At 68.7% G+C, this 114,857-nt stretch carries 97 protein-coding genes and 1 tRNA gene (2 of these 98 running past the window's edge); 28 read left to right on the plus strand and 70 right to left on the minus strand.

Annotated features, from left to right (window positions below; all coding sequences use genetic code 11):
• A protein-coding gene (locus H6844_00295; protein MCB9927844.1) for a hypothetical protein crosses the window boundary here: on the minus strand, positions 1-19 show its 5' end (the start). It extends 482 nt beyond the left edge of the window; only the first 19 of its 501 coding nucleotides appear in the window; its start codon is at positions 17-19; its stop codon lies beyond the left edge, outside the window.
• 220 nt (positions 20-239) lie between these two features.
• On the minus strand, positions 240-2,321 hold the full coding sequence (locus tag H6844_00300; protein ID MCB9927845.1) for a hypothetical protein: 2,082 nt from the start codon (positions 2,319-2,321) through the stop codon (positions 240-242).
• Between the two features lie 623 nt (positions 2,322-2,944).
• On the opposite strand from H6844_00300, the gene H6844_00305 reads away from it, so the two are divergent.
• Positions 2,945-4,573, plus strand: coding sequence for an FMN-binding glutamate synthase family protein (locus tag H6844_00305; protein MCB9927846.1), 1,629 nt, complete (start codon positions 2,945-2,947; stop codon positions 4,571-4,573).
• Between the two features lie 144 nt (positions 4,574-4,717).
• Here H6844_00305 and H6844_00310 read toward each other — a convergent pair whose 3' ends face one another.
• The 3 genes from H6844_00310 to H6844_00320 all read right to left on the minus strand — a co-directional run bounded on the left by H6844_00310 (position 4,718) and on the right by H6844_00320 (position 7,119).
• Complete coding sequence (locus H6844_00310) at positions 4,718-4,957, minus strand: hypothetical protein (protein ID MCB9927847.1); 240 nt, start codon at positions 4,955-4,957, stop codon at positions 4,718-4,720.
• Positions 4,958-5,200: 243 nt separating this feature from the next.
• A complete protein-coding gene (locus tag H6844_00315; protein MCB9927848.1) occupies positions 5,201-5,953 on the minus strand; it encodes a hypothetical protein in 753 nt (250 codons plus the stop codon).
• Positions 5,954-6,117: 164 nt separating this feature from the next.
• Positions 6,118-7,119, minus strand: a complete 1,002-nt coding sequence (locus H6844_00320) for a hydroxyacid dehydrogenase (GenBank protein ID MCB9927849.1) — start codon at positions 7,117-7,119, stop codon at positions 6,118-6,120.
• A gap of 116 nt (positions 7,120-7,235) precedes the next feature.
• On the opposite strand from H6844_00320, the gene H6844_00325 reads away from it, so the two are divergent.
• Positions 7,236-8,216: a fatty acid desaturase gene (locus tag H6844_00325; protein ID MCB9927850.1), complete on the plus strand. Its 981-nt coding sequence runs from the start codon at positions 7,236-7,238 to the stop codon at positions 8,214-8,216.
• Here the strand turns inward: H6844_00325 and H6844_00330 are convergent.
• The 7 genes from H6844_00330 to H6844_00360 all read right to left on the minus strand — a co-directional run bounded on the left by H6844_00330 (position 8,194) and on the right by H6844_00360 (position 15,649).
• Positions 8,194-9,798, minus strand: coding sequence for a choline dehydrogenase (locus H6844_00330; protein ID MCB9927851.1), 1,605 nt, complete (start codon positions 9,796-9,798; stop codon positions 8,194-8,196). The genes H6844_00325 and H6844_00330 overlap by 23 nt on opposite strands.
• A 71-nt stretch (positions 9,799-9,869) precedes the next feature.
• Positions 9,870-10,769 (minus strand): alpha/beta hydrolase, encoded by a 900-nt coding sequence (locus tag H6844_00335; protein ID MCB9927852.1) that lies wholly within the window; start codon positions 10,767-10,769, stop codon positions 9,870-9,872.
• A gap of 56 nt (positions 10,770-10,825) precedes the next feature.
• Positions 10,826-11,620, minus strand: coding sequence for an alpha/beta fold hydrolase (locus H6844_00340; protein MCB9927853.1), 795 nt, complete (start codon positions 11,618-11,620; stop codon positions 10,826-10,828).
• Complete coding sequence (locus H6844_00345) at positions 11,617-13,212, minus strand: cation:proton antiporter (protein ID MCB9927854.1); 1,596 nt, start codon at positions 13,210-13,212, stop codon at positions 11,617-11,619. Before H6844_00345 ends, H6844_00340 begins: the two co-directional genes overlap by 4 nt.
• A 31-nt stretch (positions 13,213-13,243) precedes the next feature.
• Positions 13,244-14,689, minus strand: a complete 1,446-nt coding sequence (locus H6844_00350; GenBank protein ID MCB9927855.1) for an NAD(P)H-hydrate dehydratase — start codon at positions 14,687-14,689, stop codon at positions 13,244-13,246.
• Positions 14,690-14,711: 22 nt separating this feature from the next.
• Positions 14,712-15,425 (minus strand): NUDIX domain-containing protein, encoded by a 714-nt coding sequence (locus H6844_00355; protein ID MCB9927856.1) that lies wholly within the window; start codon positions 15,423-15,425, stop codon positions 14,712-14,714.
• Positions 15,426-15,572: 147 nt separating this feature from the next.
• Positions 15,573-15,649, minus strand: a tRNA-His gene (locus tag H6844_00360).
• A 195-nt stretch (positions 15,650-15,844) separates the two neighbouring features.
• On the opposite strand from H6844_00360, the gene nhaA reads away from it, so the two are divergent.
• The 3 genes from nhaA to H6844_00375 all read left to right on the plus strand — a co-directional run bounded on the left by nhaA (position 15,845) and on the right by H6844_00375 (position 18,860).
• Positions 15,845-17,128, plus strand: coding sequence for a Na+/H+ antiporter NhaA (gene nhaA, locus H6844_00365; GenBank protein ID MCB9927857.1), 1,284 nt, complete (start codon positions 15,845-15,847; stop codon positions 17,126-17,128).
• Between the two features lie 173 nt (positions 17,129-17,301).
• Positions 17,302-18,474 carry a thiolase domain-containing protein gene (locus H6844_00370; GenBank protein MCB9927858.1) on the plus strand — a complete coding sequence of 391 codons (1,173 nt, stop codon included), beginning with the start codon at positions 17,302-17,304 and terminating at the stop codon, positions 18,472-18,474.
• Complete coding sequence (locus tag H6844_00375; GenBank protein MCB9927859.1) at positions 18,474-18,860, plus strand: OB-fold domain-containing protein; 387 nt, start codon at positions 18,474-18,476, stop codon at positions 18,858-18,860. Before H6844_00370 ends, H6844_00375 begins: the two co-directional genes overlap by 1 nt.
• A 99-nt stretch (positions 18,861-18,959) precedes the next feature.
• On the opposite strand, the gene H6844_00380 is transcribed toward H6844_00375, so the two are convergent.
• Positions 18,960-21,086 (minus strand): hydantoinase/oxoprolinase family protein, encoded by a 2,127-nt coding sequence (locus H6844_00380; protein MCB9927860.1) that lies wholly within the window; start codon positions 21,084-21,086, stop codon positions 18,960-18,962.
• Entirely contained in the window at positions 21,053-22,837 is a 1,785-nt protein-coding gene (locus H6844_00385) for a hydantoinase B/oxoprolinase family protein (protein ID MCB9927861.1), read from the minus strand. The genes H6844_00380 and H6844_00385 overlap by 34 nt, the downstream gene beginning before the upstream one ends.
• A 242-nt stretch (positions 22,838-23,079) precedes the next feature.
• Between H6844_00385 and trmFO the strand changes: the two genes are divergently transcribed.
• Both trmFO and H6844_00395 read left to right on the plus strand, forming a co-directional pair.
• Positions 23,080-24,471 (plus strand): methylenetetrahydrofolate--tRNA-(uracil(54)-C(5))-methyltransferase (FADH(2)-oxidizing) TrmFO, encoded by a 1,392-nt coding sequence (gene trmFO, locus H6844_00390; protein MCB9927862.1) that lies wholly within the window; start codon positions 23,080-23,082, stop codon positions 24,469-24,471.
• A 61-nt stretch (positions 24,472-24,532) separates the two neighbouring features.
• Positions 24,533-25,039: a hypothetical protein gene (locus H6844_00395; GenBank protein ID MCB9927863.1), complete on the plus strand. Its 507-nt coding sequence runs from the start codon at positions 24,533-24,535 to the stop codon at positions 25,037-25,039.
• 206 nt (positions 25,040-25,245) lie between these two features.
• On the opposite strand, the gene H6844_00400 is transcribed toward H6844_00395, so the two are convergent.
• The 3 genes from H6844_00400 to H6844_00410 all read right to left on the minus strand — a co-directional run bounded on the left by H6844_00400 (position 25,246) and on the right by H6844_00410 (position 28,189).
• Positions 25,246-26,052: a hypothetical protein gene (locus tag H6844_00400; GenBank protein MCB9927864.1), complete on the minus strand. Its 807-nt coding sequence runs from the start codon at positions 26,050-26,052 to the stop codon at positions 25,246-25,248.
• A gap of 144 nt (positions 26,053-26,196) precedes the next feature.
• Complete coding sequence (locus tag H6844_00405) at positions 26,197-27,357, minus strand: glutathionylspermidine synthase family protein (GenBank protein MCB9927865.1); 1,161 nt, start codon at positions 27,355-27,357, stop codon at positions 26,197-26,199.
• A 226-nt stretch (positions 27,358-27,583) separates the two neighbouring features.
• A complete protein-coding gene (locus tag H6844_00410) occupies positions 27,584-28,189 on the minus strand; it encodes a TlpA family protein disulfide reductase (protein MCB9927866.1) in 606 nt (201 codons plus the stop codon).
• Here H6844_00410 and argH point away from each other — a divergent pair.
• From argH to H6844_00425, 3 genes are all read left to right on the plus strand, one after another.
• Complete coding sequence (argH, locus tag H6844_00415; protein ID MCB9927867.1) at positions 28,188-29,636, plus strand: argininosuccinate lyase; 1,449 nt, start codon at positions 28,188-28,190, stop codon at positions 29,634-29,636. The genes H6844_00410 and argH overlap by 2 nt on opposite strands.
• 138 nt (positions 29,637-29,774) lie before the next feature.
• The gene (lysA, locus tag H6844_00420; protein MCB9927868.1) at positions 29,775-31,043 is read left to right on the plus strand and encodes a diaminopimelate decarboxylase; all 1,269 of its coding nucleotides are present in this window, start codon (positions 29,775-29,777) and stop codon (positions 31,041-31,043) included.
• Entirely contained in the window at positions 31,003-33,597 is a 2,595-nt protein-coding gene (locus tag H6844_00425; protein ID MCB9927869.1) for a TIGR02302 family protein, read from the plus strand. The genes lysA and H6844_00425 overlap by 41 nt, the downstream gene beginning before the upstream one ends.
• Positions 33,598-33,601: 4 nt before the next feature.
• On the opposite strand, the gene radC is transcribed toward H6844_00425, so the two are convergent.
• From radC to H6844_00450, 5 genes are all read right to left on the minus strand, one after another.
• A complete protein-coding gene (gene radC, locus H6844_00430) occupies positions 33,602-35,167 on the minus strand; it encodes a DNA repair protein RadC (protein ID MCB9927870.1) in 1,566 nt (521 codons plus the stop codon).
• 138 nt (positions 35,168-35,305) lie between these two features.
• On the minus strand, positions 35,306-35,554 hold the full coding sequence (locus H6844_00435) for a MoaD/ThiS family protein (GenBank protein ID MCB9927871.1): 249 nt from the start codon (positions 35,552-35,554) through the stop codon (positions 35,306-35,308).
• Positions 35,555-35,580: 26 nt separating this feature from the next.
• Positions 35,581-37,857, minus strand: a complete 2,277-nt coding sequence (locus H6844_00440) for a xanthine dehydrogenase family protein molybdopterin-binding subunit (protein MCB9927872.1) — start codon at positions 37,855-37,857, stop codon at positions 35,581-35,583.
• Positions 37,858-38,340 carry a (2Fe-2S)-binding protein gene (locus H6844_00445; GenBank protein ID MCB9927873.1) on the minus strand — a complete coding sequence of 161 codons (483 nt, stop codon included), beginning with the start codon at positions 38,338-38,340 and terminating at the stop codon, positions 37,858-37,860.
• A gap of 27 nt (positions 38,341-38,367) precedes the next feature.
• On the minus strand, positions 38,368-39,237 hold the full coding sequence (locus H6844_00450; GenBank protein MCB9927874.1) for a xanthine dehydrogenase family protein subunit M: 870 nt from the start codon (positions 39,235-39,237) through the stop codon (positions 38,368-38,370).
• Positions 39,238-39,459: 222 nt separating this feature from the next.
• On the opposite strand from H6844_00450, the gene H6844_00455 reads away from it, so the two are divergent.
• Positions 39,460-40,659 (plus strand): CoA transferase, encoded by a 1,200-nt coding sequence (locus H6844_00455; protein MCB9927875.1) that lies wholly within the window; start codon positions 39,460-39,462, stop codon positions 40,657-40,659.
• A gap of 190 nt (positions 40,660-40,849) precedes the next feature.
• Here the strand turns inward: H6844_00455 and H6844_00460 are convergent, their stop codons facing one another.
• The 3 genes from H6844_00460 to H6844_00470 are packed head-to-tail and all read right to left on the minus strand — an operon-like array spanning position 40,850 to position 44,527.
• A complete protein-coding gene (locus H6844_00460) occupies positions 40,850-41,647 on the minus strand; it encodes a xanthine dehydrogenase family protein subunit M (protein ID MCB9927876.1) in 798 nt (265 codons plus the stop codon).
• 20 nt (positions 41,648-41,667) lie between these two features.
• Positions 41,668-44,034 carry a xanthine dehydrogenase family protein molybdopterin-binding subunit gene (locus H6844_00465; GenBank protein MCB9927877.1) on the minus strand — a complete coding sequence of 789 codons (2,367 nt, stop codon included), beginning with the start codon at positions 44,032-44,034 and terminating at the stop codon, positions 41,668-41,670.
• A 25-nt stretch (positions 44,035-44,059) separates the two neighbouring features.
• Positions 44,060-44,527: a (2Fe-2S)-binding protein gene (locus H6844_00470; protein ID MCB9927878.1), complete on the minus strand. Its 468-nt coding sequence runs from the start codon at positions 44,525-44,527 to the stop codon at positions 44,060-44,062.
• Positions 44,528-44,738: 211 nt separating this feature from the next.
• Here H6844_00470 and H6844_00475 point away from each other — a divergent pair, with 211 nt between their 5' ends.
• The 4 genes from H6844_00475 (at position 44,739) to arsJ (ending at position 51,218) form a co-directional block, all read left to right on the plus strand.
• Positions 44,739-47,762, plus strand: coding sequence for a cytochrome P460 family protein (locus H6844_00475; GenBank protein MCB9927879.1), 3,024 nt, complete (start codon positions 44,739-44,741; stop codon positions 47,760-47,762).
• Positions 47,763-47,816: 54 nt separating this feature from the next.
• Positions 47,817-48,701, plus strand: a complete 885-nt coding sequence (locus H6844_00480) for a metalloregulator ArsR/SmtB family transcription factor (GenBank protein ID MCB9927880.1) — start codon at positions 47,817-47,819, stop codon at positions 48,699-48,701.
• Positions 48,702-48,724: 23 nt separating this feature from the next.
• Positions 48,725-49,747 (plus strand): ArsJ-associated glyceraldehyde-3-phosphate dehydrogenase, encoded by a 1,023-nt coding sequence (locus tag H6844_00485; GenBank protein ID MCB9927881.1) that lies wholly within the window; start codon positions 48,725-48,727, stop codon positions 49,745-49,747.
• Positions 49,748-49,919: 172 nt separating this feature from the next.
• A complete protein-coding gene (gene arsJ / locus H6844_00490; protein ID MCB9927882.1) occupies positions 49,920-51,218 on the plus strand; it encodes an organoarsenical effux MFS transporter ArsJ in 1,299 nt (432 codons plus the stop codon).
• 87 nt (positions 51,219-51,305) lie between these two features.
• On the opposite strand, the gene H6844_00495 is transcribed toward arsJ, so the two are convergent.
• From H6844_00495 to H6844_00625, 27 genes are all read right to left on the minus strand, one after another.
• Positions 51,306-52,199 carry an ABC transporter substrate-binding protein gene (locus tag H6844_00495; GenBank protein ID MCB9927883.1) on the minus strand — a complete coding sequence of 298 codons (894 nt, stop codon included), beginning with the start codon at positions 52,197-52,199 and terminating at the stop codon, positions 51,306-51,308.
• 171 nt (positions 52,200-52,370) lie between these two features.
• Positions 52,371-53,444 (minus strand): LLM class flavin-dependent oxidoreductase, encoded by a 1,074-nt coding sequence (locus H6844_00500; protein ID MCB9927884.1) that lies wholly within the window; start codon positions 53,442-53,444, stop codon positions 52,371-52,373.
• 38 nt (positions 53,445-53,482) lie between these two features.
• A complete protein-coding gene (locus H6844_00505) occupies positions 53,483-54,235 on the minus strand; it encodes a hypothetical protein (GenBank protein MCB9927885.1) in 753 nt (250 codons plus the stop codon).
• A gap of 108 nt (positions 54,236-54,343) precedes the next feature.
• Complete coding sequence (locus H6844_00510; protein MCB9927886.1) at positions 54,344-55,312, minus strand: esterase; 969 nt, start codon at positions 55,310-55,312, stop codon at positions 54,344-54,346.
• Between the two features lie 142 nt (positions 55,313-55,454).
• Positions 55,455-57,767: a xanthine dehydrogenase family protein molybdopterin-binding subunit gene (locus H6844_00515; GenBank protein MCB9927887.1), complete on the minus strand. Its 2,313-nt coding sequence runs from the start codon at positions 57,765-57,767 to the stop codon at positions 55,455-55,457.
• Positions 57,768-57,866: 99 nt separating this feature from the next.
• A complete protein-coding gene (locus tag H6844_00520; GenBank protein ID MCB9927888.1) occupies positions 57,867-61,847 on the minus strand; it encodes a translocation/assembly module TamB domain-containing protein in 3,981 nt (1,326 codons plus the stop codon).
• Complete coding sequence (locus H6844_00525) at positions 61,844-63,682, minus strand: outer membrane protein assembly factor (protein ID MCB9927889.1); 1,839 nt, start codon at positions 63,680-63,682, stop codon at positions 61,844-61,846. The genes H6844_00520 and H6844_00525 overlap by 4 nt, the downstream gene beginning before the upstream one ends.
• Before the next feature lie 164 nt (positions 63,683-63,846).
• Positions 63,847-64,569 carry a 4Fe-4S dicluster domain-containing protein gene (locus H6844_00530; protein ID MCB9927890.1) on the minus strand — a complete coding sequence of 241 codons (723 nt, stop codon included), beginning with the start codon at positions 64,567-64,569 and terminating at the stop codon, positions 63,847-63,849.
• 154 nt (positions 64,570-64,723) lie between these two features.
• The gene (locus H6844_00535) at positions 64,724-67,576 is read right to left on the minus strand and encodes a molybdopterin-dependent oxidoreductase (GenBank protein MCB9927891.1); all 2,853 of its coding nucleotides are present in this window, start codon (positions 67,574-67,576) and stop codon (positions 64,724-64,726) included.
• A 302-nt stretch (positions 67,577-67,878) separates the two neighbouring features.
• Entirely contained in the window at positions 67,879-68,385 is a 507-nt protein-coding gene (locus tag H6844_00540; protein MCB9927892.1) for a universal stress protein, read from the minus strand.
• Positions 68,386-69,138 (minus strand): TIGR02186 family protein, encoded by a 753-nt coding sequence (locus H6844_00545; GenBank protein MCB9927893.1) that lies wholly within the window; start codon positions 69,136-69,138, stop codon positions 68,386-68,388. It lies immediately after the preceding gene.
• Entirely contained in the window at positions 69,138-70,058 is a 921-nt protein-coding gene (locus H6844_00550; protein ID MCB9927894.1) for a sulfite exporter TauE/SafE family protein, read from the minus strand. The genes H6844_00545 and H6844_00550 overlap by 1 nt, the downstream gene beginning before the upstream one ends.
• 135 nt (positions 70,059-70,193) lie before the next feature.
• Complete coding sequence (trpS, locus tag H6844_00555; protein MCB9927895.1) at positions 70,194-71,204, minus strand: tryptophan--tRNA ligase; 1,011 nt, start codon at positions 71,202-71,204, stop codon at positions 70,194-70,196.
• Between the two features lie 10 nt (positions 71,205-71,214).
• Positions 71,215-72,807, minus strand: coding sequence for a murein biosynthesis integral membrane protein MurJ (gene murJ, locus H6844_00560; protein ID MCB9927896.1), 1,593 nt, complete (start codon positions 72,805-72,807; stop codon positions 71,215-71,217).
• Between the two features lie 112 nt (positions 72,808-72,919).
• Positions 72,920-73,285: an HIT domain-containing protein gene (locus H6844_00565; protein MCB9927897.1), complete on the minus strand. Its 366-nt coding sequence runs from the start codon at positions 73,283-73,285 to the stop codon at positions 72,920-72,922.
• Positions 73,286-73,517: 232 nt separating this feature from the next.
• Positions 73,518-73,808, minus strand: coding sequence for a phosphoribosyl-ATP diphosphatase (locus tag H6844_00570; GenBank protein ID MCB9927898.1), 291 nt, complete (start codon positions 73,806-73,808; stop codon positions 73,518-73,520).
• Positions 73,805-74,581, minus strand: a complete 777-nt coding sequence (hisF, locus tag H6844_00575) for an imidazole glycerol phosphate synthase subunit HisF (protein MCB9927899.1) — start codon at positions 74,579-74,581, stop codon at positions 73,805-73,807. The genes H6844_00570 and hisF overlap by 4 nt, the downstream gene beginning before the upstream one ends.
• A 10-nt stretch (positions 74,582-74,591) precedes the next feature.
• The gene (gene hisA / locus H6844_00580) at positions 74,592-75,326 is read right to left on the minus strand and encodes a 1-(5-phosphoribosyl)-5-[(5-phosphoribosylamino)methylideneamino]imidazole-4-carboxamide isomerase (protein MCB9927900.1); all 735 of its coding nucleotides are present in this window, start codon (positions 75,324-75,326) and stop codon (positions 74,592-74,594) included.
• Complete coding sequence (locus H6844_00585) at positions 75,326-75,889, minus strand: GNAT family N-acetyltransferase (GenBank protein ID MCB9927901.1); 564 nt, start codon at positions 75,887-75,889, stop codon at positions 75,326-75,328. Before H6844_00585 ends, hisA begins: the two co-directional genes overlap by 1 nt.
• A gap of 7 nt (positions 75,890-75,896) precedes the next feature.
• The gene (gene hisH / locus H6844_00590; GenBank protein MCB9927902.1) at positions 75,897-76,541 is read right to left on the minus strand and encodes an imidazole glycerol phosphate synthase subunit HisH; all 645 of its coding nucleotides are present in this window, start codon (positions 76,539-76,541) and stop codon (positions 75,897-75,899) included.
• A complete protein-coding gene (locus H6844_00595; protein ID MCB9927903.1) occupies positions 76,538-76,945 on the minus strand; it encodes a DUF2628 domain-containing protein in 408 nt (135 codons plus the stop codon). Before H6844_00595 ends, hisH begins: the two co-directional genes overlap by 4 nt.
• Positions 76,945-77,562: an imidazoleglycerol-phosphate dehydratase HisB gene (hisB, locus tag H6844_00600; GenBank protein MCB9927904.1), complete on the minus strand. Its 618-nt coding sequence runs from the start codon at positions 77,560-77,562 to the stop codon at positions 76,945-76,947. The genes H6844_00595 and hisB overlap by 1 nt, the downstream gene beginning before the upstream one ends.
• Positions 77,563-77,708: 146 nt before the next feature.
• On the minus strand, positions 77,709-78,428 hold the full coding sequence (locus tag H6844_00605) for an ABC transporter ATP-binding protein (GenBank protein MCB9927905.1): 720 nt from the start codon (positions 78,426-78,428) through the stop codon (positions 77,709-77,711).
• Positions 78,429-78,597: 169 nt separating this feature from the next.
• Complete coding sequence (locus tag H6844_00610) at positions 78,598-79,440, minus strand: enoyl-CoA hydratase/isomerase family protein (protein MCB9927906.1); 843 nt, start codon at positions 79,438-79,440, stop codon at positions 78,598-78,600.
• Positions 79,441-79,472: 32 nt separating this feature from the next.
• Positions 79,473-81,524, minus strand: a complete 2,052-nt coding sequence (locus H6844_00615) for a hydantoinase/oxoprolinase family protein (protein MCB9927907.1) — start codon at positions 81,522-81,524, stop codon at positions 79,473-79,475.
• Positions 81,525-81,867: 343 nt separating this feature from the next.
• Positions 81,868-82,605 (minus strand): NUDIX hydrolase, encoded by a 738-nt coding sequence (locus H6844_00620; protein ID MCB9927908.1) that lies wholly within the window; start codon positions 82,603-82,605, stop codon positions 81,868-81,870.
• A 4-nt stretch (positions 82,606-82,609) separates the two neighbouring features.
• Positions 82,610-82,933, minus strand: a complete 324-nt coding sequence (locus tag H6844_00625; GenBank protein ID MCB9927909.1) for a cupin domain-containing protein — start codon at positions 82,931-82,933, stop codon at positions 82,610-82,612.
• Positions 82,934-83,051: 118 nt separating this feature from the next.
• Between H6844_00625 and H6844_00630 the strand changes: the two genes are divergently transcribed.
• Entirely contained in the window at positions 83,052-83,573 is a 522-nt protein-coding gene (locus tag H6844_00630) for a DinB family protein (GenBank protein MCB9927910.1), read from the plus strand.
• A 37-nt stretch (positions 83,574-83,610) separates the two neighbouring features.
• Here H6844_00630 and H6844_00635 read toward each other — a convergent pair whose 3' ends face one another.
• Positions 83,611-85,920 (minus strand): molybdopterin-dependent oxidoreductase, encoded by a 2,310-nt coding sequence (locus tag H6844_00635; GenBank protein MCB9927911.1) that lies wholly within the window; start codon positions 85,918-85,920, stop codon positions 83,611-83,613.
• Between the two features lie 221 nt (positions 85,921-86,141).
• Here H6844_00635 and H6844_00640 point away from each other — a divergent pair, with 221 nt between their 5' ends.
• Entirely contained in the window at positions 86,142-87,665 is a 1,524-nt protein-coding gene (locus tag H6844_00640) for an FMN-binding glutamate synthase family protein (protein ID MCB9927912.1), read from the plus strand.
• 57 nt (positions 87,666-87,722) lie between these two features.
• Positions 87,723-88,451, plus strand: a complete 729-nt coding sequence (locus tag H6844_00645) for a transporter substrate-binding domain-containing protein (protein MCB9927913.1) — start codon at positions 87,723-87,725, stop codon at positions 88,449-88,451.
• Positions 88,452-88,513: 62 nt separating this feature from the next.
• Here the strand turns inward: H6844_00645 and H6844_00650 are convergent, their stop codons facing one another.
• Together H6844_00650 and H6844_00655 are read right to left on the minus strand one after the other, a co-directional pair.
• Positions 88,514-89,296: a class II aldolase/adducin family protein gene (locus H6844_00650; GenBank protein ID MCB9927914.1), complete on the minus strand. Its 783-nt coding sequence runs from the start codon at positions 89,294-89,296 to the stop codon at positions 88,514-88,516.
• 126 nt (positions 89,297-89,422) lie between these two features.
• Entirely contained in the window at positions 89,423-89,746 is a 324-nt protein-coding gene (locus H6844_00655; protein ID MCB9927915.1) for an NIPSNAP family protein, read from the minus strand.
• A 156-nt stretch (positions 89,747-89,902) separates the two neighbouring features.
• On the opposite strand from H6844_00655, the gene H6844_00660 reads away from it, so the two are divergent.
• Together H6844_00660 and H6844_00665 are read left to right on the plus strand one after the other, a co-directional pair.
• Positions 89,903-91,312: an FAD-binding oxidoreductase gene (locus H6844_00660; GenBank protein MCB9927916.1), complete on the plus strand. Its 1,410-nt coding sequence runs from the start codon at positions 89,903-89,905 to the stop codon at positions 91,310-91,312.
• A 175-nt stretch (positions 91,313-91,487) separates the two neighbouring features.
• Positions 91,488-91,805, plus strand: coding sequence for a GIY-YIG nuclease family protein (locus H6844_00665; protein ID MCB9927917.1), 318 nt, complete (start codon positions 91,488-91,490; stop codon positions 91,803-91,805).
• Positions 91,806-91,959: 154 nt separating this feature from the next.
• On the opposite strand, the gene H6844_00670 is transcribed toward H6844_00665, so the two are convergent.
• The gene (locus tag H6844_00670; GenBank protein ID MCB9927918.1) at positions 91,960-92,724 is read right to left on the minus strand and encodes a 2-dehydro-3-deoxyglucarate aldolase; all 765 of its coding nucleotides are present in this window, start codon (positions 92,722-92,724) and stop codon (positions 91,960-91,962) included.
• Between the two features lie 150 nt (positions 92,725-92,874).
• Here H6844_00670 and H6844_00675 point away from each other — a divergent pair, with 150 nt between their 5' ends.
• The 3 genes from H6844_00675 to H6844_00685 all read left to right on the plus strand — a co-directional run bounded on the left by H6844_00675 (position 92,875) and on the right by H6844_00685 (position 95,468).
• Entirely contained in the window at positions 92,875-93,684 is an 810-nt protein-coding gene (locus H6844_00675; protein ID MCB9927919.1) for an enoyl-CoA hydratase/isomerase family protein, read from the plus strand.
• A gap of 162 nt (positions 93,685-93,846) precedes the next feature.
• Positions 93,847-95,025, plus strand: a complete 1,179-nt coding sequence (locus H6844_00680) for an acetyl-CoA acetyltransferase (GenBank protein ID MCB9927920.1) — start codon at positions 93,847-93,849, stop codon at positions 95,023-95,025.
• The gene (locus H6844_00685; protein ID MCB9927921.1) at positions 95,022-95,468 is read left to right on the plus strand and encodes an OB-fold domain-containing protein; all 447 of its coding nucleotides are present in this window, start codon (positions 95,022-95,024) and stop codon (positions 95,466-95,468) included. The genes H6844_00680 and H6844_00685 overlap by 4 nt, the downstream gene beginning before the upstream one ends.
• A gap of 178 nt (positions 95,469-95,646) precedes the next feature.
• On the opposite strand, the gene H6844_00690 is transcribed toward H6844_00685, so the two are convergent.
• Positions 95,647-96,657, minus strand: coding sequence for an aspartate-semialdehyde dehydrogenase (locus tag H6844_00690; protein MCB9927922.1), 1,011 nt, complete (start codon positions 96,655-96,657; stop codon positions 95,647-95,649).
• 101 nt (positions 96,658-96,758) lie between these two features.
• On the opposite strand from H6844_00690, the gene H6844_00695 reads away from it, so the two are divergent.
• The gene (locus tag H6844_00695) at positions 96,759-97,115 is read left to right on the plus strand and encodes a DUF962 domain-containing protein (GenBank protein MCB9927923.1); all 357 of its coding nucleotides are present in this window, start codon (positions 96,759-96,761) and stop codon (positions 97,113-97,115) included.
• A gap of 99 nt (positions 97,116-97,214) precedes the next feature.
• Complete coding sequence (locus H6844_00700) at positions 97,215-97,598, plus strand: DUF2852 domain-containing protein (GenBank protein MCB9927924.1); 384 nt, start codon at positions 97,215-97,217, stop codon at positions 97,596-97,598.
• Positions 97,599-97,879: 281 nt separating this feature from the next.
• On the opposite strand, the gene H6844_00705 is transcribed toward H6844_00700, so the two are convergent.
• The 5 genes from H6844_00705 to H6844_00725 all read right to left on the minus strand — a co-directional run bounded on the left by H6844_00705 (position 97,880) and on the right by H6844_00725 (position 102,660).
• Positions 97,880-98,695, minus strand: coding sequence for an LLM class flavin-dependent oxidoreductase (locus H6844_00705; GenBank protein ID MCB9927925.1), 816 nt, complete (start codon positions 98,693-98,695; stop codon positions 97,880-97,882).
• 13 nt (positions 98,696-98,708) lie between these two features.
• Entirely contained in the window at positions 98,709-99,374 is a 666-nt protein-coding gene (locus tag H6844_00710; protein MCB9927926.1) for a nitroreductase family protein, read from the minus strand.
• A 281-nt stretch (positions 99,375-99,655) separates the two neighbouring features.
• A complete protein-coding gene (locus H6844_00715) occupies positions 99,656-101,311 on the minus strand; it encodes an NAD(P)/FAD-dependent oxidoreductase (protein ID MCB9927927.1) in 1,656 nt (551 codons plus the stop codon).
• Positions 101,312-101,460: 149 nt separating this feature from the next.
• Entirely contained in the window at positions 101,461-101,889 is a 429-nt protein-coding gene (locus H6844_00720) for a GFA family protein (GenBank protein ID MCB9927928.1), read from the minus strand.
• Between the two features lie 174 nt (positions 101,890-102,063).
• Positions 102,064-102,660, minus strand: coding sequence for a superoxide dismutase (locus tag H6844_00725; protein ID MCB9927929.1), 597 nt, complete (start codon positions 102,658-102,660; stop codon positions 102,064-102,066).
• A 96-nt stretch (positions 102,661-102,756) separates the two neighbouring features.
• On the opposite strand from H6844_00725, the gene H6844_00730 reads away from it, so the two are divergent.
• A complete protein-coding gene (locus tag H6844_00730) occupies positions 102,757-103,575 on the plus strand; it encodes a squalene/phytoene synthase family protein (GenBank protein MCB9927930.1) in 819 nt (272 codons plus the stop codon).
• Positions 103,576-103,785: 210 nt separating this feature from the next.
• Here the strand turns inward: H6844_00730 and H6844_00735 are convergent, their stop codons facing one another.
• Positions 103,786-104,628: a DUF169 domain-containing protein gene (locus tag H6844_00735; protein ID MCB9927931.1), complete on the minus strand. Its 843-nt coding sequence runs from the start codon at positions 104,626-104,628 to the stop codon at positions 103,786-103,788.
• Between the two features lie 66 nt (positions 104,629-104,694).
• Between H6844_00735 and H6844_00740 the strand changes: the two genes are divergently transcribed.
• Positions 104,695-105,474 carry an alpha/beta fold hydrolase gene (locus H6844_00740; GenBank protein MCB9927932.1) on the plus strand — a complete coding sequence of 260 codons (780 nt, stop codon included), beginning with the start codon at positions 104,695-104,697 and terminating at the stop codon, positions 105,472-105,474.
• A gap of 109 nt (positions 105,475-105,583) precedes the next feature.
• On the opposite strand, the gene H6844_00745 is transcribed toward H6844_00740, so the two are convergent.
• From H6844_00745 to H6844_00760, 4 genes are all read right to left on the minus strand, one after another.
• The gene (locus H6844_00745; protein MCB9927933.1) at positions 105,584-106,372 is read right to left on the minus strand and encodes a 2,4-dihydroxyhept-2-ene-1,7-dioic acid aldolase; all 789 of its coding nucleotides are present in this window, start codon (positions 106,370-106,372) and stop codon (positions 105,584-105,586) included.
• A gap of 3 nt (positions 106,373-106,375) precedes the next feature.
• Positions 106,376-107,344, minus strand: coding sequence for a hydroxyacid dehydrogenase (locus tag H6844_00750; protein MCB9927934.1), 969 nt, complete (start codon positions 107,342-107,344; stop codon positions 106,376-106,378).
• A gap of 277 nt (positions 107,345-107,621) precedes the next feature.
• Positions 107,622-108,602: a Gfo/Idh/MocA family oxidoreductase gene (locus H6844_00755; protein MCB9927935.1), complete on the minus strand. Its 981-nt coding sequence runs from the start codon at positions 108,600-108,602 to the stop codon at positions 107,622-107,624.
• A 49-nt stretch (positions 108,603-108,651) separates the two neighbouring features.
• Entirely contained in the window at positions 108,652-109,461 is an 810-nt protein-coding gene (locus H6844_00760) for a hypothetical protein (protein MCB9927936.1), read from the minus strand.
• 561 nt (positions 109,462-110,022) lie between these two features.
• On the opposite strand from H6844_00760, the gene H6844_00765 reads away from it, so the two are divergent.
• Positions 110,023-112,398 carry a xanthine dehydrogenase family protein molybdopterin-binding subunit gene (locus H6844_00765; protein ID MCB9927937.1) on the plus strand — a complete coding sequence of 792 codons (2,376 nt, stop codon included), beginning with the start codon at positions 110,023-110,025 and terminating at the stop codon, positions 112,396-112,398.
• A 178-nt stretch (positions 112,399-112,576) separates the two neighbouring features.
• Here H6844_00765 and H6844_00770 read toward each other — a convergent pair whose 3' ends face one another.
• The 3 genes in view from H6844_00770 to H6844_00780 are tightly spaced (at most 13 nt apart) and all read right to left on the minus strand, a layout consistent with a single transcriptional unit that may run on beyond the window.
• Complete coding sequence (locus H6844_00770) at positions 112,577-113,866, minus strand: RsmB/NOP family class I SAM-dependent RNA methyltransferase (protein MCB9927938.1); 1,290 nt, start codon at positions 113,864-113,866, stop codon at positions 112,577-112,579.
• Between the two features lie 13 nt (positions 113,867-113,879).
• Complete coding sequence (locus H6844_00775) at positions 113,880-114,467, minus strand: Smr/MutS family protein (GenBank protein MCB9927939.1); 588 nt, start codon at positions 114,465-114,467, stop codon at positions 113,880-113,882.
• Between the two features lie 3 nt (positions 114,468-114,470).
• Positions 114,471-114,857 carry the 3' portion of a hypothetical protein gene (locus H6844_00780; GenBank protein ID MCB9927940.1) on the minus strand. 60 nt of this gene lie beyond the right edge of the window, so only the last 387 of its 447 coding nucleotides appear in the window; the start codon falls outside the window, past its right edge; it ends in the stop codon at positions 114,471-114,473.

Consider the following 114,857-nt stretch of genomic DNA (forward strand, 5'->3'; position numbering starts at 1 on the left):
GCCGGCCAGCCGGTCCCAATAGCCGCCGCCGGTAGCCAGCACGTCGTCGCCGGCCGTGCCTTCGACGATTTCCTGGCCGACCTCCGTGCCGGTGACGGTCGGCTCCGGCGCGGTCGGCGTCGGGCCAGGGTCCGGAGGCGGCGTGACGCCCGGCCCGATGGTGGCGGTGGCGATGGTCTGGTCGGCAAAGGCCAGCCATTCGACATGGGTCAGCGTATCGACGCCGTCATTGCCGACCGTCATATCACCTCGACCCGGATGCTGCCGTCGCCGTCGAGGCTCAGCCGATAGTCCGCCGCATCGCCGGAAAACTCCGCCGTATCCACGCCGTCGCCGCCGTCGATGCTGTCATTGCCGCGGCCACCGATCAGGGTGTCGTCGCCGCCCATTCCCAGAATGGTATCGTCACCCCCATTGCCGTTCAGCCGGTTGTCGCCGTCATTGCCGGCAATGTGATTGTCGTAGCGGTTGGCCGTCAGGCCGCCGGCACCGTCCAGCAGGACGAAATTCTCGACCTCGCTGGCGACCGCCAGATAGGCGGCACGACTGTAGACGGTGTCGGTGCCGCCGCCGACCGCCTCGGCCACGGTGGTCTGGTTGACCTCGACGATATAGGCGTCGTCGCCAGACCCGCCCGCCAGCCGGTCCCAATAGCCGCCGCCGGTGGCCAGCACGTCGTCGCCGGCCGTGCCTTCGATGGTTTCGTGGCCGGCATCCGTGCCGATGCCGGTGGGAATGGGCGGCGGCTCCACGGACGCGGGCGGAGTGACGGTTGTGCCCTCGAACTGGTCCAGGTTGGACGATTGTCCGCCGGTCGGATCGGCCAGCGCCGACAGCGCCGCATAGTCGGCCAACACGACACCGGCGACAAAAGCCCCGGTGGCCGTATCGACATAGCCGTCGCTGAAGGCGATCCGCTCGACATTCTGCAGCAGATCCGTGCCGGTGGCATCGTCCAAAGCTGCGGTGGCCGCAACCGTCCAAACCGAGGTGGTGGAGGTGCTGACGTCCAGGAGAGCGTATTGATCGTGGCGGCCGGCAAAGACGGCCGTGTCGATGCCGCCTCCCCCGTTAATCGTGTCGGCGCCGTTGCCGCCCACCAGCAGATCGGCGCCGTCGCCGCCATACAGGATGTCCGCGCTGCCATGGCCGATCAGCGTGTCGGCACCGTCGTTACCGGCGAGAAAATCGGCGCCGCCGCCGCCGACCAGAAGATCGTCTCCCGTCCCGCCCAGAAGCGTGCTGGCGTCGGCGCCGGCATAGAGGGCGTCATGACCCGCATCGCCCAGCAGCAGGTCGCGGCCGCCGCGTCCCGAAAGGACATCGTCGCCGGCGCCGCCGTTGACGATGTCGTCCGCCGCCGTGCCGATCATGGTGTCGGCACTGGCGGTTCCGACGACGGCACCGTCGTCGAACGCGCTCGCGTCCTGCGCGACACCGTCGATCGTGTTGTTCGACTGCGCGAACAGTCCGCTCGCGATTTCGGTGCGGGCCCCCGCCGCATTCGTCACGCTGTTGCCGGTGACAGTCGCGACCGTGTCGGTCCCGTTCGCGAGAATACGGCCGATATTGTCGGCGTTGGCGAATGTGTTGTCGGCGACCGTGACCGATCCGGGGACGCCGCCGCGGTCGGTGGAATAGTAGATGAAATTGGCGTTGCCGGTGGCGCCCTGGGAAAACGTGTTGCCCCGGACCAACAGGTCGCCGCCCAGCGAGGCCTCGATCGAAAACGACGTCTGGCCGTCGGCGTCGTCCAGAACCGAATCCACCACGGTTGTCGCGGCGGCGACGGACTTGATGTGGTGGCCCACATGGGTGCCGACAAAAGTGCTGCCGGCCACAGTCACCTCGGCCACGTTCGCGGCATAGATGGCATGGCTCTTGCCGTCGCCGGCGCCGTTGTCGCGGAACGAACTGCCGGAGACCGAGATCACGGCGTCGGGGTTGGCGGTGGCCAGGATCCCGTCCTGGTTGTCGATGAAACCGCTGTTCAAAACGGTGAGATTGGCGCCCTGAAAACGAATGCCGGCGCCGTTCCGGTCGGCCACCCGGGCGCCGACGAATTCCAGATTGTCGACCACCAGGTTTTCGACACTGGTCTGGGCGACGAGAATGCCCTTGCCGTTGCCGATATCCCCCCCGGTCCAGACCAGGCGCGCCCCGTCGCCGAGGCCGACAAGGGTGAGCGAATGCTCCACGACGACCGGGTCGTCGTAATAGGTGCCCGCGGCCAGGTAGATCGTGTCGTCCGCCTCCGAAGCGGCCACGGCAGCACTGAGCGTCTGATACGCCTGACCGGCACCGACATACAAGTTCGCCATCGATTCGAAACCCTTTATGTTCCAATGAAACTTTTCGCTTCGGGACATTAAGGATTACCTTGGTGCCGTCACGGAAATTACGACACAATTATGCCTTAAATATCATCCGATTGTATGATGTCTTTGAATTGTATAATATTGTAAATTTATTTCGAAATGAGTCAAAATTGTGTTCAAGATTGTAACTCGCAATTAGGCCACATGAACAAAATCATATGGTGCAAATTTTCCGTTCATACCGAGTTAGCACAAGCAACCGCGCAAATTCCCGGGAACCGGATTGGAATACAGATTGCCGGATTGACTGCAATTCGGTCGCGACTCTGGCCAAACGACGGTTGGCCGATCACTCCGGATTGTCCGGCGCCGGCCGCGACACCGCCGCCTGGCGGGCGCGTGCCCCAAAAGGCTTCGCGCGCAGCAGCGAAGAATTGAACAGACCAATGGGCCAATTGATCCGCTATGACCGATTGTCGCGCGAATGGGAGGCAGGACTGTCGGGGATTGACCGCGCGCCGACGGAAACCGGCACGCCGCGGTCACTTTCCCCGTTTCGCCTTACGGTAAGGGTCGTATGATGATACGTCTGGCCCGGACGGGCCGAAAAGCGCGAAAGGGGTCCGATGCTGGATCTGATGAAACGGGCGGCCATCCCGCTGGCCGCGCTGGTCCTTGCGGGAATTTTCCTGCTGAATTCCCTCTATTGGCTGGCCGGCGCGTGCGGCCTGGTCGTCGCCCTGGGGGTGTTCGACTATGCTCAGAAACAGGCGTCGATCACCCGCAACTTCCCGGTCGCCGGCCGCATCCGCTGGTTGTTCTACCGGCTGCGCCCCTATCTCCGGGCCTATATCGTCGAGGACGACCTGACCGGAACGCCCTACTCGTTCGAGGCGCGCAACCTGGTGCACGCCCGGGCGCGCGGCGTGACCGACACGCATCCGTTCGGCACCGAGCGGGACGTGGCGGCAGCGGAATACAAATGGCTCGGCCATTCCATCGCGCCCGAGGCCGCGCCCGACCCGTCGCCGCGGGTTCTGGTCGGCAATGGCCAATGCGCGAAACCCTATTCCGCATCCGTGCTCAACATCAGCGCCATGAGCTTCGGGGCGCTTTCGGCCAATGCGGTGCGGGCCCTGAATCTGGGCGCGAAGCTGGGCGGCTTCTACCACGACACGGGCGAGGGCGGGCTGTCCGACTATCATCGCGAGCACGGCGGCGACATCGTTTGGGAGCTGGGCTCCGGCTATTTCGGCGCGCGGGACGCGAATGGCGCGTTCGATCCCGAACGGTTTCGCGACGCGGCCGCCAACGACGCCGTGAAGATGACCGAGATCAAGCTGAGCCAGGGGGCGAAGCCGGGCCATGGCGGCCTGTTGCCGGCGGCGAAGGTGACCGACGAGATCGCACGCATCCGCGGGGTGCCGGCGCACCAGGATTGTCTGTCGCCGCGCGGCCATTCGGCGTTTTCCACGCCGGTGGAGATGATGGAGTTCGCTGCCCGGATGCGCGAGCTTTCCGGCGGCAAGCCGGTGGGGCTGAAACTGTGCATCGGCCAGCCGCACGAGCCGTTCGCGATGGTCAAGGCGATGCTCGAAACCGGCATCCGTCCGGATTTCATCGTCGTCGACGGCGGCGAGGGTGGCACGGGTGCCGCGCCGCTCGAACTGTCGGACTGGGTCGGGATGCCACTGTCGGAAGGGCTGGTGCTGATGCGCAACGCCCTGGTCGGGGCCGGCCTGAAGGACGAGGTGCGCCTCGCCGCCAGCGGCAAGGTCTATTCCGGCATGGGGCTGGCCTGGCACATGGCGCAGGGCGCCGACTGGTGCAACGCGGCCCGCGCCTTCATGCTGTCCATCGGCTGCATCCAGGCGCAGCGCTGCCATCTCGGCACCTGCCCGACGGGGGTGACGACGCAGAATCCCGGGCGCCAGCGCGGGCTGGTGCCGGAGGTGCAGGGGCGCCAGGCGGCCCGCTTCCATGCCAAGACACTGGCGGCCCTCGCCGACATCGTCGCGGCCGCCGGCTTCAAAACCCCCGCCGAACTGGAGCCGCACCATCTGATGCACCGTCTGGGGCCGGACAAGGCCGCACCCATGGACCGCATCCAGACCTTCCTGGCCAAAAACATCCTGCTGGAGGCGCCGGACGAGACCATCTATGCCGACTGGTGGCGCGCCGCGCGCGCGGACAGTTTCCGGCCGGCGATCGACCTGGCCGAAAGCCGTGCCAAACAGGGCGCCGCCATCGCCTGACCGAGGGGCCGCGCCGGAGCCCATCCCCGCCGGCGGGGATCCGGGTCGCCCACCCCATCGCCGGCGCCACGCCCGCCATGCCGACCGAGCGGTGCCGCACGGGCTGCCCGCGGCGGCCTGGCGGGGTGTGGGCCGGCGACTGGTCTATTTCTTGTCCTCAAGCTTGTCGTAGATATACCCGCCGGCCGCACCGACGCCGGCGCCGATTGCGGTGCCACAGGTGACGCAGCCGCCCGTCGCCACGGTACCCAATGCGCCGATGCCGGCGCCGATCGCACCGCCGGACAGGGTGCGCTGCTGGGTCGAATTCATCCCCGAACAACCGGCCAGCCCAAGAGCGAGAACGGCAATACAGACGCCGTTTCGAATGGGATTGCGGATCATTGTGAGGCACTCCTTTCCAATAGGACAATACCATTATACCTGTATCGGAAAATATTGTCGGTTTTCCGCAAAAATCGGGGCACACAAATCGCCCAATGCCTTATTTCAATAAGATTTTATCATAATGAGATGGAATTATTATTTCTGACTAATGATGTTTGTTCGAACCGACCTCGGTCTTTCTGGCACGCGGCAAGGCGTACGAATGGCCGCGTCGCGATTTCTGAAACGACGGCATTTTCCTTACAGGTTGATAACATCTTCATGGGCCAGTTGAGCGGCAACGATTGCCGCGTGTTCGACAAGCCGACGCTGCAATTTTTCGGACAGGTCCAACTCCCGCCTCGTCCCGCCCCATTCGGCGCTGGCCTGCTCGATGATCGAGACGTCAACCTCGCCCCCGCCCTTCAGACACGCTTCCATCGCCGTGTTGATCCGCTGGTTTGTCCGCTGCGTCAGGCCCGGTGTGCGATAGTGCTGAAAGCGGCGCGAAACCTCATCGGTTTCTCCGATATAGGTTTTTTCTGTCTGGCCTTGTCGTATCACGAATTTGTAGATCGCCGCCGCGAATGGCATCCTCGGAAAGGTCAAGCGGCCTTTGTCGTCGATGAAAACATTCCCCAACGCTCGCCAGCCGTAATGCACGCTCAGGGAGGCGTGATCCCCATCGCCGGGTCCAAGAACATCGTCCCACTCAAGGCTTGATTTGGTGGATTTGTGAACCGGCTCTTCCCCGATGTCACTGGCACTACCGGACCGCAAGAACGTGACGCGCTCTGCCGAGATGTTGAGGTTTGCCGTCCGCCAGCCCGCATCAAGCCAGCCGGAGCATTGCACATGCGATCGCGGATTCTGGTTCGCCCACCATGCCGGATAGCGTCTGGCACTTTGGGGCAGAGGCCCCCCGAGAATCCGCTCGATCTCTTCGAATGATGCCTGCCAATGGTCGGATTTCAGGCTCATCAGGTGATCTCGTAAGGCTGCATATTTGCTCATGATCGACTCCATACACTTTTCTCAGTGAGAAAATATACATTACATATATTCTGTCAATCGGAAAAATATATATTTTGCGCCACGCTATGGTCTGGCGTTCGCACGGTGAACCCAGCGGAGCAACGAGAATGCCGCGCCCAGCGCCTCTGGCGCCCGCCCCATCGCTACAGCATGCGCTCTTCCGGCCGGACCAGGTGCCGGGGCGTTTCGCCCTTCAGGGCCCGCACGCAGTTCTCCACCGCCCGTCGCACCGCCACGCCGCGCCAGGCGCCGACCGAGGCGGAGTTGTGCGGCGAGCCGATGACATTGGGCAGGTCCAGGAACGGATATCCCATGGCGAACCGCCCGTGGCGCACCGGCTCGACCCACCAGGCATCCAGGCAGGCGGTGAAGGCCGGGTTGGCCCGCAGGTGCGCGTACAGCGCCGCCTCGTCGACGATCTCGCCGCGGGCGAGGTTCACCAGGATGGCGTCCGGCCGCATCAGCGCCAGCCTTTCCGCGGTCAGCAGCCGCTCTGTGGTCTGCGTCAGCGGCAGCGCCAACACCAGCACGTCGCTGGCGGCCAGCAATTCGTCGAGCCGGTCGGGCGTACCGATCCAGTCGACGGGTTCGTCGCTCTCGCCCGAGCGCTTGATGGCGTGCACCTTCATGCCCAGCCCGCGAAACAACCGGCCGCAGGCAACGCCGATGCCGCCGAAGCCCAGGATGCCGGCGACCCCGCCCGCCAGCATCTTGTTGCGCACGAACTGGTTGAACGCGCCGGATTTCAGGTTTTCGTGCTCGACGAACAGCCGCTTCGCCGCCGCCAGCGCCAAAGCCAGCCCGTGCTCGGCCATGGGCTCCGCAAAGGCGCCGCCATTGCCGGCAATCGGCAAATGCTCCGGCAGGTGTTGCAGCGGCAGATAGTCGACGCCGGCCGAATGGAATTGCAGCAACCGGCACCGCTCCGCCAGCAGGTCGCCGACGTCGTCCGGCAGGTCGGCCATGCGCTGGGCGAACACGGCGGTCGCGGCGGCGAGCGCATGGCGCCCGGCGGCCTCGTCCAGGTCCTCCAGATAAATCGCATGCCCGGCCGTGCCGAGCGCCTCCTCGATCAGGCCGCGACGCCAGGAGTCGGCCGGGAAGGCAATGACCAGGGTCGGCGCGCTGGCGGTGGGCTGTTTCATGGGCAAAATCCGTGACATAAAGAAATTGTGGAATCGTGGCGGCCTTGTGACCGCCCCGCCAACTGCGCCATACTATGGCAGCGCAACTCGACCCATTTCGCAAGGATCGCCCCGCCATGCGCCAGGACGGAACCGCCATCGACGCCGCCATGGGCACCGAGAGCCTGCCCGGCCGCGACGTGCTCGACAAGGCCACACTCCAGTCCCTGTCCGGGCGCAGCGACCGCGCCGGCCTGCTGCATCTGGCCGGGCATGTGGCCGTGATCCTTTGCACCGGCTGGCTGCTCGGCCGGGCCTATGCGGCCGGCGGCCTCTGGATTCTGCCGGCCCTTGTGGCGCACGGCTTCGCCCTGGTGACCCTGTTCGCGCCGATGCACGAGGCCGGCCACGCGACGGCGTTCAAGACGCTGTGGCTCGGCAAGGCCGTGGCCTGGCTGACCGGAGCGGTGACGCTGGTCAATGCCGACTTCTATCGCCGCTACCATCACTGGCACCATCGCTACACGCAGGTGCCGGGGCAGGACCCGGAGCTGGCGCGGCCGAAGCCGCACGACTGGCGCAGCTATGGCTGGCGCCTGCTGGGCCTGTACTACTATCTGGACCGGGCGCGGGAAATGGCCCTGGTCGCCGGCGGCCGGCTCGACGGCATCGTCTTTGTGCCGGAGCGCGCACGGCCCCGTCTGATCTGGTCGATGCGGGCCATGCTGGGGCTCTACGCCCTGATCGCCGTGGCCGCGCTGGCGGCGCAAAGCTGGGCGCCCGTCACCTATTGGCTGCTGCCCCTGCTGTGCGGCCAGCCGCTGTTGCGTGCCATCCTGCTGTCCGAGCACACCGGTTGCAGCGAGGATCGCAACGGCCTGACCAACACCCGCACCACGCTGACCCGCTGGCCGGTGCGCTTCCTGATGTGGAACATGCCGTTCCACGCGGAACACCACCTGTACCCGGCGGTGCCGTTCCACCGGCTGCCGGACCTGCACCGGCTGGTCGCGGACCGGGTGCGCCACGTCACGCCGGGCTATCCGGCGGCCCAGCGCGAAATCGTGGCGAGCTTCGGTGCGGCCGAAGCGGGGGTCAGCCCGCCGCGGCCTGTTTGATCATATCCGCGCCCTTTTCGGCGATCATGATCGTCGGCGCGTTGGTGTTGCCGGACGGCACGGTCGGCATGATCGAGGCGTCGATCACCCGCAGGCCGGCGATACCGTGGACGCGCAGATTGTCGTCCACCACCGCCATGCGGTCGGTTTCCGGCCCCATCTTGCAGGTGCCGACGACGTGATACGTGGTCTGGCCGTTGCCACGGGCCCAGTCCAGGATCTCGTCATAGGAATTGGCATCCTTGCCGGGCGCCAGTTCCAACTTGCGGTAGGGGTCCATCACCGGGTTTTCGACGATGCGCCGGGCGATCTCGATGCCGGCCACGGTGCAATCCCGGTCGCCCTGCTCGGCCAGGAAGTTCGGGCGGATCGCCGGCGCGTCGCCGACGCGGGCGGATTTCAGATGGATCGAGCCGCGGCTGTCCGGCCGGCACTGGCCGATGACCACGGTCATGCCCGGCTCCTTCTCCAGCACGCGCGTGGCCGCGGTGTCGTAGCTGGCCGGCGCGAAGTGGAACTGCATGTCCGGCTCTTCCACATTCGCGGTCGTCTTGACGAAGCCATAGACCACGCCGGCGGTCAGCGTCAGGATGCCCCGGCCGCCGGTATAGTATTTGAACACCTCTTTCATCAGGCTGAAGCCGCGACTCTGCTCGTTCAGGGTGATCGGCTTGGTCACCCGCCAGCGCATGCGGGGCGCGAAATGATCGCCGTAATTCTCGCCGACGCCCGGCAATTCGTGCTGCACGGCGATGCCGAGCGATTTCAGCAACTCCGGCTGGCCGATGCCGGAATGCTCCAGCACGCCGGGGGAGGAAACCGAGCCGCAGGAGACGATGACCTCGCGGCCGGCGCGGGCGAGTTCCTTGCGGCCGCCGACCGTGTATTCGACGCCCACCGCCTTCTTGCCTTCCAGCACGACCCGCTGGGTCATGGCGTTGGTGACGATGTGCAGATTCTTGCGCGCCCGCGCCGGGTCGAGGAAGGCGCGGGCCAGGCTGTGGCGCTTGCCGTCCTTCTGCGTCACCTGGTAGTAGCCGAAGCCTTCCTGGTGGCCGTTGTTGTAGTCCTTGTTGATGGGAAAGCCCTCGGCACCCGCGGCCTGGATGAAGGCGTCGCAGATTTCGTGGTGCTCGCGCATATGGGCGACGTTCAGCGGGCCGCCCTTGCCGCGGGCCTCGTCGCCATCGCCCTCGAAATTCTCGGACTTCTTGAAATAGGGCAGCACGCTGTCATAGGACCAGCCGCGATTGCCGAACTGGCTCCACGAATTGTAGTCGAGCGGGTTGCCGCGCACATAGAGCATGCCGTTGATCGAGGACGACCCGCCCAGGGTGCGGCCGCGCGGGATCGGGATGCGCCGGCCCTTGACATTGTCTTCCGGCTCGGACTCGAAATTCCAGTTCAGGGTCTTGTGGTTCAACAGCTTGGTGAAACCGGCCGGGATGTCGATCCACATCGACTTGTCCTCCGGCCCGGCTTCCAGCAACAGCACGGTTTTCGACGGGTCTTCGCTCAGGCGCGCGGCCAGAACGCAACCGGCCGAACCGGCGCCGACCACAATATAATCGTAGGTGGACATGCCTTCCCTATCTCGATGACTGACGGGCGTTCCTCACACCGCCGCAGTCTAGGCAAGGCATGGGACCGGCGCTAGGGGGTGCGATAGCCGTCCGACAGGAAGCGGCGCACATGGCCCATGAAAATGCCAAGCTGGTCGTGATGCACCCAGTGGCTGGCGTCGGGCACGCGCACGATCTCCGCCGTCCGGAAATGCTTCGCGCGGCCGTCCTTGACCGGATCGCTGGCCCAGCTGTCCTCGCCATAGACCAGCATGGCCGGGCAGGTGATCCGCGCCCAGAGTTCCGCGTTCTGCTCCGGGCTCATGCCGAACGGCCGGTCGGCATGGACGTAGTTGTCGAACTTCCAGGTATAGGTGCCGTCCTCGTTCTGGTTGACGCCGTGCTCGGTCAGGTGGCGGGCCTTGTCGGCGGTCAGGTGCTGGTTCGCCTCGTGCATGCGCTGGAAGGCCTCGTCCAGGCTCGCATAGCGGCGCGGCGTGCGCCCGGCGATGCCGCGCAGCTCGCCGACCCATTTGCGCATGCGCTCGTGCGGCGGCGTCGCGGCCTGCTGGGCGATGCGCTTCGGCGACATGCCCAGCCCCTCGATCGCCAGGATTTTCTGCACGTTTTCCGGATAGATACCGGTATAGGCGAGGCTGATCTGGCCGCCCAGCGAATGGCTCAGAATCGTCACCGGCGCCAGGTTCAGCTGGTGGATCAGCTGGGCGATGTCGTAAATATAATCCTGAATGCGATAGACCGAGCCGCGCAACCACTCGCTGTCGCCATGGCCGCGTAGGTCGGGCGCGATGATGTGGTAGTCGTTGCGCAATTCCTGGGCGACCCAGTCCCAGTTGCGGCAATGGTCGCGGCCGCCGTGCACCAGCAGCAGCGGCGGCGCCTCGCGATTGCCCCAGTCGACATAATGCAGGCGCAGGCGCTGCGAGAAATACACGTGGCTGGTGGGGCCGGGGATTTCGGAAACGGCCATGGCAGCGATCCTTCCGCGCTTCGGTCGGCGATGGTGCGGCGCACAATACCGCCAATTCAGCGATTGAGAAAGGCCGATACGGTATCGAAAAACGCCTGGGGCTGATCGGCATGCACCCAGTGGCCGGCGCCGGGGATGGTCGCATACTCGGCCTGCGGAAACAGGCGCGCGATCGCCGCCTTGTGGCTGTCCTGGATATAGGGCGAGTCGCCGCCGGCGACGAACAGGATCGGCTCCGGATAGCGATAGCGGAACAGGAACTCCGGCCAGTCGAGAATGTCGGGCAGGCGGTCGCGCAATTCCCGCAGATTCGGCCGCCAGCGCAGCCCCTGGCCGCCGTCCGCCGCCAGGTTCAGCAGCAGGAAGGCGCGTTCCGCGTCGCTCGGGATGGCATCGGCCAGCAGCCGGTCCGCCTGGCCGCGGCGGGCGATGGCGGAGAGGTCCAGCCCCAGCATCGCGTCCAGATAGTCGTAGAACGGCGTCTGCTCGTGCCGGACCGGCGAGATGTCGACGACCACGGGCCGCTCCACCAGATGCGGGTATTTCAGGGCGGTGACCATGGTGACCTTGCCGCCCATGGAATGGCCGACAATGCGCACCGGCGGGCCGATCCGCTCCGCAAGCGCGGCGATGTCGTCGGCCATGGCCTCATAGGTCATGCCCTCGGCCCAGGGCGAGCGCCCGTGATTGCGCAGGTCCACGACCAGCACGCGATAGTCGGCGGCAAACCGCTTCATCTGGCTCGCCCAGTTGCGCGCCTGGCCCAACAGGCCGTGCAGGATCAGCAGCGGCGGGCCGTTGCCGGCCTCGTCGAAAGCCAGGGCCACCGGGTTCGGGGTATAATCGCTCATGAGGTCAGACTCACGCTGGGAATGACGGTTTCGAGATTGCCGCGCACATGGCTGGAAAAGCCGGTGCCGGCCTCGGCATACATGTTGAACGCAACGTCGACGCCGGCCGCCTCCAGCGCCTCCACCTCGTCGGGAAAGCGGGCGATGGCCGCCACCTTGCCCTCGTACTGGCTCGCCCGCAGCAGGCGATAGGCGAACATGTTGCTGTCGTGCGCCGGCATGGTCAGCAAGACCAGTTCGACCCGCCCCCGCTCCAGCCGGTGCCAGAAGGCGGGGTCGGTCACGTCCGCCTGGATGATCCGGAACCCGTTGGCGCGGGCCGCCGCGACCTTGGCGCCGTCGACCTCGACCCCGATCACCACGTCACCGCAATGGCGCAGCAGGTCCGCATAGGCGCCCTGGCCGACCCGCCCCATGCCCAGCACGGCAATGCGGGCATCGCCAAGCTGGATCACTTGTTCCTCGGCATGCCGCCGCCGGCGCTCGAACCGGGCCAGCCAGCGATGGCGATGCGGGTTCAACTCGTGCGCGGCCCTCTGGAACGGCGCGCAGACGATAAAACTGCCCGCCACCGCGATCGCGACGATCCCCGGCCAATAGGGCGCGAGCCAGCCGGACTGGGCGGCGATGGCCGTGACGATCAGGCCGAACTCGCTGTAGCTGCCCAGCGCCAGCGCGCCCAGCATCGAGGAGCGGGCGCGAAAGCGCAACTGCGCGAAGGCCAGGAAGAACAGCACCACCTTGACCGACACCAGCGCCACCAACACCCAGGCCACGCTCAGATGGCCCCAGTCCGGCAGGCCGGCCAGGCCGATTTGCAGGAAAAAGCCGACCAGCAACAGGTCTTTCAACGGGAACAGGGTGTGCGCCAGTTCGCGCGCACGCGGATGCCCGGCCATCACGGCGCCCAGCACCAACGCGCCCAGATCCGGCTTCAACCCCGCCAGGCCGAAGCCGCCGGCGCCAACGCCCAGGGCCAGGAACAGACCGAACAGCATCAGCAATTCGCCATGACCCAACCGCGCCATCACCGCCAGCAAGGGCGCGCGCAGGGCCAGCACGCCGACCAGCGCTATCGCCCACACCTCCGGCAGCTTGCCGCCGGCAAAGGTGAGAAAGACCACCGCGAACAGGTCCTGCAGGATCAAAATGCCAATGGCCGTGCGGCCGTGCAGGGCGCTTTGCTCGCCGCGGTCGTCCAGATTCTTCATGGCGAACACGGTGGACGAGAACGACAGCGCGAAGCCCAGCGCCAGCGCCCCCGGCCAGGTCATGCCGGCAAACGCGCCGATACCCGCCGCCGCGGCCGCCATGGCGCCGGAGGCGAACAGGGCAATGCTGATGGCCGCATGGCCGCTGGCCGTCGCCCAGACCTCTGTCTTGAACAACCGCCGCGGGTCCAGTTCGAGGCCAATCAGGAACAGCAGCAGGGTGACGCCCAGGTCGGCGATCGCATGCAAGGGCGCCCCGCCCTCGATCCCCACCGCGTGCGCGGCGAATCCGGCCAGCAGGAAGCCGACCAATGGCGGCTGCCCGAGCTGCCGCGCGCCAAACCCGAACAGGAAGGCCAAACCGATAAGGAGCGGGTCCATCGAAAATCCAGAATGCCGTGTTCGCCGGAGTCTACCGGCAAGCCGGGTCCGACCCAACCCCACCATGGTCGCGCGCCGCCGCCAGGGCGGCGGTCACCGCGTCCGGCAGGTCGTCGGCGATCAGCCCCGCGCCGATCCGAGTGGCCGCCTCGCCATGCAGCCAGGCCGCGGCCGATGCCGCCTCGAACGGCGGCAGGCCCTGGGCCAGCAGGCCGCCGATCAGGCCGGCCAGCACGTCGCCGCTGCCGGCGGTCGCGAGCCAGGGCGGCGCGTTGGCGTTGATCGCCGCCCGGCCATCCGGCGCGGCAATCACCGTGTCGGCGCCTTTCAGCAGGACCACGGCCCCGGCCCGCTCGGCGGCGATGCGGGCGCGGGTGAGCTTGTCGCCCGCGACATCGGCAAACAGGCGGCCGAACTCGCCCTCGTGCGGGGTCAGGACGGCCGGCGCGCCCGCCAGGGCCGGAAACAGGCGCTCAGGCGCTGAGGCAAAGGCGGTCAGGCCGTCGGCGTCGACCACCGTCGGCTTGCCCGCCTGCAACGCGGCGAGAACCCGCCGGCGCGTGCGCCCGTCCGCGCCGGCGCCGGGGCCGATGACGACGCTCGCCACCCGCGCCTCGCCGGCGAGCCGGGCAAAGGCGGGCAGGTGCGGGCACGGGCGCAGGATGATCGCCGCCGGCAGGGTCGCGAGCGCGCCGAACGCCGCCGCCGGCGCGGCGACGCTCACCAGGCCGGCGCCGACCCGCAAGGCGGCATGGGCGGCCAGACGGGCCGCACCGGGCATGACGCCGGTGCCGACCAGGCAATGGCCGCGCCGGTATTTGTGATCGCCGGCCCCGCCATCGGGCAGGCGCCAGAGCGCCGGCGTGTTGCGCCAGGTCCGGGGCCGGATCGCCTCCAGCACCGCCGGCGGAATGCCGATGTCGGCCACCAGCAATTGGCCGCAAAGCCCCCGGCCCGGATAGAGCCAGTGCCCGGGCTTGCCGCGGAAAAACGTGACCGTCAGGTCCGCCTGCGGCGCGAAGCCCTCGACCGCGCCGGTGCTGCCGTTGACGCCGCTGGGCGTGTCCACGGCGACGAGCGGCGCGCGCACCGCCCGTAGCGTCTCGGCCGCCACCCCGCCGAGCGGTCGCGACAGGCCGGCGCCGAACAGGGCGTCGACGACCAGGCCGGCGCCCTCGACGCATCCGGGCGCCAACGCCTCCACCGGCCCGTCCCAGAGGGCGGCGTGGTGGGCGGCGTCGCCCTTCAGCGCGCCGCGCGCGCCCAGCAGGGCGAGCCGCACCGGCCAGTGCCGCTCCGCCAGCAGGCGGGCCACGACGAAGCCGTCGCCGCCATTATTGCCGGGGCCGCAGAGCACCGCGACCGGCCGCGGGCTCCAGCGCTGACAGATGGCGTCGGCCACCGCCTGGCCGGCATGCTGCATCAGCACCGGACCGGGCACGCCGGCGGCCATGGCCAGCCGGTCCGCCTCGCCCATTTCGGCGACGGTGAGCAGGTGGTCAGTGATGGCCGGTCACCCTTTCGCGACCGATGGTCTTGACCCAGGGCACGGGCCGCTTCGGGTCGTGCAGATTGCCGCTGGCGATCCGCGCCTGGATTTCCTTGATCGCCATCGCCGTGATCGGCCGGATTTTCAACTCCAGCGCGTCGGCGAAGGTGAACCATTTCAGCTTCAGCAACTCGCCGTCGCCCTGGTCGTCCCGGTCCATGTCGCCCTGCACGTGCTCGGCGTCGATCACGAAAAAGCGGGCGTTGAAGCGGCGCGGCCGGCCGGGCGGCGTCACCGCGCGGTAGATGAAGGACAGGTTTTCCAGGCAGGGCGCGTTGCCGGTGGCGAAAAAGTCCTCCCAGCCCTTGGGCGGGCGCTGCGGCTTGGCCACCGGCTTGCCGATGACGAGGCCCGCTTCCTCGAACGTCTCGCGCACGGCGGCCATGGCGAGCGCGCGGGCGCGGCGTTCGGTGCAGGCCTGGGTCAGCCGGTCCAGCACGTCCGGGCGCAGGTCGGTCGCCGGCTGGACATAGCCGTCGGCCCGGTCGACCCGGCCGCCCGGAAAGACGTAATGGTGCGGAAAGAACACATGGCCCGACGAACGCTCGCCCATCAGCACCCGGGGCTCGCCCTGGTGCTGGCGCACGATGATCAGCGTGGCGGCGTCGCGGATGCGCGGCGGCTTCTCGACCGGCTTGGCCGCGGCCGCATCGGCTTCAGACATGAGACGGGGTTTCCTTTTGCGAACGGTCTTGGGGCCACATCATGGCCACGCCGCCGCACTTGTCGACCGTCTTGATGCCCGCAGCGGGCTCGCCTGATGCCCGAAGCGGGCTTGAGGCCCGAAGGGGGCCGTTGTCATGGGGGAGAGTGGGGTGCCCGATCGGGTTCGAACCGACGACCTCCTGGACCACAACCAGGCGCTCTAACCGACTGAGCTACGGGCACCGTCCATCGGAAGCGGGCTCTTTACGGCAAGGCCGCAGGCAGGTCAAGCGCGTTTCGCCATGCGCCGGGCCCGCGCCGGAAAATTCCGAAATTCCCGGATTTTGGCGCCTCGCAATCTTGTGACCGGCCGCCCGCACCCCCAAGTACTCGCGAAATTATTCAGACAGGACCGCTTGACCGACGGAAGGGACACCGATGCCGCCGATCACCAAACCCTTGACCAACCCGCTGACCCAAACCGGGGCGCGCCTCTCCGCCGCCTTTCGCGACTTCATCCACCTGGAATCGTCCGGCGGCATGGTGCTGGCGCTGGCCGCCGTGCTGGCGATCATCGCCGCGAACAGCCCCTGGCAGGAGGCCTACAACGCCTTTCTGACCATTCCCGGCTCCGTCGAGATTGGGTCGCTGGTCGAGATCCGCAAGCCCCTGCTGCTCTGGGTCAACGATCTTTGGATGGCGATCTTCTTTTTCCTGGTCGGGCTGGAGATCAAACGCGAGTTTCTGGAAGGCGAGCTTTCCAGCATGCGCCAGGTGGCCTTGCCCGGCATCGCCGCCATCGGCGGCATGATCGTGCCGGCGCTGATCTATACGGCGGTGAATTTCGGCTCACCCGCCAACCTGAACGGCTGGGCCATCCCGGCGGCCACCGATATCGCCTTCGCGCTCGCCGTGCTGTCGCTGCTGGGCAAGGGCGTGCCGTCGTCCCTGAAAATCCTGCTGCTGGCCATCGCCATTTTCGACGATCTGGGCGCGATCATCATCATCGCCCTGTTCTACACCGCCGATCTCTCGCCCATGGTCATGAGCCTGGCCGTCGCGCCCCTGGTCGTGCTGCTGCTGCTGAACCTGGCCGGCGTCCGCAACATCGTGCCCTATGTGCTGGTCGGCGCCGTGCTCTGGGTCATCGTGCTGAAATCGGGCGTGCACGCGACGCTCGCCGGCGTGATCACCGCCTTCGCCATTCCGCTGACCGTCAAGCGCGACTCCGGCGAATCGCCGCTGAAACTGCTGGAGCACGAACTGCACGTCTGGGTCGCCTTCCTGGTCCTGCCGATGTTCGCCTTCGCCAATGCCGGCGTTTCGCTGGCGGGCATGGGGCTGGACAGCCTGACGGAGCCGGTGACGCTGGGCATCGTTCTGGGCCTGTTCGTCGGCAAGCAGCTCGGCATTTTCGGCACGCTGTACCTGACGATCCGCTCCGGCCTGGCGCCAATGCCGACGGGCGCGCGCTGGATCCAGTTGTACGGCGTGGCGGCCCTGGCGGGCATCGGCTTCACCATGAGCCTGTTCATCGGCGGCCTGGCATTCGAGCACGCGAACTTCGCGGCGCCGATCCGCATGGGCGTGCTGGTCGGCTCGATCGCCAGCGCGGTGGTCGGCTTCATCATCCTGCGCCTGACCATCGGCCGGGCGGCCGGCGACGAACCCGACGCCGGCGACAGTGATGGGGCGCCGGCACCGTCCGCCGCCGCGACCTGACCGCCGGGGGGCCGGAAACCGCGGGCGTCGGGATCGAACCGCCGTCCGCGGGCGATTGCGCAGACCCCCTTTCCCAGCGCCGCGCTTCCTCCTACGATGGTTGTAAGCGCTGCGTTCCGCGGCCGCTTGTTTCCCAAGCTTCTGCTTTCCGTTCCAGGAGGAAATCTCAGCCCATGAGTTTGAAAGGCAAGGCCTATATCGCGGGGATCTATGAGCATCCCACGCGCAAAGCGCCCGACAAATCCACCCCGCAAATCCACATGGAAAGCGCCATCGGCGCGCTGGCCGACGCCGGGCTGACGCTCGCCGATGTGGACGCCTATTTCTGCGCCGGCGACGCCCCGGGCCTCGGTCCGCTGTCGATGATCGAGTATATCGGCCTGCCGAACGTGCGCTATATGGACTCGACCGACACCGGCGGTTCGTCCTATGTGCTGCACGTGGAGCACGCCGCCGCGGCCATCGCCATGGGCAAGGCCAAGGTCTGCCTGATCACGCTCGCCGGCCGTCCGCGCTCCGAAGGCCAGAACACCGGCACCGGCGCCCGCGCCTTCACCGGCGCCCCGGACGAGGGCTTCGAGCAGATCTTCGGCACCACCGTCGTCAACATGTACGCCATGTGCGCCCAGCGCCACATGTACGAGTACGGCACCACCAGCGAGCAGCTGGCCTGGATCAAGGTCGCGGCCTCCACCCACGCCCAGTACAACGAGCACGCGCTGCTGCGTGACGTGGTGACGGTCGAGGACGTGGTGAATTCGCCGATGATCGCCGATCCGCTGCACCGGCTCGACTGCTGCGTCATCACCGATGGCGGCGGCGCCATCGTCGTGGTCGCGCCGGAGATCATGAAGTCGCTGAAGCGGCCGAAGATCAAGCTGCTGGGTGCCGGCGAATCGCCGAAGAACATCCTGGGCGGCAAGGTCGACCTGACCTATAGCGGCGCCCGCTGGTCCGGCCCGCAGGCCTTTGCCGAGGCGGGCGTGAAGCCCTCCGACATCAAATACGCCTCGATCTATGACAGCTTCACCATCACGGTGCTGGAGCAGATCGAAGACCTGGGCTTCTGCGAAAAGGGCAAGGGCGGCGCCTTTGTCAGCGACGGCAACCTGATTTCCGGCGTCGGCAAACTGCCGTTCAACACCGATGGCGGCGGCCTCTGCAACAACCACCCGGCCAACCGCGGCGGCCTGACCAAGGTGCTGGAAGCGGTGCGCCAGGCGCGCGGCGAAGCCCATCCGAAGGTGCAGGTTCCGAACTGCGATCTGGTGCTGGCCCACGGCACCGGCGGCTCGCTCGGCACCCGCCACGGTTCCGCAACGATCATTCTGGAGCGCGAAGACTAATGGCCGAACGTCAAATCCCCGCCCCGCCGATCAACCCGGAAACCGCGGATTGGTGGGCCGCCTGCAAGGACGGCAAATTCCTGATCCCGAAGGACAACTCCAACGGCGAGTTGTTCTGGTACCCGCGCAAGAACTCGCCGCTGACCGGCTCCAGCGATATCGGCTGGGTCGAGGCGTCGGGCAAGGGCACCATTTACAGCCACTCGACGCTGTGGCGGGCCGACCCGTCCTATTGCATCGCCTATATCACGCTCGACGAGGGCGTGACGGTGATGAGCAATATCGTCGACACCGACTTCAAGACCGTGAAGATCGGCCAGAAGGTCGAGCTGGTTTGGAAGAACGCCGCCGACGGCCAGCCGGTGGCCTGCTTTAAGGTCGTCTGATCCGTCGGACGACCCCGGATGCGCCCGCGGCGGCCTCGCGCCTCCGCGGGCGTTTTTTTTGGGGCCCGCTGCCCAACCCCGGATGCGGGCCGGCCGGGATCAGGCCGAGGCATCCGCCAGGTCGAGAATGATGCACCCCGCGGCATCCAGCCGCGCGGTGGCGCCCGGCGGGACGATGCAGGTGGCGTCGTATTCCTCGATGATGCACGGGCCCGCGCGCGGGCTCGTCAGGTCGCCGCGGGCCAGGATGGCGGTCGGCAGCCAGCCATGGGCGGCGCCGAAATAGGCCCGGCGCGTGGCGTCGGGCGCGCCCGTTGCCGGGTGATCGGCCATGGCCGGACGCGCGCGTTCCGTATCCAGCCCCTGGCCGACCAGACGCACCGTCACCAGTTCCACCGGCTCGTCGTCGCTGGCCCGGTGGCCGTAGACGGTCTCGTGTTCGCGATGGAATGCATCTTCGAGCGCGTGCAGCGCCGCCCGGTCGATCGGCCCGTCCGGCACGGCAACGGTCAGTTCGAACGTCTGGCCCTTGTAGTGCAGGCTGGCCGAGCGGCGGATGGACTGGCGGCTGGCGGGGAAACCGTCGCGGACGAGTTGGGTCCGTGCCTCGTCCTCCAATCCCTGCCAAATCGCACCGACCGCCGCCGGGTCGGAGTCGCGCAGCAACAGGCGGACCGTTTTGGAATAGTGATGCTCCACATCGGCATAGAGCAGGCCGAAGGCCGAGAACACGCCCGGTGCCGGCGGCACGATCACCCGCGCAATGCCCAGTTCCGCCGCCATTTCGGCGGCGAACATTGGACCGTTGCCGCCGAAGGCGAACAGCGCATAGCGGCGCGGGTCGCGCCCGCGCTCGGTCGAGACCGCCTTGATGGCCCGGATCATGTTCGAGGCCGCCACGCGGCGCGCGCCCAGCGCCGCATCCTCCAATGCCAGGCCCAGCGGCTCCGCCACCTTGGCGGCGAACACCCGCCTCGCCTTTTCCGCATTCAGCCGGACCGCGCCGCCGGCAATGGCCAGCGGGTTGAGATAGCCGAGCACGACATTCGCGTCGGTCACGGTCGGGGCCTCGCCGCCGGCGTCGTAGCAGACCGGGCCCGGCGACGCCCCGGCGCTTTCCGGCCCCACTTTCAGCGCGCCGCCGGCGTCGATCGACACCAGCGAGCCGCCGCCGGCCCCCACCTCCGCGAGGTCGATGGCCTGGGTCTTGAGCAGATAGCCGGCACCGGTCAGCAGGCGCGAGCCCGCCAGAATGCCGCCGCCCACCTCGAAATCGTCGGCGCGGGCATAGCGGCCGTCCTCCACCATGCTGGCCTTGGCGGTGGTGCCGCCCATGTCGAAGGTGATGAGATCGCCGAGGCCGCCCGCCTCCGCCTGGAAGCGCGCGCCGACCACGCCGCCGGCCGGGCCGGACTCGATGATGTTCATCGGCAGCCGCTTCGCCGTCTCCGCCGGCGTCAGCCCGCCATTCGACTGCATCAGCAGCAGTTCCGCCGCAATGCCCGCGCTCGCCAGCCCCTGTTGCAGATTGGCCAGATAGGCCGCGACGATGGGTTTGACATAGGCGTTGATCGTGGTGGTCGAGGTGCGCTCGTACTCGCGAATTTCCGGCAACACCTCGGCGCTGATCGCATAGGGCAGGCCCGGCGCCAGCCTTTCGATGGCGGCCTGCACCACCCGCTCGTTCGCCGGGTTGGCATAGGAGTTGATGAGGCAGACCGCGATGGCCTCGACCCCCTCGTCCAGCAGGCGTTGCACCGCCGCTTCGGCCGCGGCCGGTTCGCAGGCTTTGACGATATGACCGGCGGCGTTCACCCGCTCGTCCACGGTAAGGCGCAGATAGCGCTCCACCAGCGGCGGCGGCTTGGTCCAGGTCAGGTCATAGAGCCGGGGCATGCGCAGCGTGCGGATTTCCAGCACGTCGCGAAAGCCCTTGGAGCCGATCAGGCCGGTCCTGGCGCCCTTGCGCTCCAGAATGGCGTTGGAGGCGACGGTGGTGCCGTGGCGCACCTGCTCGATCTGCGCCGCGTCCAGCCCGGCCTCGGCAAACACCTGGCCCAGCCCGTCGATGATTGCCTGCGCATAGTCGCCGACGCTGGACGAGACCTTTTTGACCAGCACCTCGCCCGTGCCGCTCCAGAGCACGATGTCGGTGAAGGTGCCGCCGATATCGACGCCGACGCGATAGGTGCTCACGAGTCCATCTCCACAACCGGCTTTTCCCACAGGACAGTGGGCGCTTTCTTCCACCCCCGCGCCTCCCGCAGCCGGCTTCGCCGGGCTTCGGTCGCCGTGACATCGACCGTGAATCCGTCAAGGACAACGCCATAATCGGCCAGCGCCGCCTGGGCGCTGATGATGTCGTTGCGCACGTCGCGGGCGACGGCATCCGGGTCGCGCTCCAGCGGATCGCCCCAGCCGCCGGCGCCGGCGACCTCATGCCGGAACACCTCGTCCCGTTTCACGGTCTCGGTGAATTTCGGCGGCATGGTCCGCGCCTCGCCCGCCGGGTCCCAGATATTCGCCGATGGCTCCCCCGGATAGCCGCCATAAAGGCCATAGGGCCGGAAGCGCTGGCGGTCGGCGCGGATCTGCAACACGCCCTCTGCCTCCGTGAACCGGTATTCGCGGCAATAGGGGGCGCCGCCGCGGTATTGGCCGGCGCCGCACCGGTCGGTAACGAACTCGTAGGCCAGGATTTCCAGCGGGTTTTCGGCCTCGATCACCTCGACCGGCTGGCTCGCCATGTTGGCGAACATGTTGGAATTGCCGTCCAATCCGTCCGCCCAGGGCCGTCCGCCCCAGGTGCCGCAGGTGAAGTCGACGAAGATGAACGGCTTGCGCTCCGCATCGTAGCCGCCGACGGAGATCCCCGTATTGCCGCCGTCGGAAGCGGCAAACACCCGGTCGGGCACCAGTTGCGCCAGGGCGCCGAACAGGCAGTCGATCATGCGGAAGCCGGTCAGGCCGCGCGCCGCGCAGGCCGCGGGCAGTTCGCCCCAGGCAACCGTGCCCCGCTCCGCCGTCACGTCGATGCAGCGGAAAAACCCCTCATTCGTGGGAATATCGGCCTGCAACACGCTGCGGATCGCGGCATAGCAGGCCGCCTTGGTGAAGGAGAGGGTGTTGTTGATCGCCGCGCGCGCCTGGGGCGCCGTGCCGGTCCAATCGCAGCGGAAGCGATCCCCCCGCTTCTCGATCGTGACGAACAGCCGGATCGGCTTGCCATGGTCGACGCCATCGTCGTCGATCCAGTCCTCGAAGCTGACCGTGCCGTCCGGGATCTCGCGGATCGCCGCGCGGGCCATGCGCTCGGCATAGTCGATCAGCTGCCCCATCAGGTCGGTGACGCTCGCGCGGCCATAGCGGTCGATCAGCGCGATGAACTGCGTCTCCGCCGTATGGCAGGCCGCAAGCTGGGCGCGCAGGTCGCCGAAATAGAGCGTCGGCGCGCGCACGTTCTTTTCGATGATCCGGAACAGCGTGTCGTTGGGCTCGCCGCGGTCATAGAGCCGGCAGGGCGGAATGCGCAGCCCCTCCTGATAGATCTCGGTCGAATCCGCCGCGTTCGAGCCCGGCACCCGCCCGCCGGTATCCACATGGTGGGACGAGACACAGGCAAACGCCACATGCACGCCCTCGTGAAACAGCGGCTTGATCACGAACAGGTCGGGCAGATGCATGCCGCCCTCATAGGGGTCGTTCAGGCAGAACACGTCGCCCTCGCGGATCGCATCGCCATAGCGGGCCAGGACAGCGGCCAGCGCAGTCGGCACCGAGCCCAGATGGCCGGGCAGGGTCAGGCCCTGGGCGACCAGATGGCCGTCCCGGTCGCAAAAGGCGGTGGCGAAGTCCATATTGTCCCGCAACACGCCCGAATAGGTCGTGCGCACCACCGTCAGCGCCATTTCGTCGGCAATGGCGTGCATCGCATTTTTGAACAGTTCGAACAGAACGGGGTCTTGCTTGGCAGACAATGGCGGACACCTCTTGACCTTTGCGGACGACAACACAGCGATCCCCGGGCCGATGGTCTCGTGCCAGTCCATGGCGCCGCCCGGACCGCAGCGCTCCGCCCGGTTGTTGATCCCGCAATCTTTCATGATATTGAGGCGGATGGCCATGCCCCTTTGCGCCCGGCCCGCCAGCGCCTGCGACGGCTCGCATTGGCGCGGGAAATCGGGTAGCGGAAGCATCGGACCCTGAAAAAGGCAAACACATGACCCACCCCACCCACATTGTCGGCGGCGGCCTTGCCGGGTCGGAAGCGGCCTGGCAGCTGGCCGAGGCCGGCCGGCCCGTCGTCATCCACGAAATGCGGCCGGTCCGCTCCACCGACGCCCATGTGAGCGACCGGCTGGCGGAGCTGGTCTGCTCCAACTCCTTCCGCTCCGACGATGCGAACAGCAACGCGGTCGGCCTGCTGCACGAGGAGTTGCGCCGCTCCGGCTCGCTGATCCTGGCCGCCGCCGACCGGCACCAGGTGCCGGCCGGCGCCGCCCTTGCCGTCGACCGCGACGGCTTCGCCGCCCACGTCTCGGAAACGCTGGAACGGCACCCGCTGGTGACCGTCGCCCGCGAGGAAATCACCGGTCTGCCGCCCGCCGACTGGGGGCCGACCATCGTCGCCACCGGCCCGCTCACCGCCGAGCCGCTGGCCGAAGCCATCCGCAGCGCCTGCGGCGAGGATTCGCTGGCGTTTTTCGACGCCATCGCCCCCATCGTCCACCGCGAATCCGTGGATATGAGCAAGGCCTGGTTCCAGTCCCGCTACGACAAGCCCGGCCCCGGCGGCGAGACCGCGGCCTATCTCAACTGCCCGATGGACGAGGCGCAATACACCGCCTTCATCGCGGCGCTGACCGCCGCCGACGTCACCGAATTTCGCGAATGGGAGAAATCCACCCCGTATTTCGAGGGCTGCCTGCCGATCGAGGTCATGGCCGCCCGCGGGCCGGAGACCCTGCGCTTCGGCCCGTTCAAGCCGGTGGGCCTGACCAACCCGCACAATCCCACGGTCAAGGCCCACGCCATTCTGCAACTGCGCCAGGACAACGCCCTCGGCACGCTGTTCAACCTGGTCGGCTGCCAGACCAAGATGCGCTATGGCGAGCAGGCGCGGGTGTTCCGCATGGTGCCCGGCCTGGAGGGCGCGGAGTTCGCCCGCTTCGGCGGCATTCACCGCAATTCCTTCCTGAATTCCCCGGTGGTCCTGGATGGCGAGCTTCGCCTGAAGGCCGCGCCGCACCTGCGCTTTGCCGGCCAGGTCACCGGCGTCGAGGGCTATGTGGAAAGCACCGCCATCGGCCTGCTCGCCGCCCGCTTCGTGCTGGCGGAGGCGCAGGGCCGGACCCTGCCGCCGCCGCCGCCGACCACCGCGCTCGGCGCGCTGCTGGCCCATGTCACCGGCGGCGCGCTGGAGGCGGAGACGCCGGGTGCGTTCCAGCCCATGAACGTGAATTTCGGCCTGTTCCCGCCCATCGCCCTGCCGCGCGAGAAGGGCAAGCGCAAGCCCGGCAAGACCGAGCGCCGCGCCGCGCTCGCCGCCCGCGCCCGCGCCGACCTCACGGACTGGCTGGCGCAGAAGGACGCGCTCGAAACGGTTGCCTAGTGCGCCCCGCCCGGCGCAGAATGCCGTCCCAGATGGGACAGACGTTCAAGGAGAAGTTTCCATGGCCTATACGCTTGAGCAATTGGCTGCCGACTGCCACGACGCCCTGAAAGCCGATCCCGGTGCCGGCGGCCGCGAGAAAGTGCGGCAGTATGTGTCCAAGGCGCTGAAGGACAAGGACCTCTGCGCCCAGTATCTGAGCGACAATGTCAAAGGCGAGCGCACGGTGCTCTATGAGGATCCGGAACTGGGCTTCTGCATCTGCGGCCATGTCTACAAGGGCGCCAAGCAGGGCGCACCGCACGACCACGGCCCGACCTGGGCGATCTACGGCCAGGCCGAGGGCGAGACCGAAATGACCGACTGGGACGTGGTCAGCCCGGCCAAGGGCGATGCGCCGGCCAAGGTGAAGCTCTCGCGCAAGTACAAGCTGGTGCCGGGCGACGCCCATGTCTATCCGGAGGGCGCGGTGCACGCCCCCTACCGCGACGGGCCGACCCGCCTGATCCGCATCGAGGGCGTCGACACCATGAAGGTGAAGCGCACCCCGATCGAAATCGCGGAGTAACCGCCGCCTGGGAGCGCTCCTGTACCCCGGACGGTGCAGAGCCCTCCTGTACCCCGGAGGTGGCGGAGCGCTCGTGTGCCCCGGAGGTGGCGGAGCCGCCATCCGGGGCCGCTGGCTGCATGCGAACACCGCTGCCAGCGGTGTTCGAAGGATGACACCGGTCCCGGCTCACCGCTCCGCGGCGGCCGGGAAACAATGGCCGCCGCTCACCCTTCGACGGGTTCGCAGATCCAGCGATAGGTGCCCATGGCGGTCTGGCTCGCGAGCGAGGCGTCGGGAAATGTGAGCGTTGCGCCGATGCCGCCCGGCGCGATCTGGACGCTCGGCCCGCCGGAGGCGTTCAGGGCCGCCCCCATCACCGTCGTCACCCGCACCCGGTTGCCCGAGGGCGCGATGGCGTTGACCACCCGCACCCGCACCGGCGGGTCCGGCACGTCGTTCGACCCGGTCTCGCTGCCGTCGGCCAGACACGAGCCGCCCTGGTTGCCGTCCTCGCAGACGATTGTCACCGTCGGCACCGCCTCGGCCTCGCCAGTCGTGAAGTACAGCACGTAATAGGCGCCGCCCCACGCCTTCGCCTTGGTCTTCAACTCGCCGTTCGAAGGCGCCGTCGAGAACACGGTGAACAGGTAGGTGCGCCAGCTTTCCTTGTCCGGCCCGTCGACCACGGCCGACCCCGTGGTCAGCCGCGAGCGGCAATTGGTGCCCGATTGCACCGGCGGCGTGCTGCGCATGGCCGAGGCGGCGGCGGCGCGCGCGCTGCGATACTGGGTATAGGCGATGGCGGCCCACACCAGCAGCAGCGCCGCCACGGCGGCCACCAGCCAGCCGAGCGCCCCGCCGCCGATCAGCCCCGCCAAAATCGCCAGCACCAACAGCGCCAGCGCCACCAGCAGAGCGCCGGTTGCGGCCGCGGCACCGCCACGACGCTCCGCCACAGGGGCAAAAGCGGACAAAAGCAATGCCAAGAACAGCGCAAGGATACCAAAACTCTCGATGATAGGGTTTGTCATGCGTTACCTCCTCATGCAAGGCAACCGATCACACTTTCCCCATCGATATTTTCCGTGGATTTTGCGGCTTTTCCACCAGTCCTGTCAACAAGCCTCGGCGTATTTGCCGTTGCGCCGCCGCCCTGTCCCGTGGCCGCCCTGCGCTCACCCCACAATGGCGTGTGGCAGGAAGCGGGAGGTGTCGCGCGTCACCGGCGTCGCGTCCTCGCGAATGCCGAGGCCCACCGGCTCGCCCCGCACCACCCACGAGCCCACCACCGTGTGCTGGCCGGCGAAGGCGGGCAGCTTGTGCAACGCCTGCAGGATATGGCCCTCGGCGCCATAGGGGCCGTCGACCGCATAGCGCCGGCCGTCCGGCTCGACCCATTCCACATTGGCGCCCTCGCGACTGAACAGCGGCTTGCGCACATAGCCGCCGGTCAGCGCGCTGGCGGCCGGGTCGCCGTCGAAATAGGCCGGCAGCAGGTTCGGATGGCCGGGGAACATCTGCCAGAGCAGCGGCAGCAGCCCCTTGTTCGACAGGACCGCCTTCCATGGCGGCTCCAGCCAGCGCACGCCGGCCTTGGGCACGTATTCGCCGAACCGGTCCTCGAACACCTGCTCCCAGGGGTAGAGCTTGAACAGTGCCTCGATCACATAGTCGTTGGCATCGGAAAACCGGCCCCGGGCGTCGATGCCGATCCGCTCCAGCGGCACATAGTCGGTGGCGAGCCCCGCCTGCCGGGCGCAATCCTCCAGATAGGCGACCGTGCCCCGGTCCTCGTCATGGCCCTCGGTCGAGGAAAAATGCAGGTAGCAGCCGGGGTCGAACGCCTCGAACGCGGCGATCAGCGCCTCCTGGATGGCGTTGTACTGGTCGGCGTCCTTCGGCACCCGGCCGAACACGCGGGCCTGCTCCAGCCACAGCCACTGGAAGAACGCGCTCTCGTAGAGCGAGGTCGGCGTGTCGGCATTGTATTCGTAGAGCTTGGCCGGGCCGCGGCCGTCATAGGCGAAATCCATGCGGCCATAGAGCGGCGGCTCGCGCCGGTACCAGCTTTGGGCGATGAAGTCCCAGAACGGCTCGGGAATGGCCAGTTGCCGCAACAGCGCCTCGTCGCGCACCGCCCGGTCGACCACCTCCAGGCACATGGCTTCGATCTCGGCCGTCGGCGCCTCGATATCGTCCTCGATCTGGCGCAGCGTGAAGCGGTAATGGGCACGCTCGTCCCAATAGGGCTCGCCGGCGATGGTGTGGAAGTGAAAGCCCAGCGCCGCCGCCTGCGCCCGCCAGTCCTGTCGCTCCGGCGATGACACCCGCAGCATCAGCCTTTGCCTCCCAGGGCACGCGTGTTCCCCGGACGGTGCGGAGCGCCGATCCGGGGCCGCTCGCGGCGTACGAACACCGGCGGCGCCGGTGTTCGCGAGAGCGACCGGTCCCGGCTCAAGGCCGGGAAACACGGGAAGCGTTCCCCGGAGATGGCGGCGCCGCGATCCGGGGCCGCCCGCGGCGCGCGAACACCGCCGCCACGCCTGTTCGCCGAAAGCGCCCTCACCGCGCCAGTTCCCGCACGCGGACGATCAGCTCCGGCGCGTCCCATTCCGCCGGCCCCACATAGCTCGCCACCACCTGGCCCGCGCCGTTCAGGATGAAGGTGCGCGGCAGGCCCTGGCCTGCCATGGAGCGCTGGAACGCGCCGTTCGGGTCCAGATACGGTTGCAGATGGTCGAGGTCGTACTTCTTCAGAAACGGCCCCACCTTGGCCATGCCCTCCCGGTCCGACGAGACCGCGACCACACGGATGCCGTCCGCGGCCACCGCCGCCTGCAACCGGTTCAGCGACGGCATCTCGGTCACGCAGGGGCCGCACCAGGTCGCCCACAGGTTGAGCACCACGCCCTGGCCCTTGAAGTCGGCCAGGGAGAGCGCCTTGCCGTCGCCGTCGGTGAAGGCTTCCGTGCTCGCGGCTTGCGGCGGGTCGAGCCGTTGCAGCGCCGCGGTCCAGTCCGGCACCGCGTGCACGACCCGGTCGCCGGTCGCGGGTGCTGCGGCGACGCTACGAGGCGCCTCCGCTTCCCCTTCGCCCGCGACCATGCCATACAAGGCAGCCGCAGCCGCGATCACCGCCACCAGCAGCACCAGAGCGATCCACCGCATGTCTCAATCTTCCTCCGATCCGAATGCCAACCCGCTTTGGGGCGGACGGTTTGCCGCCGGCCCGGCCGCGATCATGGCCGAGATCAACGTCTCCATCGGGTTTGACCAGCGTCTGGCGCCGCAGGATATCGCGGGCTCCCGCGCCCACGCCGCCATGCTAGCCGATCAAGGCATTATTGGCGCCGAAGACAATGCGGCCATTCAACAGGGGCTGACCCAGGTCGAGGCGGAAATCGCCGATGGCAGCTTCCCCTTCCGGCCGGAACTGGAAGACATTCATATGAATGTGGAGGCCCGGCTGCGCGAACTGATCGGCGCGCCGGCCGGCCGGCTGCACACCGCGCGCAGCCGCAACGACCAGGTCGCGACCGACTTTCGCCTCTGGGTGCGCCAGGCCTGCGAGGAAGCCGACCGGGCGCTGGCCGACCTCCAGGCCGCACTGGTCGACCAGGCGGAGGCCGCGGCGGAGACGGTCATGCCCGGCTTCACCCACCTGCAAAACGCCCAGCCCATCACCTTCGGCCACCACCTGATGGCCTATGTGGAGATGTTCGGGCGCGACCGCGGCCGCTTCGCCGACGCGGCCCACCGCATGAACGAGTCGCCGCTGGGCGCCGCCGCGCTCGCCGGCACGCCCTTCCCCATCGACCGCGGCGCCACCGCACGGGCGCTGGGCTTCGCCCGGCCGACCGCCAATTCCGTCGACAGCGTCTCGGCGCGGGACTTCGCGCTGGAATTCCTCTCGGCCGCCGCCATCTGCGCCACCCATCTTTCGCGGCTGGCCGAGGAAATCGTGCTCTGGTGCTCGGAGGGCTTCCGCTTCGTGCAGCTGTCCGACGCCTTCACCTCCGGCTCCAGCATCATGCCGCAAAAGCGCAACCCCGATGCCGCCGAACTGACCCGCGCCAAGGCCGGCCGCATGATCGGCTCGCTCGCCAGCCTGCTGGTCACCATGAAGGGCCTGCCGCTCGCCTATTCCAAGGACATGCAGGAGGACAAGGAGCCCACGTTCGAGGCCGCCGACGCCCTGATGCTCTGCCTCGCCGCCAGCGCCGGCATGGTGCGCGACCTGACCCCGCAGCCCGACGCCATGCGCGCCGCGGCCGAGCGCGGCCACATCACCGCCACCGACCTCGCCGACTGGCTCGTGCGCGAGCTGGGCCTGCCCTTCCGCGACGCCCATCACGTCACCGGCAGCCTGGTGGCGGAGGCGGACCGCCAGGGCACCTCGCTTGCCGGCCTGTCGCTGGAGACCATGCAGGGGGTGCATGCGGGCATCCACGCCGGGGTCTATGACGTCCTGACCGTCGACGCCTCGGTCGCGAGCCGCACCAGCGAGGGCGGCACCGCGCCGGTCCGGGTGCGCGAAGCCATCGCCGAGGCGCGGCTGCGCTTCGGCCTGACCCCAGTCGACCTGAACCCTGTCGACCCAAACCAGGGGAGCTGATCCGCCCATGGGCCGCCTCGTCATCATGCTGTTCGTCATGACCGTGCTCGCCTTCGCCATCACCGCCTGCGGCAAGCGCGGCAAGCTGGAACAACCCGACGGCGTCACCGCCACCTATCCCCGGACCTATCCCACCCGATGACGCCGTTTCACTACCAGGACCACCACCTGCACGCCGAAGACGTGCCGCTCGCCGCCATTGCCGCGGCGGTGGGCACGCCGGTCTATGTCTACAGCAGCGCCGCGCTGGTCGATGCCTTCCGCAGCTATGCCGACGCCTTTGCCGGCCTGCCCGTCACCGTCTGCTATGCGGTCAAGGCGAACGACTCCCTGGCCGTGCTGCGCCTGCTGGCGGGCGAGGGGGCCGGCGCAGACGTCGTCTCCGGCGGCGAACTCCGCTATGCGCTGGCCGCCGGCATCCCGGCCGAGCGCATCGTCTTTTCCGGCGTCGGCAAGACGCGGGAGGAGCTGGCGTTCGCGCTGGCCGAAGGCGTCATGCAGATCAATGTCGAGGTGGCGAGCGAGCTGGACGTGCTCAGCGAGTTGGCCACCGCCATGGGCCGCACCGCCCGCGTCGCCATCCGCATCAACCCGGACGTGGACGCCGGCACCATCGCCCAGATCTCCACCGGCAAGGCGGAGAACAAGTTCGGCATCGCCTACGACGCCGCCCCGGCCCTGTTCCGCCACGCCCAGGCGCTGCCGGGGGTGGAGCCGGTGGGCCTCGCCGTGCATATCGGCTCGCAGATCACGCGGCTGGAGCCCTATCGCGACGCCTTCCACCGGGTGCGCGACCTCTATTGCGGTCTCCGGGACGAGGGGCTGCCGCTGGAGCGGATCGACCTCGGCGGCGGCCTTGGCATCACCTATCGCGACGAGGCGCCGCCCGCCGTCGCGGCCTATGCCCAGGCGGTGCGCGAGGTGTTCCACGGCCTCGACGCCCGCTTCGTGCTGGAGCCCGGCCGCCGCATTGCCGGGCCGGCGGGCGTGCTGGTCACCCGGGTCATCACGGAAAAGCGGACGGCGGCCAAGCGCTTCGTCATCGTCGATGCGGCCATGAACGACCTGATCCGCCCGGCCCTCTACGACGCCTATCATCCGATCCAGCCGGAAACCGCGCCGCCGCCGGAGGCCGACTGGAGCGAGGCCGATCTGGTCGGCCCGATCTGCGAGAGCACCGACCGCTTCGCCGCCGGCCGCACCCTGCCGCCGCTGGCGCCCGACGCCATGCTGGTGATCGGCGCCGCCGGCGCCTATGGCGCGGTCATGGCCTGCGAGTACAATGGCCGTCCGCGCGTGCCGGAAGTGCTGGTGCGCGGCGGGGACTGGTCGGTGGTGCGCCGCCGCCCCACCTATGAGGAAATGATTGCGGCCCAGACGCTGCCGCCCTGGCTGGAGGAGGCCTGACACCCTGCCGCTGCGCCCCGACCCGCCCCGCACCCTGCCGCTCGAGAGCCGGATCGCGCTCGCCTGGGCCAGCCTCTGGGTGGAGCGGGTGTGGAACGGGGTGTGGCCGTTGCAGGCGGTGGTGCTGGCGCTGCTCGCGCTTGCGCTCTCCGGCCTGCTGCCGGCGCTGGGGCCCTGGGTGCACAGCCTCCTCCTGGCCGCCGCAGCCGCCTGGCTCGGCTGGACGCTCTGGCGACGACGCGCCGCCTGGCGCTTTCCCGGCCGGGCGGAGGCCATGCGCCGGCTGGAGCGCGACAGCGGCGTCGCACACCGGCCGTTGCAGGCGCTGGACGACCGGCCCCTGGACGACAGCCCCGCGGCGCGGACGCTCTGGCAGGCACACCAGCACCAGGTCGCCCGCTATCTGGCCGCCCTGCGGCCCCGGCCGCCGCAAAGTGCCCTGCCACGCCTCGACCGCTTCGCCTGGCGCGCCGGCGCGCTGCTGGCCCTTGCCATCGCCGTGTTCGCCGCCGGCCGCGACTGGCGCGAGCGCTTCGCCGACAGCCTCGCGCCCCGGTTCGCCGCCGCCGCGCCCGCCGTCCGGCCGGTCGTCGATCTCTGGCTGGAGCCGCCGGCCTATACCGGCCACGCCCCGATCTTCGCGCCCGCGTCCGGCCAGGAATTGCGCTTTCCCGCCGGCAGCCGGCTCGTCGCCCGCGTCAGCCATGCCGACCGGCCGGTCCTGACACTCGACGGCACCGACCGGCCGATGACCGAGGAAGCGCCGGGCCAGCACAGCCTCACCCTGGAGACCGTCGACGCCTCCGAGCTGGCCATTGCCGACCATGGCCGCACCCTCGCCGCCTGGCCACTGGCCGCGGTCCCGGACCGAGCGCCGAGCGCCGACTTCGGCAAGCCTCCGGCGGCGACGCCGCGCCAGGCGCTGCGGCTCGACTACGCGCTTTACGACGATTACGGCGTCGCCTCTGCCTGGGCGGAGCTGCGCCTCGACGCCGCGGAGCCCGGTGCCGAGCCGGGCGCGGTGCTGCGCCTGCCGTTTCCGCTCGGCAAGGCCGGTTCGACGGAGGTGCGCTCCACCGCCTTCAACGACCTGACCCCGCACCCCTGGGCCGGCCGCAAGGTGCGGGTCACGCTCCACGCCCGCGACGGCGCCGGCCAGGAAGGCGCAAGCGAAACCCTGGCGGTGGTCCTGCCGGAACGGGTGTTCTCGCACCCGGTCGCCCGCCGGATCGTCGCCGCCCGCAAGCGGATGGACCAGGGCGCCGCCGCCATCGCCGTCGCCCGCGACCTGGCGGACATCGCCAGCCGGCCAGGTCGGTTCGCGGACGACATCGTGGTTTATCTGGCGCTCGACACCGCCTTCCACCGCCTTCGCCGCAACGACGGCGGCGCGACCCGCGACGCCGTGCGCGACCTGTTGTGGGATACGGCGCTGCGCCTGGAGGACGGCCGCCTGCCCGCCGCCGAACGCGACCTGCGCGCGGCCCAGGAGGCGCTGCGGGAGGCGCTGGCCCGCAACGCCCCCGCCGATGAGATCCGTCGCCTCGTGGACGAGCTGCGCGAGGCCATGCGCCGCTTCGCCGCCGAAATCGCCCGGCGGGCCGGCCAGCAGCCACCGCCCAATGCCGCCGCCGACCCGAACCGTTCCATCGCCCGCGAGCAACTCGAGCGCATGCTCGACCGCATCCAGGCGCTGGCCGAGACCGGTGCGCGCGACGCCGCCCGGCAAATGCTGTCGCAGTTGCAACAGATGCTGGAAAGCGTGCGCCAGGCGCAACGCATGACGCCGCAGCAACGCGAACAGGCCGAGGCCATGACGCGTATGCTGAACCGGTTGCAGGAAATGCAGCGCCGCCAGCAGGCCCTGATCGACCGCACCTTCCGGCAGAACCAGGAAGGCCAGCCCGCCCCGACCGGGCCACCCGACCCCAATGCCGGCCGGCAAAGCCCGCCCTTCTCCCCACCCGGGCTCAATCAGCCCGGCTTCAATCTGCCGGGCCTGAACCTGCCCAATTTCGGTATGCCCCGCTGGAGCACTCCCCCGTCCGCGCTGTCGCCGCTTGGCCAGCCCATGCCGGGCCTCGCCCGCGACCAGGACCGGCTGCGCCACGATCTGGGCGACATGATGCACGATCTGGGCGAGCGCTTCGGCACGATCCCCAATGCCTTGCAGCAGGCCGAGCAGGCGATGCGCGCCGCCCGCGACAATCTCCACCAGGGCGCCGGCCAGCCGGCCCTCGACGCCGAAGGCGAGGCGCTGGCGCATTTGCAGCAATTGGGCCAGGCCTTGGCCCGGCAACTGTCCCGCCAGCTCGGCGTCATGCCCGGTCCTGCCGGCCAGCGGACCGGAGGGCGACAGCCGGGCGGCCTGACCGATCCGCTCGGCCGCGAAGGCAGCACCGGCCAGACGTCCGAGACCGGCCCGCAAATCCCGGCCGAAAGCGACCTGCAACGGGCCAGGCGCATCCGCGACACCCTGTTCGAACGCAGCGCCGAGCCCGACCGGCCGGTGCCGGAACAGGACTATCTGAGACGCCTGCTGCAACAGTTCTGAGGGCTCACCCCCGCGGCGCCCGCCGGTGCCGCCGGTGCCGCCGGCGCGGACCGGGTTCCGCCGCGGCGGGAACCGCCCCCAGGTCTGCGACCAGACTCGGCATCCGGCCGGTGGCCGCCAGGCTGACATGGCCGCTTTCCGCCACCACCAGGTGATCCGGCACCTCAACGCCGACCGCGCGGCAGGCCTGGGCGATCTGCAAAGTCATGGACACATCCGCCTGCGAGGGCTGCGGATCGCCGGTCGGGTGGTTGTGCACCAGCACGACCGCGCTCGCGCCCAGCCGCAGCGCCCGCCCCGCGATCTCGCGCGGGTGCACCGGGGCGGTGTTGACCGTGCCGCGGCTCAGCAACTCGTCCCACAACAGCCGCCGCTCGCCGTCCAGGAACAGGGCGTGCAGATGCTCCACCTCCGTATAGGCGAGCGCCGCCCGGCAATAGCGCACCAGCGCCCCCGCGTCGTCGAGCAGCGGCACGGACAGGATCTGGCCGCGCAGATAGCGCTGGCACGCCTCGCCCACAATCCCCAGATGGACGGCAGCCATTTCCACATTCGCCGGCCGCTCGGCCGCCGGACGCCTCTCCAGCACGTGCATAGCCTCGTCCACTGGCGCGGCCAGAACCCGGCCCAGATTGCCGAACCGCGCCAGCAGCGCCTCGGCCAGCGGGTCGCGGCACGCGTCGGAGACCACCCGGCGCAACAACAAAGACAGCAGTTCGCCGTCCGACAGGGTTGCCGCGTTCCCGTCCATCGCCGCGGCCTGCAACGCCGCCAGGTGCGTTTCGGGCGACGCATACCAGCCGTCATCGGTCAGGTCGGCCGGTCCTGCGTCGTAAAGTGCCCCCACCTCCAGCACGCCCATGCTGCGCAGGCTGAGAAACTCGTCGCCCGCCACCACCAGGAAGTCGTGCATCAGCACCGACACCGGCGCACCGGCGTCGCACAATCGCCGGGCCAGAGCGTGGTCGGCCGGCCGCTCGCCCAGACCCTCCGCCGGGGCGAGGCGCACCACGATCAGGCCGGAGGCGGCATGGCGCAGCGCCGCGCGGACCGTGGCGTGGGCAATCGCCGCCGGCGCCTCCGCCGGGTCGAAGTCCAGCGGCTCGGCCAACAGCCGGTGGCGGTAGTCCAGCAACAGCATGTAGAGCCCCGGCACCGGGACGTCGTGGAACCGCCGCCGGCAATAGGAGCCGACCGCGTTCCAGCTCCCGAGCAGCGGGCGGTCGGACTCGCCGATTTCCGCGAGCCGCCGCGCCGCCTCCCGCACCGCCGCCAGATGCGCGGCCATGCCGGGGCCGAAGCCCGGCACGGCGCCGGATTCCAGCAGCAACAGCGGATCGGCCAGCACCGCCGCAACGCCAAGCCCCAGCCCCGGCCGCCGCGCGCCCGCCGCCGGCGCAGCGCCGCCGGTGGCCGCGATCAGCTTATGGGCCAGCCCCTTGGTGTCGCCCCGCGGCACCACCTGGGCCAGCAGCATTTCCAGGATTTCATGGTCGAGGAAGGCGCGCGCGCCCGCGGCCAGGAACCGTTGCCGGAGCCGCGCGCGGTGACCGTCTCCGCCTTTTGCCATCACCCTGCCGATCCGCCTTGCATGCGTGGTCGCATACCGCCGATCCCAGCAGGAGTCGGGTTAAGGACCGGTAAACCGGCAGCGAAAGATGTGAGAAAACGGCAACCATCCGCGATTACGGGTGTTGCCCGTCCGGCGTCAGCCGCCGGCGATTTTCGGGATCAGGTGGACGTCCGCATCCGGCGGAATCGGGTCGATGAGGGAGTCCTGAAAGATCTCGCCATTGATCGCCACCGCCATGCTTTCGTCGACCTGCTTGCCGAGGCCGGGAAAGCGCGCGTCCAGTTCCCGGATCAACTGCCCGATGGTGGAGGCTCGCACCTCCACCGACCGGACGTCGCCGCAATAGGCGCGGCAGAGCGTGGCGCTCAGATGCACTGTGGCCATGGCTCTGCCGCGATCCCGGTTCGGCGTTACTTGCCGGCCGCTTCCTTCGCCGCCAGGATTTTCGGCGGCGACATCGGCAGGCTGGTCATGCGCACGCCGATCGCGTTGTGGATGGCGTTCGCCACCGCGGCCATCGGCGGCACGATCGGCACCTCGCCGACGCCCTTGGCGCCGAACGGATGCCGCGGGTTCGGCACTTCCACCAGAACGGTGTCGATCTGCGGCAGGTCGCTGGCGACCGGCACGCGGTAATCGAGGAAGCCGGGGTTATCGAGGCGGCCGTCCTTGGTATAGACGTATTCCTCGTTCAGCGCCCAGCCGATGCCCTGCACGGCACCGCCCTGGATCTGCCCTTCCACATAGGCCGGGTGGATCGCCCGGCCCACGTCCTGGGACGCGGTGTAGCGCAGCACGGTGACATGGCCGGTTTCCGGATCGACCTCCACATCGACGACATGGGTGCCGAAGCCGGGGCCGGCGCCCTGGGCGTTGACCGCGCCCTTGGCCGTGATCGGACCACCGGTGCGCGCCGCCTTGCCTGCGATGTCGGCCAGGGTCAGCGGCTCGAACTTGCCGGCGTTGTCACCGGCCGGATAGGCCGCGCCGTCGCGCCATTCCACCGCCTCTTCGTCGATCTCCCAGATCTTGGCCGCACGGCCGCGCAACTGCTTCACCACCTCGTTGGTCGCCTCGCAGACCGCCATGCCGGTGGCGAAGGTCACGCGGCTGCCGCCGGTGACGAAGGTGAAGCCCACCGACGCGGTGTCGCCGACGATCGGGCGGATATGCTGCACGTCGATGCCGAGGATTTCCGCCGCCATCATCGCCATGGAGGCGCGGGAGCCGCCGATATCCGGGCTGCCGGAGACCAGCACCAGCGTGCCGTCCTCGTTCACCGCCAGCGAGGCCGAGCTTTCGCCGCCGATATTGAACCAGAAGCCGGAGGCAACGCCGCGGCCCTGGTTCGGGCCCAGCTTGGCCTTCAGGTTCGGGTGATCCTTCAGCACTTCCAGCGTCTCGACATAGCCGATGTTCTGGAAGGTCGGGCCGTAGAGCGCCTTGGTGCCGTCCTTGGCCGCGTTCTTCAGGCGGATGGCGATCGGGTCGATGCCCAGTTCGCCGGCCAGCTCATCCAGCGCGCTTTCGGTCGCAAACGTGGAGATCGGCGCGCCCGGCGCGCGGTAGGCCGCGACCTTCGGACGGTTCGAGACCACATCCACGCCGACGGTGCGGGCGTTGGGAATGTCGTACATGGCAAAGCAGCACATCGCCGCCGGGCCCATGGGCGAGCCCGGATAGGCGCCGGCCTGCAGGATGATTTCCGCTTCCGCCGCGGTGATGGTGCCGTCCTTCTTGGCGCCCATCTTCACCTTCACGGTGCCGCCGGAGGTCGGGCCGGTGCCGCGGAACACGTCCACCCGGTCCATGACCATGCGCACCGGCCGGCCGGCCTTGCGCGACAGGGCCAGGGCCAGCGGCTCCAGATAGACCAGGGTCTTGCCGCCGAAGCCGCCGCCGATTTCCGCCGGGATGACGCGGACGTCGGAAATGTCGATGCCCAAGAGCTTGGCGCAATAGGCGCGCACCATGAACTGCCCCTGGCTGGAGCAGATCACCAGGCACTGGCCGTCGGCGTTGTACGAGGCGACGCAGGCGTGCGGCTCGATATAGGCCTGGTGCACCGGCGCGGTCTTGTAGGTGCGCTCGACGATCTTGTCGGCCGCGGCGAAGCCGGCGGCCAGATCGCCCTTGGCGAACTCCATGCGCTTGGCGACGTTCGACGGCTTGGTCGGCTTCGGATCGACGCCGGCGGTGAAGATGTCGTCGTGCAGCACCGGCGCGCCGTCGGCCATCGCCTCGATCTCGTCGATGACGTGCGGCAGCACCTCGTACTCGACCTCGATCGCCTCGGCCGCGGCCAGGGCGATGCTGTTGGAGGTCGCGGCGACGGCGGCCACCACATGGCCGTCATACAGCACCTTGTCGCGCGCCAGCAGGTTGCACGACAGGTCGCGGAAATTCATCGGGCCTTCGCCGACGAACGCTTCTTCCGAGGCGATGTCCGGCAGGTCGGCCGCGGTGACCACCGCGCGCACGCCCTTCATGGCTTCCGCCTTGGAGGTGTCGATGCGCTTGATGCGGGCGTGGGCGTGCGGCGAGCGCACGGTGGCGCCGAAGATCATGCCCGGCATCGACGCATCGGCGCCGAACTGGGCCCGGCCCACCACCTTGTCCACCCCGTCGGGGCGGACGGGGCGGGTGCCGACGACCTTCAGTGCGTCTTTCAGCGGTATATCGTTCATTTAAGCAGACTCCCCTCGCAGCTCAGCGGCGGCCGCATGGACGGCTTCCAGGATCTTGTCATACCCGGTGCACCGGCAAAGATTGCCGGCGAGCCAGTAGCGCGCTTCCTCGTCCGTCGGGTTGGGATTGGCGTCCAACAACGCCTTGGTCGCAACGATCAGACCCGGCGTGCAGAACCCGCACTGCAGCGCCGCGTGCTTCAGGAACTGGCTTTGCACCGGGTGCAGATGGTCGCCCGTGGCAATGCCTTCGATCGTCGTGACGCTCTTGCCTTCAGCCTCCGAGCCCAGCATCAGGCACGAGCAGACCAGACGGCCGTCGACCAGCACGCTGCACGCGCCGCAGTCGCCGGAGCCGCAGCCTTCCTTGCTGCCGGTCAGGCCCAGATCGTTGCGGAGCACGTCCAGCATGGTCTGGCTGGTTTCGCAGAGGAACTCGGTCTCTTCACCGTTCACGGTGCAGGTGACATGGGTTTTGGACATAACTTTCAGATTCCCCGTTGGGTATCGTTAGCGCGCGGCGGCGCGTTCGAAGGCGATCGCCGCGGCCCGGCGCGCGAGCACGCCGGCGACCTTGATACGGTACTCCTTGGTGCCGCGCTTGTCGCTGATCGGGTTGCAGGCGGCCTGGGCGGCGGCATCCAGCTTGGCGAGCGTCGCATCGTCCAGCTTGTTGCCGATCAGGGCCTTGGCCGCATCCGCCACCACCACCACCGTCGGCGCCACCGCGCCCAGCACGACCTTGGCCGCGGTGCAGACGCCGTTCGCGTCCAGCGTCACGCAGACGCCGGCGCCGACCACGGCAATGTCCATCTCGGTGCGCGGGATGAAGCGCAGATAGGCGTCGCCGGTCTTGCCCTCGCATTTCGGGATGATGAATTCGTAGATGAACTCATCCGGCGCCAGAGTGGTCTTGCCCGGGCCGGCCGGCACTTCTTCCGCCGGAACGGTGCGCTTGCCGTTCTTGCCGACGATCACGGCCTTGCCGCCGGCGGCCACCAGGCCCGGCACGCTGTCCGCTGCCGGCGAGGCGTTGCAGAGATTGCCGGCGAACGAGGCCCGGCCCTGCACCTGGGTCGAGCCGATCAGGTCCAGCGCTTCGGTCACGCCCGGCCAGGCGGCGCAGAGGGCCGCATGCTCGGTCACCATCGCGCCCGGCGTCGCCGCGCCGACATGCCAGCCGTCCGCTTCCTCGCGGATGCCGATCGTGCCTTCGATCTTCTTGATGTCGACGATCAGGTCCGGGCGCGTCCGGCCCGAGCGCATTTGAATGATCAAGTCGGTGCCGCCGGAAAGCACCCGGGCAGCGCCGGATGCGTTGGCGAGCAACCCAACGGCTTCGTCCACCGTCTTGGGGGCGGCATAAGTGGGCGAGTACATCGTCACTCCCTGGTCTCAAAAAGGGCTAGCGGGCAGGGGCCGTCCGCGGACGGACCACACCCACGAAAAAGGTACATCCGACTTTCGCCCATAGCGACCAAAACTGCAAGTCCCTGGGCGGCCCGTCGCCATGGCCGTTTCGCGCCACGGAAGCCCGCCGTTGCCGAACCGCGGCCGGCGTCCTACCGTAACGCGCCCGAAGCCACGAAAGACACAAGCGCCATGGCGAGCGAACCCCAACCGATGCAGCCGTTCCGCGGTCTGCGCGTCGTCGACCTGAGCCAGGGTCTGGCCGGCCCGTTCTGCGCCATGCTGCTGGGCCATTACGGCGCCGACGTGGTCAAGGTGGAGCCGCCGGAAGGCGACTGGTCGCGCACGCTCGGCGCCGGCCAGGGCGACCGCACCGCCGCCTTCGCCACCTGCAACCGCGGCAAGCGCGCCATCACCGTCGACCTGAAACAGGCGGAGGGCCGCGCGGTGATCCTGCGGCTCGCCCAAGGCTCTGACGTGTTCCTGGAGAGCAACCGCCAGGGCGTGGCCGACCGGCTCGGCATCGGCTACGAGGCCATCCGGGCGGTGGCGCCGGACGTGGTCTATGGCTCGATCACCGGCTTCGGCCAGGCCGGCCCCTATGCGGACCGACCCGCCACCGACGCCATTCTCCAGGCCTTCACCGGCCTGATGAGCCGCAACCGCGGCCCCGACGGCGAGCCCAGGCGCATCGGCTTTCCGGTGCCGGACTACACCACCGGCCTGATGGCCTATCAGAACGTCTCGACCGCGCTCTATGCCAAGGCGGTGGGGCAGGGCGGGCGGCATCTGGACATCAGCCTGATGCGCTCGATGCTGTTCTACCAGCAGCACGGCCTGGTGCAGGAGGCGGTCGAGCCCGGCTCGTCGCGGGCGCCGGTGACGCAGACGCCGCTGCCGCCGACCGGCACCTTCCAGACCGCGGACGGCCCGATCAACATCTCCATCGTGCGCGAGAAATTCTTCCAGGCGCTCTGCCGCGTGCTGGATCGGCCGGCGCTGGCCGAAGACCCGCGCTTCGCCACGCTCGCCGCCCGACGCGAGCACGACGCCCTGCTGCACACCCTGATCGCCGACGCCATGGCCGGCCGCGGCCGCGACGAACTCTGCGCGGCGCTGTCCGCCGCCGACGTGCCGCACGCACCGGTGCACGACTATGCGAGCGTGGTGCGCGACGCCCATGTGGAGGCGACCGGCACCCTCGCCTGGCTGGAGGATCCGGGCCTGGGGCCGCTGCCGCTGGTGAACCTGCCCGGCACCGCGCCGCTCGTCCCCGGCGACCCGCGCGGCACCGCCCCCGACAAGGGCGAGCACACGGACGCGGTGCTGGCCGAATGCGGCTACGACGCCAGCGCCATCAGGGCGCTGCGGGCCGCAAACGCCGTCGCCTGAGGCCGTCCGGAGAAAGACCGCCCGACGGTTGAATGTTCCCCGGACTGAATGTTCCCCGGACGGTGCGGAGCACCGATCCGGGGCCGGTCGCATCCTGCGAACACAGGTGGAAGCAGTGTTCGATTGCCGACGCCGATCCCGACCCACCGCTTCGCGGCGGCCGGGAAACGACCGACCCGCCGCCCGCCGCTCAGCCCGCCGCGGCGACCGCGCGCCGGGTCATCACCCCGATCAGGTGCGCCCGGTAGTCCGCGTCGGCGTGCAGGTCGCTGTTCAGGTCGGCCGCGGCCACCGCGCCGTCCGCCACCGCGTCGGCGGCGAAATTCGCCGCCAGCGCCTCCTCATAGGCCGGCACCCGGAACACGCCGCCGCTGCCCGCACCGGTCACCGCCACGCGCACGCCGCCCGCGGTCTTGGCGACGAACACGCCGACCATGGCATAGCGGCTCGCCGGGTTCGGGAACTTGACGTAAGCCGCTTTCTCCGGCTGCGGGAAGCGCACGGCGGTGATGATCTCGCCCGGCTGCAACGCGGTCTCGAACAGGCCGGTGAAGAAGTCGTCCGCCGCGATCTCGCGCCGGTCGGTCACCACCGTGGCGCCGAGCCCCAGCACCGCCGCCGGATAATCCGCCGCCGGGTCGTTGTTCGCGACCGAGCCGCCGATGGTGCCGCGATTGCGCACCGCCTGGTCGCCGATGCCGCCGGCCAGCGCCGCCAGTGCCGGGATGTTGCCCTTGATCTCGGCGGAGGCGGCCACCGCCGCGTGCCGGGTCATGGCGCCGACGACCACGTCGCGGCCCTCCAGGCGAATGCCCTGCAATTCGGCGATGCCGCCAAGGTCCACCAGATCGCTGGGGCTGGCGAGGCGCTGTTTCAGCGTCGGCAACAGGGTCTGGCCACCGGCCAGAAAGGCGCCGTCCTCCGCGCCGGAGAGCGCGGCGGCGGCATCGGCGAGGCTCGCCGGTTTCACATAGTTGAATGCATACATGATCGTGTCCTCTGCCTGCCTCAGGCCTTCGCCGCCTGGATCGCGCGCCACACCTTGCGCGGCGTCGCCGGCATGTCGATATGGGCGATGCCATAGTCGCCGAGCGCGTCGACGATGGCGTTGATCACCGCCGGCGGCGAGCCGATGGCCCCGGCCTCGCCGCAGCCCTTCACGCCCAGCGAGTTGTGGGTGCAGGCGGTGATCTGGTGGTCCACCGTGAACGACGGCACGTCGTCGGCCCGCGGCATGGCATAGTCGTTGTAGCTGGCGGTGAGCAACTGGCCGGTCTCGTCATAGACCGCCTGTTCCAGCAGCGCCTGGCCGATGCCCTGGACCAGACCGCCATGCACCTGGCCCTCGACGATCATCGGATTGATGACATTGCCGAAATCGTCGGAGGCGTGCAGCGAGCAGACCTCGACCACGCCGGTCTCCGGGTCGATCTCGACCTCGCAGACATAGCTGCCGGCGGGGTAGGTGAAGTTGGCCGGGTCGTAAAACGCCGTCTCCTCCAGCCCTGGCTCCAGCTCGTCGAACGGGAAGTTGTGCGGCACATAGGCGGTGAGCGCCACGGTGCCGAAGTCGATTTCCTTGTCGGTGCCGGCCACCTTGAACTGGCCGCCCTCGAAGACGACGTCGTCGGCCGAGGCCTCCATCAGATGGGCCGCGATCTTCTTGCCCTTGGCGACGATCTTGTCCACCGCCTTGACGATGGCCTCGCCGCCGACCGCCAGCGAGCGCGAGCCATAGGTGCCCATGCCGAAGGGAATGCGCGCCGTGTCGCCGTGGACGATGTCGATATTGTCGATCGGCTGGCCCAGCTTGTCCGCCACCACCTGGGCAAACGTGGTCTCGTGGCCCTGGCCGTGGCTGTGCGAGCCGGTCAGCACCGAGATCGAGCCGGTCGGGTTCACCCGGATCGTCGCCGCCTCATAGAGGCCGGCGCGGGCGCCCAGCGAGCCGACCACGGCGCTCGGGGCGATGCCGCAGGCCTCGATATAGCAGGAAAGGCCGATGCCGCGCAGCTTGCCGCGCGCCTTGGCCTCCGCCTTGCGCCCGGCAAAGCCGGCATAGTCACTGGCGCTGAGGGCGGCCGCCAGCGTCGCCTCGTAATTGCCGGTGTCGTAGACCAGCGCGACGGGGGTCTGGTAGGGGAATTCGTCCGGCTGGATGAAGTTGCGCCGGCGGATGTCCGCCTGGTCCAAGCCCATCTCGCGCGCGGCCTTGTCGATGATCCGCTCCAGCAGATAGGTCGCCTCCGGCCGGCCGGCGCCGCGATAGGCGTCCACCGGCACGGTGTTGGTGAACACCGCCTTCACATTGGCATAGATCAGCGGCGTCTTGTACTGGCCCGCCAGCAGGGTCGCGTGCAGATAGGTCGGCACGCAGGGCGCAAACGTCGACAGATAGGCGCCCATATTCGCCAGCGTCTCGGTCGAGAGCGCCAGGAATTTGCCGTCCGCATCCAGCGCCAGCTTGGCGACGGTGACGTGGTCGCGGCCGTGCGCGTCCGAGATGAAGGCCTCGGTCCGGTCGCTGGTCCATTTCACCGGCCGGCCGATCAGCTTGGCCGCCACCGTGACGATGGCCTCCTCGGCATAATGATAGATCTTGGAGCCGAAGCCGCCGCCCACATCGGGCGCATAGACGCGCAGCTTGTGCTCCGGGATCGACAGCACGAAGGCGCCCATCAACAGCCGGATCACGTGCGGGTTCTGGCTGGTGGTGTAGAGCGTGTGGTCGCCGTTCGAGGTGTCGTAGTCGCCGATGGCCGAGCGCGGCTCCATCGCGTTCGGCGAAACGCGGTTGTTGCTGAATTCCAGCGTGGTGACGTGCGCCGCACCGGCCATGGCCGCCTCGATCTGCGCCTTGTCGCCCAGGGCCCAGTCGAAGCAGAGATTGTTCGCGGCCTCGTCATGCACCGCTGAAGCCGGGCTGGCGATCGCCTGGCGCATGTCGACATTGGCCGGCAGCTCGCCATAGTCAACCAGCACCGCGTCCGCCGCATCGCGCGCCTCGGCACGGGAGTTGGCGATGACCACGGCCACGGGGTCGCCCACATGGCGCACCTTGCCCTCGGCCAGGATCGGGTGTTTCGGCTCGACCATCGGGTCGCCGTTCTGGCTGTTCACCAGCCAGCCGCAGGGCAGGCCGCCGAACGCCTCGAAGTCGGCCGCGGTCAGCACCCGCACCACGCCGGGCATGCCCGCCGCCTCGGCGGTGTCGATGCCGTTGACGGTGGCGTGGGCATAGGGGCTGCGCACGATGGCGGCATAGGTCTGGCGCGGCAGGACGATGTCGTCCACATACTTGCCGCGGCCCTTGATGAAGCGGAAATCCTCGCGCCGCAGCACGCGGGCGCCGATACCGGAAACGCTGTCGTTCATATCCGTATCCTCCTCGTCGCGCCCGCTAGCCGCGCATGCCGGCGGCACCCTGGGCGACCGCCTTGACGATGTTGTGATAGCCGGTGCAGCGGCAGATATTGCCCTCCAGCCCCTTGCGGATTTCCGCCTCGCTCGGATTGGGGTTGCGCCGGGCCAGGTCGACCGCGCTCATGATCATGCCCGGCGTGCAGAAGCCGCATTGCAGGCCGTGATTGTCGCGGAAGGCCGCCTGCATCGGGTGCAGGTCGTCGCCGGCCGACAGGCCCTCGATCGTGGTCACGTCGGCGCCGTCCGCCTGCACCGCCAGCATGGTGCAGGACTTGGCGGCCTCGCCGTTCACATGCACGACGCAGGCGCCGCACTGGCTGGTGTCGCAACCGACATGGGTGCCGGTCAGCGCCAGGTGCTCGCGGATGAAGTCCACCAGCAGCGTGCGGCCATCGACCTCCGCCGACACCGCCTGACCGTTCACGGTCATGGAAACTGTGGGCATGTCTTCCCTCTTTTCGTTGAAGCCTCGCCGCGACAGCCGTCGTCCCCAACGGGCCGCCGGCGCCGCAGAATTGTCGCAGCCCCATTCTCGCGGATTTGCCTCCCCGCGCAAGAGGCGAGGCAAAGCAACGGCCTATCGCCGGATTCCGCCTTCCACCCTTGGTTGAAATCTGCGATTGTGTTCCGATAGATACGATTGGGGAGGACCGAGCATGCTGGCAAAAACCCTGGGTCTGGGCCTCGCCCTGCTGCTGACCGCCGGCACCGCGCTCGCCGCCGGCGCCCTCGCCGCGGATTGCCCCGACCTGCAGCCGGCCAAGCTGGTCCCGTCAGACCCGGCCCGCTGCGCCGCCCTGCGCCCCATCGTCGGCCATCCCGGCGCCCTGCCGCTCAACGAGTACGAGGCCAACCTTCAGGAATTCTTCGGAAATTTCTGCCACCGCGACACGGCGGCCGGCTGGGTGCGCGACAAGCGGGTGCGCGACACCGGCCCCTATACCAACCGGTTCGTCGATGGCGAATGGGTCGGACAATACTACGGCACCCACCAGCCAGTGGTGATCTGGTATTCGCCCGACTTCCATGCCTGGCTGAAGGCCAACCGGCCGCTGGAGGGCTCCGGCCGGGCACCGGCGAACACGCCCATCCCCGAGGGCGCCATGATCGTCAAGGAGATGATGACCGCGCCCGCCGCCCGCTGTGCCGCGGAGGACCCGCTGCAATTGCTGCCATCCTCCGGCGCCGCCTTCATGGTGCGCGACAGCCAGGCCAGCCAGGACGGCTGGTATTGGGGCTGGTTCGGCTGGACCACCGACAATATCGACTGGCCGCCGCGCCCTTCGAACGGCCTGCCCTATCAGGGCTTCGGCCAGTATTGCATGAACTGCCACGCCTCGGCGGCCGACAATCTGACCTTCGCCGCCCTGAACAACATCCAGGGCGAGCCGGGCGAGCCGCTCGCCTTTCTCAGCCAGGATTACGCGCTCGACCCGACGCCGCCGATCACGCATCACCGCGAGATCACCCTGCCGAAAGGCCCCGCCCCGCGCCTCGGCGACCCGTTGCTGGCCTATAACGGCGCCTTCGCCGACACGTTCGGCCGGACCGTCCCGAACCCGCCCAGCTGGGAGTCGGTGAGCAAATTCCCGTCCGCCAGCTATGACGTGGTCTGGGTGAAGAAGGGCCAGAGCGACGTCGCCGGGCTGGAGAGCCAGTACGTCACCTCCGACCAGTGCGTCGGCTGCCACGACGCCGGCGGCACCGGCCTGCAATTCGACATGACCAAGCCGCTGCCGGTGAGCCAGGCGCACGGGTATATGCTGGAGAATCTCTCGCCCTACGGCACCTGGCGCTCCTCTCCCATGGGGCTGGCGGGCCGCGATCCGATCTTCTTTGCCCAGCTCGCCAGCGAGGTGCAGACCTTCCACCCCGCCACGAAGGCCAACCCCGAAACGCCGGCGCTGGTAGAAAACACCTGCCTCGGCTGCCACGGCATTCTGGGCCAGCGCCAGTTCGAGCTCGACACCGTGCTGGCCCGCGGCGACCCCACCGACCAGAGCGCCTGCGGCGACTTCACGAGGGCGATGGTGGCCGCCGTGCCCTATCCGCCCGGCAATCCGGGCGCCAAACACGCCGACTATGGCGCACTGGCCCGCGACGGCATTTCGTGTGCCGCCTGCCACCACGCGGTGCTCGACCCCAAGGTGGTGGCCAAGGTGCAGGACCAGCCGCAGAACACCTGCGTCAAGGCAAGGCAGGACTTCCTGAACAAGGACCTGTCCGGCTTCGCCCGCACCTTCACCGGCAGCTTCTTCGTCGGCCCGCCGGACGAACTTTACGGCCCGTTCCCGAAGCCGAAGCCGAAACCGATGCAGCATGCGCTCGGCATCACGCCGCACCATGACAGCGGCTTCGCCTCGTCGGAGCTTTGCGGCACCTGCCACACCGTGCACCTGCCGGTGTTTTACCGGGGCCGGACCCTCCGCCAGGTCTACGAGCAGACCACCTATCCGGAATGGCTGTTCAGCGCCTTCCGCACCGACGCCCAACCCACCACCGGCCTGTCCTACAAGGCAGGGGCCAGCCCCCAGAGTTGCGGCGGCTGCCACATGAAAACCCAGGGCGCCGACGGCAAGCCCTTCGTCTCCAAAATCGCCGGCATTCAGGAGCACTCGAACTTTCCCGCCGCCGAAAACGCGCTCGGCGCTGAGGATATCGACCTGGAGCCGCGCTCCGGCTTTGCCCGGCACACGCTCGTCGGCCTGAACGTGTTCCTGGTGAACATGGCGCAGCAATTCCCGGACGTGTTCGGCATCGCCACCGCCGACCCGATGCTGACCTCCAAGGGCCTGCCCTCGCTGTTGCGCACCGAGCAGGCCATGCTCGACCAGGCGACGCACGCGGTCGCCGGCATCGCCGTGGTGGCGAGCGCGGTCAGGGACGGCACGCTCACCGCCACGGTCGCGGTCAACAACAAGGTCGGCCACAAATTCCCGTCCGGCGTCGGTTTCCGCCGCGCCTTCATCGAGTTCCGGGTGCTGGACCGCCTCGGCCGGACGCTCTGGGCCAGCGGCCGCACCAACGGCGCGGGCGTGATCGTCGACGACCAGGGCCGGCCCATCGCCGGCGAGCTCTGGTGGGCCGACGATTGCAGCGCCCGCCTCTCGCCCGGCCAGCCGCAATTCCAGCCGCACTACCAGCGGGTCACGCGCCAGGATCAGGCCCAGATCTATCAGGAACTGGTGACCTCCCCGGCTCCGGTCGAGAATCCGCAATGCGGCAAGGATCCGACGCCCGGCGGCGACCTGACCACCAGTTTTCTCTCCATCTGCGCCAATGTGAAGGACAACCGGCTGCTGCCGGATGGCTTCCTGCCGCTGGCAGAGCGCATCGACCTGGCGAAATCCATCGGCGCCGGCGCCGACCTGGCGGAGGAGGCGGGGCCGCACCATGTGGGCGACGACCCGCACTACCGGCCGGGCAAGGCCAGCGGCGGCGACGCCCTCGACTATGTCATCCCGCTGGCCGATCTTCCGGGCGAGCCGGTGGCGGTGCAGGCCATTTTGCACTATCAGGCGACGCCACCCTTCTATCTCCAGGACCGGTTCTGCACCGCCAAGGGGCCGGACCGCGACCGGCTCTACTTCCTGGCCGGCCACCTGAACCTGGACGGCTCGGCCATGCAGGACTGGCGCTTTGAGATCGTCTCCAGCGGCGTGCGGCCCATCGGCCAGTAGGCCCGGCCCACAAACCGTCTGGACTCAATTCGTCATTTCGCGTAATGACGAATTATGAAGTCCGACACCCTCGATCCCGCCGCCGAGCGGCTTGCCGCCCTCGGCCATCCGGCCCGCCTCGCCGCCTTTCGCCTGCTGGCGCGGCGGGCGCCGCAGGGCGTGCCCGCGTCCGAGATCGCGGCCGCCCTGGACATCGGCGCCAGCACGCTCTCCGCCCATCTGGACCTGCTGGTCCGCGCTGGCCTGATCGGCCGCACTCGGCACGGCCGCTTCATCCACTACACGCTCGACCCGGCCGGCACCGGCGATCTGCTCGCCTATCTGCTGGACGACTGCTGCCGCGGCCGGCCGGACATCGCCGGGCTCGCCCAGGCCACCAATACCGCCCCGCCGTCGGAGGCCGCCATGCCCGCAACCGGCTTCCCCCACCCCGGTTTCACCGTGTTGTTCGTCTGCACCGGCAATTCCGCCCGCTCGCTGTTTGCCGAGGCGATTTTGCGTCAGGACGGCGGCGGCCGCTTCCGGGCCTATTCCGCCGGTACCCGCGCCTTTTCGGAACCGCACCCAAGGGCGCTGGCGGTGCTGAAGGCCAACGGCTATGCCACCGACGGCCTGACCTCGAAAAATGTCTCGGTGTTTCAGGGCGCGGACGCGCCGCGGTTCGACTTCGTTTTCACCGTCTGCGACCGCTCCGCCAACGAGGATTGCCCGCCCTGGCCGGGCCAACCGATTTCCGCCCACTGGGGCGTGCCCGATCCGGTGGCGGTGCAGGGCAAGGAGGCCGAGCAGGCCCAGGCCTTCAACGAGGCGTTCGGCATGCTGCGCCAGCGCATCCACACCTTCATCGCCCTGCCCATGGCCTCGGTCGGCCGCCTGTCGCTGCAACGCTTCGTCGACGACATCGGCCGCGACCGGCCGCTGCCCACCCCCTACGCCTGACACCGGAAGAAGAACCGCGCGCCATGCCCCGCATCGCCATCAACGGCCTCGGCCGCATGGGCAAGCTCCTGCTGCGCCGCCTGGCGGACCAGGGCTTGGCCAACCGCATCGTCCTGGTCAACGACAAGGCCGGCGACCCCGCCACCCACGCCCATCTGCTGGAATTCGACAGCGTGCATGGCCGCTGGCCCGCCCCGGGCGGCGCTCCCATCGGCCATGACGAGACCCACCTGCACCTTGCCGGCCACCGCATCCGCTGCACCGCCGCCACCACCATCGCGGCGCTGCCGCTGGCGGACCTGGGCGTCGATCTGGTCATCGACTGCACCGGCAGTTTCAAGACGGTCGCCAGGGTCCGGCCCTATTACGAGGCCGGCGTGCGCAAGGTCGTGGTCTCGGCGCCAATCAAGGAGGAGCCGGCGCTGAACCTGGTCTACGGCGTCAACCACGACCGCTACGACCCGGCCCGGCACGATCTGGTGACGGCGGCCAGTTGCACCACGAACTGCCTCGCCCCGGTGGTCAAGGTGCTGCACGAGGCGATCGGCATCCGCCACGGCTCGATCACCACGGTGCACGACGTCACCAACACCCAGACCCTGGTCGACCGACCGCACAAGGACCTGCGCCGCGCCCGCTCGGCGCTGACCTCGCTGGTGCCGACCACCACCGGGTCTGCCACCGCCATCACCCTGATCTATCCCGAACTGAAGGGCCGCCTGAACGGCCACGCCATCCGCGTGCCGCTGCTGAATGCCTCGCTCACCGACTGCGTGTTCGAGATGGAACGCGCCACGTCCGCCGAGGAAATCAACGCCCTGTTTGCCGCCGCCGCGGCGGGACCGCTCGCCGGCATTCTGGGCTACGAGACCCGGCCGCTGGTGAGCCAGGACTATGTCAACGACCCGCGCTCGGCCGTGATCGACGCGCCCAGCACCATGGTGGTGAACGGCACCCAGGCCAAACTCTATGCCTGGTACGACAACGAGTGGGGCTATGTCTGCCGCCTCGCCGACGTGACCCGCCTGGTGGCCGACGGGATGTGAATGCAACCGCCCCGCCCCACCATCCCCCGCGCCATCCCGAGTAGCCGCGAAGCGGCGTATCGAGGGGCGCCGCGCACCCGGAGCACCCCCGAAGCGAGGCCCCCTCGATACGGGCCTTCGGCCCTACTCGGGATGAAGCGCAAGCCTGAGGGATCAGCAGGACCCTAATCGCATGACCGACACCTCCCGCACCGCTCCCAACCGCAAAGACACGGACCGCCGCAACGCGCTTGCCGCCTACATGGCGGTGACCGCGGCCTATTGGGCGTTCATGCTGACCGACGGCGCGCTGCGCATGCTGGTGCTGCTGCACTTCCACACGCTCGGCTTTTCGCCGGTTCAGCTCGCCTATCTGTTTCTGCTCTACGAGGTCATGGGCGTCGTCACCAACCTGTCCGCCGGCTGGATCGCCGCGCGCTTCGGCCTGACGACGACGCTCTATGCGGGCCTCGGCTGCCAGATCGCGGCCCTGGTCGCGCTTGCGCAACTGGACCCGACCTGGCCGCTGGCCACCTCCGTGGTCTTCGTCATGGCGGTGCAGGGCGTCTCCGGCGTCGCCAAGGACCTGGCCAAGATGAGCGCCAAGAGCGCCGTGAAGGTGCTAGTGCCCGCCGACGACAACGGCGCGCTGTTCCGCTGGGTCGCAGCCCTCACCGGCTCCAAGAATGCGGTCAAGGGGCTGGGCTTCCTGCTGGGCGCGGCCCTGCTGGCGCTCTGGGGCTTTCAGGCCTCGGTGATCGGCATGGCGGCGGTGCTGGCCCTGATCTTCGCCGCCGTCGTCCTGTTCATGCCGGCCGGGCTGCCGCGGGGAAAGAAAACGGTGAAATTCACGGAGGTGTTCTCCAAGAACGCCGCCGTCAACCGCCTGTCGGCGGCGCGCCTGTTCCTGTTCGGCGCGCGTGACGTCTGGTTCGTGGTCGGCATCCCGATCTATTTCTACGGCGTGCTGTCGGACGGGTCCGCGGCCGGCGACCGTGCCGCGTTCTTTGCCGTCGGCGGTTTCATGGCCGCCTGGATCATCGGCTATGGTGTCATCCAGGGCTTTGCGCCGAAACTGCTGCGCGCCCGCGAGCATTCGGTGGCCGATGCGGTCGCGATGGCGCGGTTCTGGGTCGGCGTGCTGCTGCTGATCCCGGCGGCGCTGGCCGCGCTGACGCTCGTCGCCGGCGACAGCACCACAGACGGGCTGACGGCGGTGCTGGTGCTGGGCCTGTTGGCGTTCGGCGCCGTGTTCGCGCTGAATTCCTCGCTGCACTCCTACCTGATCCTGGCCTTCACCCAGGCCGACCGGGTGACGATGGATGTGGGCTTCTACTACATGTCCAACGCCGCCGGTCGCCTGGTCGGCACGCTGCTTTCCGGCCTCAGCTATCAGGCGGGCGGGCTGCCGGCGTGTCTGGCCACCGCGGCGGCCATGGCAACGGCAAGCTGGTGGTGCGCCCGCCGGCTGGAGCGGGGGGTTGCGGCCTGAGGGTATACCCCGGAGGTGGCGGAGCCGCCATCCGGGGAACAAGGGCGCTCCGCACCGTCCGGGGAACACGCTCTCAAGAAGCCGTAATCACACCAGCGAGTTGTCGACGCAGGCGTCGAACGGCACGTCGTTCCGGATCAAGCCGGAGGTCAGCATCGCCCGCTTCAGCCAGCCCACGCCTTCCTCCGGCAGGGCGCCGGTCGGGTTGTAGAGCTTGTGGCGCAGATAGCGCGCCACCGCCGCCTCCAGCAGTTCCGCCGGCTCATCCGGGAAGTATTTTTGCAGCGTCGGCACCGCCGCGCCGGCACCCTCGGCATAGAGTTGCTGCACCGCGCGGCGGCAGGCCGCGGCCATGGCGCGGAAATCGTCCCGCCGCCGTTCCAGCGTCGCCCGTGTGGTGTAGAAACAGGTATAGGCCGCCGGCCCCCGGTCCGCCGCGGTGTAGATCACCCGCGCCCCCGGCTGGCGCGCGGCCCGCTCGGCAAAGGGCTGGAAGGCCATGAAGGCGTCGACCCCGCCCGCCGCCAAAGCCGCCTCGTTCTGGCCCATGGTCCGGCCCTCGACCACGGCGATGTCGGCCACGGCGACGCCGGCATCGGCCAGGTCCTGGCGCAGGCACACCCAGGGCGTCGGCACCTCGCTGACGACGGCGAGGCGCTTGCCGGTCAGGTCGGCCAGGGCGAAGGCCTCGCCGAACCCTTTGCCCACCAGAAAGAACGGGTCGCGACCCACCACCTCGCCGAAACAGACCAGGCCGCAATCCGGCTGCCGGTCCAGCGTGCGCATCACCCTGAGCGGCCCGCCCCAGCAGAGATCCACCTCGCCCGAGAGCAGGCGCGGCAGGGTATCGCCCGGGTCCGGCGACTCGACGAAACGCACGTCCGCGCCGGCATCGGCGAAATAGCCCCGGTCCACGGCCATGTAGAACGGCGCATAGAACACGGCGCGCAGGTTTTCGAGCAGGGTGATGGGTTCGGGCATGGTTGGACTTCCGCTTGATAGGGAGAACGGCTCTCCCGGTTCATGCCTTCATCCCGAGTGGGGCCGGAGGCCCGTATCGAGGGACGTTTGTTACCGCATCCGCTGCGCTCCCTCGATACGCCGCGCTTCGCCCGGCAACTCGGGATGAAGTCTTTGGTGCGTTTGCGCTTCTCACGCAAACGCCTGCATGATCCGGGCCCAGTCGGCGATGGCGTCTTCCTGGCCCGGCACCAGTTGCACGGTGAACTGGCGGTAGCCGGCGGCGCGCAGCGCCTCGATATCCGCCTTGATCTCCGCCTCGGTGCCGGTGAACGAGGTGTAGCGGATCAGATCGGCGGTCGCGAACCGCCGCTCTTCCAGGCGGACGAACATCAAATGGCCCTTGTGGGTGACCAGATAGCGGTCCGGCTCCTCCGGGTCGAAGCTGGCGGCGGCCTGCACATACCGGTCGCGCAGTTCGGCGAGCCAGTCCGGCAGTTTCTGGGTATTCGGCAGGCCCATCACCGCCTCGTCGACGGCACGGTGCAACTGCACCATCGCCCGCGGCCCCGCCTGGGCGATGGCCCGCGGCGAGTCCGCCGGCTCGTCCTCGTCCAGCACGCAGCCGAGCGCGAAATGGGCCGCGTAAAGCTCGCTCGCCGCATGGCCGGCCTCGGCCCAGGCGGCCTGCATGTCCGCCAGTTGCGCGCCCGCGGGCTCCGGCCCGTTGGTGAAGGTCATCCAGTCCGCCTTCAGCTTCGCCGTCAGCCGCCGTCCTTTCGGCCCCATGGCCGAGAGGGTGAGCCGGACCGGGTCGTCGATATTGATGCACCCCGCCTCGGGGTTGAGGAATTTGATGCGCGCCGGCTTGCCCTCGAACGTGGTCTCCACCTTCTCGCCCGCCAGCAGGCCGTAGACGACGCGGATATACTCCGCCATGTCCGCCAGCTTCATGGCGCCGAAGCCCATGGCGCGCCGGCCGGTGAAGCCGGTACCGACGCCGAAATCGATCCGCCCCGGCGCCAGCTGGTTCAGGGTCGCGAACGCGTTGGCGGTCACCGCCGGAATCCGGTTCGACGGGATCAGCACGCCGGTGCCGAGCCGGATCCGGTCCGTGTTCACCGCCGCCGCCCCCATGGCGACGAAGCAGTCGGCCGACAGCATCTGCGTGTCATAAAACCAGGCATGGCTGAAGCCCAGCTCCTCCGCCCGCTTCACCAACTTCCACGAGTCCGCTGTCGTGGCCAGCGCTATGCCGAAATCCATGGCTTGGAGTCCTCTCTCAAAGTCCCGGCCGGCCCGGTTCAGCCGGCAATCGTCACCTGGACCACGCCCAGGTCCGGATATTCGCTGCGGATCGTGTCGCCCGGCTGGATTTCCAGCGCCCCGGTGCACGACCCCGTGGTGACCCAGACGCCCGCCGGCAGCGCCCGGCCCAGCCGCGCCTCCCGGTTCGCCAGCGCCGCCGCCACCGCCAGCGGATTGCCGCCCATGGTCTTGGCGCTGCTGCCCTCGGCATGCACCTTGCCGTTGCGGTACTGCGTGACCTTCAGGTTGGCGAGGTCCAGTTCGCGCCAGTTCTCGCGCCATTCGCCCAGCACCATGCCCGCATGGCCGTTCGCATCCGCCTGGTAGAGCAGCGCGGTTTCCGGCCCGCCGGGATTGGTCACCCGCCGCCAGACCAGTTCGATCCCCGGCGCCAGCGCGTCGATATAGGCCGAGATGGAGAGCGGCGTGTGCGGCGCGCTTTCCGGCAGCACTGGGAAGCCGAAGCGCAGCACGAACTCGCTCTCGACCAGCAGCGGCTGCCCGGGCGCCCGCACCGTCGCCGGCGAGATCCGCGTCCATTCCGAGGCCAACGGTGCGCAGCCGGTATCCGCCATGCCCTCCGGCGGCGGCCCCGCCTTCCAGCCGCCGGCATGGCGCGCGGCGAGGCGGAACACCTCGTTCTGCACCGCCACGACCGCGGCTTCGTCGGCGGGAAAATCGGCGGGGTCGATGGCGATGGCAGCGCCGCTCAGTTCGGCGAGACGGAGACGTTCGGCGAGAGACGACATGCGCGGGGTCCTTCCGGCGGATCGAGGGAACGGGGCATCGGGCGGATCCTCGTTATGCTTGGTTGGCCCCATCCTGGCACGCCCCATCCTGGCACGCCAGCGCGCCGGTCACGGCACGTGATCGGCCAGCCATTGCTGCACCATGCGCGCGATCAGGTCGCTGTTCCGGTCCATCATCGGAAAATGCGAGTTGCCGGCAATACCCATTTGCGGCAGGTCCCACTCGGCCCAGTCGCCGCCGGCCGCGGCCACGCGCTGTCCGTAAGCGGCGACCGCACCGCGGAAAATCGCCCAGCGCTCATGGCCCTCGAAATGGTCGCCCCACAGAACGAGGTGCTTCGTGCCCGCCGCGGCGAGCGCCCGCAATCGGGCCTCGGTGGCGTCCGCCGGGCCGGAGGGCTCCAGGCTCACCACCGCCCGGACCTTCGCCGGGTTGTTCACCGCCGCCTGGAAGGAAAACGCGCCGGACTGGCTGTGGCTGACGATCACGCACGGACCGACCCGCTCGACCAGTTCGTCATAGGCTTTCTGCGTGATCGCATCGTGGCCGGCCCAGCGGGCCACCACCTGCTTCTGGTACTGGTCCGTCGCGTCTGCCGGCCATTCGCTGTCGGCGAAATAGGTGCGCTGCTCGTGTTCCACGTGAAACCCGTCGAGCGGGCCGAAGCGGAACATGCGCCAGGCATCCTGCTGCGAGCGGAAGATCGGCTCGCCCTCGAACACTTCGGGAGACTTCGCCCAACTGGCCCGGCCGCGCTCGACCGCGTCGGAGCAATAGACGTCGAAGCCGGCCTCCAGGAAGCGCTGCTGCCAGCCGGGCCGCCCGTCCGGCGTGTCCTCCCAGGTGACGCCGGTCTGGCCGCCACCGTGCCATAGCAGCACCGGATAGGGGTAGGAGGGGGCCGCCAGCAGCGTGTACTGCACGTACATCTGCTCGACCGCGAACCGGCCGTTCGGGTCGATTTCGATCTCCGGGCCGCTCTTGGTGATCCGCGCCCGGCGCACCGGCAGGCCGGAAAGCTCGACCATGCGGCCGCCGAGATGAAAGCCGCCGATGGCGCGGACGGAGAAACTCATGGGGTCAGCTTCCTTAGCCTGCATTGCGTTTCACCCCGAGTAGCCGGCAGTGCCGGCGGATCGAGGGGCACGGCCTTTGCAAGACCGATCCCTCGATACGCGCCTTCGGCACCACTCGGGATGAAGGGACTGCGGGATACGGTCATGCTCCCGCCCCCCGCATCGCCCGCCACACCGCTTCCGGCGTCGCCGGCATGTCGATGTGCTGGACCCCCAGCGGCGCCAGCGCGTCCAGCAGGGCGTTGATCACCGTCGGCGGTGCGCCGGTCGCGCCCGCCTCGCCGCAGCCCTTGACGCCCAGCGGGTTGGCGACGGTCGGCGTTTCCACCGGCACGAAGTCGAAATCCGGCAGGTCGCTGGCGCGCGGCAGGTGGTAGTCCATGTAGGAGCCGGTCAGCAACTGGCCGTCCTCGGCGAACACCACCCGCTCGAACAGCGCCTGGCCGATGCCCTGGGCTACGCCGCCATGCACCTGGCCCGCCAGCAACAGCGGGTTCAGCGCCCGGCCGAAATCGTGCACCATGGTATAGGCTTCCAGCGCGAAGCCGCCGGTCTCCTTGTCCACCTCCACCTCGGCGATGTGGACGCCATAGGGGAAGGTGTGGTTTTCGGGCACGAAGCGGTCGAATCCGCCCAGGCCCGGTTCCTCGCCCGGCGGCAGGTTGGCCGGATCGTCGGCCAGTGCGGCCAGCTCCGGCAGCGACAGGCGCAGGTCGGTGCCCGCCACCGAGACCATGCCGTCGGCAAAGGCGATGTCCGCTTCCGCCGCCTCGAATTTCTGCGCGGCGATGCGTCTGGCCTTGGCAATCACCTTGTCCGCCGCGCGCGCGATGGCGCCGCCGCCCATGGGGATCGACCAGGAGCCGCCGGTGCCGGTGCCGGTTTCGACCTCGTCGGTGTCGCCCTGGATCACCACCACCTTGTGCGGGTCCGTGCCCAGCCATTCGTTCACCACCTGGGCATAGGCGGTGCGGTGCGCCTGGCCGTTGCTCTGGCTGCCGATCCGCACCTCGACCCGGCCGTCGGCGCACACATCGACCCGGGCCGCCTCGCTCAGCGCCGGGCCGCCGCCGCAGCGCTCGATATAGAGGCAGACGCCCAGGCCGCGCAGACGCCCCTCCGCCTGGCTGGCGGCGCGGCGGGCGGCAAAACCGTCCCAGTCCACCCGCTGCTTCGCCTGCTCCAACAGGGCGCCGAAATCGGCGCTTTCATAGGTGAGCCCGGTCGGCGTCGTGTAGGGGAAGGCGTCGGGCGCCAGCGCGATGCGGGCGCGATAGGCGATCGGGTCCTCGCCCAGGTCGCGGGCGGCGCGGTCCACCAGCCGCTCGATCAGATAGGTGATCTCCGGCCGGCCGGCGCCACGATAGGCATCCACCGGCGCGGTGTTGGTGAAGGTGCCCGTGACGCGGATATAGACGGCCGGGATGCGATAGGCGTTCGGCGCCATGTGCATGTTGGTCGGCGACACCGCGGCGCCGTTGGCGTTGTAGGCGCCCAGATTGGCATAGGTCCGCACCCGGAAGCCCAGCGGCTCGCCGGCGGCGTCGAGGGCCAGTTCGCCGGTGGTGACATTGTCCCGGCCGCCGGTGTCGGACAGAAACGCCTCGTCCCGGTCGCTCACCCATTTCACCGGCCGGCCGAGCGCGCGGGCGGAAAACAGCACCAGGCAGTTTTCCGGATAGAGCCCGTTCTTGCCGCCGAAGCCGCCGCCGACATCGCCGACCAGCACCCGCACGGCCTCGCGCGGCACGCGGAACACGGTGTCGGCCACCTGCTCCTTCAACCTGTGCGGCATCTGCGTGGTGGCGTGCAGGATGAGGCGCCCGTCCTCATACCGGCCGAGCGCGCCCCGCGTCTCCGCCGCATTCAGGATCACCCGGTTGTTGATCACGTCGAGCCGAACCACCCGCGCCGCCCGCGCGAACCCGGCCTCGGTCGCCGCGGCATCGCCCAGTTCGAACTCGAACGAGCGATTGGCCGGCGCATCGTCCCAGAGCTGTGGCGCCTCGGCGGCAATCGCCCCTTTCGCGTCCGTGACCACGGCAAGCGGGTTGTAGTCGACCAGGATGGCCTCGGCGGCGTCGCGCGCCTGCTCGCGCGTCTCGGCGACGACGAAGGCGACCGGCTCGCCGGCATAGCGCACCCGGCCCCGGGCCAGCACCGGCTGGCCGTGATGGCGGTAGTCGGTGCCGTCGACCAGTTTCGGGAACGCCAATGTCGGAATATCGCCCAGCGCCTGCACGTCGTCGGCAGTGTAGACCGCCAGCACCCCCGGCATGGCGGCCGCCGCAGCGGTGTCGGCGCCGCGAATCGCGGCGTGCGCGTGCGGGCTGCGCAGCACATAGCCATGGGCCAGGCCCGGAAAGCCCAGATCGTCCAGAAACCGGCCCTGGCCGATCAAAAGCGCCGGGTCTTCCAGCCGCAAAAGCGGTTGCGACAGGCCAAACTGTGCCATCGGGCGGTCTCCGTCTCGGGTGGCCTGCCATTCCAGCACGCCCGGCGCCGGAACGGAAGAGGCGCCGCCCCGTCCCGCCGCCCAACCGCCGGGACGGGCTCAGAAATCGCGCCGCCACTTCACGCCGACCGACGAGTTGCCCTGCACGCCGGCCTCGCTGTCGACCACAATGTCGTCCAGCACCTCCACTTCGACCCGCACCTTGGGCGGGGTGCCGTCGATGGGCTGGGTCGCGCCGACGAACACCCCCTCGGCCACGTTTTGGCCGACGGTGACGCCGGTGCTGTCGCCGCTGTTGTCGACCCGCAGCACGTCCAGGCCGATGGCGCCGCGCACCCGGTCCAGCGTGCCGGCGCCGCCATCCATCAGCGTCGCGATGCCGTTGGCCAGGTCCAGCGCCTGCAACGGCGACAGCGACTGGGCCGACTGGCCGAACAGCAGGCGCGGCATGATCTCGCTCTGCGGCAGGCTCGGCGTCGAGGTGAAGTCCATGGTCGGTTTCGAGGCCGGGCCGGTGATGGTGATGCCGCCGGTAATCCCGTCTGAGGTCCGCAACAGGGCCACGTCCAGTGCCGGATCGACGGCGGTCGGGTCGGAGAAGCTGATCTGGCCGCGATTCAGGTCGAACGCCTTGCCCAGCAGCGACAACTGCCCGCGCACCTTGTCGATCGAACCGGTCACCCGCGGCTTGCTGGCGGTGCCGCCGACCTTCAGGTCCATCTTCCATTCGGAATCGAGGCCGCGCCCGCGCACGAACAGATTGCCTGGCGCGTGCACGCGGATATCCAGGCCGATCCGCCCCTCTTTCTTCGGCTTCGGCTTCGGCTTCGGCGCGCCCTTCACCCGCACCTCGCCCAGTTCGGCGATGGAGGGCGGCACCGCGTGCACCAGCCGGATTTCGGCCCGGTCCACCAGCACGTCGCCCTTGACGTCCGGGTGGGTCAGCGTGCCGGTGGCCTTGATCGCGGCGGTGACGAGTGCGGTCGCATCGGCCCGGCGCACCAGCAGCGCCTTCTTCGTGTCGATGGCCGCGTCCAGCGCCGTGCCCTGCACCGCCACATGCCCGGTCACCGGCGCGCCCGACGGGTCTTTCGCCTCCAGCGTCACCTTGTAGGTGCCGTCGGCCCCGACCGAGGAGCGGGCGTTCAGATCGGTCAGCACCGTGCCGACCTGCAAATTCTCATAGCGGCCGTTGGTGATGTCCGTGCGCCCGGCAACGGTCGGGGCGCCGAACGTGCCGCCCAGGGTCAGGTCCACATCGGCCGCGCCGGCCATGTAGTTGTCCGCCGCCGGCACCAGCGCCCACAGCCGTTCCAGCCGGCCCTGCCAGCGCACATGGCCCGCCAGCGGCGCGCTCTTGCGCGGCTGCGGCACCAGCCCGCCCGGGCGCAGGCCCAGCGTGCCGTCCACCCGGATCGGATCGCCGAAATTGCCGCTGATCGCCGCCGAGGCCTTGGCCTCGCGCCCGTCCCAGGCCGCGGTGACCTGGGCGCCGAGGGCATTGCCCTTGCCCGGCAGGTCCGCCAGTTGCAGGTCGGTGAAGCGCAGGTCGGCCGAGGCCGGGGCGCGGCTGTCATAGTCGACCTTGGCGTCCAGCCTGCCGCCCTCGATCGGCAGGCTCGCCAGCTTGGCGAGCGGGCCCAGATCGCCGAAAGTCGCGGTCAGCGCCGCCTTCAGCCGCTGGCCCAGCAGGTCGGCCTTGCCGGCGATCTCGCCGCCCGGCACGCCGAGGCGCAGCCCATCCACCCGGGTGCGCCCCTGGCCGGAGGTGAGCGTGAGCGGCTGCAACAGCCGTGCTTCCGTCGTGTCGTGGCTTGCCGTCAGGCTGGAAACCGTCACCGTCAGCGGCTGGCCCAGCAGGTCCAGCACCGCCGCGCTCTCCGCCGCGATCGGCTTGTCGTCCGGCGCCTTGCCCGCCAGCTTCAGCGCCAGCGCGGCCTTGTTCAACGGCCCTTTCAGGGTCAGGTCCACGGGGCCGAGCCGCGCCTTGCTGGCCTCGATCCCCTCGCCATGGACGGTGGCGTCGACCACCGGCACCGCGCCCAGCGCATCGCGGAGCGCCGCCTTCACCGTCAGCCGCGACAGCCGGGCGGACGCGGCCCGGCCGTTGGCGAGCGTCATCGCCACGGTCGCATCCTGCCGGCCCTGGACCGGCTGCAAGGCCAGGCTGCCCTCCGCCCGGCCGGCCAGATCCGTGCCAGCCAGCCTGGCGAGCGTTTTCAGGTCTGCGGCCCGCCAGTTGAGGCGGCCTTCCACCAGCCCCGCCGCCAGATCGGCGCTGACCGGGCCGTCGCCGGCGGCGGCGACGCCCAGCGCATCCGCCGTCAGCCCGGTCACCGTCAGCGAGTCGCCGGCCAGCCGCAGGTCGGCGGTGGCCTTGACCGGGCCATAGTCCACCGTATTCGCCGCCAGCCGCACCGCGCCGGTGATCGCCTTGCCCAGCGCGATGTCGTGTTGCAGGCGCGCATTGCCCACCCGCCGGCCGTCCATGGCGAAGTTTTGCAACTCCGTCGCCGCCTTCAGCCGCGCCGTCGCGAACGGCCCGGCGAAATCGCCTTTCGAGACCACCGCGCCCGCCGCCTTCACGTCATAGGGGCCCGCGACCGGCGTCAGGTCCGGCACCCGCACCTCGTAGTGCAGGTCCAGGGTCTGGTCCGCCAGTTCCACCGTGCCGCCGGCCTTGCCGGTCAACACCGGCCCGTCCAGCGCCAGATGCTCCAGCGTCAGGGTCTTGCCCGCCAGTGCGCCGGCCAGGTCGAGCGTCACCGGCCGGCCCTTGGCCAGATCGAGCTTGTCGGCCAGCAACCGAGCCGCCGCGCCCTGCACCTGGAAGGCCAGATCGCTGCCGGCCAGCGTCACCTGGCCCTTCACGTCCAGGTCGTCCACGGCCAGGGCGTCGGCGCGCACGCTCGCCAGCCGGAACCGGCCGTCGCCGGTCAGCCTGTCGGTGGTGCCGCCGACCTTGCCGTCGAAATGCAACCCCTCCACCGTGCCGAACGCCACCAGCGGATCGCCCAGCCGGTCCACGTCGATCTTGGCGGTGGCGTCGACGGCGCCGGAGCCGGGGTCGAACGTGCCGGCGGCCTGCACCTGGCCGAAATTCAGGCCCAGCACCAAGTCGCGCAGGTCCAGCACCCCGTCCTCGCGGGCGGTGAGGTCGGCGCGCAGGCCGACCGGATCGGCGAGCCAGGGCGCCGCCTGCGCCTGCAACTGGCCCTCGGCCTGGGCCCAGACATCCAGCGTCACCGCCAGCGGCTGCACCGAGGCCACGCCCACCTCGCCCTGGACCCGGCCCATGTCGTCGATCTTGGCGGTCATCTGCGCGCGCCAGTCCGCCACCGGCGCCTCGCCCTGCACCTGCACGTCGGCGGCGGCATCGGGCGGCAGGCCCGCCAGTTCGGCCACCACGCCGCCCGGCGCCTCGTGCGCGTTCAGCACCAGGCGCAGCAGGTCGGTCTGGAAATTGCGGGTGTAGTCGAAGCGGATGGTGCCGGTCACGGCGTCGGTGCGGTCCAGGCTCAGCGCCGCCGACTGCACGTCGCCCTCGTCCCGAAAATGGCCGCCGGCGTCGAAGGCCAGCGGGCTCGGCCCCAGCACGCCGCCGGCGATGCGCACGCGGGTCAGCTTCATGCCCTCCACCGTCACGGCGATGGGCGAGCGCGGCCAGGCGAGCCGCCCCGCCGCGGCGTCTTCCGCCGGCTTCTCGGCCGCCGGGTCCGGCGGCGCCGGCACCGGCTTGCGCAGCACCTCGACATCGTCCGCCGTCAGCTTGGTGACGAACACCTCGCCCTGGACCAGCCGCGACGGGTTCCAGTTCATCGACACCTTGCCGATGCGCAGCCACACGCCCTGGGCGTCGGCAATGCTCACGCCCAGCAGATCGGTGCCGCCTTCCTCCGGGTCCTCCACCTTGTCGACGGTGATTTCCAGCGAGCCGGGCACGTTGATCTGGTCCAGCGCGAACTGGATCAGCGAGTTTTTCAGCCCGAACAGCGACAGTGCGGCCGCCGGCGCCGGCAGCAGCGGCGCGGCGGCCAGCGTCAGGACGAACAGCAGCGGCAGAAAGCGACGGCGGCTCAAAACGCTTGTCCAATCGAGAAGTAGATCTGGAAGGAATCGTCGACGCTGCGCGGGTTCAGCGGCACCGCGACATCGGCCCGGATCGGCCCCAGCGGCGAGTAGTAACGGAAGCCCAGGCCGGCAGAGAACTGCATGCCGCTGCTGAAGGTCGGCACCACGTCCTCGCTGACGGAGGCGGCGCCCGCGAACACCGCCAGGCCGAAATCGCCATAGACCTGCGCCCGCAACTCGGCCACCGCCTCCACCACCGACCGGCCGCCGGTGGGGTCGTCGTGCGAGTCCAGCGGCCCGATCTTGCGCTCGGCATAGCCGCGCAGCGAACCGCCGCCGCCGGCATAGAGCCGCCGGCCGGCCGGCACGTCGCTCAGGTCGCCGGACAGAATGCTGCCCAGGCGCGTGCGCACCGCCGCGATATAGCGTTTCTTGCCGGTCAGGTCGAAATAGCTCGCGCCGTTCAGTTCGGTCAGAAGAAACGGCGTGAACCGGCTGTCGAACCGGCCCATGAACGGCGTCGTCGCCACGTGCAGGCGGATGCCCTTGGACGGGTTCAGCAGGTCGTCGCTGTTGTCGTACTGCGCGAAGGCGGGCATGCCCACCAGATAAGCCCGGCCCTCGGCATCGCTGGAGGTGGTGTCGGTCACCTCGGCCAGGCCGCCCAGGCCCGCCCGCCAGAACCGGCTCAACTGCCGTTCCAGGCCCAGCGTCAGGGTGATGCCGGTCTCGTCGAAGGCATCGTCCTCGATATGGCGCAGCGACACCTGGCCCACCAGGTCCTGCTTGTTGCGCCGGAACTGGGGTTTGCGCAGCTGGCCGTCCAGATGCTGTTCCGACGCCGTCACGTCCGTGGTCAGGCGCAGGGTCTCGTTGGCGCCGAACAGGTTGCGATGGTCGAACTCCGCCTTGGCGCCGGGGCCGAGATCGGTCGAGTAGTTGACGCCGACGGCGATGGAGCGAAAGGGCCGCGGCTCCAGCCGTGCGGTCACCGGCGCGGCGCCGGGGGGCGGCGCGGTCTCCGGCAGCAGCACCGAGCCGGCATTGAACAGGCCGGTGCCGATCAGGCTGCGCTGGTATTCGGTCAGCTTGACGGTATTGACCGGCTCGCCCTTCTTCCAGGGCAGATAGGTGCGCAGATAGGCGTCGTCGATGCCGGTCGCCCCCTGGATCGACAGGTCGCCATAGGTCACGAGCGGGCCGGTGTCGATGCGGCTGGTGACCTGCATGGTCGCGGCTTCCGGGTCGATCTCCGCATCGCGCTTGATCAGGCGGGCATAGGGATAGCCCACGGTTTTCAGCGCGCCCACCACCTGTTCCTCGGCCGCAAGGATCCCGGCCGCCTCCGCCGGCTGCCCCACCGGCGAGCCGAAATGCGAGTCCGCCTTTTTCGGCATGGCCTGGGCCAGCGGGGTCGGCGTCAGCAGGAAGGTGTGTTCGCTCAGAACGTAAGGGCGGCCCGGCTGCACCGTGACGGTCACGGCGGCGCTCTTGCCGTCCTCGCCCGCCGCCACGTCCACGCGGGCATCGCCCTCATAATAGCCGTGCGAGCGCAGCACCTTCTGCACCACCGTCCGGTCGTCCTGCGCCCGGCGGCGCAGCAGCGCCAGGCTCGGCGCGCCGTTTTCCTGATAACGGTAGAGCGCCAGCGCCTTTTCCAGGTCGGCGGCGACGGCATCGTTCGGCGCGTCCTTCACCGCGACGGTGTAGGACGCGATCTCGACCGGCTCGTCGATGGCCGGCGGCGCGTCCTCGGCCAGGGCCGCGGGCGGCAGGGTCGTCGCCAAGCCCATCGCGGCCAGCGACAGCAAGGCAAAGGCTCCAAACGCGGAGAAAGGGGTCAAGGGTCGGTCCCATGGCGTCAACGGGCAGACAAAGGCTGGGCCGGTGCGCTGCGATGCGCAGCACACCTCGCTACGGCCGCTCCTATGTAGTCACTCTTGCGTAACGCTGTCACCATCACCAGGGCCCCGCCGGTAAAATTCCGGTTACCGGCGGGCGCAAACCCTCAGAGCGACAACACCCGGTCCAGCCATTTCAGCACGCCCTTCGGCTCGCCCCGCTCCTCCGGCAGCGCCGCGTGGCGCGAGGCCGCCTCGCGCGGCGGCAGGTATTTGTTGGTCGGCTGGTAGCCCAGTTCCGGCATCAGGTCATAGCCGCCGCGCTCGGCCACCAGTTGCGACACCGGCGAGGTCGGGTCGCCCAGATCGCCAAAATGCCGCGCGCCGGCCGGACAGGTGGAGACACAGGCGGGCACCCGCTCGTCCTCGGCCAGGTTCTCGTTGTAGATGCGGTCGATGCAGAGCGTGCATTTCTTCATCACCCCCTGGTCCGCGTCGAACTCGCGCGCGCCATAGGGACAGGCCCACGAACAGAGCTTGCAGCCGATGCAGGTCTCGGCGTTCACCAGGACGATGCCGTCCTCCTCGCGCTTGTAGCTGGCGCCGGTCGGACAGACGGTGACGCAGGCCGCATCCTCGCAATGCAGGCAGGATTTGGGGAAGTGGACCGTGCGCCCGGCCGCGCCGTCGCCCGCCTCGTAGGAGTGGACGCGGTTGAACCAGACGCCGTCCGGCGCGGCGCCGTACGGGTCCTGGTCGGTCAGCGGCGCCGAATGGCCGCCGGTGTTCCATTCCTTGCAGTTCACGGCACAGGCGTGGCAGCCGACACAAATGTCCAGGTCGATGACCAGGCCGAGCTTTTTGGCGGTGGCGGAGGGAAGGGCGGTCATGGCTTAGCTCTCTGCGAAAATCCTGGCGTCATTGCGAGGCGCAGCCGAAGCAATCCAGACCGCCGCCCGTGCGGGCTGAGGCTTTGCCTGGATTGCCCCATCGCCTGCGGCTCCTCGCAATGACAGAATGGGAGGAAGGGCGCGCACTTGGATGTCACGCCCGCTTGGCGCCATAGCGCAGGATCGCCGGCCGCGGCGTCACGCTCCGCGGCGGCTCCAGCGGCGCGTAGCGGGGCGCCACATGCTCGGCACTGACCTTTTCGATGCGCACGCGCAGGTCGTACCACGCCGCCTGCCCGGTCACCGGGTCGGCGTTGGCGGTCTTGCCGTCCGGCAGCAGCTCACCGATCAGATGGTTGAGCAGGAAGCCCTTTTCCGTCTCGACCGCGTCGTCGGCCAGGTTCCAGGCGCCCTTGCGCTTGCCGATGGCGTTCCAGGTCCAGACCGTGTTCGGGTTCACCCCCTCCATCAGCTTCACCGGCGCAACGATGGAGCCCTGGTGCGAGGTCAGCCGCGCCCAGTCGCCGTCGGCGAGGCCGTGCTTCTCGCCCAGCACCCGCGGGATGAACAGCGGCGCATAGCCGTGGATCTGGCGCAGCCAGGCGTTCTGCGAACCCCAGGAATGGTACATGGCGGCCGGCCGCTGCGTCACCGCGTGCAGCGGGAAGTCCTCGGCCTTGACCTGGCTTTCCTCGAACGGGGCATACCAGATCGGCAGCGGGTCGAAATAGCGGACGATCCGCTCCCGCTCCTCCTCCGGCGGCAGCACCGCGCCATGGCCCTGGCCCGCCAGCCGGAATTTCTGCAACGGCTCGCTATAGAGCTGCATGACGATCGGGTTGGAATTGGGGATGAAGCCCAGCCCCGCGGACCATTCCAGATAGTCCTTGTTCGCGTGCTTGAAATAGAGCTGGCTTTCCGGCAGCTCGTACTTCCAGAAACAGCCGTTTTCGATATAGCGCTGCAACTGGTTCGGGTTCGGCGCACCGCGGCCCTGGCCCTCGCCGTCCAGGCCGCGGAAGCCGGCGAGCGGCCCGATATCCGCCGCGCCGCGGGTGTGGTTCACCAGATAGTCCGGATAGCCGCCGGGGAATTTCGCCGTGCCGTCGTCCTTGGTGAAGGCCGGCAGGCCCAGCCGGTAGCCCAGTTCGATCACCACGTCCTGGAACGGCCGCACATCGCGGTTCGGCTGCACCACCGGCTGGCGGATCGCATCCGCCGGCCCGTGCGCGTCCGAGATCGGCCGGTCCAGGATCGAGACCGCGTCCCAGCGCTCCAGATAGGTGGTGTCCGGCAGGATCAGGTCGGCATAGGCGATGGTCTCGGACCAGAACGCGTCGGAATAGATGATGCGCGGGATTTTGTACTCGCCCGTAGCCTCGTCCTTGTCGGTCAGCATTTTCAGCGTGCCGCCGATATTCATCGACGAGTTCCAGCCCATGTTCGCCATGTACATGAACAGGGTGTCGATCTTGTAGGGGTCGCCGGCCCAGGCGTTGTGAATCACCAGATGCATCAGCCCGTGCGCGGCCACCGGCGCCTTCCAGCTATAGGCGTGGTCGATGCGCACCGGCCGGCCGTCGCCGTCGAGCAACAGGTCTTCCGGCCCGGCGGTGAAGCCGAGCGGCGGCCCCGGCAGCGGCGTGTTCGGCGCCAGATGCTCCGGCCGGCCGGCGGGCTTCGGCCCGGGCGGCGCCGGGCGCGGGAAGGGCGGCTTGTAGCGGAAGCCGCCCGGAACGTCGATCGAGCCGATCAGCATCTGCAACAGGTGCAACGTGCGGCAGGTGTGGAAGCCGTTGGAGTGGGCGGAGATGCCCCGCATGGCGTGCAGTGCCACCGGCCGGCCCACCATCTGCTCGTGCCGCTTGCCGGTCCAGTCGGTCCAGGCGACATCCAGCGTCACGGTTTCCCGGAACGCCACTTGGGCGATCTCGGCCGCGACCTGGCGGATCGTGGCGGCCGGGATGCCGCAGCGCTCGGCCACCGCGTCGGGCGCATACTCGTCGGCCAGATAGCGCTCGGCCAGAAGATGGAAGGCGGGCACGGCCTTGGCCCCATCGGGCAACGTCACCTCGCCCACCAGCGCCGGCTGCGTGCCGGGCGACTGCGCCTTCACCGTCGCGTGCGCCACCTGATCCCAGGCCAGCGGCGCGCCGTCCTCGTCGCGCACGAACAGGCCGTCATTCGCCGCGCCCGGCGCCTGCCGCACCAGCCAGGTGGCGTTGGTGTAGCGCGCCAGATACTCCAGGTCGATCTGGTCGGTGCGCAGCAATTCGTGCACCAGGGCCAGCACGAACAGCCCGTCCGTGCCGGGACGGATGCCGAGCCACTGGTCGGCAATGGCCGCATAGCCGGTGCGCACCGGGTTCACCGCCACCACCTTGGCGCCGCGCCCTTTCAGCTTGCCGAGGCCGGTCTTGATCGGGTTCGAGTCGTGATCCTCGGCAATGCCGAACATCATCAAATACTTGGTGTGTTCCCAGTCCGGCTCGCCGAACTCCCAGAACGAGCCGCCAATGCTGTAAATGCCGCCCGCCGCCATGTTGACCGAGCAGAAGCCGCCATGGGCGGCGAAGTTCGGCGTGCCGAACTGCTGCGCCCAGAAGCCGGTCAGCGACTGGCTCTGGTCGCGGCCGGTGAAGAAGGCCAGCTTCTTCGGGTCGTCGTTGCGGATGGCCGAGAGCCATTGCGTCGCCGTCTGCATCGCCTCGTCCCAGGAGATTTCCTGGAACTCGCCGGAGCCGCGCGGCCCGACCCGCTTCAGCGGCTTGGTCAGTCTGGCGGGCGAGAGGTGGTGCATGATCCCGGCCGAGCCCTTGGCGCAGAGCACGCCCTTGTTCACCGGATGCTTTTTGTTGCCCTCGATATAGCGGATATCCCCACCCTTCAGATGGACTTTGATCCCGCAGCGGCAGGCGCACATATAGCAGGTGGTGGTCTTGACCTCGTCCGAGACGGTCGGCGAGGTATCGACCTGCTCCGGCGGGCCGGCGAGGGATTCGAGCATGGGGCAGGGGTCCGATAGGGCGGCGGTACGGTCAGACCTTCCATCCTAACGCCCACCGCGCCAAGGGCAAGCCGGTGACGCACGGGCTCCCGAGGATCGCAGCCGGGCCGGCCCGACTCCCCCGGCAGCACCCACCCCTCAAAGCTTCCCCGGAAGCGGCAAACGCACCCGAACTTCCCCGGAAGCGGCAGAGCCGCTATCCGGGGCCCCCCACCGAGCCGGCCCCGAAGGAGGTCCCGGCCCTCGCCTTCGGCTCGGCCGGGAAAGCGGGGTATGGGCGTTTGGGAATTGGCCCGCCCGCCTCACGCGAACGACTCGATTTCCTCTTCCTGGACATTGCCCGGCACGATCACGATCGGGATGTGCAACTGGCCGACCCAGCGGCCGGTCAGCGCCGTCACCAGCGGGCCCGGCCCCTCCCGGCCCGTCGCCGCGCCCAGGATCAGGAAGGCGATGGAGGGGTCCTCCCGGATCTGGTCGATCACCGCGTCGCGGCGGTCGCCCTCGCGGATATAGAACACCGGCGGCTCGGAACTCCACTGGCGGATGTGCTCGGCGGCCCGGCTCAGCACCCGCTCGGCATCGGCCTGCGCTTCCGCCCGCATCAGGTCGCCGATGGACGACCAGTGCTGAAACTCGGTGGCTTCTTGCTCGATCACAAACAGCAGGCCCACATGCGCGCCGGTGCGGTTGGCCCGGCGCGCCGCGAATTGCAGCGCCACCGACATCTCCGCCGTGTCGTCGACCACGCACAACAGCGTGCGCCCGATTGCCTTGCGGGATTCACCCGCCTTATCCGTATCGCTCATCTAGCGTCGTCCAAACAGCATGCCTGCCCCATATCCTGCCATCACTGCGATCAGGATTGCAAACACACCATAGGCGGCCGGGTATTGGTGGGCGATGCGGAAAATCGAGGCTTCCATGCCCGCCTTCTCCACCGTCAGCGGAATCTCGGTCGTGGCCGTGACCCAACCGTCGACCACGTGATAGACGTCGACGTGATACTGGCCGATCGGCACGTTCGCCGGGAACGGCACCCGGGTGCGGAACAGCGCGCCGCCGACGATCTCGATCGGCCCGACCTTGCGGTCATAGAGTTTCTGGACCGCCTTGCGGCGCAGCAGCGCCTCGCGGAAGGCCGCCCCCTGCGTCGGGCCGATATCGGCGGCGGGACTGAGATTCAGATAGCGAAAGCCGACCCCGTTGTCGCGCAGCACGTCGTCCAGCGCGTCGTCGGAGAGGCCGGCGGTGGCCGAGACGTGATAGAAGCCGGGCACGGTATCGAACTGCACGCTCTCGGTGTTGATCCAGAGCCCGCTCACCCGGCTCTTCTTGCGCACGACCACGTTGGAGTCCGGGCCGCTGATGATGACGATCACGTCGCCCTTGCCCTCGGTCACGCCGAACAGCAGCAACTCGGTGCCGGAGAATCCGGTGCTGATCTTGATCTCGTGCTCGGACAGGTCGGCGACCAGCGACTGGGCCATGGCGGCGCTCAGCGCCAGCGAGAGCCAGACGCCGGTGGCGAGCCCCAGCAGGGCAGCGGCTTGCGCGCGCATCAGACGCCACCCACCGCTTGCAGGCTGTAGAGGTCCTGCGGCTGGACCACCAGGTCGAACAGCAGCTTGCCGCAGGTGCCCAGCACCATCAGCGCCAGCAGAATGCGGAATTGCGGGCCGGAGACCTTGGTGCCGATCATGGTGCCGAACTGCACGCCGATCACCGAGCCGATCAGCAGCGCCAGCGCCAGCACCACGTCCACGGTCTGCGTGGTGTAGGCCTGCAGGAAGGTGACGTTGGCGACCACGAACAGAATCTGGAACAGCGATGTCCCGGCCACCACGCTGGTCGGCATGCCCAGCAGATAGATCATTGCCGGCACCATGATGAAGCCGCCGCCGACACCCATCAGTGCCGCCAGCAGGCCGACAAAGGCGCCGACGGCGAGCGGCATCAGCGCGCTGATATACAGGCGCGAGCGGCGGAAGCGCACCTTGAACGGCAGGCCGTGCATCCAGGTATGCTGGTGCAGCTTGCCCCGGCGGGCCGTGCCCCGGCGCGAGCGCAGCATCGCCCGCAGGCTTTCGGCGAACATCAGCAGGCCGATGGCGCCCAGGAACACGACATAGAGCAGTGAGATCATCAGATCCACCTGCCCCAGTTCGCGCAACAGCTTGAACACATAGACGCCGACGGTCGAGCCGATCACGCCGCCAACCAGCAGCACGCCGCCCATGGCGAAATCCACGCTTTTTCGTCGCCAGTGCGCGATCACGCCGGTGATCGAGGTGGCCACCAGCTGGTTGGCGCCGCTCGCCACCGCCACCGCGGGCGGGATGCCGATAAAAATCAGCGCCGGGGTGATCAAGAAGCCACCGCCGACGCCGAACAATCCCGATAAGAAGCCGATGGCGCCACCCAGGCCCAGCAGCAGAAACACGTTCACCGAAATCTCTGCGATGGGCAAATAGAGTTGCATGCCGACCCTGGCTTCCCGCTGAAGACAATCCTAGGAACGCAACGCAGCACGGCGCGCGGAGAATGTCTATGTATGCGCCCGCCGCCGCCGCAAGGCAAGGCCCCGAGGCGCGCAAAAGTGCCGGAAACGGGGCCTTTACGGCTGCAAAAAGCCGACCCGCTCCTTCACCTCGGCCAGGATCGGCGCGGCGATGGCATTGGCGCGCCCGGCGCCGCTGCGCAGAACACCGTCGACATAGCCGGGGTCGGCCAGCATGCGGTTCATCTCGCCCGTGATCGGCGAGAGCACCGCCACCGCCACCTCCGCCAGCGCCTTCTTGAAGTCGGCAAAACCCTTGCCGCCGAAGTCGGCCAGCACCGCGTCGACGCTCTGGCCGGCGAGCGCGCCATAGATGCCCACCAGATTCTCCGCCTCCGGCCGGCCGGCGAGGCCCGCCGCCTCGGACGGCAGCGGCTCCGGGTCAGTCTTGGCGCGGCGGATCTTGGCGGCGATGGCGTCGGCATCGTCGGTGAACGTGATGCGCGACTGGTCGGACGGGTCCGACTTGCTCATCTTCGCGCTGCCGTCGCGCAGGCTCATCACCCGCGTCGCCGAGCCGAAAATGCGCGGCTCCGGCAGCGGGAAGAAGTCGACGTCGTAATAGCGGTTGAAGGCGCCGGCGATGTCGCGGGCCAGTTCCAGATGCTGCTTCTGGTCCTCGCCCACCGGCACGTCCGTCGCCTTGTAGAGCAGCACGTCGGCGGCCATCAGCACCGGATAGGTGTAGAGGCCGGACATGGCCTGGTCGCGCTTCTTGCCGGCCTTTTCCTTGAACTGGGTCATGCGGTTCAGCCAGCCCATGGGCGTGTGACAGCCCAGGATCCAGGCCAGCTCCGCATGGCCGCTGACGGCGGACTGGTTGAAGATGATGCACTCTTCGGGGTCGATGCCGGAGGCGATATAGGCGGCCGTCACCTCCCGCGTCGACTGGCGCAGCGCCGCCGGGTCCTGGGGCACGGTGATGGCGTGCAGATCGACGATGCAGAAAATGCACTCATAGTCCTTCTGCATGCCGACCCAGTTGCGGATCGCCCCCAGATAATTGCCGAGATGCAGATTGCCGGTCGGCTGAATGCCGCTGAAAATGCGATTGGTCGGGTGGCTCATGGCTCTGACGCTAGTCTTGCGAGGGAAGCCTCGGGTTATCGCGGCGACGGCGGATGCGGTCAAGCGGACGTTTGGCCCATGCGGCGACCGTGGTCCGGTCGACGGCGCCGATCATCCAGGCGAGCGCGAAATACCCGGCGGCCCCGCCGGCGCAGACCGTGGCGAGCGCGGCGGCGCGCCAGATCTCGCCGTCATGCAGCGGCGGTGCCAGCGCCTCGGCCCCCGCCAGCACCAGCCCGCCCATGGCCAGGCTCGCCGCCAGCACCCGCGGCGCGCGGCGCGCCAGGCCCCGGTCCGCCACCCAGTCGCCGCGGCGGTGCAGCAGCCAGCCCAGCGCCAGCGCGTTCGCCCACGACGCCACCGTGGTCGCCACCGCCAGGCCAACCACGCCCAGCGGCCGGTAGAGCGCGAAGCCCAGCGCGATGTTGAGGGCGATGCTAGCGGTGGCGATCTTCACCGGCGTCGCCGTGTCCTCGCGGGCGAAGAAACCGGGGCTCAGCACCTTGACCAGCACGAAGGCGGGCAGGCCCACCGCATAGGCGGCCAGCACCCAGGCGGTGGCGACGGTGTCGGTGGCGGCGAAGGCGCCGCGCTGGAACAACACCCGCACGATGGCCTCCGGGATCACCGCCAGCGCCACCGCCGCCGGCAGGGTCAGGAACAGCGACAGTTCCAGCGCCCGGTTCAACGCCGCATTCGCCGCCGCCGCGGTCTCGCCCTTCAGCGCGCGCGAGAGGCTGGGCAGCAGCGCCGTGCCGATGCCGATGCCGATCACTCCCAGCGGCAATTGGTAGATACGGTCGGCGTAATAGAGATAGCTGATGGCGCCGACTGGCAGCAGCGAGGCGATCAGCGTGTTCACGAGCATGTTGAGCTGCAAAGCGCCGGCGCCGACCGCCCCCGGCCCCAGCAGCCGCAGGGTGCGGCGCACCACCGGGTCGAGGCGCACCGGCACCAGCCGCAGCGCGAACCCGGCCCGGCGCATGGCCCAGGCCATCAGCACCAGTTGCGCCAGGCCCGCCAGCGCCACCGCCACCGACAGCACATGGCCTGGCGTCTGCAACGCATCGGCGGCGAACACCAGGGCCGCGATCATCACCAGGTTCAGCACGCAGGGCGCGGCCGCCGCGGCGGCGAATTTGTCGAGCGCGTTCAGCACCGCCCCCATCAGCGAGGCGAGCGCGATGAACCAGAGATAGGGGAAGGTCAGCCGCGCCATCTCCACCGCCAGGGCGAAATTGCCGGGCTTGTCCGCCAGACCGGGGGCCAGGCCATAGACCAGCGCCGGCATGGCCAGTTCGGCGGCGATGGTGATGAGCGTGAGCGTGACCGCCATCAGCGCCAGCATGCGCTCGGCAAAGCCGCGGGCGGCGGCGGGGCCGTCCCGCGCCAGCACGCCGGCGAACACCGGCACGAAGGCAGCGTTGAACGCGCCCTCGGCAAACAGGCGGCGGAACAGGTTCGGCAGGCGCAGCGCCACGAAGAACGCATCCGCCACCGGCCCGGCACCCAGGATCGCCGCGATCAGCAGGTCGCGGACAAAGCCGAGCAGCCGGCTCGCCATGGTGAAGCCGCCAACGGTGGCGACAGCGCGCAAAAGCATGGTGTGCGAACGCCCTTCCAAGGCCGCAGGAACGGACCCTCCCTTACCACCCCCGGCGGCACGCGGCCACGCACTTCTGGGCCTCGGGTCGCGGGCATTCGGCGACCGGGCTCTATTGCTGGCGGCGCAGCATCGGCCCCGCCGGCGCACCGCCGACCACGTGCACGTGCAGATGCGGCACTTCCTGGTGGCCGTGCTCGCCATTGTTCTGCAACAGGCGATAGCCAGTGCCGGCCACGCCCTCGCGCCGCGCCACCTCGCCAATGGCCCGGACAAAGTCCGCCTGCTCGGCCGCGCTGGCGGTGGCGGCGAACTCGTCCCAGGTGATGTAGGCGCCCTTGGGGATCACCAGCACATGCACCGGCCGCGCCGGGTTGATGTCGCGGAAAGCCAGCGTGTGCTCGGTCTCGTGAACCTTCTGGCACGGGATCTCGCCGCGCAGGATTTTGGCGAAAATGTTTTGGTCGTCGTAGGACATACTCTGTCTCATTCGCTCCGTCATTGCGCGCCGTCAGGCGAGGCAATCTAGGGTGGATTCTTTCCCCGCTGGCTCACCACCCCATTTTCCCTGTCCTCGCTTGGGCGGGAAATGGGGCAGAAGAGTGGCTCAACCAGTCCTGAAAGCAATCTGGCAGCCGGCTCCGGGTTCGGGGACTGGATTGCGTCGTCGCTTCGCTCCTCGCAATGACGGCGGCGGGTGTCGGTGGAGGCTATTTCTTCGCCCGCGCCGCCAGCTCGGCCCAGACGGCGTCGGGCGTCACGCCCTGGTCGGCCCAGAGCACGCAGAGATGATAGAGCAGGTCCGCGCTTTCCGAGACCAGGCGCTCGCGGTCGCCGCGCATGCCTTCGATCACGGTTTCCACCGCTTCCTCGCCCACCTTCTGGGCGATCTTGGCGGTGCCGCGGCCGAACAGGCGGGCGGTGTAGGAACTGTCCGGGTCGGCGCCGCGGCGGCTTTCGATCACCGCATAGAGCGCATCGAGTGTGTGGGCGTCGCTCATGCGGCGTCCTCCAGATGGGTCGGGCGCACGGGCACGCCGTGCGCGGCCATATAGGCCTTGGTCTCGGCAATGGTGAAGGTGCCGAAATGAAAGATCGAGGCGGCCAGCACAGCGCTCGCCCCGGCGCGCACGCCCTCTACCATATGGTCGAGCGTGCCAACGCCGCCGGACGCGATCACCGGCACCGGCACGGCGTCGCTCACCGCCTTGGTCAGCGCCAGGTCGAAGCCGGACTTGGTGCCGTCGCGGTCCATGCTGGTCAGCAGGACCTCGCCGGCGCCGCTGGCGGCCATGCGCTTCGCCCATTCGACCGCGTCCAGGCCGGTCGGCTGGCGGCCGCCATGGGTGAACACCTCCCAGCGGCCGGGGCCGGACTGTTTGGCGTCGATGGCCACGACGATGCACTGCGAGCCATAGGCCGTCGCCGCCTCGGCCACGAAGTCCGGGCGCGCGACCGCGGCCGAGTTGATCGACGCCTTGTCGGCGCCGGCCAGCAGCAGCTTGCGGATGTCATCGACCGTGCGCACGCCGCCGCCGACGGTCACCGGCATGAAGCAGCAATCGGCGGTGCCGCGCACCACGTCATAGATGGTGTCGCGGTTCTCGTGGCTGGCGGTGATGTCGAGGAAGGTCAGTTCGTCGGCGCCGGCGGCGTCATAGACGCGGGCCTGTTCCACCGGGTCGCCGGCGTCGATCAGGTCGACGAAGTTGACGCCCTTGACCACGCGGCCGGCATGCACGTCCAGGCAGGGGATGATGCGGACCTTCAGCATGGCCGCCCCGCTACACCCGCGCCGAGCGCAGCAGCGCCAGCGCCTCGCGCGGGTTCAGGCGGCCGTCGTAGAGCGCGCGGCCGCTGATCGCGCCCTCGATGCCGGCGGCTTCCTCCGCCAGCAGGGCGCGCAGGTCGTCCATGGAGGCGATACCGCCCGAGGCGATCACCGGCGTCTGCAACGCCCAGGCCAGATCGACGGTGGCATCCACATTGACGCCGGTCAGCGCGCCGTCGCGGTCGATGTCGGTGAAGACGATGGCGGCCACCCCGGCCTCCTCCATCGCCAACGCCAGCTCGGTCGCCCGCACCTCGGTGGTGCGCAGCCAGCCGCGGCTCGCCACCATGCCGTCGCGCGCGTCGATGGAGACGACGATCTGCCCCGGAAACTCGCGGCAGGCGCTGCGCACCAGGTCCGGGTCCTCCAGCGCCACCGTGCCCAGGATCACCCGGCGCACGCCTTTTTCCAGCCAGTAGGCGATGGTGGCCCGGTCGCGGATGCCGCCGCCCAGCTGCACCGGGACCTTGACCCGCCCCAGGATCGCCTCGACCGCGGCGCCATTCACCGGCTTGCCGTCGATGGCCCCGTTCAGATCGACCAGATGCAGCCACTCGAAGCCTTCGCTCTGGAACTGGGCGGCCTGGGCCGCGGGGTCGTCGTTGAAGACGGTGGCCTTGTCCATGTCGCCATAGAGGAGGCGAACGCACTGGCCGTCTTTCAGGTCGATGGCAGGGAAGAGGATCATCAGCGTTTCGGCAGTTCGGTTTGTTTCAGGTTCTTGTAGTAATAATGGCCTTCGATCATCTCGCCCTTGACCCACGCATAGTTGGGATGCGTGCCCCAGCGGATATAGCCGAGATTGTCGTAGATGCGGATCGCCGCTTCCTGGGTGGAGCGCACGTCCAGGTTCAGGATGATGAATTTCAGCGCCCGCGCCCGCGCCTCCAGCGCCAGGGTCAGTTCGCGCGCCAGGCCGTGGCCCCGGGCCCAGGGGGCGACGAAGGCGCTTTTGATCTGGGCGGCATGGCGCTGGGATTCGTCGTTGCGCGACGGCAGCACCAACTGGCCGGAGCCGCAGATCGTGCCGCCCAGGCGCACGACGAACAGTTCGCGCTCCGGCACCGCCAGCACGCCGCGCCAGAACGCCTCCAGCGTGTCGCGCGGCGGCGGTTCCAGCCAGCCGAAGCCGCCGCCGTCCAGTATGGCCATATCGGTGGCTTCGCAGAGATCGTTCAGATCCCGTGCGTCGAGGCGTTCGACCCGGTCGATGCTGGTGCGGATCGCCGGGCCGTGGCTGTCTGCGGCCATCACGAAATCACGGCTCCCATGTCAGGAATTGGCGCAGCATGGTCAGACCGACCGCCTGGCTTTTCTCGGGGTGGAATTGCGTTCCGATCAGATTGTCGCGGCCAACCGCCGCGGTCACTGGCCCGCCATACTCCGCCACCGCCAGACAGTCGTCCGGATTGCTGGGGGACAATTGGTAGGAATGGACGAAATAGACATGGGGATCGGCCGGCAGGTTTGCCAGCACCGGATGCACCGGCGCGCGGATCTCCAGCGCGTTCCAGCCCATGTGCGGAATTTTCAGCGTCGGGTCGCTGGGGCGCAGCGGCACCACATGGCCGGGAATCCAGCCGAAGCCCGGATAGCGGCCGTGTTCCTCGCCGACATCGGCCATCAACTGCATGCCGACGCAGATGCCGAAAAACGGCTTGCCCTGGCCCCGCACCGCCTCCTCCAGCGCCGGGCGCAGGCCGTCGACGCGGTTGAGGCCGGCCAGGCAACTGGCGAACGCGCCCTGACCGGGCAGGACGATGCGGTTGGCCGCGCGCACCTGCTCCGGCACATGGGTGACGATCACCTCGGCCCGGATGCCGCCCTCGGCGGCGGCGTGCTCCAGCGCGCGGGTGACGGAACGCAGATTGCCGCTGCCGCAGTCGACGATGGCGACGATCATGCCGGGGCTCCCGCAACCGGCGCCGGCCCGGCGGCCTGCGAGGGCACAAACCGGGCCGCGAACCAGTTCAGTTCGGCCGCATCCGCCGACGGCGCGATGCGCACGTCCGCCAGGCGCCAGCCGCGGCGCTCCAGCCGCCAGCGGCGCCAGTCGCGCGCGGTAAAGCCCACCAGCAGCGCTAGGCCAAGGGCGGGCACGGTCGCTGCACCGGGGCCGACCAGCGCTTCCGCCGCCATGGTCAGGCCGGTCTGCAACAGGGCCAGGCCGATGGCGCTGGCCCACAGCCCCTGCCAGAGAAACCAGAGCGGGCCGAACGCCACGGCCCACCAGGCAAAGCCCTCCGGCACCAGAATGGCGTCCGCGGCCCGCCGGTCCGGCGGCAGGTGGATGGTGTAGGTGCGCATCAGCCCGCCTTCCCCTCCGTATCGCCGCCGCCGAGCGTGCCCTTGGTCGAGGGAATGGCGTCGGCCCGGCGCGGATCGATCTCCACCGCCTGGCGCATGGCCCGGGCCAGGCCCTTGAACAGGGACTCGGCGATGTGGTGGCTGTTCACGCCATAGAGGGTTTCGGCGTGCAGGGTGGCGCCGGCCGCGCTGGCGAAGCCCTGGAACCATTCGCGCACCAGTTCGGTGTCGAAGTTGCCGATCTTCGCCGTCGGGAATTCGCTGCGCCAGACCAGGAAGGGCCGGCCGGAAAAGTCGAGCACGACCCGGCTCAGCGTCTCGTCCATGGGCAGCAGGCAGGCGCCGTAGCGCTGCACGCCGCGCTTGTCGCCCAGCGCCTGTTTCACGGCCATGCCGATGGCGATGCCGGTGTCCTCGGTCGAATGGTGGTCGTCGATGTGCAGGTCGCCGTCGCAGCGGAGCGTCAGGTCGCAGAGGCTGTGCCGCGACAGCTGCTCCAGCATATGGTCGAGAAAGCCGATGCCGGTCCGGACGTCATAGACGCCCGTGCCGTCCAGATTGACGGTCACGTCGATCCGGGTCTCGTTTGTGTGGCGTTGCAGCGAGGCGGTGCGCATGAGGGGCGCTCTTCATTGCGTGGGGCCGATCCGCCGGCTGCGTTGCCGCAATACCAACGGGTTGACGCCGCCCTTCCTAGCGCGACCGCGCGCCCGCTGCTAGAGGGCATGGTGGCGCTGCCCGCGACGGCGCTGCCGCAGATGCCTCAACCGCCGGGATGCAGCAGCCGTTGCAGCAGCGCCCCGGCACAGGCGGCGACGCCGGGCGCATTGCCGGCGCGGAGCGGCGGGCCGGCGGGCACGGCGTGCTCCGTCAGGGTGGCGGGACGGCCCTCCAGGAGCAGGATGCGATCGGCCAGACAAGCGGCCTCCTGCGGGTCGCCGGTGACGTGCAGCACGGTGCAGCCCGCCAGCAGGTGGTGCGCCACCTCCACCGCGCGGGTCCGCGTCGCCGGGTCGAGCGCGGCGAACGGCTCGTCCAGCAGCGCCACGGGCCGGTCGCTCAACAGCACCCGCACCAGGGCGAGGCACTGGCGCATGCCGGTGGAAAGCGTGTGCGGCAATGCCTCCAGCCTTGCGCCGAGGCCGACCGCCTCCAGCACCAGCCGCGCCTCGTCCGCCGGCACGCCCTCGCCGTGCAGGCCGCGGCAGACGGTTTGCAGCACCGTCTCGCCGGGCGCAAAGGCATCGCGGTCCGGCAGGGTGGCGACCCAGCCGGCGGCCGGATCGCCATTGAACAGCACGGCGTGCCTGCCCGCCGCAAGGCGCAACAGCGTGGTCTTGCCGGTGCCGGCATCGCCCAGCAGACAGGTCCACGCGCCGGCCTGCAGGTCGAGGCGCAGACCCTCGAACAGAACGCCATCGTCGAAGGCGAGGCGGTCGACGGTGACGGTCAGGCCGGGGGCGGAGGGCGGAGTCTCGCTCATGGCGGTGCGTGCGGGAGGTCGGGTGCCCTCTCCCCTCCGCCGTCATTGCGAGCCGGAGGCGAAGCAACCCGGAAGACGCCGGCGCGCGCTCTGCCGCCGGCCTGGATTGCCACGGCGCCCGCGGCGCCTCGCAATGACGGGGTGGGGGTGTGGGACCAGAGCCCAAGCCCTATTTCTTCGCCTTCGCCGCCTCGGCATAGGGGGCGTACCAGGCGGCCGGCCGCTTTTCGATGAAGCTCATCAGGCCCTCGACCGCCTCGTCGGTCAGGCGCTTGCCGGCATGGTCGCGGGCCAGCTCGCGCGCACGGCGGTCGTCGACCACCATGCCGGCGCATTCCAGGATCGAGGTCTTGGAGGTGGCGATGCCGTCCGGCGCGACCTGCAGGATCGACTCGATGATCGGCGCGGCCGCCTCGTCGAGGCCGCCGGGGGCGCAGACCTCGTCCACCAGGCCCAGCTCCTGCGCCTTGTGCGCGCCGAAGCGCTCGCAGGTGATGGAATAGCGGCGCACATGACGCGCGCCCATGCGGCCCAGCAGGACCGGATAGATCGGCGCGGCCATCAGGCCCCATTTCGCCTCGGTGATGGCGAAATAGGCGTCCTCGGAGGCGATCACCACGTCGCAAGCGGCGGCGATGCCGGTGCCGCCGCCGAAACAGCCGCCATGCACCAGCGCGATGGTCGGCTTCGGCACCTCGTTCAGGCCGCGGATGGCGTTGGTGGTGTCGACCGAGATCAGAAAATTCTCTTCCGGCGAGAGATCGATATTGCCGCGGATCCATTTCAGGTCGGCGCCGGCCTGGAAGTGCGGGCCGTTGCCGCGCACGACGATCACCCGCACCTTGGGATCGTGGGCGAACGCCGTCACCGCCTCGATCGCTTGCAGGATCATGTCCCGGTTGTAGGCGTTGTTCACCTTCGGGCGGTTCAAGGTCAGCGTGCCGACACCGCGGTCGTCGACGGACGTGAGCACGATGGGGTCTGCGGCGGATTGTGTGGGCTTGGCGGCCATTGGGACGGATCCAGTTCGGAAAGATCGGGGTGTCAGTGGGTAGCACCAACGGCGATGTCGATCCAGAGATGCGGCGTCACGGTCGCGCGGTCGCCGGCGCGCAGCACCAGGGTCGTGGTGGCGCTTTCCAGCACGGCGGGGCCGACGATTTCCTGGCCCGGCACCAGACGGTCCCAGGCATAGATCGGCGTCTCGTGCCAGCCGCCCAGATAGACCTCGCGGTGGGCGGACGGCGGCGCCTCGTGCCGGCCGCCGGCGGCGAGCGGCTCCTGCGGCAGCGCCGGCAGCCGGCCGATGGCGGCGACGCGGGCGTTGACCAGCACCGCCTCCTGGTCGCGCAGCGCATAGGTGTAGAGCGCCTCGTGCCGCACGTGGAACCGCTCGGCGATCTGCGCCAGCATGTCGGGCGCCTGCCAGTCCAGGTCGTCCAGCGGCACGTCGATCTCGAAAATCTGCTCGCCATAGCGCATGTCGGCGGCGAAGCGATGGGCGACCGGGCCGTCGAACACCGCGCTCAGGCGTTGAGTCGCGTCCTCTTTCAGCGCGTCGAAGGTGGCGCGCACGGCATCGGCGTCCAGCGCTCCGGTGTCGCCGATATGGGTGCGGCTCGCCTCGAAGCGCAGGTCGGTCGCCAGCATGCCCCAGGCCGACAGCACGCTGGCGACGCGGGGGGCGATGGCGCGGGTGACGCCGAGCTGGCGCGCCACTTCCGTCACGTGCAGGCCGGCCGCACCGCCGAACGAGAGCAACGCGAACTGGCGCGGGTCGATGCCGCGGCGCACCGAGACCAGGCGCACGCCCTCCGCCATCTGGGTGTTGATGACCCGGTGCACGCCCTCCGCCGCCTGCTCGCGCGTCACCCCCAGGCCGGCCGCGAGCGCGTCGAGCGCGGCGTCGGCCGCCGCGGCGTCCAGCGTGGCGGTGCCGCCCAGGAAGTTGGCGGGGTCGAAAAAGCCCAGAACGGCGCTGGCGTCGGTCACGGTCGCCTGGGTGCCGCCGCGGCCATAGCAGGCGGGGCCCGGATCGGCGCCGGCGCTTTCCGGGCCGACCTTCAACAGGCCGCTCGCATCGACGCTGGCGAGCGAGCCGCCGCCGGCGCCGATGCTGGCAATGTCGAGCGATTGCAGCGCGATGCGCTGGTCGGCAATGCCGCGGTCGGCGGACAGCGTCGCCTCGCCGCCGGCGATCAGCGAAATGTCGGTCGACGTGCCGCCCATGTCGAACGGGATCAGGTTCGGCGCCTGCATCAGGCGGGCGGCATAGCGGGCGCCGGCGACGCCGCCTGCCGGGCCGGACAGCACCGTGGCGGCGGCCAGCCGGATCGCCTCGGCAATCGGCGCGACGCCGCCATGGCTGAGGATGATCAGCACCGGCCCGCCATAGCCCGCCTCGGCCAGCCGCCGCTCCAGGCGCGACAGATAGCGGTCCAGCGCCGGGCCGACATAGGCGTTCACGGCCGTGGTGGAGACGCGCTCGTATTCCTTGATCTGCGGAAACACGTCGGAGGAGAGGCAGACATAGGCCTCCGGCATGGCGTCCCGCACCATGGCCGCGGTTGCCTGTTCGTGGGCCGCGTCCTTGTAGGCGTGCAGATAGCAAATGGCGACGGAGTTGGCGCCCTTGGCCCGCAACGTGGCGATGGCGTCGGCGACCGAGCCCGGGTCGAGCGGGATTTCCACCGTGCCTTCGGGGCGGATGCGCTCCCGCACGCCCAGGCGGCGGTCGCGCGGCACCAGCGGCTCGGCCCGCGGCATGCGCATGTTGTAGCGGTCGGGCTTCAGCCCCTCGCGCATTTCCAGAATGTCGCGATGGCCCTCGGTCGTCAGCAATCCGACGGTGGCGCCCTTGCGCTCCAGCAGGGCGTTGGTGGCGACCGTGGTGCCGTGGACGATGCGCTGGGTCTGGGCCAGCAGCGCCTCCAGCCCCAGGCCAAGAGCATCGGCCAGCCGCGCCAGCCCCTCCATGACGCCGATGGACTGGTCGGCGGGAGTGGAGGGCGACTTGGCGAAGGTCACGCCGCCGTCGTCGTCGACGGCCACCAGATCGGTAAACGTGCCGCCGACGTCGATGCCAATGCGAAACATAAGGGACAGTCCAACAGAACGGGTCAGGCCGGGAGTTCCCCGCAGCCTAGCTGCCGGCCCGCCCCCGCGCAAGCAAGCGCGGCCCCATTCTCACCAGGTATCGGGCCGGTGGAAACCGATCCCGCCCGACCCGCCTGGAGGCTCTATCGCTACGACGTTTCGAAGGTGAATGCGGGCGTTTTCTGACCGGAGTCAGCATACGCGCCGTAGCTGCCATCCTTCTCCCGGAAGAAGGTCGAGCCGAGTTCCTGGCCATTGCTCCCCTTGTGGAATGGGCCAGGGGAGCAACGCACGGCGCCGCCCGTGGCGCATCCCCCAAATGGGGGAAAAGGCGCCGGTTTCTTCAATCGTATTCGAGCACGTCCCGGCCGTAGCGGGCCAGATAGACCGGCACCGAATGGCCCGACGGCAGGTTCCAGGGGTCGCCCTCGGCCAGCAGGCGGCGCACCTCTTTCAGCGCGATGCTGGTCGGGTCCGGCGTGTTCGGCATGGCGAGCGCGTCGGCGATCGGGATCCATTGCAGGTCGACCAGCTCGCCCGACCCGCCCAGTTCGCCGGACGTGTTGCGGCGGTCGACGATGAAGAAGCGGGCGTTGAAACGGCGCACATTGTTCGGCGGCGTCACCGCACGGGCGACATAGTCCAGGCAGTCGAGCCGGGGGGCGAGGCCGCTGGCGAAGATCTCGCGCCAGTCCTCGGGCAGGTCCGCCGGGTCGTGGGCGCCATGGTGCGGCGCGCCGACCAGAAGGCCGGTTTCCTCGAACGTCTCGCGGATGGCGGTGCAGGCCAGCGCCCGCGCCTTGCGGCGCGAGGCCTTGCGGATCAGCCGCTCCACCACCGGCGCACGCAGGTCGCTGGCAACCGGGACGGTGGCGTCGTCCGCATCGAGCCGACCGCCGGGGAAGACAAACGTGTTCGGCATAAACACGTGCCGGCCGGAGCGGTGGCCCATCAAAATTCGCGGCTCTCGCTCGGCCGTGGCGTCGCTGGAACGGTCGACGACGATCAGGGTGGCGGCATCGCGCGGCGTCAGCGCCCGCTTGCGCACCGGCTGGTCCGTTGAGGGGGTGGGTGCGTTCATCGGTTCAGCCTTCCCCGCCCACCGGAACATAATCATAGGTGCCTTCGCCCTGGACGATCAGGAACCGGGCCGGCGCGTGATCCACGCCGGAGACGTAATGGGCGGTCTTGGGCGGCACGGCGCAGGTCTCGCCCGGTTGCAGCACGTACTCGGCCCGCGGCGCCCGGGTTTCGACCCTGAGCGTGCCTTGCAGGCAGAAAAACGTGTCGGTGATTTCCGAATGATAGTGCCAGGGCACGCACTGGCCCTGGCCGAGCGTCAGGATGCGCACGCGCAGGCCGGGCACTTCCGCCACGGTTTCGCGTGCGTCGATTTCGTAACTGGTCATCTCGGTACCCCGGCAAAACCTTCTGGATGTCTATAACGGGTTGTCTATGCAGTCCCCGACAGTTTAGACAAGCCCGCAGCGGAGGCCAACGAACTCTCCGCGTCTGGGAACGCCAACGATGATCATGCCCGCCTATGCCCGGAACATGGCCCGCTACAACCGCTGGCAAAACGCCAACCTGATCGCGGCGGCCAACGGATTGAGCGATGGCGAGCGCCGGCAGGATCGCGGTGCGTTTTTCGGCTCGATCTTCGAAACCCTGAACCATCTGTTGTGGGCCGATGCGTTGTGGCTGCACCGTTTCAGCGGCGCGCCGCTGCCGGTCGCGGCCACGCCGGCGGACTCGCGGCACATCACCGCGGACTGGGAGACCTACCGCGAGCTGCGCGCGGAGCGCGACATGGCGATCCTGGCCTGGGCCGAAACCGTGACCCCGGCCGATCTGACCGCGGAAATCTCGTATTTCTCGACCACGGCCCGCCGCAAGATCGCCCAGCCGATGGGCTTCCTCGTCGTGCACATGTTCAACCACCAGACCCATCATCGCGGCCAGGTGCACGCCATGCTCACCGCCGCCGGCGCCCCGCCCGGCGACACCGACCTGCCGTTTCTGCCCCTCGGCCCCGTGGCGGAATGGTGAGGGGCGCCGCGGCGCCCGACCGCCCCACTCCGCCCCCTCAGTCCGACCCTTCCGTCGGACCCCAGGCGGTGATCGGCGGCAGGTTGCCGCGATAGCGCTCCACCTCGACCAGGGCCGAATGGGCGCTGGGGCCCTGGCCCAGGCGCGACGTGCCCTGATCGCGGGTCAGCACATTGGCGTTGCCGTGCTTGTCGAGCCCGCCCGGCTCGGTCGGGTCGTACCAGGCGCCGGTGGCGAGCTGGACCACGCCGGGCGTCACCCGGTCGGTGATCACCGCGCCGGCCAGCACCGCGCCGCGGGCATTGAACACCCGGACGATGTCGCCGTCCGACACCTCGCGCGCCGCCGCATCGCTCGGGTGCAGCCAGATCGGCTCGCGGCCCTTGATCTTGCTGGCCCGGCTCGGGCCTTCCGGGTCGTTCTGGCCGTGCAGGCGGGTGCGCGGCTGGTTCGAGATCAGGTGCAGCGGGTGTTCGCTGCCCTCGCCCACCTGGCCCAGCCATTCCCGCGGCTCGAACCAGACCGGATGGCCGGGGCAGTCGTCATAGCCGAAGCCGGCAACGGTCTCGGAGAAAATTTCGATCTTGCCGGAGGGCGTCTGCAGCGGCTCGCCCTCGGGGTCGAGGCGGAAGCCCTCGAACAGGACGAAGGGCTTGGGCGCCTCGGGGATTTCCACCGCGCCCTCGGCCCAGAAGGCGTCGAAGGACGGCAGGGCGATGCCCTGGGACGCGGCCTTGGTCTCCGCCGTCGCATACATGTGGCGCAGCCAGCCCATCTCGTCCCGCCCCTCGGTGAAGGCGTCGAGCGTGCCGACCCGTTCAGCCAGGCCGCGGAAAATGTCGTGGTCATTCTTCGAGCGGCCCACCGGGGCGATGGCCTGGTGCATGGCGACCCAGGTGCGGTCGCGCTTGCCGGCGCAGATGTCGTTCCGCTCCAGCGTCGTCGTCGCCGGCAGCACGATGTCGGCATGGCGGGCGGTGGCGGTCCAGAACGGCTCGTGCACGACGACGCATTCCGGCTGCTGGAAGGCGCGGGCGAGGCGGTTCAGGTCCTGGTGGTGGTGGAACGGGTTGCCGCCGCACCAATAGACCAGCCGCGTGTCCGGATAGTTGCGCTGCTCGCCGTCGTATTCATAGGCGCCGCCCGGGTCCAGCAGCATGTCGGCGATGCGCGCCACCGGGATGAAGCTCTTGGTCGGGTTCGTCAGGGTGGAGAGCGTCGGCATGCTGATCGGGTTGCGCGGCACGCCCTGCCCGCTGGCGCTGGCATAGCCGAAGCCGAAGCCGCCGCCCGGCAGGCCGATCTGGCCCATGGCGGCCGCCAGCGCCACCAGCGCCCAGAAGGGCTGCTCGCCATGGTCGGCCCGTTGCAGCGACCAGGCCGCCGCCAGCATGGTGCGCAGGCCGGCGCAGTCCCGCGCCAGGCTCGCAATGCGGTCCGCCGAAACGCCGCAGATCGCCTCCGCCCAGGCGGGGGTTTTCGGCTGGCCGTCGCTTTCGCCCAGCACATAGGCGCGGTATTGCGCCCAGCCGACGCAATGGCTCGCCAGGAAGGCCTCGTCCGTCAGGCCCTCGCTGGCCAGCACATGGGTCATGGCCAGCATCATCGCGGTGTCGGTGTTGGGGCGGATCGGGATCCACTCGGCCACGCCCGCCGCCTCCAGGAAGGGCGGAACGTCGTCGCGGATCGGGCTGACGACGACGAAGCGCACGCCCGCCGCCGCCGCGCGCCGCAACCATTCGCCGGTCTGGTGCCGGGCGAGCCCGCCGGAATCGAGCTGGGTGTTCTTCATCGACAGCCCGCCGAAACACACCATCTGCCGGCTTTCGGCGACGATGGTCTCATAGGAACTGACCGGCCCCTCGCTCGGCTGGGCGGTGCCGCAGACATGGGGCAGCAGCGCCAGCGCCGCGGCATAGCTGTAATTGTATTTCTGGGTGGTGTAGCCGCCGAACGTGTTCATGAACCGGCCAAGCTGGCTCTTGGCGTGGTGGAAACGCCCGGCGGACGACCAGCCATAGGAGCCGGCGAAGATCGAGGCATTGCCGTGCTCGCCCTTCACCCGTTGCAACTCGCCGGCCACCAGGTCCAGCGCCTGGTCCCAGTCGACCTCGACGAACCGGTCGGCGCCGCGGTTGCGGTCGCGATGCTTCAGCCAGCCCTCGCGCACCATCGGCCGGTTCACCCGCGCCGGACCGTGCACCATGCCCGGGATCGCCGCCAGCATGGGCGAGGGGTCGGGATCGTTGGCGATGGGCAGCGCGTCGATGACGCGGCCGTCGCGGACAATCGCGTTGAACGCCCCCCAGTGCGAGGAATGGGGAACGGTCTTGATGGCGGCAGTCATGGGTGGGCTCTCTCGGTTCGCGGGCAGCGGGCATAGGAGCGTAAGCGGTTGGCAAATGCAAGAGCGACGCGTTCGCAATGGCCGGCGGCGGCTCGTGTCTTGGGTTACGGGTTCGGATATCGTAAACAGAGTTGCATTAGCGTGACGGACACTATCCGGCCCCGACGACCTTCGCGGCCGCCCCCTGCCCGTTCGCCCCAACCGGAGGCGCCATGATGAACATGAATTTGGTGCTGTCGATCATCCAGATCATGACGACGATCTTCATCCTCGCCATCGGCTTGGCCGTGATCACCATCGTCGTGCTCTACATTCTCGACGTGACCCAGACCAAGCACGCGGTCCGGCGCAACTTCCCGGTGATCGGGCGCATGCGCTATCTGTTCGAGCATCTGGGCGAATTCTTCCGCCAGTATTTCTTCGCGCTCGACCGCGAGGAAATGCCGTTCAACCGGGCCGAGCGCTCCTATGTCTATCGCGCGGCCAAGGGCGTGGACGCCACGCTCGCCTTCGGCTCGACCCGCGACCTGCGCCCGCCGGGCACGGTGCTGTTCGCCAATGCCGCCTATCCGCCGCTGGACCAGGACGCGGCCGAAACCGCGCCGATGGAGATCGGCCCGTATGCGCGCCAGCCCTATCTGGCCGGCTCGCTGTTCAACATTTCCGGCATGAGCTTCGGCGCCATTTCCCGGCCGGCCGCACTGGCGCTGTCGCACGGCGCCCAAAAGGCCGGCGTCTGGCTGAACACCGGCGAGGGCGGCCTGTCGCCCTACCATCTGGACGGCGGTTGCGACGTGGTCTTCCAGATCGGCACCGCGAAATACGGCGTGCGCGACGCCGCAGGCCATCTATCCGACGACAAGCTGCGCGAGGTGGCCGGGCACGAGCAGGTGCGCATGATCGAGGTGAAACTCAGCCAGGGCGCAAAGCCCGGCAAGGGCGGCATTCTGCCGGGCGCCAAGGTCACGGCGGAAATCGCCCGGATCCGGGGCATTCCCGAAGGCCACGACTCGATCAGCCCGAACCGCCATCCGGAGATCGACAGCGCCGGCGACCTGATGGACATGGTGGAACGCATCCGCGAGGTCACGGGCAAGCCGGTGGGCTTCAAGGCGGTGATCGGCTCCTATGGCTGGCTGGAAGACGTGTTCCAGGAGGTGCAGCGGCGCGGCATCGAAAGCGCGCCGGATTTCATCACCATCGACAGCGGCGACGGCGGCACCGGCGCCGCGCCGATGAGCCTGATGGACTATGTCGGCCTGCCGATCCGCGAGAGCCTGCCGCGGGTGGTCGACCTGCGCGACCGCGCCGGCCTGAAAGAGCGCACCCGCATCATCGCCAGCGGCAAGCTGATCACGCCGGCCGAGGCCGCCTGGGCGATCTGCGTCGGCGCCGATTTCGTGCAGTCCGCCCGCGGCTTCATGTTCGCCCTCGGCTGCATCCAGGCGCTGCAATGCAACAAGAACACCTGCCCGACCGGCGTCACCACCCACGACCCGCGCCTGCAACGGGGTCTGGACCCGGTCGACAAGGCGGAGCGGGTGGCCCGCTATGCCGAGCACATGCATCACGAAATCGGCGTGATCGCCCATTCCTGCGGCGTGACCGAGCCGCGCCATTTGCAACGCCACCACTGCCTGGTCGTCGGCCAGGACGGGCGGTCGCGGACGCTGGACGAGCTCTATCCGCCCATCGCCGTGCCGCAAGAAACGGAAGACGCGGCCTCGCTTGCCGTCGCCGGCTGAACCGGGTTAACTGCGGGCTCATTCTTTCTCCGACCCTGCACAGGAAACGCTTTCGCCATGGCCCACCCCCTCGCCGCCGAAATGGCCCCGACCGGCACGCTGCGCGCCGCCATCAACATGAGCAACTTCCTGCTGGTGACCGGCAAGACCGCGTCAGGCGATCCGGAGGGCGTCGCGCCCTCCATGGCCGCGCTGTTCGCCGAGCGCCTGGGCGTGCCGGTGGAATACCATCCCTATGCCAACCCAGGCCTGTTGGCGGACTCGTCCAAGGACGACCTGTGGGATGTGGGCTTTGTCGGCGCCGAGCCGCAGCGGGCGACCTATGTCAACTTCACCGCCGCCTATGTGGAGATCGAGGCGACCTACATGGTGCCGGAAGGCTCCAAATTCCAAACCTGCGCCGAGGTCGATAGCCCCGGCACCCGCATCGCCGTGTCCGCCCGCGCCGCCTACGACCTGTGGCTGGAGCGCAATATCAAGCATGCGGAGGTCAGCCGCGTCTCCGGCCTCGACGCCTCGTTCGACCTGTTCGTGGCCGAGAAAATGGACGCGCTCGCCGGCCTGCGCCCGAAGCTGATCGACGACGTCAAAAAGCTGCCAGGCGCCCGTCTGCTGCCGGACCGGTTCACGGCGGTGCAGCAGGCGAGCTGCACCAAGAAGGGCCGAGACGCCGGCTTCAAGCTGCTGTCGGACTTCATCGAGGAGATGAAGGCGAACGGCACCGTGCAGGGCCTGATCGACAAATACGGCGTCACCGGCCGCCTGACCGTCGCCCCGCCGGCCTGAACGACCGCAGCGACGGGCCGAGACCGGGCGTCATCGTCGACGCTCGGTTCCGGCAGCCGGTTTCAGTCGCGGTAGCCGGGGTCGATGCGGTCGAGCTTGCGCATCAGGGCCGCGAACTCCAGCCGGCCATAATCCAGGCCGCCGCCATTGTGGGTGCCGTCGGCGATGAAGCTTTCGACATCGTCGCGCGAGCGTGCCGCCACATTGTCTCCCACCAGCCGTAGCTTGCCGGCGGCGCCGGCGTCGATCTGCACCTGGGCCGAGCGCTCCAGCCGATAGAGGCGCATGAATGCCTCCGGCACGGTCTGGCCGGTGGTCAGCAGGCCGTGATTGCGCAGGATCAGCGCCTTGTTGCGGCCGAGCGACTGTTGCAGCCGCTCGCGCTCGTCCAGATAGAAGCTCGGACCCTCGTAATCGTGGTAGGACAGGCGCTCGTGGAACATGGTGGCGTTCATGCTGATCGGCAGCAGGCCCTCCTCCAGCGCGGCAATGGCCATGCCGGCGCGGGTGTGGGTGTGCATGACCACATGGTTGTCGCTGTCCTGCACCATGTGAATGGCGGAATGGATCACGAAGCCGGCCTTGTTCACCGGGTAGGGCGAGTCCTCCACCACATTGCCGTCCACGTCGATCTTCACCAGGTTGGAGGCGGTGACCTCGTCATAGTTCAGCCCATAGGGGTTGATGAGGAAATGCGATTCCGATCCCGGCACCCGGGCGGTGAGATGGCCGTAGAACAACTCGCACCAGCCGAAATAATCGACCAACCGATAGGCCGCGGCCAGTTCGACACGGATGTCGCGCTCGGTGGTGGCGGGGGAGAGGTCGGCGATGCGGGCGTCCATGGCGGCAGGTTTCCGGTCGGGAGGGTGAAGGGCAGGGTTGACAAAGACTAAGGGCGGCCGCCCCGCCGGGGCAAGCCAGAGCGATGGGCGGGCCGCCTCGTCGACGGAGGCGGCCCGGGGTTCGTCCTAAGCCACCGTCGACTTCGGCGTCGGCAGGATGCGCTGGATCACGTTTTCCGCGCGGATCAGATAGTCCGGCACGCGCGGCGCCATCTCGTTCTTCCAGTAATCGCTCTCGTAGACCGCCTTGTAGAGGGCTTCCCGCTGGGCCTCGCTCTCGAAGCGGCGCAGCCAGACATAGCAGCTTTCGTCGGTCTCGCCGCGGAACGAGCCGCAGATCACCATGCCCTTGGACACCTGGAAGGGAATAATTTCCTCTTCCATGATCTTCACCCATTCGTCGAGCTTGCCGGGCTTCACCTTGTACTGGCGCAATTCGTAGAAGGCCATGTTGGCACGTTCCTCTTGGTCTGGTGGTTGGGGCGGGCAGGTTGGGGCAGGCGCGCGCCGCGGTCAACGCCCGCGCACGAAGCGCTGGCGGTGAGGCGCGGCTCTGCTATCCTCGGGCGCAACCCGACCATAAATCGCCTCGCGGAGGACGCCCCCATGCCAGACGGCACGCCCAGCATTCTCGAACCGCTCGCCCGGCAGCTCGGCAGCGGCGGCTGGTCCGAACCGACCGAGCGCTACACCCAGGACTGGAGCACGAAATTCTCCGGCTCCTGCATCGGCGTCGCCAAGCCTTCGACGGTGGAGGAAGTCGCGGCGGTGGTGAAATACTGCAACGAGCATCGCATCGGCGTCGTGCCCCAGGGCGGCCATACCGGGCTCTGCGGCGGCGCCACACCATGGCCCGGCAGCGAGACCATCGTGCTGTCGCTGGAGCGCATGAACCGGGTCCGCGCCATCGACACCGAGGGCCTGACCCTGACGGTCGAGGCCGGCGTCATCCTGCAGAACGTGCAGCTGGCGGCCAAGGAGGCGGGGTGCTTCTTCCCGGTCAGCCTGGGCGCCCAGGGCTCGTGCATGATCGGCGGCAACATCTCCACCAATGCGGGCGGCGTGAACGTGCTGAAATTCGGCAACACGCGCGACCAGGTGCTGGGCCTGGAAGTGGTGCTGCCGGACGGCGAGATCTATCACGGCCTGAAACGCCTGAAAAAAGACAACACCGGCTATGACCTGAAGCATTTCTTCGTCGGTGCCGAGGGCACGCTGGGCGTGATCACGGCGGCGACGCTGAAAATCTATCCGGGCTTCGTCGACAAGGGCACGGCCATCTGCGCGGTGCCGGACATGAAGACGGCGCTGGCGCTGCTGAACAAGATGCGGGCGGCCACCGGCGACCAGGTGACGGCCGGCGAACTGATCCACCGCACCCATATCGAGACGGTGACGAAATACATCCCCGGCACGCGCGACCCGTTCGAGCAGCCCTATCCCTGGTATCTGATCCTGGAAATCTCGGCGACCAGCAAGATCGTCGACATTCACGGCGCCATCGAGGAAACCCTGGGCGAGGCGCTGGAGGAAGGGCTGGCGCTGGACGTGGTCATCGCCCAGTCGGAAGCGCAGAGCCAGCAGATCTGGGACCTGCGCGAAATGCTGCCGGAGGCGGGCCGCCAGGCGGGCCCGCGCCTCAGCCACGACCTGAGCGTGGCGCTTTCGGACGTGGACGCCTTCCACGAGGACTTCATGCGCTCCTGCAAGGCGGTGGTGCCCGATTGCTTCCCCATGGGCTTCGGCCATATCGGCGACGGCAACCTGCATGTCAGCGTCTCGCCGGCGCCGGGCAAGCCCTATTTCGATGCGGAGACCATCGCCAGGCTGGAGGACGCCATGTTCACCAGCGTCAAGCGCTTCGGCGGCTCGTTCTCGGCCGAACACGGCGTCGGCAGCCGCAAAATCCCGCAAATGCACGCCTACAAGGACCCGGTGGACCTGAAGGTGATGCGCGCGATCAAGCAGGCGCTGGACCCGAACAACATCATGAACCCGGGCAAGGTGCTGGGCTAGGGCTCGGAGCGTTCCTTGAGGAGTTGGCGTCCCTCGATACGCGGGCGTCGCCCGCTACTCGGGATGAAACAGTGGTGGTTGAATCCTTTCACCGGCTTCATCCCGAGTAGGCGCGTCAGCGCCGTATCGAGGGACGCCATCCACCCGTACCCTTCCTGCCCGAGGAGTTCGCGCCATGGCCGCCGCGGTCTACATGCTGCGCTGTGCGGACGGCAGCTATTATGTCGGCTGCACCCGCGACGGCAACACGGACCATCGGCTGGCGCAGCACAATGCCGGCTTCGGCGGCGCCTACACAAGGCAACGGCGGCCGGTCGAACTGGTCTGGGCGGAGGCATTCGCCAGCTATGACGACGCCTTCGCCGCCGAACGCCGGATCAAGCGCTGGAGCCGCGCCAAGAAGGATGCGCTGATCCGCGGCGACTTTGAGGGCGTGGGACGCGCCGCAAAGAAGGATTGGGACGCCTATCGCGAACGACGCCGCGGGGACTAAGGGGTTGGGTGGGACGCCCCTCGATACGCGGGCATTGCCCGCTACTCGGGGTGAAGCGGCGGTAGGTGAACCATGGAAACTGCTTCATCCCGAGTAGGCGCGTCAGCGCCGTATCGAGGGACGGAGGGACGCCGGAAGACAGCGCCCTGGCCGCTCAAGCCCCGCCTTTGGCCGCTGCCAGATAGGCCGCCGCCCCTGCGCCCAGCAGGCGGGGCAGGTGGTTGTAGATGTAGAGGCAGCCGCTCGCCACCGCGTCGGGCACGGCCTCCGCAGTGGCGGGCAGACCCGGCGCCTTGCCGGCGGCGCGGATTTTCGCCAGCGTCTCGGCGATGGCGGCGGCGACGGGCGGTGCCTTGGCATTGCCCGGAAAGCCCAGCGACTGCGAGAGGTCGGACGGGCCGACAAAGACCACGTCCACGCCCGGCACGGTCGAGATCGCCCCGACATTCGGCAGCGCCTCCCGGTCCTCGATCTGGACGCAGACCAGCGAGGCCGCATTCGCTTCGGCGACGAAATCGGTCATTTTCGCGCCCAGCCCCCAGCGGTCCGGCCGCGTGCCGGCGGCGAGGCCGCGCGTGCCCTCCGATCCGAACTTGACCGCGGCGACGGCGCGCTCCGCATCGGCGCGGGTGATCACGTGCGGCACCTGCACGCCCTGCATGCCCCGGTCCATCACCGCCTGGATGTCGGCAGCGGCGTTGCTGCGCGGCCGGGCGATGGGCGTGATGCCGACGGCATCCGCCGCCATGGCCATCACCTCCAGATCGCCCGCACCGAGCGAGCCATGCTCGCAATCCAGCAACACCCAGTCGAAACCCGCATGGCCGATCATCTCGACGATCTGCGGCGAGGGGAACATGACCGAGACGCCGAAGGCGGGCTCGCCGCGAGCGATCTTGTCTTTCATGCGGTTGACCATGGGCAGGGCACTCCGGGCAGCGGCTGCGGGGCGGGACGATTGGCCAATCCTAGACCATGGCCGGGCCGGTTCGACACATCCCGCTCTAGCCGACGCGAAAAACTCTTCCTACACTCGCCTCCCAACGAACCCATCCGAGGATCACCGCCCATGGCCGACCCCCGCGCCCTGCTCGCCGTCAAGGACGGCATCGCCACCCTGACCCTGAACCATCCCGAAGCCCTGAACGCCTTTGGCCATGTGCTGCGCCAGGACGTGACCAAGGCGCTGGATGCGCTCGACGCCGCCGTGGCCGACCGCTCCGCCCGCTGTCTGGTGGTGACCGGGGCCGGCCGCGGGTTCTCGTCGGGCGCGAACCTGAACGACCCGGACCGCCCGCCGCGCGACCGCGAGGCCGAATTGCGGGGCGAGGCCAAGACCGACCTCGAATCCTGGTACAACCCGACCCTGATCCGCCTGCGCGAACTGCCGATCCCGACCGTGGCGGCCATCAACGGCGTCGCCGCCGGCGTCGGCATGAGCCTGGCGCTGTCCTGCGATTTCAAGGTGATGGCAAAGTCGGCCTTCTTCCTCCAGGCCTTTGCCCGCATCGGCCTGGTGCCGGACGGCGGCTCCACCTGGATCCTGCCGCGGCTGATCGGCATGAACCGCGCCATGGAACTGTCGCTGCTGGCCGAGCGCCTGCCGGCGGAGACGGCCGCGCAATGGGGCATGATCACCAAGGCGGTCGAGGACGGTGCGGTGATGGACGAGGCCATGGCGCTGGCCCGCCGGCTGGCGGACGGACCGGCGTCGCTGGGCATGATCCGGCAGCTCTACTGGTCCAGCCTGGAAAACGGCTATGCCGCACAGATGCAGCTCGAATCCGACCTGCAAAAGGAGGCGGGACTGACCCGGGATCACGAGGAGGGCGTCGCCGCCTTCCGCGAGAAACGGGACGCCAAATTCATCGGCGCCTGATCTGTTCCTGCCCCCATTCCCCCACGAAAGTGGGGGCCCATGCCTGAGAGCCCAATCACGGAATACGATCTTTGCGAGAAGCGCTCAGGCATGGATCCCTGCCTGCGCGGGGACGAGGGCCAATAAAAAACGACCGTTGCACCCTAACCTAGAGGAAACCCCATGGCACGAGGCATACGCGGCCAGGTGTGTGTCGCCGGGATCGGCGAGACCACCTATTACAAGCACGGGCAATCGCCCGATCCGGAGTTCAAGCTCGCCCTGATGGCGATCCTGAACGCGGCCAAGGATGCGGGCATCGACCCAAAGGACATTGACGGCTTCTGCTCCTACTCCAACGACCGCAACGAGCCCTCACGGCTGGCGGCGGCGCTGGGCACCAAGGACCTGAAATACAGCGTCATGCAGTGGGGCGGCGGCGGCGGCGGCGGTTCGGCCGCCATCGGCACCGCAGCGGCGGCGATTGCCGCGGGCTATGCCGACTGCATCGTCGTCTTCCGGGCGCTGGCCCAGGGCCAGTTCCAGCGCTTCGGCGCGGCGGCCCCGGCGAAGACGGTGAACGGCGACAACGCCTTCGTCTTCCCCTATGGCGTCATGAGCCCCGGCCAGCGCTATGCCATGAAGGCCATGCGCTTCATGCACGACCACAAGGTCGACCGCTCGGCGCTCAGGGCGATCTCCATGGCCAGCTACCACCACGCACAGCAGAACCCGCGCGCGGTCATGCACGGCCGGCCGCTGACGGAGGAGAAATACGACAACTCCCGCTGGATCGTCGAACCCTTCCGCCTGTTCGATTGCTGTCTGGAGAATGATGGCGCCGCCGCCATGATCTTCATGTCGGCCGAAAGGGCGAAGGACCTGCCGCACAAGCCGGCCTATCTGCTCGGCGCCTCCCAGGGGTCCGAGCACCGCTGCGCCGCGCCGAGCCACAACGCGCCGACCTATGCCAGCAGCAGCTTCACCACGGTCGCGCCCCGGTTGTGGGCGAATGCCGGCTGCGGGCCGAAGGACGTGGACGTGGTCCAGTCCTACGAGAACTTCACCGGCGGCGTGCTGATGAGCCTGGTCGAGCACGGCCTGGTCGAGGCGGACCAGTGCAACGAGGCGTTGCAGCTGGAAAACCTGCTGGCGCCGACCGGCAAGATGCCGCTCAACACCTCCGGCGGCAACCTGGCCGAATGCTATATGCACGGCCTCGAACTGCCGATCGAGGCGGTCCGCCAGTTGCGCGGCACCTCCACGGCGCAGGTGCCCAAGGTCGACGTGTCGTTGGTGTGTTCCGGCCCGATGGTGACGCCGGTGTCCAGTTCCGTCTTTGGCTCGGAGGCCACGCTATGAGCAAATACTACCTGCCCGAAGGCCTGCCCGCACCGGTTCCGGAAAGCGACAACCTCTCCGCCCCCTATTGGGAGGGGCTGAAGAAGGAACAGCTCTGGGTGCAGAAGTGCCAGGGTTGCGGCCAGCACCAGTTCGGCCCGGAATGGATCTGCCACAACTGCAACTCGTTCGACCTGGACTGGGTGCAGGTCGAGGGCAAGGGCACCATCTATTCCTGGGAGCGCGCCTGGCACCCGGTGCACCCGGCCCTGCGCGCGCTGGAGGGCGAGCCTTATATCACCGTGCTGGTGGAATTGCCGCACGCGGACAATATCCGCATGATCGGCAACCTGCTGGGCGACCGGCACCAGGACGTGGTGATCGGCTCGAACGTGGAGGTGGTTTTCGAACACCACACCGACAACGACCCGCCCTATTCGCTCGCCCACTGGAAAGTGGTGTAGGGGGCATCTCCCCCCTTCCCATTCCTCCCCTTCTCCCGCGCAGGCGGGAGGCCATGCCTGAGACGACAGCACAAAGTCCGGACCTTGCGGTTGGCTCTCAGGCGTGGACCCCGGGTCAAGCCCGGGGCGGGGGTGGGAAGAGAGGCGAGGACGAATATCCTCGCCTCTCTGAGCCGTCTTACAGATAGTCCTCCGCCAGCGCCTGGGCGATCTGGACGGCGTTGTAGGCCGCGCCCTTGCGCAGGTTGTCGGAGACCACCCACAGGGTGATGCCATAGGGCACCGTGTTGTCCTCGCGCACGCGACTGACGAACACGGCCGGGTCGCCGACGCAATCCACCGGCGTCGCATAGCCGCCGTCCTCGCGCCGGTCGAGCAGCACGACGCCGGGGGCGTCCGACAGCGCCTCGTAGGCCTGCTCCAGGTCGATCGGCTCCTCGAACTCGATGTTCACCGCTTCCGAGTGGCCGACCAGCACCGGCACGCGCACGCAGGTGGCGACCACCTCAATGCCCGCATCCAGGATTTTCTTGGTCTCCTGCACCATCTTCCACTCTTCCTTGGTGGAGCCGTCCTCCATGAACGAGTCGATGTGCGGGATGACGTTGAAGGCGATCTGCTTCGGAAACTTTTTCGGCTCCACGTCTTCGAGCTGGTAAATGCCCTTGGTCTGGTAATAGAGCTCGTCCATGCCCGCCTGACCGGCGCCGCCCGCCGCCTGGTAGGTGGCGACGACGACGCGCTTGATGCGGGCGACGTCGTGCAGCGGCTTTAGCGCCACCACCATCTGGATGGTGGAGCAATTCGGGTTGGCGATGATGTTGCGGTTGGTGAAGCCGGCCAGCGCCTCGCGATTCACCTCCGGCACCACCAGGGGAATGTCGGGCTCCATGCGGAAATGGCTGGTGTTGTCGATGACGACACAGCCCGCCGCCGCCGCCCGCGGCGCATGCACGGCCGAAACCTTGCCGCCCGGCGAGAACAACCCCAGATCCCAACCTTCGAAATCGAATTTCGCCAGGTCCTGCACCTTCAGGGTTTTGTCGCCGAACGAGACCTCTTTGCCGACCGACCGCTCGGAAGCGAGCGCCACGATGTCGTCAACGGGGAAGCCGGTCTCTTCGAGGGCTTCGAAGATTTGATGGCCGACAGCGCCGGTGGCGCCGGCGACAGCAATTCTGTAGCCCATAATCACGGAACCTTTCGGGTGGGGTTAAAACGGGCTACAGGTACGCTCTGCCCGGCCCGGGTGCAAGGTGCCCGGCCCGGCGAATCGAGGAAGGACGCGCCATGACCCGCGGACCAACCGACGCAGCGCCGGCCAGGATCGCCTCCTACCGCGCGTTCTGGCCCCATTATCTGCACGAGCACAGCCGCCCGGCAACGCGGGCGCTGCATTTCGCCGGCACCGGCCTGGGTCTGGCATTGCTGGTGCTGGCGGCGGTGTTCTGGCACTGGGGTTGGCTGCCGGCCGCCCTGCTGGCGGGCTATGGCCTCGCCTGGGTCGGCCATCTGGCGGTGGAGCGCAACCGGCCCGCCACCTTCCGCTATCCGCTCTGGTCGCTGGCAAGCGATTTCCGCATGTTCGGCCTCTGGCTCGGCGGGCGGTTGGAGGGGGAATTGCGGCGGCATCGCGTCGAGCGATAGGCGCCCAAAATTTTCGCCGGCGTCCGTATTGACTCCGGAAACGCCGAGGCCATGTATGTTAATGTGAATAACATTCACATCGAAAGGGAACCGAAACCGATGGAGCGCGTTACGGATTGGCTGAAGCGGATCGAGGCACAACTCGACATATGGGGCCGGGGCGCCTGGATCGCCGCCTTTGTCCTGGGCTTCATCCTGTTCTGGCCCTTGGGCCTGGCGATTCTGGGATACACATTGTGGAGTGGACGAATGGGTTGTTGGAAAAACCGCCGCCGGCACGGCCCGCGCGCCCGCGCGGGTGGCTCGGGCAACAGCGCCTTTGACGAATATCGCGAGGAGACGCTGCGGCGTCTGGAAGAAGAGCAGACCGAGTTCGAGGCCTTCCTCGACCGCCTGCGCCGGGCGAAGGACAAGGCCGAACTCGACGAGTTCCTGGCCGAACGCCGCCGCCGCCAGGCCGGAGCCGACCCACAGGCCGCCTAAACGCGGCTCCCGGCGCTCCGCATGACGTGAAGCGGCCCCGCTTGGCGACAGGCGGGGCCGTTTTGCGTTGGCTGCCAGGCAGCGGCGGGCGTCCCACCCCAACCTTGCGCCCATGCTTCACCCCGAGTAGTCGCGGACGCGGTCCGGGACGTATCGAGGGTGGTGGCGAGCCTGCCTCGCCCCTCGATACGGCGCTTCGCGCCTACTCGGGATGAAAGCGAGGATTGGGTGGCAGGCGGTCGGGTACCGGCGGCAGGCCGGGAGCCCGCGCGCCGACGCCGCTATTTGCCCGTGATCGCCAGGACGCGGTCCAGGGTCTCGGCCCGGTGGTCGGGGACGACGAAAATCGCCTCGTCATAGCCCAGGTCGACAATGCGCCGGAACCGCTGCTGCGCCGTCTTCAGGTCGCAGCAAAGGTGAAACGGCCCGTCGTCGGGCATGGCCTCGGTCGGCGCCGTCAGATCCACCTTGATGTTGGTGACGATGGCCCGCTTGCCGCCATGGGCGCGGTAATTGGCAATGCCGTCCTTCAGCTTGTTGAAGGTGGAGCGGGCGCCGGAGGCGATCCAGCCGTCGAACTCGCTCGCCGCGCGGGGAATCCAGGCCTTGCCGGCCCAGGAGCCGATCAGCACCGGCGGGCCGCCCTTCGCCGCCGGCCAGGCGTCGATGCGGGCGCCGTTCACCGTCTCGTCGCGCCAGATTTTTTGCATCAACGGCAGCGCCGCGCTCAGATCCTTCAGACGGGTGTCGAAATTCAGGCCGGAGAAGTCGAAGTCGGTCTTGGTCGAGCCGGCGCCGACGCCGAACGAGAACCGTCCCTCGCAGAACAGGTGCGCGGTCAGGGCGGCGCGGGCCAGCGCCACGGTCTGGCGCAACGGCACCTGCAGGATACAGGTGCCCACTTCCAGGTCCTTGGTGACGCTGGCGGCCAGCGTCAGCGCGATCAGCGGGTCCGGGTGGATATGGCCGCGGCCGATGGCGTCGAAATACCAGAGCCCGTCGAAGCCCGCCGCCTCGGCCGCGCGGGCACCGTCCAGCAGGTGGGTGCGGGTGAGCCGGTCCAGCGACTCGCCCAGATAACCGATGCCGATTTTCATGGATCGCGCCTCCCTACAGCTTGAACGCTTCGCCGTCGAAGGTTTCGCGCCGGGCGATATCCTCGACCGGGCGGCGGCGCAATTTGGAGAGTTGTTTCTGGGGCTTGCCGAGCGGCACAACCGCGGCAACCGCCACATGCGGCGGGATGTTCAGCGCCTTTTGCAGCATCGGCTCCTGCGCCACCGCCAGCGTGGTGATGGTGCCGCCATAGCCGAGATTGCGCGCCGCCAGCAGCGTGTTCCAGACGAACGGATAGATCGAGCCGCCGGAGATGACGCCGATCCGGTCCAGATTCTTGTCCGTCGAGGCGACCACTTGCAGGTCGACGCAAAACACCAGCACCACCGGCGCCTTCTTCGCCGGCTCGGTCAGGTGCGGCGGCACCTCGGTCGCGGCCTCGGTCTCGGGCGTGACCTGGGTCGGGTGGATGGTGTTCCACGGGCTCTCGCCCGCCTTGTTCTGGGCGGTGTAGAGCTTGCCGGCGGGCCGGGCCGCCTCGCCCAGCAGGGTTTTGGTGGCGGGATCGCGGACGACGATGACGAAATTGCCCTGGCGGTTGCCGCCGGAGGGCGCGAACCGGGCGTTGTCGATCATCTGGTGAATGGCGGCGTCCGGCACGTCGTCATCGGTGAAGGCGCGGCACGCAAACGTGGTGCGCATGACGTCGAACAGTTCCATGGGCGAGCCTCCCGGGGGCTTTGTTGGGGCATTGGCGTCCATGATGGCCGCAATTCGCCGCTCCCGCCAGGGGCTGTCTCCCGGAAAGGCCGGCTGGGTGCGAACACCGGCCGAGGGCGATGTGCGCATGCCGCAAGCGGTCCCGGCTCGCCGCTCCGCAGCGGCCGGGAAACACATCACTATGGCATTGCGGGTGTTCCCCGGAGGGGGCGGAGCCACCGTCCGGGGCCGGTCTCATCCTTCGAACACAGGCGAGGCCGGCGTTCGCACTCCATCGGGCCTCAGTCGTCGCCGGCCATGGCCAGGGCGGGTTTCAGGTTCGAGGCGGGGGTGAAGGTGAAGCCTTCATAGCCCTTGGCCACCACCTCCTCGCATTTCTGCTTGTAGGCGTTGACGCCGCCGACATAGGGCATGAACACCCGCGGCTTGCCGGGGATGTTGGCGCCCATATACCAGCTCGCCGCCTTCGGATAGAGCGTCGCGTCGGCCACCTGCTTCACGTGCATGGTCCAGTCGTACTGGGCGTCCTCGGTCGGCTCGATGGCAGCCTGGCCGTGGTCCTTCATGTGTTGCAGGCAGTCGACGATCCAGTCCACGTGCTGCTCGCACGAGAGGATCATCTGGCTTTTCACGCCGGGCGAGCCGGGACCGGTGATCATGAACATGTTCGGGAAGCCCGCGCACATGATGCCCAGCATGGTGTAGGGCCCGGCCTCCCAGTCCTTGTTCAGGGTGCGGCCGTCGCTGGTCTGGATGTCGATTTCCTTGAGCGCGCCGGTCATGGCGTCGAAGCCGGTGGCAAAGACGATGGCGTCCAGTTCGAACTCGCGCCCATCCTCCAGGCGCAAGCCCTTCTCGGTCAGGCTGACGATCGGCGCCTCGCGCACGTTGACCAGATGAACGTGCGGCAGGTTGTAGGTCTCGTAATAGCCGGTATCCAGCACCAGGCGCTTGGTGCCCATCGGGTGATCCTTGGCGCAGAGCAATTCCGCCGTCTCCGGATCGGTCACGATGGAGCGGATCTTGTCGTGCACGAAGTCGCGTGCGGTGGCGTTCGCCTCGTCGCTGGTGAGCAGGTCGGTGAAGGTGTAGAGGAAGCTGATCGAGCCGCCTTCCTGCCACTTCGCCTCATAGAGCCGGTCGCGCTCCGCCTTCGGAACATCCAGGGCGGACTGGGTCGGCGGCGGGTAGCCGGCAATGCCGAACGGCGTATCCCAGGCGGCATCGCGGCGCTGGCGGTAGGTGGCCTTGTGCTCGGCCTCCTTGGCCTTGTCCATCGGGCCGTTGGCGGCCGGCAGGATGAAGTTCGCGGTGCGCTGGAACACGGTCAGGTCGGCGGCCTGTTGGGCGATGATCGGGATCGACTGCACGCCCGAGGACCCGGTACCGATCACGCCGACCCGCTTGCCGGTGAAATCCACGCCTTCGTGCGGCCAGAGGCCGGTGTGGTAGGTCTCGCCCTGGAAATCGTCCAGGCCGGGGAAGTCCGGCACGCGCGGGATCGAGAGATTGCCGGTCGCCATGATGCAGACCGGCGCCTGAAACACCTCGCCGGCCGCGGTCTCCAGCGTCCACAGATTGGTGTCACGGTCGTAGGTGGCGTGGTTGACGCGCGTGGAGAACTGCACGTTCCGGCGCAGGTCGAACCGGTCGGCCACGTGCTGGACGTAGGACAGGATTTCCGGCTGGTTGCCATAGCGCTCCGGCCAGTTCCATTCCTGCTCCAGGTCCGGGTCGAAGCTGAACGAGTATTCCAGGCTTTCCACGTCGCAGCGGCAGCCGGGATAGCGGTTCCAGTACCAGGTGCCGCCGACATCGTCGCCGGCCTCCAGCACCTGCACGTTCAATCCCAGCTTGTCGCGCAACCGATAGAGCGCATACAGGCCGCCGACGCCGGCGCCGACCACCAAAGCATCGAACCGTTTGGCTTTGCTCATGACGAAACCCTCCCATCAGAAGGTGTGAATCTCAGACCTAAGTCTTATATGCCAAAGGCGGAGAGGCCGCGGCAACGGCCAATGCCGGGCATGATGCGCACCGCCGCAGGCGGCCGCGCGGATCGCAGACCCGCCAGGAAGCCATCCGCCTATTCTGCGACCGTCTCGCCGGACCCGCCAGCCTCCGCCGGCATATCCTTGAACTTCGGCAGGCCGTCCGGCATGTCGAACCGGCGCAGTGCATAGTAAATGTGCGTCTTTGGCTGAAAGCGGAACCCGTTCAGCAACACCGGATAGACATCGGTCATGCCCATCGCCGACACCACGGTCATCACCGCGCCGCCGCAGTCGCGGCAATGCTTGCGGTGGGTCTGGCCGGTCTTGGAATACGCGACCACCTTGTCGGCGCCGGCGGTGATACGAACGGCGTCGCTGGGCCAGAGCGCATAGGCGGTCACCGGGGCGCCGGACCATTGCCGGCAATCCTCGCAGTGGCAATAGCCTTGCAGTGCGGCGTCGCCGGTGACTTCGAACTCGACGCTGCCGCAAAAGCACGTGCCACGGGTCGTTTCGGCCATCCCGGTTTTCCTCTGTCAGCGGTTACCCATCAAAACGATAACACGCACAAACCTTTGGGACCACTGAGTCGCCCGCCGGCGTAACGCTACCCTGCACGAAAAACCCCGCCTTCCGGGCGCGGAAGGCGGGGTTGGCGGAACCGCGGTTGCGGATCGGCGTCGCGGGCAGCGGCCTTAGAGCTGCTGCGCCACGAACTCCCAGTTCACCATGTTGTCCAGGAACGCCTTCAGATAGTCCGGGCGGCGGTTGCGATAGTCGATGTAATAGCTGTGCTCCCACACGTCGCAGCCGAGCAGCGCCTTCTGGCCGGCAAAGCAGAGCGGGTTCACGCCGTTGGGCGTGCTGGTAACTTCCAGCTTGCCATTGGCGGTGGAGACCAGCCAGACCCAGCCGCTGCCGAACTGGCCGGCGCCCTTGGCCGCGAACTGGCCCTTGAACTCGTCCATCGAGCCGAAGCTGTCGACGATGCGCTTTTCCAACTCGCCCGGCATGGCGCCGCCGCCATTCGGCTGCATGCACTGCCAGAACAGGATATGGTTCCAATGCTGCGACGAGTTGTTGAACACGCCGGCCTTGTCGGCGACGTTGTAGGTCTTGCGGACGATGTCCTCCAGACCCAGGGATTCGAATTCGTTGCCCTTCACCAGATTGTTCAGATTGGTCACATAGGTCTGGTGGTGCTTGCCGTGGTGGAATTCCAGGGTTTCCTGGGACATATACGGGGCAAGCGCGTCGATCGCATACGGCAGGTCGGGCAGGGTATGGGCCATGGGACTTCCCTCTTTCGCAAACGGCAGGTGGGTATGACAAAACTCGGCGAGGCCGCTAACGGCCTCTCGTTTCCTACTTAAGGCGCGTTCGGTCGCATGTCGAGAGTGGTTCTCAATTCCGCCGCCCTGCATTGCCGCGATCTGGTGCGCCGCACCGACCCGGACCGGCTGCTGCTGGCCGAACTGGCTCCCAACGAGCGGCGGCCGGCGCTCTGGGCGCTGGCGGCATTCAACTGGGAGGTGGCGCGCATTCCCGAGCGGGTGTCGGAGCCGATGCTGGGGGCGATCCGCCGGCAATGGTGGCGCGAGGCCTGGGCCGAAATCGTCGCCGGCTCTCCCCGCCGCCATCCGGTGGTGGAGGCGCTGGCCGCGGCGCACGCCGAAACGCCCTTCGACCTGGCGGCGGTCGAGGCCCTGCTGGCGGCGCGGGAGGCGGAGCACGACGGCCCGCCCGCCGACCTCGCCGGCCTGCTGGCGCGGGCCGACGCCATCGGCGGCACGCTTGCCCGGCTGGAGGCGACGGTGCTGGGCCTGGACGATCCCTCCGCGGCGGCACCCGTCGGCACCGGCTGGGCGCTGATCGGCGGCCTGCGCGGCCTGCCGCAAAGCCTGGGCCAGGGCCGCCACCAACTGCCTGAGGCCTTGCTGACCGCGCACGGCGTCCGCCTGGACCGGCTGGACCCGGCAGCGCCGCCGGCGGGTTTCTGCGCCATGATCGCGGCGATTGCGGCCGCAGCCGACCCGCACCTGACCGCGGGCGGGCGGCTGTCGCCGCTGTTCCGCGGCTACCGGCGGCTGGCCCGGCTCTATCGCACGCGCCTCAGCCGTGCCGGCTGGAACCCGTTCGACGCCCGGGTGAACGCACCAACGGCGGGACGGGCGCTCGCCGTGCTGGCGGTGCGGCTGGGGGTGTAGAGGCAATCACAGGGATACTATTCCCCGGAGGGGGCGGAGCGGCCGTCGGGGGCCGGTATCAGCCTGCGAACACCCTCGGCGCCGGTGTTCGCACGCCCAAAGCGATCCCGGATCGGCGCTCCGCACCGTCCGGGACACACCAGACCCGGGATAAGGTGTTCCCCGGAGGCGGCAAAGCCGTCATCCGGGGCCGGCCGGCGTCCGGGACGCTCAGCCGTAGCTGCGGGCCATGCCTTCGGCCGGGTCGGCCTGGGGGCCCCAGGGCATGATCGGATAGCGCAGGCCCACCTTGCTCAACCCCTGCAAGCCCTCGATGCCACGGGCGAATTCGTGCGGCGGCATCGCCAGCAGCATCTCGTCGTCGGCGACGCCGCCATAGCGACGCTCGGCAAAGCAGGGCACGCTGATCGACGTGTCGTTGGTCAGCAGCGCCCGGCCCCAACTGTCGGCGCACGCGCTTTCGCCGGTGATGGTCATGTCGTAACGGCGATAGCGCTTCCATTGCAGGCCGTTGACGAACAGGATGGTCTGGCCCGGCGTTGCGTAGAACAGCACGATGTCCGGCGGGTCGAGCCGGCCGGAGCGCAGCGGCGAGACCACTGTGCCGACCCAGGCGCCGTCGTCATAGGCGGCGCGCGGCATGGTATCCTGGTGGCCTTTGGCGGCGGCCCGGTTCTCGAACCAGACGCCGTCCATGTGCTCGCCGGAGAGGCAGGCCGCGTCCGGCACGTCCAGCCCCATCACCGCGCCGCAATTGCCGCCGGGCCGCACATTCTCGGCAGCAATGCCCATGGTGAAGCCGGCAATGCGCGCCTGGGTCACCAGCTGGCAGGTGGTGTAGAACCGGCCCTCTTTCGGCCGGCGCAGGCTTTTGACCGACTCGAATTCCTCCTGGGATTTGAACCGCTTCATGCCAATTGGCATGGTGCGGATTTTCAGGAGTTCCACCAGCTTGCCGGAGAGCTGAGCAAGTTGCTCCGCGCCAACCTGGTATTCTGCGGGAATGGGATGGCCTTGGGCATCCACGGTGACACCGGCGGTTGCGCTGGGCATGAGTCTTTCCTCCGTTAGCGATTTCCGCAAGGATGGCACGCGATCCGCCCAGGAAGGAAGCCCCCAATGCCGTTCGCCTCGTCGCACCATTGCGAGATTTTTTACGAAAGCCTGGGCGAAGGCCCGGCGGTCGTGCTTGCGCATGGCCGCGGCGGCAATGCCGCAAGCTGGTTCCAGCAGGTGCCGGCCTTTGTCACAGCGGGCTATCGCGTCATCGCCTTCGATCACCGCTGCTTCGGGCGATCCCATTGCCCGCCGGAGCATTTCGACCGCGCACACTTTGCCGACGATCTGGCCGCGGTGCTGGATGCCGCGGGCGTGGACAGGGCAGCGGTGGTCTGCCAGTCCATGGGCGGCTGGACCGGCCTCCGCCTCGCCGTGCAGCGGCCGGACCGGGTGGCGGCGCTGGTGCTCGCCAACACCACCGGCGGCGTCTCGACCCCGGCGGCGGACACGGCCATCGCAGAGGCGCGCCAGGCCTTTGCCCAACACGGGATCGCCTCCAGCGCCGTCGCCGCCGACTTCCCGGAGCGGGAGCCGGCACTGGCCTATCTCTACCGCCATATCGGCGGCCTGAACGTGCAACTGACGGACGACCTGCACTCGAACAGCCCCGCCTCGACCTCGGCCGAGGAACTGGCGGCGCTGGCGCTACCGGTGCTGCTGGTCACCAGCGACGCCGACACGATCTTCCCGCCGGCAGCGATCCGGGAGATTGCCGGGCTGATTCCGGGATCGACCGTTTGCCAACTGCCCGACGCCGGCCATTCGCCCTATTTCGAGACGCCCGCGGCCTGGAACGCGGCAGTGCTGGACTTTCTCAGCCGCCGGTTCCCGCCCGGCTGAGGCGGCAGCGAACACCGCCGCTGCCGGTCTCCGCAGGATGAGGCCGGCCCCGGATCGGCGCTCCGCACCGTCCGGGGTACAGCCGCGGTTCGGGCTTACGCCAAATAGCTTAGTACGGACTGCCGCTTTCCGTCTTGAGGCCGCTCTTCATCTTGCCCAGCTCCTGCTGGCAGCCAATGGCCATCATGCGGCTGTCATTGGCGATGGTGGTGAGCAGGAAGCCCTTCTCGATCATCTCCAGCGCGAATTCCGCCGTGCCGCAGTGCAGGCCCGCCGGGATGCCGTGCTTTTTGCAGCCGGCCAGGATCTCCATCATCTTGTCGTAGATCAACCGGTCGGTCGGATCGAGCCGCGGCTCGCGGCCATAGCTGAGCGCCAGGTCGGACGGCCCGATATAAATGCCGTCCAGGCCGGGCGTGGTGAGGATCTCGTCCAGGTTCTGCACCGCCTGGTCGGTCTCGATCATGGCGATGGCCAGGATCGTGTCATTCGCCTTCTGCACATAGTCGCTGCCGGAATAGAGCACCGCGCGGATCGGGCCGTTGGAGCGATAGCCCACCGGCGGATACTTCACCGCGCCGACAAAGCGCTCGCACTCTTCGCGGCTGTTGATCATCGGCGCGATGATGCCCTGGGCGCCCGCGTCCAGCAGTTTCATGATCGCCGCCGGGTCGTTCCACGGCACCCGCGCCGTCGGCGGCACGTTGGTGGTGGAAATCGCCTGCATCATGTGCACGGCGTCGATGTAGTCGACGAGGCCGTGCTGGCAGTCGATGGTGATGGCGTCCCAGCCCTGATGCGCCATGACCTCGGCGGAGAAGCTGGAGGGGATGGCGCACCAGCCGTTGACGACGGCCTTGCCGGCCTTCCAGGACTCGAGAATCGGATTTGCACGCATGATCTAGAGCACTTCCTTGTTGATGACGTTTTCGGGATTGAGCTTGCCGTTGAAGCAATCGACCACATTCTGCGCCGCCGTGGCACCCATGCGGAACATGCTTTCTTCGGTGTTGCCGGCCGAATGGGGCGAGACGATGATGTCGTCGAGCGCGAACAGCGGGTGATCCGGCGAGGGCGGCTCGACCACGAACGGGTCGATGCCGGCGCCGGCGATGACCTCGCGCTTCAGGCAGTCGTAAAGGTCGGCCTCGTCGACAATGCCGCCGCGGGCGGTGTTGACCAGGAAAGCGGTCGGTTTCATCGCCTCCATCTCCGCCGTGCCGATCATGCCCGTCGTTTCTTCGTTCTTCGGGCAGTTGACCGAGACGAAGTCCATATCGCCCAAGACCGCGCGGAAATCCTCGACCGGGGTGGCGCCGCCGGTGGCGATGGCGTCCTGGATCACATAGGGGTCGTAGACGTAGACCTGCATCTGCATGGCGTTCAGCATCGGCACCAGCCGCCGGCCGATGCGGCCATAGCCCAGCACCAGCGCCTTGCGCCCCGCCAGGTCGTAGGCGGGCACTTCGCGGCGGATGTCCCAGTTGCCCTTGCGCGCCTCGCGGTCGAAGAGGAAGGCGCGCTTGGCCAGCGCCATCATGAAGAACAGCGAATGTTCGGCGACCGTGATCGAGTTGGCGATGCCGACCACCGCCAACGGAATGCCGGCCTCGGTCAGCGCCGGCACGTTCACCGCGTCATAGCCAACGCCATGGCGGGCGACGATTTTCAGCTTGTCCGCCTGGGCGATGATGGCCGGGGTGAAGGGAGCGACGCCCAGAATGGCGGCGTCGTAGTTGGCGATGTGCTGGACGATGTTCGCTTCCGACGTCTCGGTGAACTGCTCGACGGCGATTTCCGGGTGGTGGTCGAACACGGAGGCGATGCCGGGCGTGTACGGCATCTGCAGCATGACGCGGTATTGGGCCATGGGCGTTTCCTGGGTTGGGGTTTGTTCGCTTGCAGAGGGATCAGAGCATGGTGCCGGTGGGACATCAAGCGACAGTCTGTGTGCGGCAGCGACGTTTCCCGGACGGTGCGGAGCGCCGATCCGGGATCGCTTGCGGCGTGCGGACACCGGCGGGGGCGGTGTTCGCAGGCTGACACCGGCCCCGGATGGCGGCTCCGCCACCTCCGGGGATCAAGGACGGCGCTCCGCACCGTCAGGGGATCAAAGACGGCGCTCCGCACTGTCCGGGGATCATGGCCTAGCCGGCGAGGATGGTCTCGACCAGGGTTTGCACCGCGAGCGCCTCGCGCAGACTGGCAAGGGTGTGGCCGGTGTCGCCGCGGGCCATGGCGGCAACCATGGCGAGCTGGCGTTGCAGGATCAGCGGCCGCATTTCCTCGTTCGGCCGGGCGCCCTCGGCCTCGCGCCAGGTGCCGTCGGCGTCCTGGCGTTCGGCAACGGCCCAGTCGCGCAGGCGCAGCTTGCCCTTCGAGCCGTGCAGGACCCAGAGATTGTGATCCGGCTTCTCCGTGGTGCCGACGCCGCCGGCGAGCGTGACCGGCACGCCGCCCGCGGTCATCTCGGCAGAACACGCCGTCTCCGCGCCGTCGCCCGCCGGATAGGTCACCGCATGCCGGTGCAGGGCGATCGGGCCGATCCGGCGCAGCGTCGCGAACAGGAAATGCGAGACCACTTCGCGGGTGAAACCGCCCTGGGCGCGCCGGTCGAGCCAGCCGGCGGCATCCATCTGCCAGGGCCGCGGCCAGGCCTTGAAGCCGACCTCGATCTCCACCCGCTCCAGCGTGCCGAGATCGCCCGCATCGCGCCAGGCCTCGATCTGGTCCAGGGCGAAGCTGGCGGTGAAGGGGAAGTTGACGGCCGCCCGCGCGCCCTTGGCCTCCATCCGCGCGACCACGGCTTCCGCCTTGGCCACGTCGACGCCCAGGGGCTTTTCGCAATGGACGGCGCAACCGGCGGCGACCGCCTGCTCCAGCTGGTCGAGGTGGAAGGCCGGTGGCGAGGCCACATGCACCACGTCGGAGGCCGCCAGCAGCGCCTCCAGCGAGGCAAAAGCGTGGCCGTCCGGGAAATCGGCGCGGTAGCGGGCCATGGCGGCGGCGGACGGGTCCCAGGCGCCAACGGAGACCAACTCCTGCGGGTCGTGGGCGCGGGCGACGCGCAGCAGGCGCTCGCCCATAATGCCATAGCCGACGGTGCCGAGGCGGACAGGGTGGGACATCGCAACAAGCCTTTGACGACGGTGGACAATTCACGCGGAATGCGGGCGTTCAGTCTAGCGCCGAAGCCTCGCCGCGACCAGCCGGCCTCTGGGCCAGGCTCGCCACCAGCGAGGCCAGCACGCACCAGACCGCGCCGGCCAGCGCGACCGCGGCAATGCCGGTGCCCGCATCGAAGGCCAGCCCCATCACCATCGGCGCGAGGCCGCTGGAAAACACCATCAACGCCGCCCCGAAGCTGCGGATCGCCCCAGATGGCGAGCGCCGTAAAGCTCGGCCCAGAGCGCGCCCTGAATGACGCTGCCAAGGCCGGAGCCGAACCCCATCAGGGCCAGATAGACCGGCACCAGCCAATAGGCCTCCGGCCAGCGCCAGCACGACGGAACAGAGGCCGAGCGGCGCCAGGAACAGCGGCACCAACCGCCGGGCGCTGAACCGGTCCACAAGCTGCCCGGCCGTCATCAGCCCCGCCACCTGGGCGATGGCATAGGCGGTGAAGGACGCAGCCACCAGTTCAATCGGCCAGGCCTTGGCGTGGGCGATATGGACCTGGTGGAACACATAGCCGGTGCTGAGAAACGCCGGCGTCAGCAACACCGGCAGCCGCAGCCAAAGGCCCGGATCGCGCAGCACCTGCCCGAGGCGGTGTCCCGCGACTGGCGGATTGTCACCGCCGCGCCCGGTGAGGCTCATGGGCGCCGGCTGGCCGCGCATCAGCCCCACGGCCACCGGCAGCGCCAGCAGCACCAGGGCCGCGGTGACCCACCAGGCCTCGCGCCAGGACACCAGGGCCAGCAACGCCACCACATAGGGCGGCGACAGCGCCGCGCCCATCGCCTGGCCGAGGAGGCTTTTTCGCACTGAGCGCCCGGCCGCGCTCGGCGACGAAATAGCGGGCCATGGCGGTGACGCCGATGTGCACGGCCATGCCCTGGCCCATCAGGCGCAGGCCGAAAATCGCCGCAGCCAGCGTCACCGGATCGGCGACGAAGCCCATGCCCGCCGCCACGGCGGCCAGACCGCCCAGGGTCAGCAGCGCCGTGCGGCCCGGCGGCCAGACGTCGACCAGGCGGCCGAGCAGCATCAGCGTCGCAGCACTGGCCAGCGTGCCGGCCATGTAGACCGTGCCGAACCCGCCATGGGAGAGGCCGAACGCCGCCCGGATCTCGCCGCCGAACAGCGCGATGAAATAGGTCTGACCGACACTGGAAAGAAAGCAGAGCGCGAAACCGAAGCCGATCAGGCGGGCATTGGCGCGCAGAAAGCGAAGCGAGACCATGGTCTTCTCGGTACCCGCTCCCGCCCGCTCGCGCCAGGGGGCGCGGGGCCGCGGCGAAGCCAGGAGTGGTCGGTCGGCCGCAGCCATGGTAGAAACCCACTCGAACATTTCGCCCGTTCGATCCGATGAAGAGGACCGATCTCATGAACGATTCCGTCGACGTGATGGATGTCGGGTTCGAGAAATTCGCCATCGGCCAGCCGGTGCCGCGCAAGGAAGACCCGACGCTGGTGCGCGGGCTGGGCCGCTATACCGACGACCTGAACCTGCCGGGCCAGGCCCATGCGGTGGTGGTGCGCTCCCCCATCGCCCACGGCATCATCCGGGGCATCGAGACCGACGACGCCAAGGCCATGCCGGGCGTGCTGGCGGTCTATACCGGCCACGACCTGATCGCCGCGGGCCTGGACCGCATGGGCACGGGCATGAGCTTCAAGCAACGCGACGGCTCGGACATGCCGAAACCGGTCCATCCGCCGCTGACGGTCGACAAGGTGCGCTATGTGGGCGACCCGGTCGCCCTGGTGGTCGCCGAGACCATCGCCCAGGCCAAGGACGCAGCGGAGGCGGTGTTCGTCGACATCGAGCAACTGCCGGCCGTCACCCGTGCCGTCGACGCGGTCGAGCCGGGCGCGCCGCAGCTCTATGACGCCACGCCCGGCAATGTGGTGCTGGACTTCCACCACGGCGACACGGACGCGGTCGACAAGGCGTTCGCCGCGGCCGCGCATGTGACCTCCATGGCCATCGACAACCCGCGCGTGGTCGTCGCCGCCATGGAACCGCGGGCCGCCCTGGCCGAATACGACCCGGCCCGCGATCACTACACGCTGCGGCTCGGCTGCCAGGGCGCCTTCCCGATGCGGAACAATCTGGCCAACGTGCTGAAGGTGGAGCGCGAGCAGGTGCGGGTGCTGATCGGCAATGTCGGCGGCTCGTTCGGCATGAAATCCGCTGTCTATCCGGAGTCCGTCGCCATCCTGTTCGCGGCCAAGCAACTGGGCCGGCCGGTGAAATGGACCGACGAGCGCTCGGGCTCGTTCCTGTCGGACAGCCACGGCCGCGCGCACGAGATGCGCCAGTCCATGGCCTTCGACCGCGACGGCCATATCACCGCCATCCGGATCGAGGGCTATGGCAATATCGGCGCCAACCTGCACAACGGCACGGTGATGCAACCGACGGGCAATGTCGTGAAGAACTGCATCAGCGTCTATGCCACGCCCTTGCAGGATATCAACACCAAGGCGGTGTTCACCAACGCCTCGCCCGTCGGCCCCTATCGCGGCGCCGGACGGCCGGAGAACAACTATTATGTCGAACGCCTGCTGGACGAGGCGGCGCACGCCCTCGGCATCGACAAGGTGGAAATCCGCAAGCGCAACCATATCCGGCCGGAGCAGTTCCCCTACACCACGCCCGCCGGCACGGTCTATGACAGCGGCGACTTCACGGTGCTGCTCGACAAGGCGCTGGCGGCGGCGGACTATGACGGCTTCGAGGCCCGGCGCCAGGAAAGCCGCAAGCGCGGCCTGATCCGCGGCATCGGCATCGGCCAGTATCTGGAGGTGACCGGGCCGCCGTCGAAGGAAATGGGCGGCATCCGCTTCGAGGACGACGGCACGGTGACCATCATCACCGGCACGCTCGACTACGGCCAGGGCCATGCGACGCCGTTCGCGCAGGTGCTGTCGTCGCGGCTCGGCATTCCGTTCGACCGCATCCGCCTGTTGCAGGGCGACTCGGACGAACTGCTGGCCGGCAGCGGCACCGGCGGCTCGCGCTCGATGATGTTTTCCGGCCAGGCCATCGTCGAGGCCGGCGAGTTGGTGAAGGAGAATGGCACCAAGATCGCCGCGCATCTGCTGGAGGCCTCGGCCGCCGACATCGAGTTCCACATCGGACCGCAGGGCGGCATGTTCGAAATCGTCGGCACCGACCGGCGTATCGGCCTGATGGAGTTGGCCGAGAAACTGCGCGCCGGCGATCTGGACCTGCCGCCGGACGGGCCGCAGACCCTGTCGGTCGCGCACGTGGCGGACTCGCCGCCCTTCGCCTACCCGAACGGCTGCCACATCGCCGAGGTGGAGGTTGACCCCGAAACCGGCGTCACGCGCGTGGTGAAATACAGCATGGTCAACGATTTCGGCGTGGTGGTGAACCCGATGCTGGTGGGCGGGCAGGCCCATGGCGGCGTCGCCCAGGGCCTGGGCCAGGCGCTGCTGGAGCGGGTGGTCTATGACGCGGACGGCCAGCCGCAGACCGGCTCGTTCATGGACTACGCCCTGCCGCGGGCGGACGACATGCCATGGATGGACATCGCCTATCACGGTGTGCCGGCGAAGACGAACCTGCTGGGCGTCAAGGGTTGCGGCGAGGCCGGATGCGCCGGCGCCATGCCCAGCATCATGAACGCGCTGGTGGATGCGCTGCGCCACGAATACGGCATCAATCACATCGACATGCCGGCGACGCCGCTGCGCGTCTGGGAGGCGATCCGCGCGGCCAAGGCCGCCTGATCCCGCAGATACGGCGTCGGGTATCTTACTCTTGGCGTCATTGCGAGCCCAAAGGGCGAAGCAATCCAGGAACCGCGGTCCCATGTCGAGGTGACGGTCTGGATTGCTTCGTTGCCCTACGGGCGCCTCGCAATGACGCTCATAAGCGCGGGGGCAGGAATGCCAGTGGTCATCGGCCCTAGGCCGGCGCGTCGTCCTTGCGTTGCAGCACGGCGCCGAAAAAGCCGTCGGTGTCGTGCTGGGCCGGGGTCAGCTTCATGAAATCGCCGGTGGCGACATCGGGCAGGATGTCCGAGGCCGGGACGACAAAGAAATCGTCGTGCTCTTCCAGGAACTGCGCGATCACATCGTCGTTCTCGCGCATCAGGATCGAGCAGGTGCCGTAAATCACCCGACCGCCGGGCTTCACCAGCGAAGAGCCGCGGTGCAGCAGCGACGTCTGGATGGCCGTGATCTCATCCAGATTGGTGCCCTTGGAGCCCCAGCGGGCATCCGGATTGCGGCGCCAGGTGCCGGTGCCGGAACAGGGCGCATCGACCAGAACCCGGTCGAAATCCCATTTGTGCCGCTTCAGCCACGGGTCGCTGGTGCCGGTGATCAGGCGGCAGCGGGAATTCTGCACGCCCGCCCGGCGCATGCGCTCGCGCGCACGTTCCAGCTTGTGCTCGTAGATGTCGCAGGCGGAGATGCGGCCGCGATTGTCCATCATTGCCGCCAACGCCAGGCTCTTGCCGCCCGCGCCGGCGCAGAGATCCAGCACATGCATGCCGGCATGGGCATCCACCAACTGCGAGAGCAGCTGCGAGCCCTCGTCCTGCACCTCCACCAGACCCTTGCGGAAGGCCTGCACGGCGCCCAGCGGCGGCCGGCCCTCGACGCGAATGCCCAGGGGCGAGTGCCGGGTCGGCCGGCTGAGAATGCCTTCCTCGGCCAGCGCGGCCATGGCCGCGCCGCGCTCGATCATGAGCGTGTTCGCGCGCAGGTCGAGCGGCGCCTGGTCGAGCATCGCCGCCAGTTCCTCTTCGACCCGGTCGCCCAGCGAGCGTTCCAGCTCCGCCGCCGCCCATTCCGGCACTTCCAGGCGGATGTGCCAGGGCATTTCCTTCGGCATCAGGCCATGGTTGATCACCGCGAGCGCCAACTGCGCCTCGGCGGCATTCAACGGTCGGGCGCCATAGCGGCCGCCGGTGAAGGAACTGTTGAACAGGCTGGGAGCGTGGACCGCCTGGTCGATGATGACCCAGCCGCGCGGCATGGGCGGCAGTTTCGCCTGGGCCAGCCACCAGTCATAGCGCGAACGGTGGCGGAGGACCCGGAACACCTGGTTCGCCACCACGTTGCGGTCGCGCGACCCCATAAAGCGGCGGAACCGAAGCTGGTTGCTGACAACGCGATCGGCAGGTAAGTCGCTGGACGCGACAGCGGTCAGGATTTCGATGGAGGTGGCGACGCGGGCTGCTGGCGTCATGCTGAACTCATTCTCAGGTTAGGGGCGCCGCTCGGCGATGACGCCGTAACAGTACATACAACGCGCCAGATCCCCCATCTTTCGCATGTGCATCCGTTATCGCAGCAACGTGTTGATTTAATGGCGGCGTCTCCAGCCAACGCGGGACACTCCGCCGGAGCACACCCACGGCATCCTCCCGCCGCGATGCCATTGGATCCCACCCCTTGCCGGTGATCACCAAAACCAAACGACGGTTCATCGTTCGACTGGCCGCAACGAAGCGATTGAGCGCCTGGTGCGCTTCTTTTTGTGTCATTCCATGGAGGTCCAGCCGCCCTTCGATCGGCATTTTTCCCTTACGTAGGCGCTGAGCCGTGCGTTTGTCCAGGCCCATGACCGGGATTTTCGTCGAGATTTGTCGAGCGGATGCCGGCGCCTCGGCCGTTCGGGGTTTCGCCGCCGCAACCGTCGGTGTGGGTTCGGGCGCCGGCGCGGTATGGCGCTCATGCCGTTCCGGACCGACCGACGGCACCAGTGTCCGGCGCCGCAACGGCGTCACCGACTGCGCCACCCGCTGCCAAAGATCGCGTTCCTCCAGACTCAGTCGCCGGGGTGCCATGGCCTAGTCCACGGTGTCCGGCAGATAGCGCCAGGCGAAGATGCGCCAGTCGTCGGCGGGCGCATTCGCCTCGGGCCCGTTGTCCGGCCGGCCGTCGGCCGCAAGGCGGAGCGTGATGCCGCCATAGCGCCACGCTTCCTGCCAGCCAGCCAACCCGCCCAGGGCCAGGGCCAGCGTGCGCTGGCGCAGCCGATGCATGACCCAGACATTCAGGGTGGTCAGCGTCAGAATGATGCCGCTCGCCAGGATGGCGAGGCCCCAGATCCAACCGCCCAGCATCCAGGCGCTTGCCGTGCAGCAGAGCGTCGCCACCAGCGGCAAGCCGTTGTCGAACGCACTGTGGGTGGGCGAGTCCTTGCGGTTGTAGTGGCGCAGATCGACGCCGATCAG

It is taken from the genome of Alphaproteobacteria bacterium, from assembly GCA_020638555.1.
Classification (GTDB): Bacteria; Pseudomonadota; Alphaproteobacteria; order Bin95; family Bin95; genus JACKII01.

Bases quoted from the DNA above. Each gene is read 5' to 3' on its own strand.
- H6844_00400 (MCB9927864.1), bottom strand. From the start codon at position 26,052: ATGACAAACCCTATCATCGAGAGTTTTGGTATCCTTGCGCTGTTCTTG.
- H6844_00665 (MCB9927917.1), top strand. From the start codon at position 91,488: ATGGCCGCCGCGGTCTACATGCTGCGCTGTGCGGACGGCAGCTATTAT.
- H6844_00770 (MCB9927938.1), bottom strand. From the start codon at position 113,866: ATGACGCCAGCAGCCCGCGTCGCCACCTCCATCGAAATCCTGACCGCT.
- H6844_00705 (MCB9927925.1), bottom strand. From the start codon at position 98,695: ATGAAAATCGGCATCGGTTATCTGGGCGAGTCGCTGGACCGGCTCACC.
- H6844_00470 (MCB9927878.1), bottom strand. From the start codon at position 44,527: ATGCCCACAGTTTCCATGACCGTGAACGGTCAGGCGGTGTCGGCGGAG.
- hisA (MCB9927900.1), bottom strand. From the start codon at position 75,326: ATGATCCTCTTCCCTGCCATCGACCTGAAAGACGGCCAGTGCGTTCGC.
- H6844_00670 (MCB9927918.1), bottom strand. From the start codon at position 92,724: ATGGTCAACCGCATGAAAGACAAGATCGCTCGCGGCGAGCCCGCCTTC.
- H6844_00370 (MCB9927858.1), top strand. From the start codon at position 17,302: ATGAGTTTGAAAGGCAAGGCCTATATCGCGGGGATCTATGAGCATCCC.
- nhaA (MCB9927857.1), top strand. From the start codon at position 15,845: ATGCCGCCGATCACCAAACCCTTGACCAACCCGCTGACCCAAACCGGG.
- argH (MCB9927867.1), top strand. From the start codon at position 28,188: ATGTCTCAATCTTCCTCCGATCCGAATGCCAACCCGCTTTGGGGCGGA.
- H6844_00640 (MCB9927912.1), top strand. From the start codon at position 86,142: ATGAATTTGGTGCTGTCGATCATCCAGATCATGACGACGATCTTCATC.
- H6844_00620 (MCB9927908.1), bottom strand. From the start codon at position 82,605: ATGAACGCACCCACCCCCTCAACGGACCAGCCGGTGCGCAAGCGGGCG.
- H6844_00545 (MCB9927893.1), bottom strand. From the start codon at position 69,138: ATGCGCGCGCAAGCCGCTGCCCTGCTGGGGCTCGCCACCGGCGTCTGG.
- H6844_00480 (MCB9927880.1), top strand. From the start codon at position 47,817: ATGAAGTCCGACACCCTCGATCCCGCCGCCGAGCGGCTTGCCGCCCTC.
- H6844_00540 (MCB9927892.1), bottom strand. From the start codon at position 68,385: ATGAGCGATACGGATAAGGCGGGTGAATCCCGCAAGGCAATCGGGCGC.
- H6844_00405 (MCB9927865.1), bottom strand. From the start codon at position 27,357: ATGCTGCGGGTGTCATCGCCGGAGCGACAGGACTGGCGGGCGCAGGCG.
- H6844_00695 (MCB9927923.1), top strand. From the start codon at position 96,759: ATGACCCGCGGACCAACCGACGCAGCGCCGGCCAGGATCGCCTCCTAC.
- H6844_00455 (MCB9927875.1), top strand. From the start codon at position 39,460: ATGGCGAGCGAACCCCAACCGATGCAGCCGTTCCGCGGTCTGCGCGTC.
- H6844_00765 (MCB9927937.1), top strand. From the start codon at position 110,023: ATGAACGATTCCGTCGACGTGATGGATGTCGGGTTCGAGAAATTCGCC.
- H6844_00530 (MCB9927890.1), bottom strand. From the start codon at position 64,569: ATGACCGCCCTTCCCTCCGCCACCGCCAAAAAGCTCGGCCTGGTCATC.
- H6844_00335 (MCB9927852.1), bottom strand. From the start codon at position 10,769: ATGGCCGTTTCCGAAATCCCCGGCCCCACCAGCCACGTGTATTTCTCG.
- H6844_00750 (MCB9927934.1), bottom strand. From the start codon at position 107,344: ATGGCCCAATACCGCGTCATGCTGCAGATGCCGTACACGCCCGGCATC.
- H6844_00350 (MCB9927855.1), bottom strand. From the start codon at position 14,689: ATGGGCGAGGCGGACCGGCTGGCCATGGCCGCCGGCGTGCCCGGTCCG.
- arsJ (MCB9927882.1), top strand. From the start codon at position 49,920: ATGACCGACACCTCCCGCACCGCTCCCAACCGCAAAGACACGGACCGC.
- H6844_00320 (MCB9927849.1), bottom strand. From the start codon at position 7,119: ATGAAACAGCCCACCGCCAGCGCGCCGACCCTGGTCATTGCCTTCCCG.
- H6844_00515 (MCB9927887.1), bottom strand. From the start codon at position 57,767: ATGGCACAGTTTGGCCTGTCGCAACCGCTTTTGCGGCTGGAAGACCCG.
- H6844_00315 (MCB9927848.1), bottom strand. From the start codon at position 5,953: ATGAGCAAATATGCAGCCTTACGAGATCACCTGATGAGCCTGAAATCC.
- trpS (MCB9927895.1), bottom strand. From the start codon at position 71,204: ATGAGCCACCCGACCAATCGCATTTTCAGCGGCATTCAGCCGACCGGC.
- H6844_00475 (MCB9927879.1), top strand. From the start codon at position 44,739: ATGCTGGCAAAAACCCTGGGTCTGGGCCTCGCCCTGCTGCTGACCGCC.
- H6844_00450 (MCB9927874.1), bottom strand. From the start codon at position 39,237: ATGTACTCGCCCACTTATGCCGCCCCCAAGACGGTGGACGAAGCCGTT.
- H6844_00585 (MCB9927901.1), bottom strand. From the start codon at position 75,889: ATGGCCGCAGACAGCCACGGCCCGGCGATCCGCACCAGCATCGACCGG.
- H6844_00535 (MCB9927891.1), bottom strand. From the start codon at position 67,576: ATGCTCGAATCCCTCGCCGGCCCGCCGGAGCAGGTCGATACCTCGCCG.
- H6844_00700 (MCB9927924.1), top strand. From the start codon at position 97,215: ATGGAGCGCGTTACGGATTGGCTGAAGCGGATCGAGGCACAACTCGAC.
- H6844_00685 (MCB9927921.1), top strand. From the start codon at position 95,022: ATGAGCAAATACTACCTGCCCGAAGGCCTGCCCGCACCGGTTCCGGAA.
- H6844_00635 (MCB9927911.1), bottom strand. From the start codon at position 85,920: ATGACTGCCGCCATCAAGACCGTTCCCCATTCCTCGCACTGGGGGGCG.
- H6844_00485 (MCB9927881.1), top strand. From the start codon at position 48,725: ATGCCCCGCATCGCCATCAACGGCCTCGGCCGCATGGGCAAGCTCCTG.
- H6844_00330 (MCB9927851.1), bottom strand. From the start codon at position 9,798: ATGTCCACCTACGATTATATTGTGGTCGGCGCCGGTTCGGCCGGTTGC.
- H6844_00355 (MCB9927856.1), bottom strand. From the start codon at position 15,425: ATGTCTGAAGCCGATGCGGCCGCGGCCAAGCCGGTCGAGAAGCCGCCG.
- H6844_00710 (MCB9927926.1), bottom strand. From the start codon at position 99,374: ATGGAACTGTTCGACGTCATGCGCACCACGTTTGCGTGCCGCGCCTTC.
- radC (MCB9927870.1), bottom strand. From the start codon at position 35,167: ATGGCAAAAGGCGGAGACGGTCACCGCGCGCGGCTCCGGCAACGGTTC.
- trmFO (MCB9927862.1), top strand. From the start codon at position 23,080: ATGACCCACCCCACCCACATTGTCGGCGGCGGCCTTGCCGGGTCGGAA.
- H6844_00660 (MCB9927916.1), top strand. From the start codon at position 89,903: ATGCCAGACGGCACGCCCAGCATTCTCGAACCGCTCGCCCGGCAGCTC.
- H6844_00505 (MCB9927885.1), bottom strand. From the start codon at position 54,235: ATGTCGTCTCTCGCCGAACGTCTCCGTCTCGCCGAACTGAGCGGCGCT.
- H6844_00725 (MCB9927929.1), bottom strand. From the start codon at position 102,660: ATGGCCCATACCCTGCCCGACCTGCCGTATGCGATCGACGCGCTTGCC.
- H6844_00345 (MCB9927854.1), bottom strand. From the start codon at position 13,212: ATGGACCCGCTCCTTATCGGTTTGGCCTTCCTGTTCGGGTTTGGCGCG.
- hisH (MCB9927902.1), bottom strand. From the start codon at position 76,541: ATGATCGTCGCCATCGTCGACTGCGGCAGCGGCAATCTGCGTTCCGTC.
- H6844_00745 (MCB9927933.1), bottom strand. From the start codon at position 106,372: ATGCGTGCAAATCCGATTCTCGAGTCCTGGAAGGCCGGCAAGGCCGTC.
- H6844_00465 (MCB9927877.1), bottom strand. From the start codon at position 44,034: ATGAACGACAGCGTTTCCGGTATCGGCGCCCGCGTGCTGCGGCGCGAG.
- H6844_00615 (MCB9927907.1), bottom strand. From the start codon at position 81,524: ATGTTTCGCATTGGCATCGACGTCGGCGGCACGTTTACCGATCTGGTG.
- H6844_00300 (MCB9927845.1), bottom strand. From the start codon at position 2,321: ATGGCGAACTTGTATGTCGGTGCCGGTCAGGCGTATCAGACGCTCAGT.
- H6844_00690 (MCB9927922.1), bottom strand. From the start codon at position 96,657: ATGGGCTACAGAATTGCTGTCGCCGGCGCCACCGGCGCTGTCGGCCAT.
- H6844_00775 (MCB9927939.1), bottom strand. From the start codon at position 114,467: ATGGCACCCCGGCGACTGAGTCTGGAGGAACGCGATCTTTGGCAGCGG.
- H6844_00495 (MCB9927883.1), bottom strand. From the start codon at position 52,199: ATGCCCGAACCCATCACCCTGCTCGAAAACCTGCGCGCCGTGTTCTAT.
- H6844_00645 (MCB9927913.1), top strand. From the start codon at position 87,723: ATGGCCCACCCCCTCGCCGCCGAAATGGCCCCGACCGGCACGCTGCGC.
- H6844_00500 (MCB9927884.1), bottom strand. From the start codon at position 53,444: ATGGATTTCGGCATAGCGCTGGCCACGACAGCGGACTCGTGGAAGTTG.
- H6844_00675 (MCB9927919.1), top strand. From the start codon at position 92,875: ATGGCCGACCCCCGCGCCCTGCTCGCCGTCAAGGACGGCATCGCCACC.
- H6844_00445 (MCB9927873.1), bottom strand. From the start codon at position 38,340: ATGTCCAAAACCCATGTCACCTGCACCGTGAACGGTGAAGAGACCGAG.
- H6844_00340 (MCB9927853.1), bottom strand. From the start codon at position 11,620: ATGAGCGATTATACCCCGAACCCGGTGGCCCTGGCTTTCGACGAGGCC.
- H6844_00395 (MCB9927863.1), top strand. From the start codon at position 24,533: ATGGCCTATACGCTTGAGCAATTGGCTGCCGACTGCCACGACGCCCTG.
- H6844_00305 (MCB9927846.1), top strand. From the start codon at position 2,945: ATGCTGGATCTGATGAAACGGGCGGCCATCCCGCTGGCCGCGCTGGTC.
- H6844_00715 (MCB9927927.1), bottom strand. From the start codon at position 101,311: ATGAGCAAAGCCAAACGGTTCGATGCTTTGGTGGTCGGCGCCGGCGTC.
- H6844_00440 (MCB9927872.1), bottom strand. From the start codon at position 37,857: ATGAACGATATACCGCTGAAAGACGCACTGAAGGTCGTCGGCACCCGC.
- H6844_00630 (MCB9927910.1), top strand. From the start codon at position 83,052: ATGATCATGCCCGCCTATGCCCGGAACATGGCCCGCTACAACCGCTGG.
- H6844_00460 (MCB9927876.1), bottom strand. From the start codon at position 41,647: ATGTATGCATTCAACTATGTGAAACCGGCGAGCCTCGCCGATGCCGCC.
- H6844_00375 (MCB9927859.1), top strand. From the start codon at position 18,474: ATGGCCGAACGTCAAATCCCCGCCCCGCCGATCAACCCGGAAACCGCG.
- H6844_00595 (MCB9927903.1), bottom strand. From the start codon at position 76,945: ATGCGCACCTACACCATCCACCTGCCGCCGGACCGGCGGGCCGCGGAC.
- lysA (MCB9927868.1), top strand. From the start codon at position 29,775: ATGACGCCGTTTCACTACCAGGACCACCACCTGCACGCCGAAGACGTG.
- H6844_00740 (MCB9927932.1), top strand. From the start codon at position 104,695: ATGCCGTTCGCCTCGTCGCACCATTGCGAGATTTTTTACGAAAGCCTG.
- H6844_00720 (MCB9927928.1), bottom strand. From the start codon at position 101,889: ATGGCCGAAACGACCCGTGGCACGTGCTTTTGCGGCAGCGTCGAGTTC.
- murJ (MCB9927896.1), bottom strand. From the start codon at position 72,807: ATGCTTTTGCGCGCTGTCGCCACCGTTGGCGGCTTCACCATGGCGAGC.
- H6844_00735 (MCB9927931.1), bottom strand. From the start codon at position 104,628: ATGCCCAGCGCAACCGCCGGTGTCACCGTGGATGCCCAAGGCCATCCC.
- H6844_00605 (MCB9927905.1), bottom strand. From the start codon at position 78,428: ATGAGCGAGACTCCGCCCTCCGCCCCCGGCCTGACCGTCACCGTCGAC.
- hisB (MCB9927904.1), bottom strand. From the start codon at position 77,562: ATGCGCACCGCCTCGCTGCAACGCCACACAAACGAGACCCGGATCGAC.
- H6844_00570 (MCB9927898.1), bottom strand. From the start codon at position 73,808: ATGAGCGACGCCCACACACTCGATGCGCTCTATGCGGTGATCGAAAGC.
- hisF (MCB9927899.1), bottom strand. From the start codon at position 74,581: ATGCTGAAGGTCCGCATCATCCCCTGCCTGGACGTGCATGCCGGCCGC.
- H6844_00435 (MCB9927871.1), bottom strand. From the start codon at position 35,554: ATGGCCACAGTGCATCTGAGCGCCACGCTCTGCCGCGCCTATTGCGGC.
- H6844_00410 (MCB9927866.1), bottom strand. From the start codon at position 28,189: ATGCGGTGGATCGCTCTGGTGCTGCTGGTGGCGGTGATCGCGGCTGCG.
- H6844_00550 (MCB9927894.1), bottom strand. From the start codon at position 70,058: ATGCAACTCTATTTGCCCATCGCAGAGATTTCGGTGAACGTGTTTCTG.
- H6844_00610 (MCB9927906.1), bottom strand. From the start codon at position 79,440: ATGGCCGCCAAGCCCACACAATCCGCCGCAGACCCCATCGTGCTCACG.
- H6844_00625 (MCB9927909.1), bottom strand. From the start codon at position 82,933: ATGACCAGTTACGAAATCGACGCACGCGAAACCGTGGCGGAAGTGCCC.
- H6844_00650 (MCB9927914.1), bottom strand. From the start codon at position 89,296: ATGGACGCCCGCATCGCCGACCTCTCCCCCGCCACCACCGAGCGCGAC.
- H6844_00730 (MCB9927930.1), top strand. From the start codon at position 102,757: ATGTCGAGAGTGGTTCTCAATTCCGCCGCCCTGCATTGCCGCGATCTG.
- H6844_00510 (MCB9927886.1), bottom strand. From the start codon at position 55,312: ATGAGTTTCTCCGTCCGCGCCATCGGCGGCTTTCATCTCGGCGGCCGC.
- H6844_00755 (MCB9927935.1), bottom strand. From the start codon at position 108,602: ATGTCCCACCCTGTCCGCCTCGGCACCGTCGGCTATGGCATTATGGGC.
- H6844_00680 (MCB9927920.1), top strand. From the start codon at position 93,847: ATGGCACGAGGCATACGCGGCCAGGTGTGTGTCGCCGGGATCGGCGAG.
- H6844_00325 (MCB9927850.1), top strand. From the start codon at position 7,236: ATGCGCCAGGACGGAACCGCCATCGACGCCGCCATGGGCACCGAGAGC.
- H6844_00310 (MCB9927847.1), bottom strand. From the start codon at position 4,957: ATGATCCGCAATCCCATTCGAAACGGCGTCTGTATTGCCGTTCTCGCT.
- H6844_00655 (MCB9927915.1), bottom strand. From the start codon at position 89,746: ATGGCCTTCTACGAATTGCGCCAGTACAAGGTGAAGCCCGGCAAGCTC.
- H6844_00565 (MCB9927897.1), bottom strand. From the start codon at position 73,285: ATGTCCTACGACGACCAAAACATTTTCGCCAAAATCCTGCGCGGCGAG.